The following is a 111,291-nucleotide window of genomic DNA, read 5'->3' as shown; positions in this document are numbered from 1 at the left end:
AGGAGATCCGCCATGACCCGCTCCCCGTCCTTGTCCCGCTTCGTGCGCTCGACGGCCTGCGCCGTGTCGCTGTCGCTGGCCTTCGGCGCGATGGCCCAGACCAGCCAGGCCACGCTGATCAGCACCGAGCAGGTGGCGCAGGAGGTGGCGGCCCAGGCCCGCAGCGCCGCCGGCGACACCCAGCGCGCCCGGCTGGCCACCGAGCTCGACCGCCCCGGCCTGGCGGAGCGTCTGCAGGCCTACGGCGTCAGCGCGGAGCAGGCGCGCGAGCGGGTGGCAGCCTTGAGCGACGAGGACGCGGCGGCCCTGGTGGCCCAGATCGACGAGGCGCCGGCTGGCGGTGACGTGCTGGGTGTGGTGGTCTTCGTCTTCGTGTTGCTGCTGGTGACCGACATCCTCGGCTTCACGAAGATCTTCCCCTTCACCCGCTCGGTCCGCTGAGTTTGCCGTGTTGAGCAGTACACGGGCCGGGCTGGAAGTTGCCGGCCCGGAAAGCCGGCGCCGGCTGCTTGCGGGTGCCGGGGCCTGGGCCGCACTGGGTCTGGCGGGCTGCGCTGCCACCCAGACCTCCCTGCTGCTCGGCCGCGACGGCGCGGCGGGCCTGCCACGCCGCGTCGAGCTGGAGAACACGCCGTTTTTCCCGCAGGACCAGCGCTATCTCTGCGGCCCCGAGTCGCTCGCAGCGGTGCTGGGAGCCGCCGGCATTCCTGCGACGCCGGCCGAGCTGCAGCCGCTGGTCTACCTGCCCGGTCGCGAGGGCTCGCTGCAGATCGAGATGCTGGCCGCCGCGCGCCGGCTGGGCGCACTGGCGGTGCAACTGCCGCCCCAGCTGGGCGCGCTGTGCCGCGAGCTGGCAGCCGGCTCGCCGGTGGTGATCCTGCAGAACCTGGGCCTGGCGGTGGCGCCGACCTGGCACTACGCGGTGGTCGTCGGGTACGACCTCGATGCGGGCAGCGTGCTGCTGCGTTCGGGCCACGAGCGGCGTCTGGCGATGCGCATGCACACCTTCGAGCACACCTGGGCGCGCTCGCAGCACTGGGCTTTTGTCGCGCTGCCGCCCGGCCGGCTGCCCGCCAGCGCCGGCGAGGCCGAGCTGACACGCGCCTTGCTGGCCTTCGAGCGTGTCGGGCAGCCCGCGGCGGCGGCGGTCGCCTACCAGACCGCGGTCGAGCGTTGGCCACACAACCTGACCTTGCAGATGGGCCGCGGCAACACCCTGTATGCTGCGGGCCGGAAGGTCGAGGCCAGCGCCGTTTTCGAAGCTGTCGGCCGGGCCCACCGCCATGCCGCTGCCTGGATCAACCACGGCAACGTCGAGCTCGAACTCGGCCGCCGTGACCGGGCCCGCGAAGCGGCGCGGCAGGCCCTGGCGCTGGGCGGCCCGTTCCTGCCGCAGGCCAAGGCGCTGCAGGAGAAGGTCGAGGCGGCGGGCGCAACGCGCTAGCGCCGAATGAAAAAAAGCAGGGGCCGGTCCCGGCGCCGGTTCGGAGAGTCGTGATGAAGAAGATCGTGTTGGCCGTGGCGGGCAGCGCCCTGATCGGGCTGGGCGGGTACATCCTGGTGCGCGGGCTGTCGCTCACCTCGAATGAGACCGTCTTCCAGCTGGGCGACTTCAAGGCCCAGGTGCAGACCGAAAAGCGGGTGCCGGCCTGGGCCGGCGCCGCGGCGCTGGCCAGCGGCGTGGCGCTGCTGGCGCTGGGCCTGCGCAAGTAGCGGCGCTCCCGCAGACCCGCTCAGAACCGCTCGTCGTCGCGCAGGTAGCGCCACTGGCCGGGCGGCAGCTCGCCGAGCACGACGCTGCCGATGCGAATGCGCTTGAGGCCGACGACCTTCAGGCCCACCGCTTCGCACATGCGCCGGATCTGGCGCTTGCGGCCCTCGCGCAGCACGAAACGCAGCTGGTCCTCGTTCTGCCACGACACCTTGGCCGGCAGCAGCTGCTTGCCGTCCAGGCTCAACCCGTGGCGCAGCCGCATCAGGTCTTCCTGCGGAAAGACGTCGGGCAAGCGGCCCGGGCGGTGGTACTGCACCCGCACCAGATATTCCTTCTCGACCGAGGAGTCCTGGCCGATCAGGTGGCGCGCGATGCGGCCGTCCTGGGTCAGCACCAGCAGGCCGGTCGAATCGATGTCGAGCCGGCCGGCCGGAGCCAGCCCGCGCAGGTGGGAGCCCTGGAAACGGTTGCCCGAGCGGTCGCCGGGCCAGTGGTTCTGCGCTGTCACCAGCACGGCGGCCGGCTCGTAGCCGTCCTCGGCCTGCCCGCTCACATAGCCGATGGGCTTGTTGAGCAGCACCGTGACGCGCTGCGCCTGCTGCCGGCGCGCCGCCGGGTCCACGCTGATGTGCTGTTCCGGCGAGACCCGGCTGCCCAGTTCGGTGATGGTCTTCCCGTCCACCTGGACCCAGCCGGCTTCGATCCACTCGTCGGCCTCTCGTCGTGAGGCCAGGCCCAGTTCGCTCATGCGCTTGGACAGGCGTGGACGCGGGTCGTCGGAGGGTGGCGCGACGGGGCGGGCGGCGGCCTCGGACACGGCGCGGGCCGCTGCCGGGGCGGTGGACCGGGGCGCTGGGGGCCGCCCCGTGGGTGCCGGGGCAGGGCGTTGTGGCGCCGGCGAACGCGCAGGCTTCACCGCTGCCGAGGTGGACGAGCCGGTCGCCGAGCCGGGTCGCTGACTGGCGCCGGCTTCCTCCCCGCGCGTCGGCGGCGTGCTGGCGACGGCACGCTTGCGCGGCGCAGAGCCGGCCCCACGCACTGGCGGCCGGTCACGGCGCTGGGGGGCTTTTTCTTTCGCGGCGGGCGACAGGGAAATCTTGGGGCGCTGGCTCATCGGGAACATCGGGCGGGAGGAAGTCCCGATTGGACCATGCGCTGGGCGGACGCCGCTGCCCGGCGCAACAATTCCGCGGCTGCCGTCCTGCTAAAACCCGGCGAGTGCTTGCGCCGGCGCGAGCCCGAAAAACTCCTGCAGCGCCGCGCGGTACTGCGCCTCGCCCAGCGCGTGGGTGCTGAAGTGCGAACCGCCTTCGACCAGCTCGAAGCGCTTGCGGCCCGGCACACGCTCGTACAGCGCGCGGCCCAGCTCGGGCCGGATCAGGCTGTCCGCGCTGCCGTGCACCACCAGCACCGGCGCCTTCACCCGCCCCATCCGCTCGGCCGAGTCGAAGCGCTGGGTGATGAGCCAGGAGATCGGCAGCCAGCCCCAGCGCATCGTGGCGAAGACGTCGGCCACCGAGGTGAAGGTGCCCTCGACCATCAAGCCCTGCAGGTCCTCCACCTCCGAGGCCAGATGCACCGCGATCGCGCCGCCCAGCGAATGGCCGAAGATGTAGCGCGGCGCCTGGGGCTGGTGCCGGGCCAGCCACTGCCAGGCGGCCAGCGCGTCTTCGTGGGCGCCTGCCTCGGACGGCAGGCTGGGCGTGCTGAGGCCGAAACCGCGGTAGTCCACCGCCAGCACGCTGAAGCCCATCTCGCGCATGCGCCGGATGCGGTCGCCGCTGGCGCGCCCGCTCACACCCCAGCGGGCGCCGTGCAGGTAGAGCAGGGCGGGCGCGTTCGCCTTGTCCGCCGGGAACCAAAGCGCGTGCAGCCGCACCGGCTCGCCACTCTCGCGCGAGGTGAAGTCGAGCCAGACGTCCTGCGTGCCGGCGGCCGGCGCGGTCCCGGCCCGGGCCGCTGCCGCTTGGGGTTGGAAGATCCAGCGGCGCTGCTGGCTGTCCAGCGCGCTGCAGCCCGCCGTCAGGACCAGCAAGCTCAGCAGGGCCGGCAGGAGGCGCCGGTGGAGGACGACAGCGAAGTTCATGCGCCACAGATCGGCTTCCCGGGCGGGAAGTTCAGGGGCGCCGTGCGCGTTTCCGGCGGCAGTGCGCAGCAAGTCACGGCCCGGGCGCAGGCCCCGGATCCGGGGCCGGCCGCGAAGCCGCCAGGAGAACGGCCGGCCTCAGCGGCCGCGCATGAAGAGGGCGTCGAGCTCGCGCAGCGAGAGCTGCCGCCAGGTCGGGCGGCCGTGGTTGCACTGGTCGGCGCGTTCTGTGCGCTCCATGTCGCGCAGCAGCGCGTTCATCTCGTCCAGCGTGAGGCGGCGGTTGGCGCGCACGGCGCCGTGGCAGGCCATGGTCGCGAGCAGCTCGTGCTGGGCCCGCTGGATCACGTTGCTGGCGTCGTACTGCGAGAGCTCGGCCAGCACGCTGCGGGCCAGCTCGACCACGTCGGCGCCCGGCAGCGCGGCCGGCCGCGAGCGGATCGCCAGGGTCGACGGGCCCAGCGGCGTGATCTCCAGGCCGAGGGTCAGCAAGGCATCGCGCTGTGCCTCGGCGGTCGCGACTTCCTGCGCCGTCGCGGCGAAGGTGGCCGGGATCAGCAGCGGCTGGGACTCGATGCGCTGCGCTTCGAGCCGGCTCTTGAGCTGCTCGTAGACGATCCGTTCGTGGGCCGCGTGCATGTCGACGATGACCAGCCCCTGGGCGTTTTCTGCCAGTACGTAGATGCCGCCGATCTGCGCCACCGCGCGGCCCAGCGGCCAGGCTTCGGGGGCCTCGGCCGGTGCACTGAAAGGCGCCGCACCGGGCTCCGCTGCGGGGGCGCGAGCGGAGCCGGGCTGGGGCGCTGGCCACGAGCGGGGCGCGCTTTCCTGAGCGTAGAGGATGGCCGCGTCGCGCAGCGCCAGGTGGCCTTGCACCTGTGGCTGGAGCGGCCAGGGGGGCGGCGTCGAGCCGTAGCCCCGGCCCTCCGTCGAGGCCGTGCCGCCCGGCCGCAGGCCGCTGTCCGTGGAGGGGGCGGTGGACGTGGCGCCGGGCCAGTGGAGTGCCGGCGCCTCGGCGCCCGGCTCGCCGGCACGCGGCAGCGCCAGCGCGCCGTCGACCGCGTGGCGCACTGCCTGGTGCACCTCGCGCGAATCGCGGAAGCGCACCTCGATCTTGGTCGGGTGCACGTTGACGTCGACCCGCTCGGGCGCGATCTCGACGAACAGCACATAGGTCGGCTGGCGCGAGCCGTGCAGCACGTCCTCGTAGGCCGAGCGGGCGCCGTGCGTCAGCAGTTTGTCGCGCACATAGCGGCCGTTCACATAGCAGTACTGCTGGTCGGCGCGCGAGCGGGCCGCGTCCGGCACGCCGGCGCGGCCGCGGATGTGCAGCGGGCCGATGCGGGCGTCGACCGGGCGGCTCTGCGCGATGAAGTCCTCGCCCAGCACGTCCTTCAGGCGCTGCTCCGCCGAGCCGCGGCGCCACTGCTCGACCAGGCGGCCCTCGTGCCAGACCGCGAAGCCGACCTCCGGACGCACCAGTGCATGGCGGCGCACCGCTTCGACGCAGTGGGCCAGCTCGGTGGCATCGGTCTTCAGGAACTTGCGGCGTGCGGGGGTGCTGAAAAACAGCTCGCGCACCTCCACGCTGGTGCCGACGGCGCGTGCCGCCGGGGCCAGCTCGCCCGAGCGGGCGTCGAGCCGGAAGGCGTGCGGCGCCTCGGCGGTGCGGCTGAGCAGGCTGACCTCGGCGACCGAGGCGATGGCGGCCAGCGCCTCGCCGCGGAAGCCCATCGTGGCGACCGATTCGAGCTCGCTCAGCGAGGCGATCTTGCTGGTGGCGTGGCGCCGCAGCGCCAGCGGCAGTTCGTCGGCCGGAATGCCGGCGCCGTTGTCCTCCACCACGATGGAGCGCACGCCGCCGGCCAGCAGCTTGAGGGTGATCTCGGTGGCGCCCGCGTCCAGCGCGTTGTCGACCAGTTCGCGCACCACCGAGGCGGGCCGCTCGACCACCTCGCCGGCGGCGATCTGGCTGATCAGCTCGTCCGGCAGTTCACGGATCGGGCGTCGCGGGACGGAGAAGGGGAGGGCGCTCATGGGCGGATTTTAGGGCGCCCCGGCACTGCTCCCCCGGCAAGCTCAGCGTGCGGAACTGCAGCCTTCGGGCAAGGCCTCTGCCGGGATGTTCTCGCCTTCGCAATCCCAGCTGACCTGGCGTTCACCATCGAGGCTGGGCACCAGCGTGAGGCTGCCGCCGTCGGGCAGGGAAACCCGGATCGAGCCGTTCTCGGCGCTGTACTCCAGCTCCTGCACGCCCTCGGGCAGTTCCTCGCTGCTGTGGCCCACCTGCTGCAGCGAGTCCGGTGCCGAGCCTTTGCGGCTGATGTATTCGCCGACCGCTTGCGCGACCTGGCTGGCATGCTCGTGCGCCCCGGCCACGGCCGGGTCGCCGCCCGCCTTGCCGCGCCGCGATTCCAGCTCCTTGAGCGCGTCGGCGAGCTCGGTGTCGGCCTCCGCCTCGGCCACGCCGGCGCGGTCCTTGTACCCCTTGTAGGCTGGCAGCGCGACCGCCGCCAGGATGCCGATGACCATCATCACGATGACCAGCCCGGCGGCGCCGCCGCTGCGTGGGCCGAGGCGGGGCGTGAAGGCGCCCAGCAGCCAGGCCAGCGCGTGGCGGCGCGGGAAGGCGACGCTGTCGCCGCCCATCACGCGCGCCAGTCGCTTGACCAGCCAGGGGTAGTCGGCGGTGATCTCGTGGAAGGACATCCAGAAGCCGCCGCTCTGCCCGGACTGGCGCGCCAGTTCGCTCAGGTTGACGTCGCTCCAGCGCTTGCCGCCGGCCGACAGGGCAGCCAGGGCCCGCCCGGCGATCTCCGGATTGGGGCAGCAGGCCAGGCCGTGCAGGTCGCAGGTGTACTCCTGCGCACGCCGGTAGGCCGGCCCGATCAGCGGCAGCATGCCGGCCGGCCAGCGCAGCACCGCGCCGGTCAGGTGCTTGCGGCGGATGTGCCCCAGCTCATGGCCGATGTAGAAGTTGATGGCCTCGGGCTGGTTCTCGAAGGCATCCACCATGTCCGCCAGCAGGATCACGAAGTCGCGGCCGAGGAAACGGGTCGCGAAGGCGTTGAACAGCCCGTCGCCGTGCAGCAGGTAGGCCTCGGGCCGCTCCTTCAGGCCCAGCTTGTCGCAGCACTCGACGAACTGGCGGTGCAGGTCCGGGAACTGGTCGGCGGTCAGCTTGGCCGCGGTGCCCTTGATGTAGGAGATGAAGGCCGACTGCACGAACAGGTAGCCGACGAAGGCGAACAGCAGGTAGACCAGGCCAATGCCCAGGGTGCCGAAGATCAGCGAGAACCAGATCATCAGCGAGAACACGAGCGTGATGGCCGCGAGCGAAGCCTCGTGCTTGTAAACGAGTGACGGGGTCAAGGTGACCTCTCCGATGTGAATTTATCGATGTATTTGTGTACGAGCTCGGCGGTCGCCTCGCTCCCCTCAGCCCGGTGGGCCGGAGGATTGTAAAAGTATGCATACCACGGCGGGCCCCCCGAGTTGGGCGGGCCCGCGGGGCCCCGATAATCGCGGCCATGGAACTCGTCAGCTTTCTCATCGACTTCATCCTGCACGTGGACCGTCACCTGGCGGACTTCGTGCAGAACTACGGCACCTGGGTTTATGCGCTGCTGTTCGCGGTCGTTTTCGTCGAGACCGGTCTGGTGGTGATGCCCTTCCTGCCCGGCGACTCGCTGCTGTTTGTCGTCGGCGCGCTGTGCGGCGCGGGGCTGATGAATCTGCCGCTGGCGATGGCGCTGCTGATGGTCGCCGCGGTGCTGGGCGACCAGCTCAACTACAGCATCGGCCGCTACTTCGGGCCGCGCGTGTTCCGCTGGGAGCAGTCGCGCTTCTTCAACCGTCAGGCCTTCAACGCGGCCCATGCCTTCTACGAGCGGCACGGCGGCGTCACGATCATCCTGGCGCGTTTCATGCCCTTCCTGCGCACCTTCGCGCCCTTCGTCGCGGGCGTGGCGGAGATGAACCGGGCCCGGTTCACCGCCTTCAATGTCGCGGGCGGGCTGCTGTGGGTCGGCGGGCTGACGCTGGCCGGCTATTTGTTCGGCAATATGCCCTGGGTGCAGGCCAACCTGAGCAAGATCATCTGGGCGTTGATCCTGATCCCGGGGTCGATCGCGATCTTCGGGGCGTGGAAGGCGCGGCGCGCGGCGCCGGCGGCTTGAGGGCCTGGCAGCGGTTCAGGGAAAGACGGGTGGCTTCAGGCGCCTGAAAAGTTGACGCAGCGGCAGCTCGAAATCTAGGCTTTGCAGGCTCAGGGAGGGGCCGCCGCTCTGATCGTGGAGAGCCCACAAGCCGTCGTTCCCAAGGCGGAAAACCTCAATGCGCAGGGTTTCGGGATCGATCAGCACGTACTCGCGCAGCGAGGCTATACGCCGGTACAGCTCGAACTTCCGGGTGCGATCGTAGGCTTCGGTCGAGGGCGACAGCACCTCGACAATCAGGAACGGCGATTCGCAATACTGCTGTCTCGCGAGATCCTTGGGATCACAGGTGACGAGTATGTCGGGGTAGAAGACAGCATCGCCGCCGATGCGCAGCTTCATGGTTTCGCTGGCGACCTCGCACGGGGTGTCTTCCAGGTGCTCGTCGAGATGCCGAACCGGCTTCACCACGATCTGGTGATGCCTTCGCCAGCCGCCGACCATGGCGAAAATTTCACCATCGACGTATTCGTAACGCTCAGGCTGCTCTTCCTCCCACGCGAGGTATTCAGCAGGCGACACCTTCTTCAACGGCAGTCCCATGGTGTGGACTCCTTGTTCCGGTGGCTGGCTCATACCGCTGTCCATGGCGTGATTGTCCTGCACTGCAGTTCGACCGTGATGTACGGGGAACCGGTTCCCCGCTCGGCGGACGGCCATGTTCAAACTGCCGACGGTGTCACGCCGTCGAAGAGCCGACCGAGCGGCAACTCGAAGTCGACACTGGCGAGCATCAGGCGGCCGCCATCGGTCTGGTCGTGCAAATCCCAAAGGCCGTCTGCCCCGAGTCGGAACACCTCGACACGCTGCGTATCAGGGTCGACCAAGGCATACTCTCGCAGCGTCGCGAGGCGCCGGTACAGGGCGAACTTGCCATTACGGTCGTGGTCTTGAGTGGAAGACGACAGCACCTCGACGATCAGGATGGGTGACCTGAAGAACCGCTCCGTCGCGAGATCGGCGGGGTCGCACGTCACGAAGATGTCGGGGTACACGTAGGTCGCCTTGCCGATGTGCAGCTTCATGCTTTCGCTGAACACTTGGCAGCGGCCTCCTTCAAGGTGGTTGCCGAGGTGGCGAGACAAGTTCATCACGACTCGACCGTGCGTGCGTCGGCTGCCGACCATGGCGAATATCTCGCCATCGACGTATTCGTAACGCTCGGGCTGCTCCTCCTCCCACGCGAGGTATTCAGCAGGTGACAGCTTCTTCAACGGCAGTCCCATGGTGTGGACTCCTTGTTCCGGTGGCTGGCTCGTACCGCTGCCCATGGGCGCATTGTGCAGCAAACCGGACCGGCGCCGTCTCGCTACAACTGCCGGTTCCTTGCCAGCGGCGGGTTCTTCGCGAAGTAGCGCTTGATGCCCTTCATCATCGCGTCCACCAGTTCCTCCTGGTAGTCCCCGCTCTTGAGCTTGGACTCTTCCTCGGGGTTGGAGATGAAGGCCGTCTCGACCAGGATGGAGGGGATGTCGGGTGCCTTCAGCACCGCAAAGCCGGCCTGCTCGACGCGCGGCTTGTGCAGCTTGCCGACCTTGCCGATCTGGCCCAGCACCTCGCCGCCGATGCGCAGGCTGTCGTTGATCTGCGCGGTGGTCGACATGTCGAGCAAGGCCCGCATCACATGCGCGTCGCTGTGCTTGACGTTGACGCCGCCCACCAGGTCGGCCGCGTTCTCCTTGTTGGCGATCCAGCGCGCCGCGGTGCTGGTGGCGCCGCGCTCGGACAGCGCAAACACCGAAGCGCCGCGCGCCTTGGGCGTGATGAAGGCGTCGGCATGCACCGAGATGAAGAGGTCGGCCTGGACCCGCCGGGCCTTCTCGACCCGCTGGTTCAGCGGCACGAAAAAGTCGCTGTCGCGTGTCATCAGCGCGCGCATGTTGGGCTCGGCGTTGATGCGGTCGCGCAGCTTGCGCGCGATCTGCAGCACCACGTCCTTCTCCTTCAGCCCGCTCGGCCCGATCGCCCCCGGATCCTCGCCGCCGTGGCCGGGATCGAGTGCGACGATGACCAGCCGGTCGATCTTCTTCTGCTCGCGGGCGTCGACCTCGGCCTTGCGCGTCGGCGGGCCCGGCTGCGGCGGGGGCGTGCCGGCGGCCAGCGGCGGCGCTGCAGGCGACGGGGCCGAGGCCATGGCCGGCGGAGCGGGCGCGGCGGGCGGCTTCTTGCCGGCGCGGCCGATGAACTCGCCCAGCGCATCGTCGATCGCGCTCTGGGCCTCCTGCTCGGCCTGCTCTCTCTCGCGGATCAGCGCCAGCAGCGGGTCGGGCGCGACGGTGGGGTGCAGGTCGAACACCAGCCGGTGCTGGTAGTGCGCGATGGGCGCGAGCGTGAACATCTGCGGCAAGGCCGCCTGCTTCAGGTCGATCACCAGGCGCACCACACGCGGCTGGTTCTGCCCGACCCGCACGCCCGAGATGTAGGGATCGTCGGCCTGCACCTTGCCGACGATCTCGCGCAGCGCCGGGCTCAGCTCCAGCCCCTCGATGTCGATCACCATGCGGTGCGGGTTGCCGACCACGAAGTGCTTGGCGCTCAGCGGCGTGTCGCTTTCCAGGGTCACGCGTGTGTAGTCCTCGGCCGGCCAGACCCGCACGGCGACGATGCTCGCGCCGAAGGCCAGGTGCGGCGCACCGAGCAGCAGCACCAGGGTGCCGGAATGTCGCAGGAGTTCTCGCCGCTTGATCATCGTGTTCAGGGGGCCAGCAGCGCCACGCCGGCGGCGGTGTTGGCCGAGAGCTTCACTTCGCGTTGGTTGTCGTCACGGATGGCAAGTTCCATGCGCAGGTCGGCAACCGGCAGCAGGCCGGCCGCGCGCTCGGCCCACTCGACGAGCTTGAGGCCCGGCGCGGCGAAGACATCGCGAAAGCCGGCGTCCTCCCACTCGCGCGGGTCGTCGAAGCGGTAGAAGTCGAAATGCCAGGCCGCCAGGCCGGGCAGTTCATAGGGCTCCATCACCGCATAGGTCGGGCTCTTGATGCGCCCGCTCGCTCCCAGCGCGCGCAGCAGGTGGCGCACGAAGGTGGTCTTGCCTGCGCCCAGCGGGCCCTGCAGTTCGATGAGGGCGTTGCGCAGCGCGGGCTTGGCCGCAAGGCCCTGCGCGAAGCCTGCACAGGCGGCTTCGTCGGGCCAGTGAAGACGGCGGGTTTCTAAAATCGGGGGATGCATCAATCCAAGGTCGTCGATCACGCCGCCCTGCTGGCCGAGATCGGACAGTGGGCACGCGAGCTCGGATTTTCACAGATCGGCGTTTCCGGCGTGGACCTCGCCAGCGCCGAGCCGGGGCTGGCGGCCTGGCTGGGCCAAGGATTTCACGGTTCGATGCACTACATGGCCGCCCACGGCCTCAAGCGCGCCCGGCCCGCGGAGCTGGTGCCCGGCACCGTGAGCGTGATCACGGCACGCATGGACTACCTGTCGCGCGGCACGCCGCCGGGCTGGCAGGCCATCGAGTTCGACCGGCTCGCCCGGCCGCAGGACGCCACCGTCTCGCTCTATGCGCGCGGCCGCGACTACCACAAGGTGATGCGCCAGCGCCTGCAGAAGCTGGCCGACCGCATGGCGGAACGGCTCGGGCCCTTCGGCCACCGCGTGTTCACCGACTCGGCACCGGTGCTGGAAGCCGAGCTGGCGAGCCGCAGCGGCCAGGGCTGGCGCGGCAAACACACGCTGGTGCTGAACCGCGAGGCGGGCTCGATGTTTTTCCTCGGCGAGATCTATGTCGACCTGACCTTGCCGGCCAGCGCGCCCGAGAGCGCCCACTGCGGCTCCTGCAGCGCCTGCCTGCAGGCCTGCCCGACGGGCGCCATCGTCGCGCCGCACCGGCTGGATGCGCGGCGCTGCATCTCTTATCTCACGATCGAGCACGACGGGCCCATTCCGGTGGAGCTGCGCGCAGCGATGGGCAACCGCATCTACGGCTGCGACGACTGCCAGCTGGCCTGCCCCTGGAACAAGTACGCCCAGCGCGCCACCTTGCCGGACTTCGACACCCGTGCGGCGCTGGCCGAGCCCAGCCTGCTGCAGCTGTGGGCCTGGAGCGAGGCCGACTTCCTGCGCCACACCGAGGGCAGTCCGATCCGCCGCATCGGCCACGAGCGCTGGCGGCGCAACCTGGCGGTGGCGATGGGCAATGCCTTGCGCGCGGGGCCGGCGCCGGCCATCGAGCAGGCCTTGCGCGAGGTGCTGCCAGAGGCCTCGCCGCTGCTGGCAGAGCACATCGAGTGGGCTTTGCAGCAGTCCGCCTGAACCTGCCTCAGAACAACCGCTGCACACTCAGCCAGAGCGGGATGGACGCCATGCCGAGCAGGGTGGACAAAGTCACCAGCCCCGCCACATAGCCGCCGTTGCCCCCCCATGCGCATGGCCAGCACATAGCAGCTGGAGGCGGTCGGCAGCGAGGCGAAGGCGACCACGATGGGCTGCTGGGCCGCCGGCACGCCGAGCAGGTGCACCGCCGCCAGCGCCGCCAGCGGCAACACCAGGTGGCGGATGCCCAGCAGCCCGGCAGCCAGGCCCGGCGCGGCCGACAGGCCGCCCAGCTTGAGCCCTGCGCCGACCGCCATCAGCCCCAGCGGCAGGGCGGCCTGGCCGATGCGGTCGAGCGCCGGCGTCACGGGATTGCCGAAACGCAGGCCGAGCAGGTTGGCGAGCAGCCCCGCCACCGTGCCGAGGATCAGCGGGTTGCGCCCGATCTCGCGCCAGAACTGCTGCCCGCCGTGGCGCGCCAGCGCAAACACCGCTCCGAAATTGCAGACCGGCACGCACACCGCCACCAGCATCGCGGTCCAGACCACACCGTTTGGGCCTGCCAGCTTGTCGGCCAGCGCCAGCGCCACATAGGAGTTGAAGCGAAACGCCACCTGGGCGCCCGAAGCGTGCAGCTTGCTGTCCACGCCCGGCAGCCGGCCCAGCGCATAGCTGCAGCCGACGCCGATCAGCACGACCCCCAGCCCCGAGGCGGCCAGCGGGGCGGCGGTGCCGAAGTCCAGCGGGCTCTTGACGATGGTGTTGAAGAGCAGCACCGGGAACAGCAGGAAGTAGACCAGCCGCTCGACCGAGTCCCAGACCGGGCGGTTGAGGGCCGAGTAGCGGCACAGCAGGAAGCCGCCCAGGATGAGCAGGCAGTCGGGCAGCAGGAGCAGGGCAGTGGACATGCGCGGGCGGAGGTCGGGAGGGTGCGAGGATGAACTCACTGGGACCAACCCGGGTTGGTAGTTCCCACAATCCCTGAAGGTGCATGCGTATTCCAGCATACGGCCAAGGCGCGTGAATGCCCGTCACGCCCTGGCCGCTCGAAGGCGGCTAGGATGCGGCGAAACCGTCGTGGTGCAGTCACGGGCCGAGCCGGCTCGCGGTGCCCCCCGGGTTCGTGAATCCTCACCTTGGAGATTTTGGTATGCAGCGTAGACACCTCTTGGCCGTTCTCTCGATGCCGCTCGCCTTGGCGGCCGGTGGCCAAGCCTGGGCCCAGGCTTACCCGGCCAAGCCGGTGCGCCTCGTGGTGCCCTTCGCCCCAGGCGGCACCACGGACATCATCGCCCGCGTGGTGGCCGACAAGATCCAGCCTGCGCTCGGCCAGACCATGGTGGTGGAGAACAAGGCGGGGGGCGGCGGCATCATCGGCGCCGGCGAGATTGCGCGGGCCCAGCCGGACGGCTACACACTGGGCGTGGCGACGGTCTCGACCACCGCGTCGAACCCCGCGATCAACCCCAAGACGCCCTACAACCCGCTGACGGACTTCACGTCCATCATCAATATCGCGGCCACGCCCAACGTGATCGCGGTGCACCCGTCCTTCCCGGCCAAGGACTACAAGAGTTTCGTCGCCGAGCTGAAGAAGAACCCCGGCAAGTACAGCTACTCCAGCTCGGGCACCGGCGGCATCGGCCACCTGCAGATGGAGCTGTACAAGCAGCTGTCGGGCACCTTCGTGACCCACATCCCCTACCGCGGCGCCGGCCCGGCGCTCAACGACACGGTGGCCGGCCAGGTGCCGATGATCTTCGACAACCTGCCCTCCGCGCTGCCTTTCATCAAGGACGGCCGCCTGATCCCCATCGTCGTCGCGGCGCCGCAGCGCCTGGCGGTGCTGCCGAATGTGCCGACCTTCAAGGAAGTCGGCCTGGAGCCGGTGAACCGCATGGCCTACTACGGGATCCATGCGCCCAAGAACCTGCCCAAGGAGGTGGTGGACAAGGTGTACGCTGCGGTCAAGAAGACGGTCGAGTTGCCGGAGGTCAAGAAGCGCATCGAGGACACCGGCTCGCTGATCGTCGCCAACACGCCCCAGGAGTTCACGGCCCAGACCAAGACCGAGTTCGAGGTCTACAAGAAGGTGGTCGAGCAGCAGAAGCTCAAGCTCGACTAAGCTTCGCGGGCCCCAGACCAGCCACCGCCCCGCCGGGCCGGTGGCTTTTTCCTTGTTGTTTGTTGCCGTCTCTCATGTCCGCACTGCAGCAGAGCCAGGCCTCCATCGACCGCTTCATCGACGCCGTGTGGATCGAGGAAGGCTTGTCGGCCAACACGCTGGCCGCCTATCGGCGCGACCTTTCGCTCTATGTGCAGTGGCTGGCGGGCGAGCAGGGCAAGGCGCTGGACGCCAGCACCGAGGTCGACCTGCTGGGCTATGCGGTGCACCGGGCCGGTACCAAGGCGACCTCGGCCAACCGGCGCCTCGCGGTGTTCCGGCGCTATTTCCGCTGGGCGCTGCGGGAGCATCTCGTCAGCGCCGACCCCACGCTCAGGCTCAGCACCGCGAAACAGCCGATGCGGGTGCCGAAAACCTTGAGCGAGCAGCAGGTCGAGGATCTGCTGGCCGCGCCGGACGTCGCGACCGAGCTGGGCCTGCGCGACCGCACCATGCTGGAGCTGATGTATGCGAGTGGCCTGCGGGTCAGTGAGCTGGTGACGCTCAAGACCGTGCACCTGGGGCTGGACGAGGGCGCGCTGCGCGTGATGGGCAAGGGCAGCAAGGAGCGCCTGGTGCCTTTCGGCGAGGAGGCGCATGCCTGGCTGCGCCGCTACCTCGCCGCCGGGCGCGGCGCCATCCTGGGCGCGCGCAGCAGCGAGGCGCTGTTCGTCACGGTGCGGGGCGACGCGATGACGCGCCAGATGTTCTGGAACCTGATCAAGAAATACGCGCTCCAGGCCGGCATCCGGGTGCCGATCTCGCCGCACACGCTGCGGCATGCCTTCGCGACCCACCTGCTCAACCATGGCGCCGACCTGCGCGCGGTGCAGATGCTGCTGGGCCATGCCGACATCTCCACCACCCAGATCTACACCCACGTGGCGCGCGAGCGCCTGAAGATCCTGCACGCCTTGCACCACCCGCGCGGCTGAGCCGCGGCCTGGGGCGGTGCCTCAGCCGGCCACGTGGAAACGGTCGCGGCCGGCCTTTTTCGCCACGTACAGCGCTTCGTCGGCGCGCGCCAGCAGCTCCTGTTCGGGCAGCGGGCCGCCCTCGTAGAGGGCGATGCCGATGCTGGTCGTGACCTCGAGCTCGCGTCCCTGGACGTCGAAGGGCTTGCGCACGGTGCCGACGATCTTGCGCGCGACGAACTGCGACTCGTCGCGTCCGCGCAGCCCTTCGAGGACGATGACGAACTCGTCGCCCGACAGGCGCGCGACGGTGTCGGTGCCGCGCAAGGCCGCTTTCAGGCGTTGCGCGAACTCCTTCAACACCTCGTCGCCGGCCGCGTGTCCGAGGCTGTCGTTGATGCTCTTGAACTTGTCGACGTCGAGATACAGCAGCGCCATGGGCTGCAGCGTGCGCCGGCAGCGCGCCATGGCCTCCTGGAGCCGGCGCTCGAACTCGTAGCGGTTGGGCAGCCCGGTGAGGGTGTCCGAGCGCGCCAGCTGGCTCAGGCGGGCCTCGACCTCCTTCTGGCCGGTGATGTCGGTGCTGAGGGTGTAGACGCCGGCCACCTGCCCGTCGGCGTCGACATCGGGCACATAGTCGATGCGCAGGTAGCGCGGGACGCCGCCCAGCACCGAGTGGGTCTCGAAGCTCGCCCGCTCGCCGGCGAGCGCACCCTCCAGGTGCTGGCGGCGTTCTTCGTACAGCTCGCAGCCGATTGCGTCCTCGACCTTGCGTCCCAGCATGCTCTCGGGCGGCACGCCCAGCCAGCGGCGGTAGGTTTCGTTGGTGAAGGCGTAGCGCCGGTCCCGGTCGATGTAGCCGATCAGCACCGGCAGGTTGTCGGTGATCGCGCGCAGCCGCCTCTCCTTGTCGGCCAGCAGCTGCTGCGCCTGCCGGCGCTCGCTGATGTCGTGCAGGAAGGCCAGGCTGACATGGCTGTCGCCCTGGGTCACCGAGGCCAGTGACAGCTCCACCGGGATCTCGTGGCCGTCGCGGTGCAACGTCGTGATTTCATAACGCTCGCACCTCGCCGGCCCTTCGCCGGCGCCTCGCAGCACCGCCAGGCAATCGGCCCGGGCCGGGCGCTGTGCCGGCGGGATCAGCAGTTCATCGAAGTCGCGCCCGATGGCCTCGGCGGCGGACCAGCCGAAGGTGGCTTCGGCGCGCTGGTTCCAGGCGTTGATCCGGCCCTCGACGGAGATGCCGACGAAGGCGTCGGGGGCGTGCGTCAGGATGCTGCGCACGCGCTCCTCGCTGTGCTGCAGCGCGCGGTTCGCCGCCTCCAGCTCGGCGGTGCCCGAGCGCAGCTGCTGCATCAGGCCGACGAACTCGCGCGTCACGTCGCCGATCTCGTCGTCGCGGCGCCGCAGCGTCCTGCCCGGCAGACGCGTGCTGCCCTCGCGCAGCGCGCGCATGGTGCGGCCGAGCGCACCCAGCGGGCGCAGCAGCCACCAGGTGCAGGCCCAGACCAGGGCGGCGAAACACAAGGCCAGCACCATGGTCTCGCGCAACTGCGCGGCGCGTGCCTGCTGCAGCGGTGCGAGCGCCTCGGCGGCCGGCAGCAGCGCCTGCACCTCCCAGTTGACGCTCTTGATGTAGTGGCGGGTCACGATGGCATCGCCGCCGCCACTTGTGGCGACGGCGCCGCGAGCGGCAGGGCTTGCGGCCAGGGGGGCTGTCGAGCGTGTGGTTTCGAGCGGCCTTGCCGGACTCAACACCCGGGCGGGTTCGGGGTGCATGACGTAGACCGGGTTGGCGCCCCGCGTGACAACCGCGAAGTACCCGGTCTTGCCGACCTTGGCGTGGCTCAGCGCGCCGAGGGCGTTGGGGTTCTGCAGGTCCAGCGACCCGACCAGCACGGCCCGCACGCTGCCCTCGGCGCCCATCACCGGGGCCGCCATCAGCACCGCGGGGCGACCGCTGACCCGGCTGATCAGCGGCGCGGAGATATTGGCTTCCCCGGCATCGAGGGCGATGCGGAAGTACTCGCGGTCGCTCAGGTCGACCCCGGCGGGAACCGTGCCGCCCACTTGTCCGCCGATCAGGTGGCCGTCCCGCCCGACCAGGTAGAGGCTGGAAAAGAGGGTCTGCGCCGGGGCCAGTGGCTGCAAGGCCGCCTGGGCGGCTGCCGCCGACCCGAGCGGCGCGGCGCGCAGCGTCTCGGCCGAGCGCTGCAGCAGGCGCAGCTGCATCTGCAGCTTCTCGGCCAGCGCATCGGCGGTCGCGATGGTGAGCGACTGCTGCTGGCCTTCGATCAGCTGCAGGTAGTCCTGGCTCATGTGCTCGCGCTGCAGCCAGCCCGCCAGGGCACCGAGCGTCACGGCCAGCGCGGCGACGGCAAACGAAAGCTTGAACTTGAGGCTGGCACGCACGGCGGGCAGGGCAAAGGGCGGAGACGGTGTCGGAAGCAGCCTAACAGCTCACGGCCCCGGCGGTCCCCCGAACAAGCCCGCCGCCGCGTGCCAGATTCACGGACCGGATGCCAGAATTCCGCGCATGGACCACACCTTCGTCTCCGCCTTCATCCTGCTGCTGCTGGTGCTCGACCCCTTCGGCAGCCTGCCGATCTTCATCGCGGTGATGCGCCGGGTGGCGCCGCAGCGGCGCCGCCGGGTCGCGCTGCGCGAGGTGCTGCTGGCTTTCGGCGTGCTGCTGGGTTTCATGTTCGCCGGCCAGGGCTTCCTCAGGCTGATGCACCTGTCGGAGCGCTCGCTGGAGGTCGCCGGCGGTGTGATCCTGCTGATGATCGCGATCCGCATGATCTTTGCGCACGGCGAATCCATCTACGCGTCCGAGGACGATCGCGAGCCCTTCATCTTCCCTCTCGCGGTGCCGCTGATGGCCGGGCCCTCGGCGATGGCCACGGTGCTGCTGCTGGCCTCGCGCCAGCCGGACCGCATGGTGGAATGGGTGGCCGCGCTGACCGTCGTGATGGTGGTCTCGGGCGCGGTGCTGCTGTCGGCGGACCGCATCCGCCACCTGCTCGGCGACTCGGTGGTGAGCGCGGTGGAGAAGCTGATGGGGCTGGTGCTGACGGCCATCTCGGTCGAGATGATCCTGGCGGGGCTCAAGCGCTACTTCTTCGACTGAGCCGCCGGCCTGCCTCAGCCCCGCGGCGGCGCTGCCGAGCGCTGCAGCTCATCCAGCTCCGCAGGGCTGAAGCCGGCCGCACGCCGCGCCTCCAGGTTGAAGGGCGGCCGCAGCCGCGGCGCCTCGTAGCGCGTCACCAGCTCGGGGTAGAGCGCGATCGGGTCCAGCCCCCGGCATTCGCACAGCCAGCGGTACCAGTGGTTGCCGACCGCGACGTGGCCGACTTCGTCGCGCAGGATGATGTCGAGGATCTCCACCGCGTGCAGGTCGCCCGCCTTGCGCAGCTTGGCCTGGATCTGCGGCGTCGCGTCCAGCCCGCGGGCTTCGAGCGTGCGCGGCACCAGCGCCATGCGTGCGACGACATCGTGGCGGGTGCGCTCGGTCATGGCCCACAGGCCGTTGTGGGCGTCGAAGTCGCCGTAGTCGTGGCCGAGCGTGCCCAGGTGCGCGCGCAGCAGCGAGAAATGCAGCGCCTCCTCGCTCGCCACCCGCAGCCAGTCGCGGTAGAAGGCGTCCGGCATGCCGGCGAAGCGCCAGACCGCGTCCAGCGCGAGGTTGATCGCGTTGAACTCGATGTGGGCGATGGCATGCAGCAGGGCCGCCCGGCCCTCGGTGGTGAAGGGCGAGCGGCGCGGCACCGCGTCGGCCGGCACGAGTGCGGGCCGCAGGGGGCGGCCGGGCAGGGCCGGCGGCTCGGTGATCTCGTCGTCTGGATCCGGGGCCAGGCCGGCGTTGCAGGCCTCCCACAGCGCGCGCGTGCCGGCCGCCTTGTCCGCGGGGTCGGCCAGGGTAAGGAGGTGCAGGGCGCGGGTGCGAAGCTTCATCTCTAAAATTATGGCTCCTCGGCGACCGGAGACATTTTCATCATGGCCCTCTACCAGTTGGGCGACGACGCCCCGCAACTGCATGACACGGCCTGGGTGGCCGACAGCGCCGACGTGATCGGCAAGGTCGAGCTGGCCGAAAACGCCAGCGTCTGGTTCGGCACCGTGGTGCGCGGCGATACCGAGACGATCCGCATCGGTCGCAACTCCAATGTGCAGGACAATTCGGTGCTGCACGCCGATTACGGCCAGCCGTTGAACATCGGCGAGAATGTCACGGTGGGCCACCAGGTGATGCTGCACGGATGCAGCATCGGCGACGGTTCGCTGATCGGCATCCAGGCGGTGGTGCTCAACGGTGCGAAGATCGGCCGCAACTGCCTGGTGGGCGCCGGCTCGCTGGTCACCGAGGGCAAGGAGTTCCCCGACGGCTCGATGATCCTCGGCGTTCCGGCCAAGGTGGTGAAGCAGCTTTCGCCCGAGCAGATCGCCGCCTTTCAGGCGGGCGCCGCCCACTATGTCCAGAATGCCCGGCGCTTCAAGGCCGGGCTGAAGAAGCTGGGTTGAGCCCGGCGCCACCGACCCCCACGACCCCACAGGACCCACGCGTTTTGAACACTTCCTCCATCCCCAGCGAGCTCCACAAGTTCCTGTTCGAGGGGCTGCCCGTGCGCGGCATGCTGGTGAGGCTGACCGATGCCTGGCAGGACATCCTGCGGCGGCGCGAGCAGAGCGGCCCCTTCCCGGCGCCGGTGCGCCAGCTGCTGGGCGAGATGGCCGCGGCCGGCGTGCTGATGCAGGCCAACATCAAGTTCAACGGCGCGCTGGTGCTGCAGATCTCCGGCGACGGACCGCTCAAGCTCGCGGTGGCCGAGGTGCAGCCGGACCTGACCTTGCGTGCCACCGCGAAGGTGGTGGGCGAGGTGCCGGCCGGGGCCGCGCTGGAGGCGATGGTCAATGTGCACGGCCAGGGCCGCTGTGCGATCACGCTGGACCCCAAGGACAAGTTCCCCGGCCAGCAGCCCTACCAGGGTGTGGTGCCGCTGCATGGCGACCGGCGCGAGCCGCTGCAGCGCATCAGCGAGGTGCTGGAGCACTACATGCTGCAGTCCGAGCAGCTGGACACGCGGCTCATCCTGGCCGCCAACGACGAGATTGCCGCCGGCCTGCTGATCCAGCGCCTGCCCATCGAGGGGGAGGGCAACCTGGCCGGCACGCGCCAGCGTGAGGACGACATCGGCCTCAGCGAAGGTTTCAACCGCATCGCCCACCTCGCCAGCACGCTGAGCCCCGAGGAACTGCTGACGCTGGACGCCCACACCATCCTGCACCGCCTGTTCTGGGAAGAGGACCTGCGCCGCTTCGAGCCGCAGCGCGGCGAGGACGGGCCCCGCTTTGCCTGTACCTGCTCTCGCGAGCGCGTCGGCAACATGCTGCTGAGCCTGGGCCGCGAGGAGATCGATGACATCCTCGGCGAGCAGGGCAGGGTGGAGATCGGCTGCGAGTTCTGCGGCGCGAACTACCACTTCGACCCGGTCGACGTCGGCGGGCTGTTCACGCCGGACCGCGATCATCCGCCGGCGTCGAGCAGCATGCAGTAGCGCCGCGGGCGGCCGCGGTTCAGGACGGCGGCTGCGAGCGCAGCAGGCCGGTGAACAGGCGCTCGTAGCGCGCGTCCAGGCATTCGGCGCAGTACACGTGGCCCGGGCCTGCCGACGCCCCGTCCGGGGCCGGCGCCGCCACGCCCTGCGGCAGCAGCGGGCAGACCACCCGCCAGGCCGCCTCCTCCCGCGCCGCCCCGACGCCGTAGACCACGCTGTGCGCCACGCCGGCGCGCTGCAGGGCCGCACGCACCTTCACGTCGACCGCTTCGCGCACATGCGGGCCGTCGCGCTGCAGCCCGTCCGCCACCCAGGGCAGGTCCAGCCCGGTCAGCAAGGTCAGCGAGACCTGGGCCTGCATCTCTTCGGCATAGGGATAGAGCGACAGGTCGCCGAACACGAAGTCGCTGTAGACCGCGATCATCAGCGCCGTCGTGTCGGCCACCACGATGTCGTGGCGGGCCGCCGCGGTGGCGATGGCCCGGGTCTGCTCCTCGGCGATATGGCGCTGTTCGTCCTCGCGCGGCGTACGGCCGTGGGCGTCGCAGAACACACGCAGGTATTCGGGCACCGCGACCGCGTCGGCTCCGTGGCGACGCAGGCGTGCCGCGAGGGCCTGGGCCAGCACCGTCTTGCCGGTGCTTTCGGCGCCCAGCACCGCGACGACCCGGCCCATCAGCTCGCCTCCGCGGCGAGCCGCCGCCAGGCTCTCCAGCCCACCGCCGCCATCGCGATGAACAGCAGGTAGAGCAGCACCGTCAGCCACAGCGCCTTGTAGGCGAACAGCGCGACGCAAACCGTGTTGACGATGATCCAGGTGGGCCAGTTCTCGACCAGCTTGCGCCCGAGCAGGAATTGCCCGGCGATGCTCGCCACCGTCGGAAAGGCGTCCCAGTAGGGCACGGTCGAGTCGGTGTAGCGGTCGAGGTAGAGGCCCAGCAGCGGCCAGCCGGCGGCGACACACAGGGCCACCCGGGCGCGGCCCGCCCAGGACATCGAGTGAACGCGCAAGGGGGAGCCGTCCCCCCTGCGGCCGCGCAGCCACTGCCACCAGCCCCAGAAGGCCACCACGACGAAAAACAGCTGCAGCACCGCGTCGCCGTAGAGGCCGTACTTCCAGAACAGCAGGTAGTACAGCAGCGAGCTGACGATCGCCAGCGGCCAGCCCCAGGGGATCACACGGATGTTGCAGGCCACCATCGCGACCGACAGCACGAAGGCAACGATCTCCAGGCGGGTGACCGGCGCCCCCCAGAGCGTGAAGGCGCTGACCATCAGCGGTGCGGCGGCGGCAAGCAGGCTGTCCATGATGTGTCCGGCACCCAAGGAAAAACGGAGCCCCGCAGGGCTCCGTCGTCAACAGCGGCAGCAGGTCAGGGGGCGGTGGAGACCTGCACGAAAACCTCGTTCGGCTTCACCATGCCCAGCTCGAAACGGGCCTTCTCCTCCACCATCTCCAGGCCTTCCTTCAGGTCGCGCACCTCGGCCTCGAGTTGCGCGTTGCGTTCGCGCGCCGCCTCGTTGCTGCCCTGGTGCTCGGCCAGCTTGCGCTGCAGCTCGACCACCCGGTGCACGCCGTTCTTGCCGAACCACAGCTCGGCATGCACCAGCAGCAGCAGCGCGGCGAGCGCCAGGGTGACGAGAGGCAGGCGCATGACAGGCTCAGCGCAGGTTGTAGAACGCGGCGCGGCCGGGGTAGCTGGCGATGTCGCCCAGGTCTTCCTCGATGCGCAGCAGCTGGTTGTACTTGGCGATGCGGTCCGAGCGGCTCATCGAGCCGGTCTTGATCTGGCCGGCGTTGGTGCCCACCGCGATGTCGGCGATGGTCGAGTCCTCGGTCTCGCCGGAGCGGTGCGAGATCACGGCGGTGTAGCCGGCACGCTTGGCCATCTCGATCGCGGCGAAGGTCTCGGTCAGGGTGCCGATCTGGTTGATCTTGATCAGGATGGAATTGCCGATGCGCTTCTCGATGCCTTCACGCAGGATCTTGGTGTTGGTGACGAACAGGTCGTCGCCCACCAGCTGCACCTTCTTGCCCAGCGTCTCGGTCAGGTGTTTCCAGCCGTCCCAGTCGCCTTCGTGCATGCCGTCTTCGATGCTGATGATCGGGTACTTGTCGACCCAGGTCGCCAGCACGTTGGTCCACTCCTGGGCGCTCAGGGTCAGGCCTTCGCCTTCGAGGTGGTACTTGCCGTCCTTGTAGAACTCGCTGGCCGCGCAGTCCAGGCCCAGCGCGATCTGCTCGCCAGGGGTGTAGCCGGCCTTCTCGATCGCCTCCAGGATCAGCTGGATCGCCGCTTCGTGGCTGGCGACGCTGGGCGCGAAGCCGCCTTCGTCGCCCACCGCGGTGCTCATGTTCTTGTCGTGGATGATCTTCTTCAGCGCGTGGAAGACCTCGGCGCCGTAGCGCACCGCTTCACGGAAGCTGGGCGCGCCGACCGGCAGGATCATGAACTCCTGCAGGTCGAGGTTGTTGTTGGCATGCGCGCCGCCGTTGATGACGTTCATCATCGGCACGGGCATCTGCATCGAACCGGAGCCGCCGAAGTAGCGGTACAGCGGCAGGCCGGACTCCTCGGCGGCGGCGCGGGCCACCGCCATCGAGACCGCCAGCGTCGCGTTGGCACCCAGGCGCGACTTGTTGTCGCTGCCGTCCAGGTCGATCAGGGTGCGGTCCAGGAAGGCCTGCTCCGAGGCGTCCAGGCCCAGCACGGCCTCGGAGATCTCGGTGTTGATGTGCTCGACCGCCTTCAGCACGCCCTTGCCCAGGTAGCGGCCCTTGTCGCCGTCGCGCAGCTCGATCGCCTCGCGCGAGCCGGTGGAGGCGCCCGACGGCACCGCGGCACGGCCCATCACGCCGGACTCCAGCAGCACATCGCACTCGACGGTCGGGTTGCCGCGGCTGTCCAGGATCTCGCGGCCGACGATGTCAACAATGGCACTCATGCAGGTTTCCTCTTCCTAATTCAGTGGTGAATCTTTGTGGTGGTGTGGCCGACGATTGGAACAGATTCCGGTTACACGCCCTCAACAAGCACCATGCGCATCACGGCGCTGTACTCGCGTGCATTGCGGGCACGGCGGTACTGGTGCGAGTCATAGAAGGCGCGCGCCTTGTCCATCGTCGGGAATTTGAGCACCACCACGCGGGTGGGGTGCCACGAGCCTTCAAGCACCTCGATCTTGCCGCCGCGCACCAGCACCTCCGCGCCGTGCGCGCGCATCGCCAGCGTCGACCACTTCCGGTAGTCGGCGTACTGCGCTTCGTTGGTGACCGTGACGTCGGCAATGATGTAGGCGCTCATCGGTTCTTGTGGATGAAGTCAGGAAAAATCGGTTTCCAGGAAACCGTTCCGCTTCGTGACGCGGTCCAACTCGACCAGGCTGGCCAGCAGCCCCTTCATGCGCTTGAGCGGCACCGCGTTGGGCCCGTCACTGAGCGCCTTGGCGGGGTCGGGGTGGGTCTCCATGAAAAGCCCCGCGACGCCGACCGCGACGGCCGCGCGCGACAGCACCGGCACGAACTCGCGCTGGCCGCCCGAGCTGGTGCCCTGGCCGCCCGGCAACTGCACCGAGTGGGTGGCGTCGAAGACCACCGGCGCGCCGGTCTCGCGCATGATGGCCAGCGAACGCATGTCGCTCACCAGGTTGTTGTAGCCGAAGCTCGCGCCGCGCTCGCAGGCCATGAAGTTGTCCTCGGGCAGGCCTTTCTCGCGCGCCGCGGCACGGGCCTTGTCGATGACGTTTTTCATGTCGCCGGGGGCCAGGAACTGGCCCTTCTTGATGTTCACCGGCTTGCCGCTCTGGGCCACCGCGCGGATGAAATCGGTCTGGCGGCACAGGAAGGCCGGCGTCTGCAGCACGTCCACCACGGCGGCCACTTCGGCCACCTCGGCTTCGCTGTGAATGTCGGTCAGCACCGGCACGCCCAGCTCGCGCTTGACCTTGGCCAGGATCTCTAGGCCCTTCTGCATGCCGGGGCCGCGGAAGGAGCTGCCCGAGGAGCGGTTGGCCTTGTCGTAGCTGGACTTGAAGATGAAGGGGATGCCCAGCTCGGCGGTCAGCTCCTTGAGCGCGCCGGCGGTGTCCATCTGGAGTTGCTCGGACTCGACCACGCAGGGGCCGGAGATCAGGAAAAAGGGCTGGTCGAGGCCGACCTTGAAGCCACAGAGTTGCATGGCTTGCTCCTCAGCGAAAGATGGACGACGGCAGGCAGGGGCAGGGCATCATGCGCCGGCCTTGCCGCTGCGCGACTGCTGGTGCTGCAGCGCCGCGCGGATGTAGGAGGTGAACAGCGGGTGGCCACCCCAGGGCGTGGACTTGAACTCCGGGTGGAACTGCACGCCCATGAACCACGGGTGCACCTCACGCGGCAGCTCGACGATCTCGGTGAGCTTTTCGCGCTGGGTGATGGCCGAGACCACCAGGCCGGCGTTCTCCAGCTGGGGCAGGTACTTCTCGTTGGCCTCGTAGCGGTGGCGGTGGCGCTCGTTGACCACCGGGCCGTAGATCTCGTAGGCGAGGGTGCCGGGCTTGACGTCGGAGCTCTGCGCGCCCAGGCGCATCGTGCCGCCCAGGTCGGAGCTGGCATCGCGGCGCTGGATCGAGCCGTCGGCTTCCTGCCACTCGTCGATCAGCGCGATCACCGGGTGCTGGGTCTGCGGGTCGAACTCGCTGCTGTTGGCCCCGGAGAGGCCGGCCATGTGGCGGGCGTACTCGATGGTCGCGACCTGCATGCCCAGGCAGATGCCGAGGTAGGGCAGCTTGTGCTCGCGGGCGTACTGCGCAGCGAGGATTTTGCCCTCGACACCGCGCTTGCCGAAACCGCCGGGCACCAGGATGGCGTCGAAGCGGGCCAGCTTGTCCACCGTCTGCGGCGTCAGCTCCTCGGAATCGACGTACTCGATCTTGACGCGTGCATGGTTGTGGATGCCGGCGTGGCGCAGCGCTTCGTTGAGCGACTTGTACGAGTCGCTCAGGTCGACGTACTTGCCGCACATCGCGATCGTGATGTCGTGCCTCGGGTGCTCGACCTCGTGCACCAGGCTGTCCCAGCGGCCCAGGTCGGCCGGCTTGGTCGAGAGGTGCAGCTTGGTGCAGATGAGCTGGTCCAGGCCCTGCTCATGCAGCATGCGCGGCACCTTGTAGATGGTGTCGGCGTCCCAGACCGAGATCACGCCGTACTCGGGCACGTTGGTGAACAGCGAGATCTTCTCGCGTTCGTCGTCCGGGATGCGGCGGTCCGCGCGGCACAGCAGCGCGTCGGGCTGGATGCCGATCTCGCGCAGCTTCTGCACCGTGTGCTGGGTCGGCTTGGTCTTCAGTTCACCGGCGGCGGCGATCCACGGCACGTAGGTGAGGTGCACGAAGGCGGTGTTGTTGGGCCCGAGCTTCAGGCTCATCTGCCGCACCGCTTCCAGGAAGGGCAGCGACTCGATGTCGCCCACGGTGCCGCCGATCTCGACGATCGCGACGTCGACCGCCTCGGACGTGCCGACGCCGGCGCCGCGGCGCACGTACTCCTGGATCTCGTTGGTGATGTGAGGAATCACCTGCACCGTCTTGCCGAGGTAGTCGCCGCGGCGTTCCTTCTCGAGCACCGACTTGTAGATCTGGCCGGTCGTGAAGTTGTTGGAGCGTTTCATCTTGGTGGTGATGAAACGCTCGTAGTGGCCCAGGTCGAGGTCGGTCTCGGCGCCGTCGTCGGTCACGAACACCTCGCCGTGCTGGAACGGCGACATGGTCCCGGGATCGACGTTGATGTACGGGTCGAGCTTGATGAGGGTGACTTTGAGGCCGCGCGATTCGAGGATCGCGGCCAGGGAGGCCGAAGCGATGCCCTTGCCAAGGGAGGACACCACACCGCCAGTGACAAAGACAAACTTGGTCATTGTTTGCAGCCGCCGCTTTCGCGACCGCTGTGGTGGTAAAGAGGCATTATATCGACGCCGGCCGATGCGGCGCCTCGCCCCTGCTGGCCTCGCGCGGCGGACGCCGGGCCGCCCTGCGCCGCGCCGGCACGGGCCTTGCCCCGCGGCGGGCGGCCGCGGCTCAGGCGCACTCGAAGGCCTTCAGCCAGGCGATCGTCGCCTCCACCGTCTCCAGGGGCTTTTCGAAGGGGTAGAGGTGGCTGCCTTCGATCCAGGTGATGCGGTCCTGCGTCACCTCGCGCGTCGCCCGCAGGCCCACCTGCTGCACCTCGCGGGAGCCGGTGCCGCCGATGAAGGCGACCGGGCACTTGAGCGGCTCGCGGTCCAGCAGCCGGTGGATGTGGTGGGGCAGGGTGTTGTAGATGTCGGTCTCGACCTCGCGCTGGAAGCTCAGGCGGTGCTCTTCGCCGCCGCCGTGCATGCCGCTGTGCACGTAGTCGCGCAGCACCTGGGGATGCCAGCGCGCGAAGTTGGGTTTGCTCTGGAAATGCGCCAGCGCTTCCGCGGCACTGCTCCAGGTGGTGCGGCGCTGGCGCGCGATCTTGCCGGGGCCGACCTTGCCGATCCAGCCAGTGGACTTGAAGAGCTGCACGCCGCGCGCCTTGACGCCGTAGATCACCGGCGAGTCCAGCAGCACCACGCCGCGCACCAGCTCCGGCCGGTGGATCGCCACCAGCATGCTGAGGAAACCGCCCAGCGAATGGCCCACCAGGAAGGCCGGGCCGTCGTTGACCTCGCGCTCGACGAAGTGGGCCAGCTGGTCGCGCAGGTGGGGCCAGTTGCTGGTGACCGGGTAGCGGGGATCGTGGCCGAACTTGTCGATCGCATGGACCTCGTAGCCGCCCTCGCGGAAGTGTTCGAACAAGAGCCGGTAGGTGGCTGCGGGAAATCCGTTGGCGTGCGAGAAGACAAGGGGAAGCTTGGTCGACATCAGCCTGGCGTCCTGTGCCGGAAGAGGTTGGAACTTAAAACAAAGCAAGCGGGGTGCCGCGCACCGGCCGGCCCGCGCAAGGCGCCGTCCTCACGAGACCTGGCGAGGGGCACTGACCTTGCGGATCGGGTTCAGGCTCTGCTCCTGCTGCGCGCCCTGCGGTCTGAGTCCGGATTGCGAACTCGGATCGTCCCAGGCCGGATTGGGGATGGACTGGAACACGTCGCGCAGGCGCTGGCCCCAGCTGCTGCGGATCATCCGGAAGTAGGGGTCGTGCTCGTCGATGTGCACGATGCGCTCGGCATGCAGCGAATCGGCGTGGTAGATCAGCAGGTCCAGCGGCAAGCCGACCGAGAGGTTGGACTTGAGCGTGGAGTCCATCGACACCAGCGCGCACTTGGCCGCCTCGTCCAGCGGGGTGTCGCGCTTGACCACCCGGTCGATGATGGGCTTGCCGTACTTGGACTCGCCGATCTGGAAGTAGCAGACGCCGTCGGGGCCGGCCTCGACGAAGTTGCCGGCGGCGTAGACATTGAACAGGCGCATCGGCTCGCCCTTGATCTGGCCGCCGAAGATCAGGTTGACATTGAAGTCGATGCTGAAGTTCTTCAGTGATTCCGCATCGCGTTCGTAGACTTTGCGGATCGCGCTGCCCAGCACCCGGGCGGCATCGAACATGCTGCTGCAGTCCCAGATCGAGAGCGGCTCGCCGTGCTCGCCCTCGATGGTGTGGCTGCCGAGCAGCTGGCGCACCGCCTGCGTGATGGCGAGGTTGCCGGCCGCGAGCAGGACCATCACGCGGTCGGCCTCGCGTTCGTAGACCGTCATCTTGCGGAAGGTGCTGATCTGGTCCAGGCCGGCGTTGGTGCGGGAATCGGACAGGAACACCAGGCCCTGGTCCAGGCACATGGCAACGCAGTACGTCATGCGGGTCTCCGTTGTAGGTCTTTGAGGCGGTACAGCGCGTCCAGCGCCTCGCGCGGGGACAGCGCGTCGGGCTGGATCTCGGCGAGGGCCTCCTCGACCGGCGAGGGTACGCGCTCTTCGGCCACTGGCGCGGCGGGCGCGGCAAACAGGTCGATCTGGGCGTTGCTGGCGCGCTGCTGGGCTTCGAGCGCTTCCAGCGCGGCGCGCGCCTGGCGCACCAGGGTGGCCGGCATGCCCGCCAGGCGGGCCACCTGCACGCCGTAGCTGCGGCTCGCCGGGCCCGGCTGGATCTCGTGCAGGAACACGATGTCCTCGCCCGACTCGGCCGCCGACACATGCACGTTGACGGCGCGCTCGTGCTTGGCCGGGAACTCGGTCAGCTCGAAATAGTGCGTGGCGAACAGCGTGAAGGAGCGGTTCCTGTCGTGCAGGTGGGTCGCGATGGCGCCGGCCAGCGCCAGGCCGTCGAAGGTCGAGGTGCCGCGGCCGATCTCGTCCATCAGCACCAGCGAGTGCTCGGTGGCGCCGTGGATGATGGCGGCCGCCTCGGTCATCTCCAGCATGAAGGTGGACTGGGCGTTGGCCAAGTCGTCGGCGGCGCCGATGCGGGTATGGATCGCGTCGATGGGCCCGAGCCGGCAGCTCTTGGCCGGCACCCAGGAGCCGATCGCCGCCAGCAGCGCGATCAGCGCCACCTGGCGCATGAAGGTCGACTTGCCACCCATGTTGGGGCCGGTGATGACCAGCATGCGGCGGTTGGCGTCGAGCCGGCAGTCGTTGGGCATGAAGGGGCCGGCGCTGGTTTCCTGCAGGCGCGCCTCGACCACCGGATGGCGGCCCTGCTCGATCTCCAGGCAGGGCTCCTTGACGAACTGCGGCTGCACCCAGTTGAGGGTCGCGGCGCGCTCGGCCAGTGCGGCGAGCGCATCGAGCGCGGCCAGGGCCCGCGCTAGCGCGCCCAGCGCGGGCAGGTGGGGCTGCAGCGCGTCGATGAGCTGCTCGTAGAGCATCTTCTCGCGCGCCAGCGCCCGCTCCTGCGCCGACAAGGCCTTGTCTTCGAAGGCCTTCAGCTCGGGCGTGATGAAACGCTCGGCGTTTTTCAGGGTCTGGCGGCGCTGGTAGTCCATCGGCACCTTGTCGAGCTGGCCCTGGGTCACCTCGATGTAGAAGCCGTGCACGCGATTGAACTGCACCCGCAGGTTGCCGATGCCGGTGCGGCTGCGTTCGCGGGTCTCCAGGTCGATCAGGAAGGCGTCGCAGTTCTGGCTGATCGCGCGCAGCTCGTCGAGCTCGGCGTCGAAGCCGGGGGCGATCACGCCGCCGTCGCGCACCAGCACGGCCGGGTCCTCGGCGATCGCAGCGGCCAGCATCCGGCCGATCTCGGCGGGCGGCGAAAGCGCCTCGTTCAGCTCGGCCAGCAGCGGCGTGGCGTCGGCCGGCAGGGTGGCACGCAGCTGCGGCAGCACCAGCAAGGTGGCCCTCAGGCCGGCCAGCTCGCGCGGGCGCACCTGGCGCAGCGCCACCCGGGCGGTGATGCGCTCGACGTCGCTGACCTGCTTGAAGGCCTCGCGCAGCGCGTCGTAGCCGTGCTCGATGAAGGCGCCCACCGCCTCCTGGCGGCGCAGTGCCACGCTGCGGTCGCGCTGCGGATAGGTGAGCCAGCGGCGCAGCGCCCGGCTGCCCATGCCGGTGCGGCAGGTGTCGAGCACCGACAGCAGGGTGGGGCTGTCCTCGCCGCGCAGGGTCTGGGTGAGTTCGAGGTTGCGCTGCGTGGCCGGCGGCAGTTCCAGCAGGTCGCTGGCGCGTTCGACGCTGAGCGTGGCGACGTGCGCGAGCGCGCGGCCCTGGGTGTGCTCGGCATAACAGAGCAGGGCGGCCGCGGCCGCATGGGCGACCGTCAGGTCCTGGGCGTTGAAGCCCGCCAGGCTGGCGACGCGCAGCTGATCGCAGAGCTTGCGCGCGCCCAGAGGGGCGTCGAATTGCCAGCTCGGCCGGCGGGTCAGCGGGACACGCGCCTGGCGCACCGCCTCGGGCCACTCGTCGCCGGCCACCAGCAGCTCGGCCGCGTTGAGGCGAGCCAGCCAGGTGCCGAGTTCGCGGCCCGAGCATTCGGTGACGCCGAGCTGGCCGTTGCTCAAGCCCAGCCACGCCAGGCCGAAGGTGGCGCCCTTGTGGTGCAAGGCCAGCAGCAGGGTGTCGCGCTTGTCGGCCAGCAGCTCGGTGTCGGTCACCGTGCCGGGCGTGACGACCCGCACCACCTTGCGTTCGACCGGCCCCTTGGCCGCACCGACGTCGCCGACCTGTTCGCAGATGGCCACCGCCTCGCCCAGCTTGATCAGCTTGGCGAGGTGGGCCTCGACCGAGTGCACCGGCACGCCGGCCATCACGACCGGCTGGCCGGCCGACTGGCCGCGCGTGGTGATGGTGATGTCCAGCAGCCGGTTGGCCTTGACCGCGTCGTCGAAAAACAGCTCGTAGAAGTCGCCCATCCGGTAGAAGACGAGCGTTTCCGGGAAGTCGGCCTTGATGCGAAGGTACTGCTGCATCATGGGGGTATGGGGCAGCTCGGCCCCGCTCACGACTGCCGGCTCTGAGGGCTCTTTCGCGCGCAAGTGGTGATCTTTCAACGCTATGCGCCGTGGTGGGGATCGAGGTGAACTCGGACCCGCCGCACGGCGCGTTGTGAACAAACAAAACCCCGCTATTTTGGCGTACCGGGGACCGGCCCGTTTCTCCCCCGGCAGAGGGAGGTGCCACGGCGGCAACAGGCGGCCGGTGGGCCGCTGCCCGCAGCGGCAGCATGGGCCGCCCGGACGGCCCCGGGCGCACCTTTCGCGGGGCCGCCACGTTAGCACTTGCGACGGACGACACGCGAGCCGCACAGTCCCCTGCCGCGACCGGTGGTCGCTGGCGCAACGGGGAGCAGCCGGTCCTCTTCAGGCCGCGGCGTGGTGGCGGTGGCGCTTGCGTCCGGACACCGTCGGGTCGTACATGCCAGGGTTGCGGGCCAGATGGCCGGCCAGCCAGGGGCTGTTGAAGCCGTGCTCGCGGGCCGACCGCAGGACGTCCGCCATGGTCGCGGCCTTCCCCAGGCAACGACCGGTTGCAACGGCGATGCTGCCGACGACGGCGCTGACGTAGAAGGACGCCAGCATGCCGCCGATGGCGCTCAGCTTGTCGCCTCGAAGGCCGGCGCCGATGAGCTCCTTGACCGTCACCTGCGCCCCGTGGCTCTCGATGAAAAGCTGCATCCCGGTGAGGTTGCTCAAGGCGAGCGGCAGGTTGCCGTACATCTCGTCCGGCGCGGGGAGCCCGAGGCCCTGCATGTTCTCGAGGAAGTAGTCGTAGAACTTGGAGAAGCCAGCCATCTCCCCTCCAGAAACGCTTGTGAGTGCCAACATAGTGGCACAGGCCAGGCGTGCTCCGACGCTACAAGGGATTGCAAAGACGCTCGAGGGGTTACGTGATCACCGCGGCTTGCCGTCAGCGGCCGGGACTTGCCAAGGCCAGGACTTTTCCAGACGTGAAAGGAGTGAGACGGTCACGCCAAGTGCTTCTCGAGGCGTCGGCCGGAGCCTTGTTCCGTGGCACGGGGAACGCTTTGATACCGGTGGCTGCCTGGCTGACTGACACTCCACGGGCAGTTGCACAAGAGCCGTTGGTCGGACGGCATCGACGCAGCACAGGGAGGACATGAACATGGGCGCCATGGCGTCGCGAGCACTGAAGATCGGCCTCGCCGCGGCTGTCGCGCTGGTGGCGGTCCCTCCCGGCTGGGCCATCCACTACCTGGCGTCCAGCGACTCGGTACGGCTTTTGTCCTGCATGAGCGACGAGACGCCGCCCCTCGCCTGGGCCTGTCGTCAGGTGCTGTATGCACTCCATCCGGCGCCCGAGGAAGTGAAGACGCCGACGACGCAGGCGGCCACCGTTCGGGCCGCCGCCCTGCAGGACACGCAGGAAGCCCGGCGGCTGCTGCGCCACTTCATGGACGCCGGCGTGGACCTCAATGCTGCGGATGAAAACAACCCGACGCGATGGACCGCGCTGCACTCCGCGGCGAAGGCGCCGAATCTCCGGGCGGTCCGCCTGCTCATCGAAGCCGGGGCGAATCCCGACGTGCGTGATGGGGCGGGCCGGACGCCGGCCGACCTCGCTCGTTTCATGAGCGAGAAGTACAAGGGCAACGAAGCCGAGTACGCGGAGGTGATCCGGTTGATCGAGGAGCAGCGGTTCGCGCGGGGAAAAGGACCCTCCTCCTGAGGGACCCCGCGCGGTTCGCGCTCGCGCTGCTTCACACCGCGGCGTCGTCGTCCTTCTTGCCTTCCGCCTCGGCCTTGCGGATGCGCACCGGCCCCTTTTTCCTGGCCGGCGCGGCGGCGGCGGCCGCTTCGCCGACGACGATGCTGGTTGCGTCGGGCTGCTGCGGCTTCTCGGCCTTGCCGTCGTCGTCTTCCTTGATCACGCGGCTGAAGGGCGCGAGCATCTGCACCAGCTGGCCGTAGATGCGCGGCGTGCCGGCCACCACCTCACGCTGGTAGAGGAAGTCGGCCTCGCCGGTGAAGTTGCCGATCAGGCCGCCGGCCTCGGTGATCATCAGCGAGCCGGCCGCGACGTCCCAGGGATTCAGGCCGGTCTCGAAAAAGCCGTCGTAGTAGCCGGCGGCCACATAGCAGAGGTCGAGTGCCGCGGCGCCTGGTCGGCGCAGGCCGGCGCAGGACTGCGAGATCAGCTCGAACATCTTCAGGTAGCGCTGGAAGTTGTCGCCCTTGCGGAAGGGAAAGCCGGTGCCGATCAGTGCATCGCCCATGCGGGTGCGCTTGGAGACGCGCAGGCGCTTGTCGTTCAGGTAGGCGCCGCGGCCCTTGGAGGCGTAGAACAGGTCGTTGCGGGCCGGGTCGTAGACCACCGCCTGCTGCACCTGGCCGCGCCAGGCCAGGCCGATGGAGACGGCATAGACCGGGAAGCCGTGGATGAAGTTGGTGGTGCCGTCCAGCGGATCGATGATCCAGATGAAGTCGCTGTCCTTGGCGCCGTGGGCGCGGCCCGATTCCTCGGCCAGGATGCCGTGGCCGGGGTAGGCCGTCAGCAGCGTCTCGATGATGGCCTGCTCGGCGGCCTGGTCGACCTCGGTGACGAAATCGTTGGGTGAATTTTTGGTGCTGATGCGCAGCAGGTCCAGGTCCATCGACGCCCGGTTGATGATGGCGCCGGCGGCGCGGGCGGCCTTGATGGCCGTGTTGAGCATCGGATGGAGGGCGGCTTGGGACATGGACAACACCTATTCAGGCAGGAAGCGGGCGGGACGGACTGGCGGGGAATAAGAGCGGGCAGGGCGGCCGGCTAGGGCTGCCCTGCAAAGATAATAGGGATTCTACCTGTGTGAGCCGGATCCCTGCCTTGTGATGAAACCCTTTGCCGTGATGTCTTGTGCGCCATGAACGCGACCCTGAGCGCCGACCCGACCCGTTTCGTGCTCATCAACACCAGCCACCCCGGCAATGTCGGCTCGGTGGCCCGGGCCATGAAGGTGATGGGTTTTTCCGACCTGGTGCTGGTAGCGCCGCGCTTCGCCGACGTGCTGGTGCAGGAGGACACGATCGCGATGGCGAGCGGGGCTGCCGACATCCTGGCGCGCGCCCGCATCGTCGCGACGCTGGAGGAAGCGCTCGAAGGTATCAGCTTCGCCTGCGCCACCGCGATGACGCCGCGCGACTTCGGCCCGCCCACCCACACGCCGCGGCAGCTCTTCGAGTCGCTGGCGCAGTCCGCCCACCGGGTCGGCCTGGTGTTCGGCTCCGAGCGCTACGGCATGAGCAACGAGGACGTCTACCGCTGCCATGCGGTCCTGAGCATCCCCACCCACCCCGACTACGGCTCGCTCAACCTGGCCCAGGCCGTGCAGCTGATCGCCTACGACTGGCGCCAGGCCCTGGGCGGCTTCGGCGTCGAGGCGCGGACCGCCGATGGACGGCTGGCGGGGATCGAGGCGGTACAGGGGGCGCTGCGCCACTGGGAGGAGACGCTGGTGCAGATCGGTTTCCTCGATCCCGCCGCGCCCAAAAAGCTGCTGCCGCGGCTCAACCAGCTGCTGAACCGGGCCCAGCTGACCGAGGAAGAGGTGCACATCCTGCGCGGCATCGCCAAGGCAGTACAGAAGCGCCGCGGCTGAAGCGTCGCCGGCGCCCGCCGGCCCGGGTCGCAGCCTGGCAAGGGCCATTCCTGGCGCCCTGCAGGCCCGCGGCCCGGCCGCTACACTGCGGAAATCCCGCCACTGCAAGCTGTCCTCCCCGACAAAGCTGCGTGGACGGCAAGACTTTCCTCCACCCACCACGGCTTCAGCCATGTTCCAGCACCTCAGAGAAGACATCGCCTGCATCCTCGAGCGCGACCCTGCCGCGCGCTCGTCGTGGGAGGTGCTGAGCTGTTACCCCGGCCTGCATGCCCTGGTGCTGCATCGCCGGGCGCACTGGTGCTGGAAACACAAGCTGTACTGGATGGCGAGGTTCATTTCGCATCTGAGCCGTTTCCTGACGGGCATAGAGATTCATCCGGGCGCCGTGATCGGCCGGCGCGTGTTCATCGACCACGGCATGGGAGTCGTGATCGGCGAGACCGCCGAGGTCGGTGACGGCTGCACGATCTACCAAGGCGTGACGCTGGGCGGCACATCGCTCTACAAGGGCGTCAAGCGCCATCCCACGCTTGGCAAGAACGTGATCGTCGGCGCCAATGCCCAGGTGCTGGGCGGCTTCACCGTGGGCGACGGCGCCCGGGTCGGCTCCAATGCGGTGGTCGTCAAGGAGGTGCCTCCCGGCGCCACCGCGGTCGGCAACCCGGCGCGCATCCTGAACAAGGAGGCTGACGCTGCACGCGAGCAGGCGGCGGCGCGCATGGGCTTCTCGGCCTATGGCGTCACGCAGAGCGACGACCCGGTGTCGCAGGCGATCAAGGGGCTGGTGGACAACGCCTCCAGCCAGGAGCACCAGATCGCCCTGCTGTGGCAGGCGATCGAGAAGCTCGCGCGCGGCGAGCGCGGCGGCAACGGCCGCGACTGCGTGCCGGGCGATGCCCACACCACCGAGCACTTCGACGCCGACCGGCTCAACCAGCTGGTGAAGTGAGTCGAAGCCGCCGGCGCGGGCCCGGCCGGCGGGCTCAGGCCTTGCCGGCCGGCCGCGGGGCCGACTTCGGCCGGAAGGCCTTGCAGACCGCTTCGTCCGTCTCGATCCAGGGCCCGCCGATCAGGTCGATGCAGTAGGGCACGGCGGCGAAGATGCCGTGCACCAGCGGCTTGCCCAGCGGGTCCTTGAGGCCTTCCAGCGTCTCGGCGATGGCCTTCGGCTGGCCAGGCAGGTTGATGATCAGGGCCTGGCCGCGGATCACCGCGACCTGGCGCGACAGGATCGCGGTCGGCACGAACTGCAGGCTGATCTGGCGCATCTGCTCGCCGAAGCCAGGCATCACCTTGTCGGCCACCGCCAGCGTCGCCTCCGGTGTCACGTCGCGCGGGGCCGGGCCGGTGCCGCCGGTGGTCAGCACCAGGTGGCAGCCGACCGCATCAACCAGCTCACGCAAGGTGGCGCTGATCTGGTCCTGCTCGTCGGGGATGAGGCGGGCCTCCCAGTGCACCGGATTGCGCAGCGCCCGGCCCATCCAGTCCTGCAGCGCAGGCACGCCCTGGTCGGCATAAACGCCGCTGGAGGCGCGGTCGCTGATCGAGACCACGCCGACGCGCACGGTGTCCAGGGCCTCACTCATCAGCGGTCTCCCCGCCGGCCAGGAAGGGTTTGATGAACTGGAACAGCTCGCGGTAGGCACGGCCGCTGCGCTGCTCGGGGGCGGCGGCCGCGTCCTTGCGGGCGGCGCGCACCAGGCTGCGCAGCTGCTGCACGTCGGTGCGCGGATGCTGGGCGGTCCAGCGCGTCACCGCATCGTCGTCGGCAATCAGCTCATTGCGCCATTGCTCGGCCTGGTGCAGCGCCAGGCTGTCGCGCGCGCGGCCCAGCTCCTGCTCGGCCACGGCCTCGCGGATGGGCTCGACCTCGGACTGGCGCATCAGCTTGCCGATGTACTGCATCTGCCGGCGCAGGCCTTCGTGCGAGCGGGTGCGCTTGTACTGCTGCACCGCGTCGCGCAGGCTGTCGGAGATCGCCAGCCGCTCCAGCCTGTCGTCGGTGAGCCGGCACAGGGCCTCGCCCAGCTCCTGCAGCTCGTGCGAGGCCTTCTTGCGCTGGGTCTTGCTGGGACGCTGGTCGCGGTCGTCCGCGGGGTCCAGGGGCTCGGAGTCGTGTGGCATGGGGAAGGCGGGGGCAGGGGGCGGCGCAGGGCTTCGCCCCAGGTGAACATCGGGTGGGTATGATAAAGCGGCCTTTCCATCCCAGGCCGCGAGGCCCGCTGCGTACCATGCCCAAGACCCCGACCACGCCCTCCGCTTTGTCCCCGGCTTCGTCCGCCTCCGGCGGCTTCGCCTATGCACAGGACCGGTTCCGCGAACTCGTCGAGGACGCGCTGGCCTACGCCCGGGAGCAAGGCGCGAGCGACGCCGCGGTCGAGGTGTCCGAAGGCGTGGGCCTGTCGGTCTCGGTGCGCAAGGGCGAGCTGGAGAACGTCGAGCGCAACCGCGACAAGTCGCTGGGCGTGACCGTCTACATCGGCCAGCGCCGCGGCAATGCCAGCACGTCCGACTTCTCGCGCGCGGCGCTGGAGCAGACGGTGCGCGCCGCCTATGACATCGCCCGCTTCACGGCCGAGGATCCGGCCGCCGGCCTGCCCGACGCAGCGGACCTTGCGCTCGGCGAGGCCGCCGAGCGCGACCTCGACTTGTTTTATCCCTGGGACATCGACGCCGAGCAGGCCGCAGCCCTGGCGATGCGCTGCGAGGCGGCGGCGCTGGAGACCGACCGCCGCATCACCAACTCGGAGGGGGCCGGCGTCTCGGCCCAGCAGTCGCACTTTTTCGCCGGCAACACCCGCGGTTTCCGCGGCGGTTATGCCAGCTCGCGCCACTCGCTGTCGGTGGCGCCGATTGCCGGCCGCGGCGAGCAGATGCAGCGGGACGCCTGGTACACCTCGATGCGCGATCCGGCCGAGCTGGCCCCGGCCGAGGCGGTCGGCCGTTATGCGGCCGAACGCGCGCTGTCGCGCCTGAAGTCACGCAAGATCGCCACCTGCGAATGCCCGGTGCTGTTCGAGTCCACCCTGGCGGTGGGCCTGCTGGGCGGTTTCGTGCAGGCCACCAGCGGGGGCGCCTTGTACCGCAAGGCCACCTTCCTGGGCGAGAGCCTGGGCACGCAGGTCTTCCCCGACCACATCGACATCGCCGAGGACCCCCACATCCCCAAGGGCAAGGGCAGCGCCCCGTTCGACGACGAGGGGGTGGTCACACGCGCCCGCCATGTGGTCAAGGGCGGCCAGGTGGAAGGCTATTTCCTGTCGAGCTACTCGGCCCGCAAGCTCGGCATGCGCACCACCGGCCATGCCGGCGGCTCGCAGAACCTGGAGATGAAGAGCCGCCTCACGGCGCCCGGCGACGACCTCGACGCGATGCTGCGCAAGCTGCATCGCGGCCTGTTTGTCATCGAGCTGATGGGGCAGGGCGTCAACTACGTGACCGGCGACTACTCGCGCGGCGCCGCCGGCTTCTGGGTCGAGAACGGCCGCATCGCCTACCCGGTGCATGAGATCACGATTGCCGGCAACCTGCGGGAGATGTGGCAGGGCATCGTCGCGGTCGGTGCCGACGCCTACACTATGGGTTCCAAGACGGTGGGTTCGGTGCTGATCGACCGCATGAAGGTCGCCGGCTCCTGAGCAGGCCGCCCCGTCCCGGCGTAGCACGGCGAGCCTGAACGACGCCTGAGAAAACGCTGGACCTACGTAGTATCGCGAACAGGAATGCTCCCGGTGTCCCCCGCAGGCCTCGCTTCCTAGAATCGTTTGGCCCAGGCCACCGCCTGGACTGACTGTTCATACATTAAGGATTCGAGACCATGGAGCGCCGTTCCTTCATTCGCAGCACCGGCATCGCCGGCGTGCTGGCCGCTGGTGCCGCACCCGCCATCGTGCAGGCGCAGGCCAACCTCCGCTGGCGCCTTGCCTCCAGCTTCCCCAAGGCGCTGGACACCATCTATGGCGGTGCCGAGGTGTTCGCGAAAAAAGTGTCCGAGCTGAGCGGTGGCAAGTTCACCATCTCGGTTCATGCCGGCGGCGAGCTGATGCCTCCCTTCGGCGTGGTGGACGGCGTGCAGAACGGCACGGTCGAACTGGCTCATACCGCGCCCTACTACTTCTTCGGCAAGGACGACACCTTCGCGATCGGCGGTGCGATTCCCTTCGGCCTGAACTCGCGCCAGATGACGGCGTGGATGCAGGAAGGCAACGGCATGTCGCTGATGCGCGAGTTCTACGCGCAGTTCAACATCATCAACTTCTCCTGCGGCAACACGGGCGCGCAGATGGGCGGCTGGTTCCGCAAGCCGCTCAAGAGCCTGGCCGACATGAAGGGTTTGAAGTTCCGCGTCGGCGGTTTCGCGGGCAAGGTCATCGAACGCCTGGGGGGTGTGCCGCAGAACATCCCCGGCGGCGAAATCTACCAGTCGCTGGAGAAGGGCACCATCGACGCTGCCGAATGGATCGGCCCTTACGACGACCAGAAGCTGGGCTTCGCCAAGGTCGCGCCGTACTACTACTATCCCGGCTGGTGGGAAGGCGGCCTGGAGCTGTCGCTGTACATCAACACGAAGGCCCACAGCGGACTGTCGGCCGAGTACAAGGCCATCATCGAAGCCGCCTCTGCCTATGCGCACGTTGACATGCAGGCCAAGTACGACGCCCGCAACCCGACCGCGTTGAAGCAGCTGGTGGCCCAGAAGGTGAAGCTCACCCCCTTCCCGAAGGACATCATGGACGCGGCCTTCAAGGAATCGATGGCGCTGTACTCGGAGCTGTCGGCCAAGAACCCGAACTGGAAGAAGGTCTATGCCGATTACGCCAACTTCCGGCGCGACCAGAACCTCTGGTTCCGCTTCACAGAGGCGCAGTTCGACCGCTACATGCAGTCGGTCAAGCTGTGATACCGGGCGCCTCGCCGCCCCGCCGAAGCGCGGGGTTTTTTACGCCAACCTTGCTTTCAAAAAGCTGAATTTGGCGCGCTTTTCGCCCAGAGAATGCCGAGGGGAAACCCCTTGGAAAACGGCCGCGGACCGGCTCCTAGAATCGCAGCTCGCTGGCGCGCGGTGCGCACCTCTCAACTCAAGGAGATCCATCTATGGAACGTCGTTCCTTCATTCGCACGACAGGGCTGGCCGGCGTGCTGGCGGCCGGCGCGGCGCCTGCCGTTGTCCAGGCCCAGGCCAATGTCCGCTGGCGCTGTGCCTCCAGCTTCCCGAAGTCGCTCGACACGATCTACGGTGGCGCGGAGGTGTTCGCGAAGAAGGTGTCCGAGCTCACCGGCGGCAAGTTCCAGATCACGGTGCATGCCGGTGGCGAGCTGATGCCCCCGTTCGGCATTGTTGACGGCGTGCAGAACGGCACCGTCGAGATGGGCCACACGGTGCCCTACTACTACTTCGGCAAGGACCCGACCTTCGCGATCGGCGCCGCGATTCCCTTCGGCCTCAACTCGCGCCAGATGACGGCCTGGACCTTCGAGGGCAACGGCCTGAAGCTGATGCGCGAGTTCTATGCGCAGTTCAACATCATCAACTTCGCCGGCGGCAACTCGGGAGCACAGATGGCCGGCTGGTTCCGCAAGCCGGTCAAGAGCCTGGCGGACATGAAGGGCCTGAAGTTCCGCATTGGCGGCTTCGCCGGCAAGATCATCGAGCGCCTGGGCGGCGTGCCGCAGAACATCCCCGGCGGCGAGCTCTACCAGGCGCTGGAGAAGGGCACCATCGACGCGGCAGAATGGGTCGGCCCCTATGACGACCAGAAGCTCGGCTTCCACCGCGTCGCGCCGTACTACTACTACCCCGGCTGGTGGGAGGGCGGTCCGCAGATCGACTTTTTCATCAACACCAAGGCCTATGAGTCGCTGTCGGCCGAGTACAAGGCGGTGGTCGAATGCGCGTCGGCCTATGTGCACGTGGACATGCAGGCCAAGTACGACGCCCGCAACCCGATCGCGCTGAAGCAGCTGGTGGCGCAGAAGGTCAAGCTCACGGCCTTCCCGAAGGCGGTGATGGACGCTGCCTTCAAGGAGTCGATGGCGGTCTACGCCGAGCTGTCGGCCAGCAACCCGAACTGGAAGAAGATCTACACCGACTACGCCAACTTCCGGCGCGACCAGAACCTCTGGTTCCGCTTCACCGAGGCGCAGTTCGATCGCTACATGCAGTCGGTCAAGCTCTGAGCGCCTCGTGAGCCGCCGTCCCGCGGCCGCGTGCAAGGGCCCCGCTGCAGCGGGGCTTTTTTTCGCCCTGCGCAGATCAGGGCTGGCACGGCCGCGCCGGATTGCCGTGCCAGCGAGAGCCGGCGCCCACGTGCTCTCCCTTCATCAGGAAGGCATCGGGCGCCAGGCTCACATCGTCGTCCAGCCGCACCCCGTAGTGCACGAAGGCCTTGCTGCCGATCGTGCAGCGGTCCCCGATGACGACGCGCTCGGACTTGAAGATGCCGTCCTCCAGCGAGTGACCCTGGATCACGCTGTCGGCCCCGAGGGTGCAATGGTCGCCGAGGCGCACGAGCGACTTCTCTGGGATGTAGCAGCCGTCGTCGAACAGGCGGCGGCCGACCTGCACACCGAGCAGCCGCCACAGCCAGCTTTTCATCGGTGTGCCGTCGAGCAGCCGCGTGGCCGGATCAGCGCTGCCCACGCCGAGCTTCCAGAAGCGCTCGTGGCGCCAGTAGCGGGCGTCGTAGATGGAGCAATAGAGCGGCTGCAGACGCCGGAAGCCGAGCGAGGCGCGGTCGACGAGCGCGAAATAGACCAGCCAGCCGGCCCAGTTGCACACCGCGAAGCCGGTGAGAAACAGCGGACCGTGGTGCTCGATGTGCCGCATCGCGAAGTACCACCCCAGCACCGACAGGTTCCACGCTGAGCAGCGCGAGAGCAGGAACAGCAGGATGGACAGCGCGTTGGCGAGGTTCTTCTTGAACAGGCGTCGCCGCAGCTCGGCCGGCTCCCGGTGGTGGTCGAACTGCCGGTCGCGGTTTACCGAGCGCGGAATTTCGAAACACGGCGAGCCGAGCAGGCCGGTGTTCTCATGCAGCGGGCCCTCGATGGGGACCATCGCCTTGGTCGCGATCAGGCAGTTGGCGCCGGCCCGCCCACCTGCCGGGTAGAGCGTGTCGTTGCCGATGAAGTTGTCCGGGCCTATCGTGACCCGGCCCAGCCTGAAGGCGGCACTGGAGAACTCCGCATTGAGCAAGGTCAAGCCGTCGGAAATCATGGTGCCCCGGCCGACCTCGCACAACAGCGGGTGGCCCTGCTTCTGCTTCAGTCCCCAGTTGGAGCCGGTCTGGAGGAGGTCCCTGAAGCGGTAACCCAGCGCACGCAGGTAGTACACGATGTAGGAGCTGTCGCCGAACAGGGTGTTGTAGAACCGCGAGTTGGTGCTGGCGTAAACCACCCGGTAGGCCAGGTAGTGCAGGCCGTACAAGGGGTAGGCCCGGCCGGGCTGCAGGCATCGGTTGAGCAGGCGCGGCAGTGCTGTCGCAAGCACCAGTCCGGCGAGCAGCGCGCCCAGGTAGACGGCGGAGGTGGTCGCCGCGATCTGCCAGACCGCCGGTCCGGGGCTGGCCGCCTCGCTGGAGGGCCGGTGCATCCACCCGTAGGCGGCCCACAGCGGCAGCGGCAGGGAGACGAGCCACAGGACGGCGAGCTCGAGCGTCGAGTAGGCGATGCGGCGCGCGACCCCGAGCGGTCGGTTCGGAAGCCGGCTGTAGCGGGTCGCGGTCGGCTCGGCCGGCGAGCCGTGGTAGCAACGGCCGGCCGCCAGCCGCTGGCCGGCCTGCAGCGAGGAGCTGTGGCCCAGCTGGCTGCCCGGCTCCAGCAGCGTGTCGACGTCGAGCACGGTGGCCTCGCCGACGTAAACCCCGGCACCGATGTGGATCGGTCCGGTGCGCACCCGGTGCGCCTCCACGCGGTAGCCGGACAGCAGCACGTCGCGCGAGACCACGGCATGGTCGCCGATCGAGACCAGATCGGTGCAGACGGGCAGCCTGGGCGAGAAAACCGCAGCACTCCAGCTCACACGGACCCCGAGCGCCTTCAGATAGGCGATGTACAGCGGCGAGCCGGCGAAAACCACCATCGGACTCAGCCGTGTCAGGTGCCGCATCGCCCACAGGCGCAGATACCTGGCGCTCCAGACCGGAAACTCCTCCGACCGCCAGCGGCCGACCCACAGCCATTTCACCGCGACGGGGAGGGCCGCCGCAAAGCCGAACCACAACACCGAGACCGCGACCGCACGCCTGTAGGCCGAGCCGCTGTCCTCCGCGGCCAGGGTCCAGGTCCACCCTTCATGCAGGACGAAGGCATGGCCGAAGACGAACAGCAGCGCCAGCCCGACCTGCGCGAACCCGCAGGCGTAGTAGGCAGGGTCGGTGGACTGGAAGTCAGCGGCACGCTGTGCCGCCGCGGCATCGCGGGCGGGCGGCTCGGGGGCAGCCGGCGTGTCAGCCGGCAGGTGTGCGGCCAGCCGCCTCACCGTGGGATGCTGGTAAAAGTCCTTCATCGACAGCGCAGGCTGCCGCAGCCGCTCGCGCAGGCGTGCCGCGGCCTGCGCCATCAGCAGCGAGTGGGCCCCCAGGTCCGCGAAGAAATCGTCCGCGGCCGACACCTTCTCCAGCCCGAGCAGCTCGCCCAGCACGGCGGCGATCTCACGCTCGGGCCCCGCCTGCGGCGCAACATAGGACCCACCTCCCACGTGCAGCCGGCCCCCGGTGGGCGGCGGCAGGGCCCGCCGGTCGGCCTTGTCGCTGGTCAGCAGCGGGATGTGCTGCAGCCGCTCGCAGTACGCTGGCACCATGTAGGGCGGCAGGCGCTGCTTCAGCTCGCGCGCCAGGGCTTCGGGGGGCAGCGTGCGTGCCTCGTCGCGCAGCGTGTAATAGGCCACCAGCTCGACCGCCCCGGGCCGCGGCTCCCAGGTGTTGACGACGGCCTGCGCGACCTGCGGGAGCTGCAGGATGACGGACTCGATCTCGGTCAACTCGATGCGGTAGCCGCGCACCTTGACCTGCGTGTCGATGCGGCCGCGGTACTCCAGCAGTCCCTGCGCATTGATGCGGCCCAGGTCACCGGTGCGGTAGATGCGGCCCGAGGTATTGTTCGGGATGCCGAGGAAGTCGGCGATGAAGGCGCGACGGGTCTGCTCCTCCCGGTTCAGGTAGCCACGTGCGACGCCGATGCCGGCGATGCCGATCTCGCCCACCTCGCCGGCCGGCAGCGCGCGGTCGGCCGCCTCGGAGAGGATCACGATCGCGTAGGTCGGCAAGGGGCGGCCGATGCTGACCGGCTCGCCGGGCTGCAGGCGGGCCAGCGTGGCGGTCACGGTGGTTTCGGTCGGGCCGTAGGCGTTGAGCAGGGTGCGGCCCGGGCGGTGCCAGCGCGCTGCAAGATCCTGCGGACAGGCCTCGCCGGAGACGATCAGCAGGCGCAGGTCGGGCAGCTCGCCCTCCAGTGTGGCCAGCAGCGTCGGCACGCAGCACAGGGCGGTGATGTGTTGCGCACCCAGGAAGTCGGACAGCTCGCGCCCGAGCAGACTGCCCCCGGTCTGGTTGGGGACCAGGGTGGCGCCGACGACCAGCGGCACCCAGATCTCCTCGACCGCGAAGTCGAAGGCCAGGCTGAGGCCCTGGTAGACGCGGTCCGTGCGGCGATAGCCGTACTCCTCGGCCGCGACCCGCACGAAGTTGCAGATGCTGGCGTGCTCGATCGGCACCCCCTTGGGGCGCCCGGTGGAACCGGAGGTGTAGATGACGTAGCAGAGCTCGCTGCGCGGCGCGCCGGTCTCTGCCTCGCCCAGCCGGCCATCCGGAGCGCGCGCGATGTCCGCGGCCGCGCTGTCGAGACAGATCACCGGCACGCCGGCCGCGCCGGCGAGGGCCTGGTACTTCGCCAGGCTGAGGATGGCCCGCAGGTCCGCGTCGCCCGCGATGTAGGCGATGCGGTCGGCCGGGAAGGTCGCGTCCAGCGGCACATAGGCCGCGTGGATCTTCAGCAGCGCGAGCATCGCGACATAGCCGGAGGCGCTCTTGTCGATCAGCAGCCCGACCCGGTCGCCCGCTTGCAGGCCCTGGCCGAGCAGGTGGCGGGCGAGCTGGTTGGCGCGCCGGTCGAGCGCCGGGTAGCTCAGCACCAGCTCCTCGCCGTCCACGGCCAGGTGGCCCGGATCGCCGCAGGCGATCCAGCGGTCGACGCACTGCTCGAAAAGCTGGTGCAGTCGCTCGCCCGGAGACCAGCGTACACGGTGGTCTCGCTGGCTGTCGACCAGCACCCGGGGGCCGGGCTCGGCGGGTCGTGATGGAAGGGCGGAGGCGCCGGCCGGGGGCTCGGGCTGCGGCGGCGCCGTGCAAGGGTCCGAGAGGGTGATGCGGATGCTCATGGCAGAAGGGCTGAAGACAGGCGCACGCGCGCCGGCGGCGGCATGCCGCCGGACGGCTGTGCTGTGGAAGGAGAAGCCCGTACCGCGAGGGTTCGGGCCGCGGCAAGGCGGCGGCGGGCCGCGGATCAGACGGCGATCACGGGGGCCTCGGCCAGATCGCGGACCGCGCCGTGCAGGATGGACAGGCCCTGCTCCAGCAGGTCCACCGGGGTGGTGAGGGGCGCGAGGATCTTGAGCACCTGGTCGTGGGTGCCGCAGGTTTCGATGATGAGCCCGCGTTCGAAACACAGGCGACAGATGCGGTCCGCCAGTTCGCCGCTCGCCACGTCCAGGCCCTGCATCATCCCGCGGCCCTTCAGGCGGGCCCCGGGCAGATGCTCCGCGGTCTGGCGCAGCCGCCGGGTGACCAGGGCGCTTTTGCAGGCGATCGTTTCGGTGAACGCCGCGTCGGACCAGAATTTCTCCAGCGCCACGCGTGCGGTCACGAAGGCGTGGGTGTTGCCGCGGAAGGTGCCGTTGTGCTCGGCCGGGCGCCAGACATCCCAGCGCGGCCGGACCAGGACGAGCGACATCGGCAGCCCATAGCCCGAGAGCGATTTGGACATCACCACCAGGTCCGGCATCACGCCCAGCTCCTCGAAACTGAAGTAGGTGCCGCAGCGTCCGCAGCCGGTCTGCACTTCGTCGATGATCAGCAAGGCACCGTGCCGTTCGGCGATCGCGGCGATGCGCTGCAGCCACTGGGGGGAGGCGACGTTGAGGCCTCCTTCGCCCTGCACGGTTTCCACGATGAGGGCGGCCGGCGGGTCCATGCCGCTGGAGGGATCGGACAGCAATTGCTCCAGCGCCTGGGCGGTATCGAAGTCCGGACCGAAATACCCGTCGAAAGCGGCCCGTGAGATGCCGGACAGCATCGCGCCCATCCGGTTGTACTGATTCCCGGTGGCGGCCAGCGCGCCCAGCGACACGCCGTGATAGGCGTTGGTGAACGCGATGATATTGCTACGCCCGGTCGCCTTGCGGGCGAGTTTCATCGCCGCCTCGACCGCGTTGGTGCCGGTCGGACCGGTGAACTGCACCCGGTGATCCATGCCGCATGGCTGCAGGATCAGGTTTTCAAAGCTCTCCAGGAAGGCTCGTTTGGCATCGGTGAACAAGTCCAGTCCCAGCGCGATTCCGTGTGCGGCAATATGCTCGATCAACGCGCCACTCATGTCCGGGTCGTTGTGGCCGTAGTTCAGCGACGAACAGCCGGCGAGAAAATCGATGTAGTCGCGGCCCTGGGCGTCGCGCAGGATGCTGCCGCGGGCTGAAACAAAAACCGACGGGAAACGGCGGCAGTATCCGCGGACCTCGGATTCACGCCGGTGGAATATCGACTGATCTTCGATTGTCTGCATATCGGCTCCTCTTGGAATTTCTCCGTGCATGTCTATCGCAGGGAGTGTTTTGCCGGCGGATTTCAGCGCCGGCTTGTTTTCCCAGCCTAGGGCGGGATATCTGTCCTTTCAAATGTGCCTGTCCGGTCGGGACCCGGATGGGAAGATTGAATCAAGTATTTTCAGAGGTGCTGTAAATAACCCGAGGGGGGATATACGCAGAATCTCACCGCTTTTTACCCGCGGCGACCCGCCCTTGCGGCAGGGCCTTCCGTGCAGTGCCTGCCGGGCCGGTCCGGCGTCGCTCCGGTCATCGGCAGACGCCTTCCTGAACCTCTGGTCCTGAAAGGGGAAAACCCTTTACAGAAGCTGAAAGAGCGACTTCTAGAATCGCCGCACCACGTCTTGCACATCTTCAACTTCGAGGGGGAGTCATCCATGCAGCGTCGTTCCTTCATTCGACACACCGGCCTGGCCGGCGTGGTGGCGGCCGCGGCCGCCCCGGCCGTCGCCCAGGCTCAGGCGGCGGTGCGCTGGCGCCTAGCTTCCAGCTTCCCCAAGGCGCTGGACACCATCTTCGGCGCCGCCGAGGTGTTCGCGAAGAAGGTCGGGGAGATGAGCGGCGGCAAGTTCCAGATCTCCGTGCATGCCGGGGGCGAGCTGATGCCGCCCTTCGGCGTGGTCGACGGCGTGCAGAACGGCACGGTCGAGATCGCGCACACGGCACCGTACTACTTCTTCGGCAAGGACGAGACCTTCGCGATCGGCTGTGCCATTCCCTTCGGCCTGAACTCGCGCCAGATGACCGCCTGGATGTACGAGGGCAACGGCCTGAAGCTGATGCGCGAGTTTTATGCCCAGTACAACATCGTCAACTTCCCCGGTGGCAACACCGGCGCCCAGATGGGCGGCTGGTACCGCAAGGAGCTGAAGGGCCTGGCGGATATCAAGGGCCTGAAGATGCGCATCGGCGGCTTTGCCGGTCGCGTGCTGGAACGGCTCGGGGCCGTGCCGCAGAACATTCCCGGCGGCGAGATCTACCAGGCGCTGGAGAAGGGCACGATCGATGCCGCCGAGTGGGTCGGACCCTATGACGACCAGAAGCTGGGCTTCAACAAGGTCGCGCCGTTCTACCACTACCCGGGCTGGTGGGAGGGCGGGCCGCAACTCGACTTTTTCATCAACAACAAGGCCTACGAGAGCCTGTCGAGCGAGTACAAGGCCATGGTGGAGTCGGCCGCGGCCTACGCCCACACCGACATGCAGGCCAAGTACGACGCGCGCAACCCGGCGGCGCTGAAACAACTGGTGGCAGCGAAGGCCAAGGTGCTCCCGGTGCCCAAGGTCGTGATGGACGCAGCCTTCAAGGAATCGATGGCGCTGTACTCCGAGATCAGCGCGCGCAACACCAACTGGAAGAAGGTGTACGCCGACTACGCCAACTTCCGCCGCGACCAGAACCTCTGGTTCCGCTTCACCGAGGCCCAGTTCGACCGCTACATGCAGGCGTCGAAGCTGTGAGCCTGGAGTGAGCTCGGCGCGTCCTGCCGAACCCAACGAAAAAGGCCCTTCGCGGGGCCTTTTTCCATAGGGCGACGAGCTCTATTGCGGCGGCTTCTGGTCCTCCTCGACCGCCTGTTCGAGCGCCTTCATCGGGTCTTCTTCGGCCGCCGGCGTTTCGGCCGACGGTTCGGAGGCCGCCTCCGGCGCGCCGGTGTCGAAGCCTTCCATGGAGGGGGTACCGTACTCGTCGCCGGCCCCCGTCGGCATCTCGATCTGCACCTTGTCGAGGTCGATCTTCTCGACCTTGTCCAGGCTGCCCGAGACGATACCCGGGAAGGCGATGATCAGGCCGACCATGACCAGCTGGATCAGCACGAAGGGCACCGAGCCCCAGTAGATCTGCTGGATCGTCACCTTGGCCACCGGCTTGCGGGTGACCTTGTCGGTGTAGTCCTCGGTCGGTGCCACGCTGCGCAGGTAGAACAAGGCGAAACCGAAGGGCGGGTGCATGAAGGAGGTCTGCATGTTGACCGCCAGCAGCACTCCGAACCACACCAGGTCGATGCCCAGCTTCTCGGCCACCGGGGCCAGCAGCGGCACCACGATGAAGGACAGCTCGAAGAAGTCCAGGAAGAAGGCGAGCAGGAAGATCATCACGTTGACCGCGATGAGGAAACCCAGCTGGCCGCCCGGCAGCTGCGTCAGTAGGTGCTCGACCCACTTCGGACCGTCCACGCCCTGGAAGGTGAGGCCGAAGATGGTGGCGCCGACCAGGATGAAGACCACGAAGGACGCGAGCTTGGTGGTGCTGGTCAGGGCCTGCACCAGCAGCTTCCAGCTCAGTCGGCCGCGCAGCACGGCCATGATCAGCGCACCCACGGCTCCCATCGCGCCGCCTTCGGTCGGCGTCGCGACGCCCAGGAAGATGGTGCCCAGTACCAGGAAGATCAGCAGCAGCGGCGGGATCAGCACGAAGGTCACGCGCTCGGCCATGCGGGAGAGCAGGCCCAGGCGGGTGACCTTGTTGATCATCGCGATCACGAACGCGAACAGCACGCCGGCCGACATCGACACGACGATGGTCTCGTCGGTCGCCACCGGCAGGACCTCGGCCTGGCCTTTGGCCCAGGCGAGGATCTCGGCGTAGTGGCGGCCGAAGGTCACCGCCAGGCTCACCGAGATGATGGTGAGGATCAGCAGCGACAGCAGGCCGTTCTTGTTGTTGTCCTCGCGGATGGTGCGGGCCTCGGCGGGCAGGGCCGGCACCCAGCGGGGGCGCACCAGCGCAACGGCGATGACGAAAAGGACATACATGCCGGTCAGCAGGAAGCCCGGCACGAAGGCACCCTTGTACATGTCGCCGACGCTGCGGCCCAGTTGGTCGGCCAGGATGATCAGCACCAGCGAGGGCGGGATGATCTGCGCCAGCGTGCCCGAGGCGGCAATGACGCCGGTCGCGATGCGGCGGTCGTAGCCGTAGCGCAGCATGATGGGCAGCGAGATCAGGCCCATCGAGATCACCGAGGCGGCGACCACGCCGGTGGTGGCCGCCAGCATCGCGCCCACCAGGATTACCGCGAAGGCCAGGCCGCCGCGGATCGGGCCGAACAACTGCCCGACGGTGTCGAGCAGGTCCTCCGCCATGCCCGATCTCTCGAGGATCAGGCCCATGAAGGTGAAGAAGGGTATGGCCAGCAGCGTGTCGTTCTGCATGATGCCGTAGATGCGCAGCGGCATGGCCTGCAGCAGCGAGGTCGGCAGCACACCCAGCTCGATGCCGACGAAGGCGAAGAACAGGCCGCAGGCGCCCAGGCTGAAGGCCACCGGGAAGCCGATCAGCAGGAACACGATCAGCCCCAGGAACATGATGGGGGCCATGTTGTCGATCAGGAATGCCATGGTGTCGTCCTCAGGCCTTCTGTTGTTCTGCCTGCGCGCGGATGGCTTCGGCCAGCTCTTCCTCGGCGGTCTTTTCATGCGCCTTGCGGGTCGGGTCGTCGATGCGTCCCTGCAGGAAGGCGATACGCTTGATCAGCTCCGAGATGCCCTGCAGCAGCAGCAAGGTGAAACCGGCCGGCATCATGGCGTAGACGGGCCAGCGGATCAGGCCGCCGGCGTTGGACGACACCTCGCCCGACACGTAGGCCTGCATCACGAAGGGCACCGACAGCCACAGCACCACCACACACATCGGGATCAGGAACAGCGTGAAGCCGAACACGTCGATCCAGATCTGGCCGCGTTTGGACAGCCGGCCGGACAGCACGTCGATGCGCACGTGCTCATGGTTGAGCAGGGTGTAGGCCGCCGCCAGCAGGAAGGACGCAGCGAACAGGTACCACTGCACCTCGAGATACGCGTTCGAGCTGATGTTGAAGGCCTTGCGCACCACCGCGTTGAGGGCGCTGATGAGCGTGGAGGCGAAGATCAGCCAGATCACGCACTTGCCGACGAATCGGTTGAGTGCGTCGATCAGGCCCGAGAGCTTCAGCAGGGCAGACATGGGTGTCTCCTAAGGTCGGGTTCGGACACGCGCGGGACACCGGGAGTGTGGTGTCCGAAGAGCGGGGTGACTGTAGGGGCTTGCCCCTGAACCCTGCCTGAAAATGTCCACAGGCGAGGGAAAGTCCCAGGGCCCGGTTGCCAAGGAGCGCACAGGCCGCGAGGAAGGCGGCCCGGCTGGACGGTCAGGCGCGTGTCGCGGCCTGGAAGAGACGGGTGCAGCGGCCGCCCGAGCGGCAGAAGGCCAGCACCGGCTTGGGCAGGGTTTGCAGCAATTCGGCGAAGCGGGCGATCTGCTCCGGCGTTTGCACCGAGGGGCTCACCGGCAGGTGCACATAGTCCAAACCGGCGGCGCGGGCCGCGGCTTCCATCTCGGCGCTGGTGGGCTGGTCGGGGCCGCCTTCGTGGTCCGGCCGGTTGTTGATGACACTCCTGAACCCGGCCTCGGCGGCCTGCTGCATCGCCGCCGGCGCGAGTTGCGGGGCGACGCACAGCTCGGGGGACAAGGGCTGGATCGGCAGACTCACGGTGTTCTCCTCGAAGTGCTATTGGTTGCTCAGGGCCTGCTTGATGGCGGCAGAGACCTGGCCCATCTCGGCCTTGCCGGCCAGGCGGGTTTTGGCCACAGCCATGACCTTGCCCATGTCGCCCGGCCCGGCGGCGCCGGTCTCGGCGACGATGGACGCGACCTCCGCGGCGATCTCCTGCGCGCTGAGGCGCTGCGGCAGGTAGGCCTCGAGCACGCGGATCTCGGCGGCTTCCTTGTCGGCCAGGTCGGTACGGCCGGCCTGGCTGAACTGCGAGAAGGAGTCCTTGCGCTGCTTGATGAGCTTGTCGACGATGCCCACCACGGCGACGTCGTCCAGTTCCACGCGCTCGTCGACTTCCTTCTGTTTCATCGCGGCCAGCAGCATGCGGATGGTGGACAGGCGATCGCTTTCCTTGGCGCGCATCGCCGCCTTCATGTCTTCGGTGATCTGGTGCTTCAGGCTCATGGCTGTTTCAGACAAATGGAAGAGGAGATGGTACTGCGTTGCAGCGCCACCCTGGCCGCGAGCAGGCCCCGGAAACAACAAAGCCCGCGTGGGCGTCCCCAGGCGGGCTTGGTTCGTGTGCCGAAGCGGATCAGTACAGCTTTTTCGGCAGCTGCATGCTGCGCACGCGCTTGTAGTGGCGCTTGACCGCGGCGGCCTTCTTGCGCTTGCGCTCGGCGGTCGGCTTTTCGTAGAACTCGCGGGCACGCAGCTCGGTCAGCAGGCCCAGCTTTTCGATGGTGCGCTTGAAGCGGCGCAGGGCCACGTCGAACGGCTCGTTTTCTTTGACGCGAATGGTAGTCATTGAGAGGTCGGATCCTTGGATACATGCGCCGCCGCGAAAAAGCGGTTCCGCTCACTGTGTGGTGCTCTGTAAGCACGCCCAGGTGTACGGGCTGGGCTCACGATGAAGAACCAGCAAAAGCAGCAGGCGCGGGTTTGCCAGCAAAGACGGCGATTATAGGCAGATTTCCGGCAAATGCAAAAGGGCGGGCGGATCCAGGGGAGCCGGCTCAGTGCGTGTCGCGCTGCAGCACCGCCTGGGCCGCTACCGGTCGCCCTGCCACGGCCGAGCCGGCGGCCGCCATGGCCCGGGCGCAGGCGGCCGCGCTGGCCCAGGCCCACTGGAAGTTGTAGCCGCCCAGCCAGCCGGTCACGTCCACCACCTCGCCGATGAAGTACAGGCCCGGCAGGCGCCGGCTTTCCATGTTCTGCGAGTTCAGTTCGCGGGTGTCGACGCCGCCGGCCGTCACCTCGGCCTTGCGATAGCCCTCAGTGCCGGCGGGCAGCAGCTCCCAGCGCTGCAGCCGCTGCGCGAGCGCGTCGAGGTCCTTGTCCTTGACCTCGGCGACCGGCCGGGCCGCCAGCTCCGGCGTGCCGGCCAGCCAGGCATCGGCGAGCCGGGCCGGCAGCAGGCCGTGCAGTTCATTGCCCAGGTGCTTGCGCGAGCCGGCCTTGGCGGCTCGCAGCCGCCCCGCCAGCTCCAGCTGTGGCGTCAGGTCGAGCTGCAGCGGCTGCCCCGGGCGCCAGAAGCTGGAGATCTGCAGCACCGCGGGGCCGCTCAGGCCACGGTGGGTGAACAGCAGGTCTTCGAGGAATTCGCTGCGGGCCTTGCCGGTGCCGGTGGCGATGCGCACCTCCAGCGACAGCCCGGACAGCGCCGCGTAAGGCGCCCAGGTTTCGGTGCTGAAGGTCAGCGGCACCAGCGCCGGGCGCGGCTCGACCAGGCGATGGCCGAATTGACGCGCCAGCCGGTGGCCGAAGTCGCTGGCGCCGATCTTGGGGATGGAGAGCCCGCCTGTCGCCACCACCACGCGTCGGGCCTGCACCACACCCCGCGAGCTGTCAAGCTCGAAGCCGGCTGCCGTGTGCCGCACCGCGTGCACCGTGCAGGGCTGCCAGCGTTGCACCTGGCCCTGCTCGCATTCGCGCAGCAGCATCGCGATCAGGTCCTCGCTGGACTCGTCGCAGAACAGCTGGCCCTTGTGTTTCTCGTGGAAGGGGATGCGATGGCGCTGCACCAGCGCGATGAAGTCCTGCGGCGTGTAGCGCGCCAGCGCCGAGCGGCAGAAGTGCGGGTTTTCCGACAGGAAGTTGGCCGGCCCGGCGTCGCGGTTGGTGAAGTTGCTGCGCCCGCCGCCCGAGATGCGGATCTTCTCGGCCACCTTCTCGGCGTGGTCGATCAGCAGCACGCGTTGCCCCAGCTGACCTGCGATGCCCGCGCAGAACAACCCGGCGGCGCCTGCTCCGATGATGACGACGTCGAACTTCTGCATGGGGCGGGATTATCCCGCGCGGCGCCGCCTCATCCCTTCCAGGTGAAGGGAAAGAGGAACTGCTTCCAGAACCCGTCGGGCACGTAGTCGCCCAGCACGCCGTAGTCGCGCGGCCACTTGCGGTCGGCCTTCACGGCGGTGCCGAAGAGGTGGTCCAGGAAGGCGAAGTGCGCGGCATAGTTGCGGTCCAGCGCCTCCTGGTCCTGCGAGTGGTGCCAGTGGTGGAAGTTGGGCGTGACCAGCAGGTAGCGCAGCGGCCCGAGCCGCACGTCGACGTTGGCGTGGTTGAACACCGCCTGGAAGCCGACGATCACGATGTAGGTGTCGATCACTTCCTTCGAGAAGCCGAGCACGAAGATCGGCGCCAGCACCAGCGTGCGGGTCAGTACCAGCTCCAGGATGTGCTGGCGCGAACCGGCCATCCAGTCCATGCTCTTGACGCTGTGGTGCACCGCATGCAGGCGCCAGAGCACCGGGACCTCGTGGTAGGCGCGGTGGGTCCAGTACTGCACCAGGTCGGCGACCAGTACGATGAGGAACAGCGCGACGGGGAAGGGCAGGTCACGGATCCAGGCCTGCACGCCGTCCTTCACGGCCCAGCCGAACAGCTTGTGCACCAGCAGGTTGGTCGCCAGCAGCACGAAGCCGACCACCATGTGGTTGACGATGAAGTGGTGCAGGTCGGTCTGCCACTCGGGCCGGAACACCGGCTGCTCGGGCCGCAGCGGGAACAGCTTCTCGATGAAAACGAAGATCAAGGTCGAGCCGAGCAGGTCGAGGATGAACCAGTCCAGGCCGATGTAGGGCGTGTGGTCGGGGAAGTCGTCGACCGGCACCTTGTGGCCGCCCAGCGCCAGGGTCAGCGCGACCAGGCCGAAGGCTGCGAAGGACAGCCAGCGCACCCGCCCGAACAGCACGTTGAACAGCGCCGTGGCACCGGCCACCACCATGGCCCAGTACATCACGGTGCGCAGGGTGTCGACGTCGTAGGACTTGCGCAGCTGGGGGGTCGTGAGGTATTCGGGAAAGTGGAAGGCCAGCACGCCGAGGAAACACAGGATGGACAAGGTCAGCGCGACGATGCCCGACACCATGCCGGTGCCGCGCCGCAGCGCTCCGTGCGACTCGGTGAGTTGATTCAGTTTTGCCAGCATGCCCGACCCCTCTTGTGTGGCGCCCGCCTGGCATGGCCTCCGAAACGGCGCAAGCCGGCGACGCTGTATCCCTCTTGTGTCCGGCGATTATCCAAGGTGTCGCGGCTCTGAAACCGCTTGCTCCCTAGAATCGGGGGGCTCGCTTTCGCGTGCCCCGGCCTGGCGGGCACGCCCAACCCGGTAGTCCCCCCCCATGACCGAATCCGCCAGCGGGTCCCTTGCCCGCTCGACGCCTTCCCTGCGCGCCGCCCGCTGGGCCACCCGGGCGCAGTTTTTCTGCGCTGGCTTTCTGTTCGCGACTTGGGGTGTGCACGTGCCGACGGTGCGTGCTCACTACGAGATCGGCGAGGGCGCGCTGGGCATCGCCATGCTGACCGCCGGCATCGGCGCGCTGCTGGGGCTGTCGCAGGCCGGCCGGCTGGTCGGCCGGTACGGCCCCAAGGCGCTGGCCGCGGTCTGCGGGCTCAGCTCCGCGCTGGCGATCGCCTTGCTGCTGAGCTTCCCGAGCTACCCGGCGCTGCTGGGGGTGATGGCGCTGTTCGGCGTGATGAGCAGCGTCTTCGACGTCGCGATCAATGCCGAGGCGTCCGAGCTGGAGCGGCGCGAGGGCCGCGCCCTGATGAGCGGCTTCCATGCCTTGTTCAGCCTCGGCGGCATGGCTGGCGCCGGGCTGGGCAGCCTGCTGATGGGCCAGCAGGTCGCCGCGCAGACGCACCTGGTGGGCGCCGCGCTGTTGAGCGCCGCCGCGATGGGCCTGGCCTGCCTGCAAATGCTCCCGCCCGAGGGCGGCCCGGCCAAAGCCAGCCGCTTCAGCCTGCCGCGCGGCAGCTTGCTGCTGCTCGGCGTGCTGGCCGCGCTCGGCCTGATCGCCGAAGGCGCGATGTATGACTGGAGCGTGCTTTACCTGCAGAAGGAGCTGGGCAGTCCGCAGGACATCTCGGCCTTGGCCTATGCCAGCTTCTCGGGCGCGATGGCGGCCGCGCGTTTCGCCGGCGACCGGGTGCGCGAGCGTTTCGCGGCGGCCCCGCTGATGTTCTGCAGCGCCGCGCTGGCGGCGCTGTCGATGGCGGTGGTGCTGGTGTCGGGCCACGAGATCGTCGCGCTGATCGGCTTTGCGCTGGTCGGCGTCGGGCTGGGCAACGTCGTGCCGGTGCTGTTCAGCGCGGCGGCCCGGGTGCCGGGCACGACGCCGGCGCACGGCATCGCCGCGGTGTCCTCGGTCGGCTACCTTGGTTTCATGGCCGGGCCGCCCCTCATCGGCATGCTGGCGCAGGGCACGTCCTTGACGGCGGCGCTGTTTGTCGTCGTGGTGTTCTCGGCAGTGTTGGCCGCGGGGTCGCGGCGCGCCCTCGCAGGCGGCGTGTGAATCGCTTGTTCGGAGAAAGTGCATGAGCCTGGAGACGTGGTGGACCTTCTTTTTCGCGGCCTGGGCCATCGCCCTGTCGCCCGGCTCGGGCGCCGTGCTGTCGATGAGCCATGGCCTGTCCTATGGCATGGCGCGCGCCAGCATCACCATCCTCGGGCTGCAGGCGGGGCTGATGGCGGTGCTGCTGGTGGCCGGGGCCGGGCTGGGCGCGCTGCTGATCGCCTCGGAAACCGCCTTCTCGGTGGTCAAGGTGGTCGGCGCGCTGTACCTGATCTGGATCGGCCTCCAGCAGTGGCGCTCGCCCGCCGCATCCCAGGGGGGCCAGGCGGTGGCGCCGATGCCGGCGCGGCGGCGTTTCCTGAGCGGGGTGCTGACCAATGCGACCAACCCCAAGGGCATCGTTTTCATGGTGGCGGTGCTGCCGCAGTTCATCGACCCGAGCCGACCGCTGGGTCTGCAGCTGCTGATCCTCGGCGCAACGATGTCGGCGGTCGACCTGACCGTGATGCACGGCTACGCGCTGCTGGCCGCGCGCATGCAGCGCTGGTTCCGCAGCGAGCGGGCCGGGCGCTGGCAGAACCGGTTTTTCGGCGGCGTCCTGATGGCCGTCGGCGCGGCGCTGTTTTTCGTGCGGCGCACGCCGCACTGAGCCGGGGCCGCACGAAGGGCTGCGGGAACGGTCCTTGCCGCTGTGGCGGGATGCTTCGTTGTCCTTCCGAGGTCCTGCCATGTCCTCCCCTCCGTTGACGGTCTGCGAGGCGATCACCGCCTGCGCCCGCTCCGTGTTGCCTATCGCGGCCGCGAAGGGCCTTGTCCTGCTGAACGACTTCGTGGGTCCACGCATCCGCTGCAATGCCGAGATCGAGCGCCTGAGCGAGCGCATCGACCACCTGCTGCACCTGGCGGCCGAGCTGACCCCGGCGGGGTGCCTGCTGTTCTCCACCGAGGTGCGTGAGCAGGAGGCGGGTGTCTGGGTCGCCGAGACCCAGATTGCCGCCACCGGCTTGCAGCTCGGCGCCGCGGCGCTGGCGGCGGTGTTGCCGCGCGGCGCGCCGATCGAGAGCGAGGGCCCGGCGCCCGACGATCCTGCGCAGATGCGCACCGTGCGCGCGCTGTGCCCGGACACCGGCGCGTTTTTCCTGGTGGCCAGCAAGCCGCACGAAGGCACCCTGGTCCTGATCGTCTACCCCGTCGATCTGGAGCCGGTCAGCGATCAGGACGTGCGCGACGCGCAGGGCGCCATGGCCTGGCTGGTGGCCGACCACCCGCTGGCGTTCGGGACCCTGCCGCTGCAACTGCAGCGGCTCGGCTGGCGGGTGCGGCGTTTCCCGTCCGCGGCGGCCGCCTCCGCGGCGCTGGACGAGACCGGCGTGCGTATGCCTGCGCTGGTGCTGGGCGTGCAGTCCGGCGGCATCGGCGTGTCGCAGCTGGAGCAGCTGGCCGCGCGCCTGCCCGAGGCCGACCTGGTGCTGGGCTACGAGCTGGGCGGCCCGCACCAGCCGCTGCAAGCCGAGGGTCGGGTGCGGGAGATGCTTCTGCCGCTCGGACCGAGCGAGCTGTTCGAGCTGACCGCCCGGGGAGCGCGGCTCGCGCTCGCCGCCCGCCCGGGCGCCGGCGAGCGCGAGCCGCCGGTCCAGGAGGGGCTGCGCGCGCTGGTGGTCGACGACAACCCGGTGAACCGGCTGCTGGCCTTCGAGATGCTGCGCATCCTCGGCTTCCAGCCGGAGTCCGCGATCAATGCGGACGAAGCCTTCCGCAGCTGCGAGACCAGCGCCCCGGACGTCGTCCTGATGGATCTGCAGCTGCCGGGCATGGACGGCCTGGACACCGCCCGCGAGCTGCGGGCGAGGCAGCAGGACGGCCGGCTGCCGGCTTTCCCCATCGTCGCCGCCACCGCCTATGTCAGCGACGACGACGAGCGTTTGTGCCGGGAGGCCGGCATGGACGCCTACCTGCCCAAGCCGCTCGACCTGCGCGCGCTCCAGGAGACCCTGCAGCGGGTCACGCAAGGGCAGGGCCGGGGGGCCGCCTGAGAGCACGCGGCCCGCAGCGGCAGGGGGCCGCGGGCATGTCGCTCAGGCCGCTGCAGCGCTCGGGCGCCGGCTGTCCGCCTGCGCCGCGGCGAGTCCGCGCAGCACCTCGCCCACGATGATGATCGCGGGGCTGCCCAGGCCCTCCTCCCGCAGCGTGGCCTGCAGCTCGCCGAGCCGGGTGAGGGCGTGGCGCTGCTGGGGCAGGCTGGCGTGCTGCACGATGGCCAGCGGCGTGTCGGCCGGCAGCGCCGTCAGCAGGCCGGCTTCCAGCCGGGCCGCCTGCGATACCCCCATGTAGATGACCAGCGTGAAGCCCTGGGCGGCGGTCGCCGCGAGCTGCGGCCAGTCGAGTTCGGCCGTTTCGCCCTTGGCGTGACCGGTGACGAAAATCACGCCGTGCGCGTGGTCGCGGTGGGTGAGTGGCGCACCCAGCCCGCTGGCGGCGGCCAGGCCCGAGGTGATGCCGTTGACCACCTCCACGTGGACGCCGGCGGCGCGCAGGTGCTCCTGCTCCTCGCCGCCGCGGCCGAAGACGAAGGGGTCGCCGCCCTTGAGCCGCACCACCCGTTCGCCCTTGAGGGCCTCGGTGATCATCAGGCGCTCGATGAAAGCCTGGGGCGTGCTGGCGCAACCGCCGCGCTTGCCGACCTGCACCATGCGCGTGCCGCGGCGGGCATAACGCAGCACGCCCTCGCCGACCAGGTCGTCGACCAGCAGCACGCTGGCCTGCCGGATCGCCTTGATGGCCTTGACGGTCAGCAGTTCGGGGTCGCCGGGGCCGGCGCCCACCAGGGTCACGGTGGGACGGGCGGCGGCGCGCGAGGACGGGGTGTCAGGCAGAACGTTCATCGAGATCGGGTGCGGCAATGGGCAGACGCGCGAGGGATTGCAAGATGCATTCCACCTGCTGCTGCAAGGCCGGCGGCGCGGGCTTCTCGCCGCTCACCACGCTCTGGATGTAGACCGCAGTCGTCGCCGCGTCGCACTGGCGCGGCAGGATGGGCATCTCGGTCAGCACGCCTTCGCGGGCCGCGACGCTCAGGGCCGGCTGCGGCACGCCGCGCAGGAACACCTCCATGCGGGGTGTGCGGCGCGGGTCGGCCACCGGCTCGCCCTCGGTGCCCCGCATCAGCAGGGCATCGGCTTCGGTGAGCTGCAGGAACTGGGTCAAGGCGGCGCCGTATTCGGGATGGGTGTAGTTGACCACCCGCAGCGCCGCGCCCGGGCTGCAGGGGTCGAGCAGCTTGGCGACCGTGTGGCCCGGGTTGCGCAGCCCGATGACCCGGCGCGCGTCGAGCAGCTTGGCCAGCGGCGGGCACAGCAGGTCGGTGCGGATGAACACCGGCTCGCGGCGCCGCCAGGCCTGCTGGATGCCGGCGGCGTCCTGCGCCAGCGGCAGCCCCAGGTCGTGGAAGATCTCCGCGGTGGTGACACGGCCCGGATCCTCCGGCATGCCGTGCACCAGAACGGGGACTCCTTCCTGGGCCAGCAGCAGGGCCAGCAGCGGCGTCAGATTGGGCAGGCGGCGCGCGCCGTTGTAGGACGGAAGCACCAGAGTGGGGCGCTTGCACTCGATCGGCAGGCAACGCTCGGTGACCGCGGCGAGGAAGCCCGCCAGTTCGTCGAGCGACTCGCCCTTGATGCGCATCGCGATCGCGAAGGCGCCGATCTCCAGGTCGGTCACCTGGCCGTCCAACACCTGGCACATCAGGTCGTGGGCCTGCTCGCGGTCGAGCGCGCGCGCCCCCTCCTTGCCGCGCCCGATCTCCTTGATGTACTTGGCAATGCTCATGGGTCTCCTCAGGGGTGGCGTGCACCGCCGCTGCGGCGGGCCCGGGTGTCGTTTCCGCAATTCTCGGGCCAGTGGGACGCCCGCACCCAGGGCAGGGCATCCTGCGCGGCACTCAGGCGGCGCTGAGCTGCATGCGCACCAGGCGTTTCAACTCGGGCACGCAGGAGCCGCAGTTGGTGCCGCACTTGAGCTGCTGCTGCAGCTGCGCCAGCCGGCCGTCGGCGTTGCCCTCGCAGCCCGCCAGCGTCGATTCGATCTGAGCCTCCGAGACGTTGAAGCAGGTGCACACCTGGCGCCCGCGCGCCTGCACCGCCACCGGCGCCTTGGCGCCCGGTACCAGCAGCAGCCGGCCATAGGCCTGCGCCGGCAGCTCGTCCTGCAGCAGGGTGCGGATCCAGGCCTCGGCGCTGATGTCGCCGGCCAGCACGAAGGCGTGCAAGCGGGACTCCTTGGCACCGTGGGGCAGCAGCCGCATTGCGCGCCGTTGACCGCGCCGCGCATCGTTGTAGCGCAGCACCTCGGCGCCGCTCAGGCCGAGCAGTCCCTCGATGCGGCTCAGCACCTCGCTCGGCGGTGCCTCGTGGCCGGCCGCGCGGAACAGCAGGCCGGTGCGGTCCTGCTCACCGTCCTCCCGGCCGAAGGGCACGCAGCTGGCGAAGGGGAACTGCCGCATCATCGCGCGCAGCTCCTCACGGGCACGCAGCGCCTGCTCCTGCGGCAGCCAGCCGGCCGCCAGCAGCGCCCAGGGCAGCTCGGCCTTCAGGACCTTGACCGCGGTGTGCTTGAGCTCGGGCTGCTTGGAGGTCGGGCAGAAGGCCGGCGTCGTCAGGGCATTGATGCCGCGGGCCCGTTCGCCGGTGCTGGTGCTGCCGGAGAGAAACTCCTCGCCCCAGTGCATCGCGATGAAGGCCTGGGCCGGCGCCACCTGCTCGCTGCCTTGAACCGGCAGCACGATGGAGCCGCGCCGTGAGGTGACGTAGACCAGGTCGCCGTCCTTCAGCCCGCGACGCAACAGGTCCTGCGGGTGCAGTTGCACCGCGGGCTCGGGCACGTGCCCGAACAAGCGGCCCAGGTTGCCGGTGCGGCTCATGCCGTGCCACTGGTCGCGCAGCCGCCCGGTGGTCAGGCTGAAGGGGTAGCGCGCGTCGCGCGGCTCGGCCGGTGGGGTGTAGCTCACGTTGACGAAGCGGGCGCGGCCGTCGGCGGTCGGGAAGCGGCCGTCGCTGTAGAGCCGCACAGCGCCGCGCGACTGGCCTTCCGGCAGCGGCCATTGCTGCGGCCCCTGCTGGTCCAGCAGGGTGTAGCTCAGGCCGGTGATGTCGAGGTCGCGGCCGCGGGTGCTCTCCCGGTGCTCGCGCCACACCTGCTCCGGGGTCTCGTAGGGGAACAGCGTGGCCCGGCCGTTCAGGCGCTGCGGCAGGCGGCGCTCCAGGCGGCGCGCGAAATCGACCACCGCCTGCCAGTCGTGGCGGGCCTCGCCGGGCGGGGGCACGGCAGGGCGGACGCGGCTGATGCGGCGTTCGCTGTTGGTGACGGTGCCGTCCTTCTCGCCCCAGCTGCTGGCGGGCAGCAGCAGGTCGGCATAAGCGCAGGTGGTGGTGGTGGCGAAGGCCTCCTGCACCACCACAAATTCACAACGCTCCAGCGCGCGGCGCACGGTGGCCTGGTCGGGCATCGACTGCGCCGGGTTGGTGCAGGAGATCCACAAGGCCTTGATCTCGCCCTCCGCGGCGGCCTCGAACATCTCGACCGCGGTCTTGCCGGGCGTTGCCGGCACGTCGGTCACGCCCCACAGGGCCGCGACCTCGGCGCGGTGCGCCGGGTTGGCGAGGTCGCGGTGCGCGCTCAGCAGGTTGGCCAGGCCGCCGACCTCGCGGCCGCCCATTGCGTTGGGCTGACCGGTCAGCGAAAAAGGCCCGGCGCCAGGGCGGCCGATCTGGCCGGTGGCGAGGTGCAGGTTGACCAGGGCGGCATTTTTCGCGGTGCCGCTGCTGCTCTGGTTCAGGCCCTGACAGTACAGCGAGAGCGTCGCGGCCGATTCGCCGAACCACTGCGCCGCCTGCAGCAGCGCCGACTCCTCGATGCCGCAGATGCGCGCCACTTCCTTCGGTGTGTAGTCGCGCACGGTGGCCTTGAGCGCCTCGAAGCCGCTCGTGTGGGCCTCGATGTAGCGCTGGTCGATCCTGCCGTCCCACAGCAGCAGGTGCAGCAGGCCGTTGAACAGCGCCACGTCGGTGCCCGGCAGCAGCGGCAGGTGCAGGTCGGCGACATCGGCGGTCTCGGTGCGGCGCGGGTCGGCGACGATGAGCCGCAGCTTGGGATGGGCGCGCCGCGCATCCTCGATGCGCCGGAACAGGATGGGGTGGGCCCAGGCGGTGTTGGCGCCGGTGATGAAGATCAACTCGGCATGGTCGACGTCTTCATAGCTGCAGGGCGGCGCGTCGGCGCCCAGGGTCTGCTTGTAGCCGGCCACCGCGCTGCTCATGCACAGGCGCGAGTTGGTGTCGACGTTGTTGGTGCCGATCAGGCCCTTGGCCAGCTTGTTGAAGACATAGTAGTCCTCGGTCAGCAGCTGGCCGGAGATGTAGAAGCCCACCGCATCGCGGCCGTGCCGCTCGATGATGCCGGCGAAACGGTCGGCCGCCTCATCGAGCGCGGCGTCCCAGGACAGCGGGCGCGGCGCCTGGCCGCGCTGCTCGCGCCGCAGGGGCTGCAGCAGCCGGGTTTGCAGGGCGACCGGCCTGGCGGCGCTGAGGTGCAGCGTGCTGCCCTTGGTGCAGAGCCGGCCGAAGTTGGCCGGGTGCGCGGGGTCGCCGCGCACCCCGGTGATCTGCGGGCCTTGCGACTCGATGATGACGCCGCAGCCCACGCCGCAATACGGGCAAGTGGAGCGCGTTTCCTTCATGGGGAACCTTCCGTTGGGGGACACCGCCTCAGGCGGCAACGCGGCGGATGAGGGCGGCCGCTTGCGCCTGGGCGTCGTCGAGCGCCAGCGTGTTCAGCTCGTCGAGGTCGAGAAAGACCTGGCCGCTCTCGACCCGCACGCTGAACTTCTGCGTGCAGCCTTCGTCCGGTGCCTGGGCGCAGCCGTCGTCGAGCTTGATGGTCCAGTTGTGCAGCGGGCAGGCGACGCTCTCGCCGAACACGATGCCCTGCGACAACGGGCCGCCCTTGTGGGGGCAGCGGTCGAGCAGCGCGAAGATCTTGTCGGACTGGCTGCGGAAGACGGCGACGTCGCACCCGCCGGGGCGGGCGACGCGGCGCGCGCCCAGCACGGGGATGTCTTCGACGCGGCAGATGGCTTTCCATTGGCTCATGGGGAACTCCGTGGGGGGCAGGCGTCCGCGGGGCGCCTGCCGTTGTGGTGATCGTCGACGGGCCGGGTGGAACGGCTTCAGACCGTCAGCGGCTCGAACTGGCGGGTGTCCACCCCGGCCTCGTCGAACTCGAACCAGGGATCGGGCTCACCGTCGAGGGCGAACTGCAGCCGCTCCCAGAGCGCCTTGCGGTTGGCGGCGTCTTCCAGCACCGCCTTCTTGATGTGCTCCATGCCGACGCGGTGCAGGTAGTGCACGGTGCGCTCCAGGTACCAGCCTTCCTCGCGGTAGAGCTGCAGGAAGGCGCCGCTGTACTCCAGCACCTCCTCGGCCGTCTTGACCTTGACGAAAAACTCGCCGGCCTCGGTCTTGATGCCGCCGTTGCCGCCGATGTAGAGCTCCCAGCCGGAGTCGACGCCGATCACCCCGACGTCCTTGATGCCCGACTCGGCGCAGTTGCGCGGGCAGCCGCTGACCGCCAGCTTGACCTTGTGCGGTGCATACATGCGCCACAGCGCGCGCTCCAGGTCCTTGCCCATCTGGGTGCTGTCCTGGGTGCCGAAGCGGCACCATTCGCTGCCGACGCAGGTCTTCACGGTGCGCAGCGCCTTGGCATAGGCATGGCCCGAGGGCATGCCGATGTCCTTCCACACGTTGACCAGGTCTTCCTTCTTCACGCCCAGCAGGTCGATGCGCTGGCCGCCGGTGACCTTGACGGTGGGGATCTTGTACTTGTCCACCACGTCGGCGATGCGGCGCAGCTCGGCCGCGGTGGTTTCGCCGCCCCACATGCGCGGGATCACCGAGTAGGTGCCGTCCTTCTGGATGTTGGCGTGCGAGCGTTCGTTGATGAAACGCGATTGCGGGTCGTCCTTGGCCTCCTTCGGCCAGGTCGAGATCAGGTAGTAGTTGACGGCCGGCCGGCAGGTCGAGCAGCCGTTGGGGGTGCGCCACTCGAGGAAGTTGAAGACGCTCGCGATGCTGACCAGCTTGTGCTCGCGGATCGCCTGGCGCACCTCGGCATGGCTGTGGTCGGTGCAGCCGCACACGGCCTTCTTTTTCGGCGTGGAGGAGTAGTCCCCGCCCGCGGTGAACATCAGGATCTGCTCGACCAGGCCGGTGCAGGAACCGCAGGAGGCGCTTGCCTTGGTGTGCTTGCGCACCTCGTCGAGCGTGAACAGGCCCTTCTCCTTGATGGCCTTGCAGATGGTGCCCTTGGTGATGCCGTTGCAGCCGCACACCTCGGCGTCGTCGGCCATGCTGGCGGCCTTGTTCTGGCCCTCGTGGCCGGCCACCCCCAGGTTGGATTCGCCGAACATCAGCTTGTCGCGGAGGTCGCCGATCTTGCGGCCTTCGCGCAGCAGCTGGAAGTACCAGCTGCCGTCCACGGTGTCGCCGTACAGGCAGGCGCCGATCAGCTGGTCGTCCTTGAGCACCAGCTTCTTGTAGACGCCGCCGTAGGGATCGCTCATCACGATCTCCTCGGTGCCTTCGCCACCCATGAAGTCGCCGGCCGAGAACAGATCGATGCCGGTGACCTTCAGCTTGGTCGAGACCTGCGAGCCGGTATAGCGGCCGATGCCGAACTCGGCCAGGTGGGTCGCGCAGACCCGGCCCTGCTCGAACAGCGGAGCCACCAGGCCATAGGCGATGCCGCGGTGCGCGGCGCACTCGCCGACCGCGTAGATACGGGCGTCGGTGATGGTCTGCAGGGTGTCGGTGACGACGATGCCGCGGTTGCAGTGCAGGCCGATCTTCTCCGCCAGCGTCGTGTTGGGCCGGATGCCGGCGGCCATGACCACCAGGTCGGCCGGCACTTCCTGGCCGTCCTTGAACTGCACCGCCATCACGCGGCCGGCCTTGCCGCCGTCCTGGTCGCCGATCAAGGCCGCCGTCTGGGCGCCGATCATGAACTTCAGGCCGCGCTCTTCGAGCGACTTCTGCAGCAGCTTGCCCGCGACGTCGTCGAGCTGGCGCTCCATCAGCCACGGCATGATGTGCACCACGCTGACCTGCATGCCGCGCAGCATCAGCCCGTTGGCCGCTTCCAGGCCCAGCAGGCCGCCGCCGATCACCACCGCGTGCTTGTAGCGCTGCGCGGCCTCGATCATCGTGTTGGTGTCCTGGATGTCGCGGTAGGCGATCACGCCGTCCAGGTCCTTGCCGGGCACCGGCAGGATGAAGGGGTTGGAGCCGGTGGCCAGCAGCAGGCGGTCGTATTCTGCGGTGGTGCCGTCCTCGGCGGTGACGATACGCCGGCGCCGGTCGATGTCGACCACCTTCTTGCCCAGATGCAGCTTGATGCCGTGCTCGGCATACCACGCCAGCGGGTTGAGCACGATCTCGTCCAGGGTCTGTTCGCCGGCCAGCACCGGTGACAGCAGGATGCGGTTGTAGTTGGGATGGGGCTCGGCGCCGAAGACGGTGATCTCGTAGAGGTCGGGAGCGATCTTCAGCAGTTCTTCGAGGGTGCGCACGCCGGCCATGCCGTTGCCTACCATCACCAGTTTCATCTTCCTCATGGTCTCACTCCAAGGCTTGCGTCGACGTTTCAAGCGAAAAGGGTGCCAAGGCCCGCGTCGGGGCGGGCCGGGGGGGCGTGCGGGGCGCTGAGGCGCCGGATGTTGGCGCGCCGCGGCCGAGGGCCGACAATGCCGGCCGGTGCCGAGGTGGCGCCATCGAAGTCAGGAACCACATGGGTCTCGAGGTCGAGGTCGGGCATTGCAGCGCGCGGGGTCCGCGGCCGCGCAACGAGGATTACGCCGCGGTGGTGCAGCCCGCGCGCCACGAGGAGGCGCACGGCTGGATCGCTGCCGTGGCCGACGGTGTCTCCGCCGGCGGGGAGGGCGCCGAAGCGGCCCAGACCGCGGTGCTGTGCGTGGTGCGCGACTACCACGCGACGCCCGACACCTGGGACACCAGCGTCGCGCTGGACCGCCTGATCGGCGCACACAACGCCTGGCTGGCCGACCACAACCGGCGTCGCGGCAGCGCCGTGGCGATGTGCACGCTGACCGCGCTGGTGCTGCGCGGCCACGGCTACACGGTGGCGCATGTGGGTGACACGCGCGCCTGGCTGCTGCGCGGCGGCGACTGCGTGCAGCTGACCCAGGACCACGGCTTCGACCATCCCGACCAGCGCCACCGTCTGACGCGGGCGCTGGGACTCGACGATGCGGTGCGGGTCGACTACCTGCAGGGCGAGTTGCAGCCCGGCGACGTTTTCGTGCTGAGCACCGACGGCGTGCACCGGACGCTGCCGCGCCGCCGGCTGCGTGAACTGGCACGCCAGGGCGACGCGCGCGAGGCCGCGCAGGCGCTGGTGCAGGCGGCGCTCGCCGCGGGTGCGGAGGACAACGCCACCGCGCTGGTGATGCGCGTGACCGGCCTGGGCGAGACCCGCCTGGAGGACCAGCTGCTCCGAGGACGCCAGCTGCGCGTGCCGCCCAGGCTGAAGGTGGGCGACCGGCTCGACGGTCACGTCATCACCGCGCTGGTCGGCGACGACGGCGTGCACCGGCTCTACCAGGCGCGCAACGCCGAGGGCGAGCTGGTCGCGCTCAAGACCCTGCACGAGTCGCGCGCCGGCGACGCCGAGGAGCGCGAGATGCTGGCGCACGAGGCCTGGCTGGGCAGCCGCGTCGCCGGCCGCGATGCGCGCGGCCTGGTGCGCGTGCGCGAGCAGCCCGAGCCGAGCGCCTTCTACATCCTGTTCGACTGGCATGCCGGCCAGACCCTGGAGCAACTGCTCGCGGCGGGTCGCCGCTTCGACGTGGGCGAGGTGCTGGCCGGCGCCTTGAGCATCGTACGGGCGCTCGGACGTCTGCACCGCCTGGGCGTGATCCACCGCGACATCAAGCCCTCCAACCTGCACCTCGGCGAGGACGGCGAGTGGCGTGTGCTGGACCTGGGTGTCGCGGTCTCGGGGCGCGAGCCGCGCGCGCAGCGCCTGCTGCACGCCGGCACGCCGAGCTACATGAACCCCGAGCAGTGGCCAGGCCATGGTACCGACGGCAGCGACGCCGAGCCGGCCGACGCGCAGAGCGACCTCTACGCGCTGGGGGCCACGCTCTACCGCTGGCTCACCGGCCGCCTGCCCTATGGCGAGATCGAGCCCTACCAGATCGGGCGTTTCCGCCAGGACCCGCGTGCCCCCTCGCGCATCCGCCCGGATGTGCCGATCTGGTTGGACCACATCGTGCTGAAAGCGGTGGCGCGCGACAAGTCGCAGCGTTTCGAGACCGCCGAGGAGTTCGCCCTCGCGCTGGAGCGTGGCGCCTCGCGCCCGCTGCCGGCGCCCGGGGCCACGCCGCTGATGGCACGCGACCCCGCTGCCTTGTGGAAGATCGCGCTGGGCCTGTCGCTGCTCTTCAACGTCCTGCTGGTCGTGTGGCTGCTGTTCCTGCCGCGTTGAGGCGCGGGGCAGGGGCAGCAGCAGGAGCGGGAAGTCCAGGCCGGCCACGGCGCTCTCACTCGGCGCTGGGGGTGAGTCGGGCGCGGCCGAAGTCCTCCGGCGTCCCGGCGCCAGCGTCCCCGGGATGCGCGGCCTGGACCGCCGGGCGGGCCCGGCCGCCTTTTTCGGCCCAGGTGCGGGTCCAGCGGATCTGCACCACACGCAGCATCAGCAGCATGCTCAGCGCCAGCACCGCGAAGCCGACGAAACCCCAGAGGTAGGTGCCGGCATGCTGGCGCGACAGTCCCATCGCATTGGGGATCAGGCCGCCGCCCAGCGCGCCGACCTCGCCGATCATCGAGCCGGCGACCGCGGTGGTCAGTGGCCAGCGCAGCGGCACCAGCTGGAACAGCGCGCCGTTGCCCGCGCCCAGGGCAGCGAAGCAGAGCATGAAAAGCAGCGTGGTGCCGGCCAGCGAGCTGCCGCTCAGGCCGCACAGCACCAGGCTCGCGGCCACCACCAGCAGCACCACCGTCAGCGTGTTGACGCCGCCGATGCGGTCGGAGAGGTAGCCGCCCACGACGCGCACGGCCGATCCCATCAAGGTCGCGAGCATGGTCAGCTGGCCGGCCTCGATCTTGGTGACCTTGAACTGGTCGTAGAAGTAGGTGGGCAGGAAGCTGGCCAGGCCGATGAAACCGCCGAAGGTCACGACATAGATCAGGCTGAAGGCCCAGCCGTCCTTCTCGAACAGGCAGGAGATGTGTTCGCGGAAGGTCTGGTGCTCGCGATCGGGCGGCTCCTTGGCGGCGAACCACATCACCGCCATCGGCAGCAGCATCGTGAAAGCCGCCATGCCGTAGACCGCCTGCCAGCCGAACTTGCTGGCCAGCGGCGGCGCGAACAGCACGGCCAGCACGGTGCCCGAGTTGCCGGCACCGGCCAGGCCCATCGCCAGGCCCTTGTAGCGCGGCGGGTACCAGCCCGAGCCCAGCGAGAGCGCGACGCCGAAGCTCGCGCCGGCGATGCCCAGCAACACGCCCATCGCGAGCACTTCGTCATAGCTGTCGACGAAGAGGTAGCCGAAGGACAGCGCGGCGACGATCAGTCCCATCTCGACCATCGCGGCGTTCTTGCGGCCGATGTACTGCGCCAGCACGCCCAGCGGAAAGCGCATCAGCGCACCGGCCAGGATGGGCACCGAGACCATGAAACCCTTCTGTGCCGCGGTGAGGTTGAAGCTTTCGCCGATGAAGGGGCCCATCGCACCGTTGAGTACCCAGATGGCGAAGCAGAAGTCGAAGTAAAGGAAGGAGGCGAACAGCGTCGGCCAGTGGCCAGCATTGAGGAAGCTTTTGTAGCCTGCCATGGGGCAACTCCGGACGGTGGGGGCTGGGGGGCGGGACGCTCAGCGACGCCCGAGGACGGGCGCGCCTTGGCGCGCACAGGGCTGCAGGCCGGTCGACGGATCGACGCAGCCAACGCAGGTGGGCAGGAAGCCCGGGGTGGGGGAACGGCGCATGATGCTCTCCAGGAAGCAGGTCCCGCCTGGGGCGGGGCGATGGAGGCACATGGCTGCGCACGGCGCTGTGCACATGACCGGCGGTGCTGAGTCCGGCCCGGGTGCGTCATCACACCCGGCGGAATCAAAAGCAAGGCCTGTGCCAAAACTTGGGCACCCGGCTGGTGCCCGGTGGCGTGCTCCTTGCATTGCCCTGCACATCTCAACAAAAAACGAGCTGGGTGATGACGTCGGTGCTGTTGGTGTGCGCGGAGGAGGCGGGGGTGGCCGCGTTGAGAGCCGACCTGGATGGGGCGGGCATTCACGTGCTTGGTGCAGTGGACCGCCGCAATGTGGTGCGGGAAGCGGTGCGTCATGCGCCGGACCTGCTGGTGTGGCTCGAGCCCGCGCCCGACGACATGATGCTGGAGACGCTCGCGCTGCTGGCCGCTACAGCGCCGCTGCCGGTGCTCGTCTTCACCAGCGACTGCGATGCCGAGCGCATGGAGCGTGCGCTCGAAGCCGGTGTGAGCGCCTGGGTGGTTGACGGCTATGCGGCCGCGCGGCTGCGGCCGCTGCTGCAACTGGCCCGGGCGCGCTTCCATCGCGAGCAGCAGCTCAAGGCCGCGCTCGAGGACGTCACGCACCGCTTCGAGGAGCGCAAGCTGGTGGACCGGGCCAAGGGCATCCTGATGCGTGCCACTCAGGTGTCCGAGGACGAGGCCTTCCGGGTCCTGCGCACCGTTTCGATGCGCGACAACCTGCGTGTGGGCCAGGTGTCGCGCCAGCTCATCGACGTCGCCCGTTATGCCGAGGGCGTCAACCGGGCCGGGCAGCTGCGCATGCTCTCGCAGCGGGCGGTGAAGCTGTACGCGCTGCAGGCCACCGGCACCGAGACGCAGGGCTCGAGGGCGCTGCTGGCCGAGTCCTGCACGCGTGTCGAGTCCAACCTGCAGGCTCTGGGCCGCGAGCTCTCGAAGGCCACCTTCGGCGACCTGCTGGAGGCCGTGCAGAGCGTCTGGCAGGAGCTCAAGCAGCGGCTCTCGGCACCGGCCGTCCCGGCGCAGCTTGGTGCGCTCGATGCGCTGGCCGAGCGCCTGCTGTCGGGGGCGGAGCGTCTGACCGGCGTGCTGGAGAACGCCGGACACCTGAACACCTTGCACATCATCAATGTCTGCGGACGCCAGCGCATGCTGTCGCAACGGCTGGCCAAGCAGGCGCTGCTGGGCCAGGCGCTCGACGGCGAGGCCGGCGAGGCGGCGCGCGCCCGGGCGCGCGAGACGGTGCAGCAGTTCGAGCAGTCGCTCGGCTGGCTCAATGCGGCGCCGCTGACGACCCCGGACATCCGGGCGCTGCTCGAGGCCGCCGGGCGCAACTGGCAGGACCTGCTGGGCGGCGTGCGGCAGGCCGGCCAGGCCGAGGGGCGGCTGGCGCTCGCCGCGGCGAGCGAAGCCCTGCTGGAGCTGTTCGACCGCCTCACCGAACGTTATGAACGCAGCATCCAGGCCCTGACGCGCTGAGGTGGCCGGTTTCCGGCAATATTTCTCGCTTCCGACGGGCCTCGAACGAGGGGGCTGGGGTGGCCCTGCCAGCGCAAGTTCAGGCGCTTGGGTGGACAATGGACAGCACAAGCCCATGGAACAGTCGCCTCACTCCGCCAGCGCGCCCGCCGCGCCTTTTCTGCCTCTGACTCAGGCCCCCGGTCTCCCCCCGCAGGCCTTGACGGCCGTGTTGCTGGCAGCCACCGAGCACAGCCAGTGCGGCGTCTGGGCCAAGGACGGCGAGGGCCGTTATGTCTGGGCCAATCCGGCCACCGCGCGCCTGCTGGGACGCGAGCCGGCCGAGCTGCTGGGGCGCAGCGATGACGAGTTGCTGCCGCCGGAGTGGGCGGCGCCGCTGAAGGCGGCCGACCAGACGGCGATGGGCCAGATCAACCCTTCGTACCGCGACGACAAGTTGCCCGGCCTGCCGGGCGGCGCGCCGTTGGAGCTGCTGGCGCTGCGGCTGCCGGTACAGCACGGACCTGATGCGTCGGACCGCTGCTTGTGCGGCGTCTGGACCGAGGTGAGCGAACAGCGCCGCGCCCAGGCGCAGCTGCGCCTGGCGCTCGACCAGCTGGAGGCGCAGCAGCGCCAGAACGAGGAGCTGCGCCAGGAGCTGCGCGACCAGTCGGTGCGCGACCCGGTCACCGGCGTCTACAACCGGCGCCACTTCGAGGAGCAACTGCACCGCGAGATCGACCTGTCGATGCGCGAGCACCGGGAGTTCGCGCTGGTCTCGGTGCAGGTGGACGCTTATGCGGCGCTGACGAGCCAGCACGGCCGCGAGGCCGCCGAGCGCACCCTGCAGGCCCTGGGCCGGCTGCTGCGCAGCAACACGCGGGTGATGGACGCGCCCTGCCGCCTCGGCGAGGACCGCTTTGCGGTGGTGCTCTCAGGCGTAGGGCTGGCGACCGCGCATTCCCGCATGGAAAGCGTGCGCCGCCAGTGCGAGGCGCAGCTCGTGATGCTCGAAGGCGCCGAACTGCATTTCACCGTGTCGATGGGCGTCGCCAGCTTCCCTCACACGGCCTACGATCGGGAGGGCCTGCTGCGCAGCGCCGATGCGGCCCTGGAAGAGGCGAAACGGCGCGGCAGCAACTGCGTGATGCTGGCGGCCATTCCCTTCGGGCCGGCCGCGCCTCCCGTCTGAGCCTCAGGCCAGGCCCTTGTAGAGCATGTAGCCGGCCAGCAGGTAGAGCATGCCGGCAAAGACGCGCTTGAGCTGGCGCACGTTCAGCGCATGGGCGGCGCGTGCGCCGAGCGGCGCGGACAGCACGCTCGCGGTGGCGATCACGGCGAGTGCCGGCAGGTAGAGATAACCGAGCGAGCCCGGCAGCGGCGCGTCCACGTTCCAGCCCCCGATCAGGTAGCCGGCCACGTTGGCCAGCGCGATCGGAAAGCCGAGCGCCGCGCTGGTCGCGACGGCGTTGTGGATGGGCACGTTGCACCAGGTCATGAAGGGCACGGAGATGAATCCGCCGCCCGCGCCCACCAGGCCCGAGACGAAGCCGATGCCGCTGCCCGCGACCAGCCGCCCTCCGGGTCCCGGCATCTGCCGGCTCGGCGCGGGCTTGCGGTCGAGCAGCATCTGGGTGGCCGAGAAGCCGACGAAGGCGGCGAAGATCAGCGCCAGCGACTGTCCCTTGAGCAGCGCGAACACGCCGGCCCCCGCGATCAGGCCGCCCACCACGATGCCGGGCGCCAGGCCGCCCACCAGGCCCCAGCGCACCGCGCCGCGTCGGTGATGCGCCCGCACGCTGGAAATGGAAGTGAACAGGATGGTCGCCATCGAGGTTGCGATGGCCATCTTGACCGACAGGTCCGCCGGCACGCCGCGTTGCGAGAGGATCAAGGTCAGGAAAGGCACCAGCAGCATGCCGCCGCCGATGCCGAGCAGTCCGGCCAGGAAGCCGGTGAACGTGCCGAGCACCAGCAGCTCGACCACGAACAACAACCATTCGATATTCAAGAAATCTCCAACAAGGACAGGATGTGCGTCCATTCCTCGGCGCTCACCGGCGTGATCGACAGCCGGTTGCCGGGTCTGAGCAGCTGCATGCCGGCGAGCGCGGGGTCGGCGCGCAGTTCCTTCAGGCTCAGCAGCCGGGTCTTGCGCTCGAAGCGCACGTCCACGTGCAGCCAGCGCGGCGCGTCGGGCTTCGAGGCCGGGTCGAAGTAGGCGCTCTGCGGGTCGAACTGGGTGGCGTCGGGATAGGCCGCCGAGGCCACGCGGGCCAGCCCGGCGACGCCGGGCTGCGGGCAGGAGGAGTGGTAGAAAAGCACGCCGTCACCGATGCGCATCGCGTCGCGCATGAAGTTGCGCGCCTGGTAGTTGCGCACGCCGGTCCAGGGCAGGCGTTGGCCGGGAGCCTCCGCGAGATCGTCGATCGAGCACTCGTCGGGCTCGCTTTTCATCAACCAGAACTGGGGAGGCATGGGGTAGAAGGTGTCCGCCACGAACCGAGAGCCGCATTCCTGAACCCAGGGGATTCAGGTGGGCGAGGTCAGTCAAGCTTCGGGTTCATCTGACGCGAGACGATCGCACCAGCAAGACGATGTTCCAAGCCCTTGCTCAAAGAGCATCGGTTCAAGGAAATATAAAACTCCCGCGAACGCGACGGACGAAATCATTCTAAGCCTGGCCCGCAGCCTCAGATCAGTTGCCCGTCTTGTCCTAGGGCTTCGTCGATGCGACGTACCAGCGCCTCGACATCTGTGCTTGCACCGGCGGGTGCGGCCGAGATGGGGGCGCTGCGCGGGGGCGCGGCCGAGGGTGGACGCTGGGCCAGTTCGAAGGCGAGGTTGAGCGCCGCCAGCACCGCAATGCGCTCGCGCGCCTTGACTTTGCCGGCGTCGCGGATCGAACACATCTCGCGGTCCACGTGGTTGACGGCTTCCAGCAGGGCGGACTCGCCGCCTTCGGCGCAGCCGAGGATATAGCTTTGACCCATGATGGTCACTTCGATCTGCTTCATCACCGGTCTTTCTCGCTCCCGGGTGCCGGGCCGACCGCGTCGGGCAGGCGTTCGAGCAGGGCGTCGATACGCTGACGGGCCGCGCTCAGGCGCGAGCGCAGGCTGTCCCGCTCGGCGGTCACGCTCTCGAGCTGCTGCTCGAGCAGGGCGTTGGTGCGCTTGAGTTCGTCGTAGCGCATCAGCAGGCGTTCGACGCGATCCGCGAGTTCTTCGGTCTGTGACATGGGGTCGGGACTTCCTCTGCGGCCATTGTAGAGCCGCCGCTTGCTCCGACGAAGGGGGCGCGAACGCCGCCCCGACTCCCCCTCACGGGGGAGGCCGGCGCTCGGCGGCCACGCGCGCCCTTCTACAATCCCGCGCTGGCCCCCGCGTCCGGGGGCACCGCGAGGGAGGGCGTTTGACGTCGTCAGTGCATCTGATCCTGGGGGGCGCGCGCTCCGGCAAGAGCCGCCATGCGGAGCAGCAGGCCGCGGCGCTGCAGGCGCAGGGCGCGGAGGTGGTCTACATCGCGACCGCCTGGCCCGGCGACGAGGAGATGCGCGAGCGCATCGCCCGGCATCGCGAGAGCCGTCCCGCCGACTGGCGCAGCATCGAGCTGCCGCCCCGGGCTGAGGCACTGGCCGAGGCCTTGCGTCAACACGCGCTGCCGGGGCGCTGCGTGCTGGTCGACTGCCTGACCCTGTGGCTGAGCCAGCTGCTGTGCCCGCCGCCCGGCGTGCCGGCCCAGGACCCGACCCCGGCGATCGAAGCGCTGCTCCAGGCCTTGGACGCGGCCCGGGGGCCGGTGCTGCTGGTCTCCAACGAGGTGGGCTGGGGCGTGATGCCGCTGGGGCGCGAAGCCCGCGCGGCGGTCGATGCCCTGGGCCGCCTGCACCAGCGCATTGCCGCGCTCGCCGGCCAGGTGACGCTGACCGTCGCCGGCATTCCCTTGCAGGTGAAGCCGGCACCAACCTACCAGGAGCGCCAGCGATGAATGCCAACCACGACTTCCTGCCGCACGTGGCGCCCACGGCCGACGCGGCGCTGGTGGCCCGCCTGCAGCACCGCCTCGACCGCAAGACCAAGCCGCTGGGGTCGCTGGGCCGCCTCGAGAGCTTGGCGCTGCAGGTCGGCCTGGTGCAGCGCTCGCAGTCGCCGCGCCTGAACGCGCCGCAACTGGTCGTCTATGCGGGCGACCACGGCCTCGCCGCGCAGGGCGTGTCGGCCTATCCGAGCGAGGTCACCTGGCAGATGGTCGAGAACTTCCTGGCGGGCGGGGCGGCCGTCAGCGTGCTGGCGCGCCAGCATGGCATCGCGGTGACGGTGGTGGACGCCGGCGTCGCGCACGACTTCGCGCCGCGTGCCGGGCTGCAGCTGCGCAAGGTCGCCCCCGGCACCCGCGACGCGAGCCGCGGACCGGCGATGAGCGCCGCGCAGTGCGAGGCCGCCTTGCGGGCCGGCATGGCGTCGGTGCGCGAGCTGCCGGGCGGGGTGCTGCTGCTCGGCGAAATGGGCATCGCCAATACCTCCAGCGCCTCGCTGCTGATGGCGCGGCTGTGCGGCCTGCCGGTCGCCGACTGCGTCGGCCGCGGCACCGGTCTGGACGATCAGGCGCTGGCCCGCAAGCGGGACGTGCTGGAGCGCACGCTGCAGGTCAACGAAGCGGCGCGCGAGCCGCTGGCGGCGCTGGCGGCGCTCGGCGGCTTCGAGATTGCGATGATGGTCGGTGCCACTTTGCAGGCCGCGCACGAGCGGCGCGTCGTGGTGGTGGATGGTTTCATCACCACGGCCGCCGTGCTGGTCGCCTGCGCGCTCGCGCCGGCCGTGCTCGACTACTGCGTGTTCGCGCATTGCTCCGGCGAGCGCGGCCACCGGGCCCTGCTGCAGCATCTCGGCGCCGCGCCACTGCTGGACCTGCAACTGCGTTTGGGTGAAGGCTCCGGCGCGGCGCTGGCTTGGCCGCTGCTGGTGTCGGCGGTGCGCCTGCTCGAGGAAATGGCCAGCTTCGAGTCGGCCGGTGTGGCCGACCGTGGGCCGCGATGAGCCTTCTGGTGCATGAGCTGCGCTTGCTGCTGGTGGGCTGGCAGTTCCTGACGCGCGTGCCCTTGCCGCCGCCGCTGTTGCGCTGGCTGGGCTACGAGGCGGACTGGCTGCACGCCAGCGCGCGACACTTTCCGCTCATCGGCGGGCTGGTCGGCATGGCGGGCGCGGCGGTCCTCGCGGCGACCGCGCCGCTGTTCGGCGCGCCGGTCGCCGCAGGACTGAGCATGGCGGCGACGCTGTGGCTGACCGGCGGCTTCCACGAGGACGGCTGGGCCGACACCTGCGATGGTTTGGGGGGCAGTGCTGTGCGGGAGCGGGCGCTGGAGATCATGAAGGACTCGCGCATCGGCGCCTACGGCGCGATGGGGCTGGTGCTGATGCTGGGCTTGAAGTGGGCCAGCCTGGCGGCACTGCCGGTCGGCCTGGCCGTCGTGGCCTTGCCACTCGCGCACGCGGCCTCCCGCACGGTGGCGGTGAGTCTGATCCGCTGGCTGCCCTATGCCGGCGACCTGGCCTCGGCCAAGGCCAAGCCCTTGTCGCGGCGTCTGTCGACCGCGGGCTGGCTGGTCACGCTGGCCTGGGCCGCCTGTTTTGGCGTGCTGGCCGTGCTCGCCGGCTTGCCGGCGCAGAGCAGTGGCGCGGCGCTGCTGGCCTGCGCGGGGGCGGGACTTGCGACACGGCGCTGGTTCGCGCGCCGGCTCGGTGGCTACACCGGCGACTGCCTGGGCGCCGCCCAGCAGCTCGCCGAGCTGGGCGTCTATCTGGTGATCCTCGCGGCCTGGCGATGGAGTGCGTGATCTGGCGCCATCCGGCGCCGCGCGGCGCCGCGGGTCGCTGCATCGGCGTGACCGACCTGCAGGTCGATGCCCGCAAGGCCAAACGGCTGGCGCACCGCGTGCGCGCCGAGGCGCGGCGACAGCGCTGGCCCCGGGAGGTGTGGACCTCGCCGCTGGAGCGCGGCGTGGCGGTCGGGCGCTGGCTGCGGCGCTGGGGCTGGCGGCATCGGCGCGACGCGCGCCTCGCGGAGCTGGACTTCGGTGCCTGGGAGGGGCGTGCCTGGGCCGATGTCGCTGCCGCGGAGGTACAGGCCTGGTGCGAGGACTTCGCGCGTTTTGCGCCCGGTGGCGGTGAGCCGCTGGAGGCCTTGTTCGAGCGCTGCCGGTGCTTCCTGGACGAGGTGTTGCGCGAGTGCGGCGACCAGGAGGTCGTGTTGATCGTCGGCCACGGCGGTTGGATCAACACCGTGGCCGGTGTGGCCGCGGGCAGCGGCGTGCCGCAGCGCGCTGCCGACTGGCCGCCGGCGCCGCGCTACGGCGCGCTGCGGCGCTTCACGCTGGCGGCGGCGTCTTCGGCTTGAAGTCGCAATAGGACGCGACGGCGCACTTGTAGCAGAGCGGCTTGCGGGCCACGCAGACATAACGCCCGTGCAGGATCAGCCAGTGGTGTGCGTCGACCAGGTAGGCCGGCGGCACGCGCCTGAGCAGCGCCAGCTCGACCTGCAGCGGGTTCTGGCCGGGGGCCAGGCCGGTGCGGTTGCTGACGCGGAAGATGTGGGTGTCCACCGCCATCGTCGGTTCGCCGAAGGCGACGTTGAGCACCACGTTGGCGGTCTTGCGGCCGACGCCGGGCAGGGCTTCGAGTTCCTCGCGCGTGCGCGGCACCTGGCCGCCATGCCGTTCGACCAGCAGGCGGCAGGTCTCCAGCAGGTGTTTGGCCTTGCTGCGGTAGAGCCCGATGGTCTTGATGTACTCGCACAGGCCGTCATTGCCCAGCGCCAGGATCTTCTGCGGCGTGTTGGCGACGGGGAAGAGCCGGCGCGTGGCCTTGTTGACGCCCACGTCGGTGGCCTGGGCCGACAGCAGCACGGCGGTCAGCAGCTCGAACACGCTGGTGTATTCGAGCTCGGTATTGGGCTGGGGATTGGCCGCCTTCAGCGTGGCGAAAAACGGCTCGATGTCGGAGACGCGCATGGCCGCGCAGTGTAGCGGCAGGCGGCGCCCGCCTCAGCTCCGGCGCGCGCGGGCCCGGGCCAGGGCCGCCTCGATGACCGCGCGCTTGCGGTCGATCTGCTGCGGGTCGGTCAGCTGGGTTTCCGCCTCGAGGTTGGCGAGCTTGTGCTGGGCCTTGGCGGCCAGGCGCGCGTCGTTCTCCTCCTTGTCGCGCGCCACACGCAGCTGATGCCAGCGGTAGCGCTCGCGCGCCTCCTGCGCCTGGGCCTCGCTCCAGGCCTGCCAGCCGCTGCGTCCCGGGGTGGCGCTGTGCAGCGAGATGCAGTCCACCGGGCAGACCGGCACGCACAGCTCGCAGCCCGTGCAGCCCGCGTCGATGACGGTGTGCATCTGCTTCGGTGCCCCGACGATCGCATCGACGGGGCAGGCCTTGATGCACAGGGTGCAGCCGATGCACCAGTCCTCATCGATCAGTGCGAGCAGGCGTTCGCCTTCAAGGCCGCGGCGCGTGTCCAGCGGGCGCACCGGGCGACCGGTGAGGGCGGCCAGTCGCACGATCCCCTCGGTCCCGCCCGGCGGGCACTGGTCGATGTCGGCCTCGCCCCGCGCGATCGCCTCGGCATAACGGCGGCAGTCGGGATAGCCGCACCGAGTGCATTGCGTCTGCGGCAGCAGGGCATCGATGGTGTCGGCGCTGACAGCGGTCGTGGGCATGGGGACAGTCGGGAAAACGCGGGTCTCAAGCCAGGCAGGCGCCACTTGGGCGCCGCGATGGAGTCAACAGGACGAGAGTGGGGGATCGTAGCGGATGCGAGGCGAGGCCCCGGGAGCCCGGCGCTGCCCTGGCTTCACTTGTCGTGTCGGGCAATGAAGTCGCGCACCTCGGGGTAGACCTTCTCGCGCCAGCGGCGGCCCGAGAAGATGCCGTAGTGGCCGGCGCCCTGGACGATGTAGTGCGGCTGCTCGTTTTTCGGGATGCCGGTGCACAGCTCGTGCGCGACCTGGGTCTGCCCGGCGCCGGAGATGTCGTCGAGCTCGCCTTCGACGGTCAGCAGCGCGGTGGTCTTGATGTCCTGCGGCCGCACGTACTCGCCGCGCACCTGCCAGGTGCCGTTGACCAGCGCGAAGTCCTGGAACACCGTCTTGATGGTGTCGAGGTAGTACTCGGCCGGCATGTCCAGCACCGCGTTGTATTCGTCATAGAAGCTGCGGTGCTGGTCCGCGCTTTCGTCGTCGCCGCGCACCAGGTCGAGGAAGTAGTCGTAGTGCGAGCTGAGGTGGCGGTCCGGGTTCATGGCGACGAAACCGGTGTGCTGCAGAAAACCGGGGTAGACCCGGCGGCCGGCGCCAGGGTAGTTGGACGGAACGCGGTAGATCACGTTGTTCTCGAACCACTCGTAGCTCTTGTTCATCGCCAGGTTGTTGACCGCGGTGGGGCTCTTGCGGGCGTCAATGGGGCCGCCCATCATCGTCATCGTGCGCGGCGTGGTCTCGCCGCGGCTGGCCATCAGCGCGATCGCCGCGAACACCGGCACGGTCGGCTGGCACACCGAGATCACGTGCACCTGCGGGCCGATGTGGCGAATGAATTCCTGCACGTATTCGACATAGTCGTCGAGGTGGAAGGGGCCGGCGTCCAGCGGCACCATGCGGGCGTCGACCCAGTCCGTGATGTAGACCTTGTGGTCGCGCAGCAGCATGCGCACGGTGTCGCGCAGCAAGGTGGCGTGATGGCCCGACAGGGGGGCGACCAGCAGCACCGAGGGCTGGGCCTTCATTTTCGTCAGCAGCTCGACCTCGTCGGTGAAGCGCTTGAAGCGGCGCAGCTGGCAGAAGGGCTTGCTGACCGCGATCTGCTCCTGCACTGCGACGTCGACGCCGTCCACCTGCACGGTGGTGATGCCGAACTCGGGCTTCTCGTATTCCTTCGAGAGGCGGTGCAGCAGGTCGAAGCCGGCTGCGACGCGGTCCGCGCCGGGGATGTGGGTGAGCAGCGACAGCGGATGGCGGTACAGCTTCGACGACGCGCTCGCGAATTCGGCAAACGGGCTCAACCAGGCGCGTTGGGTTTCGTAGATCTGATACAGCATGGTGTGGGCCTTTCTTCTCTTACGAATGGACGCCGTCAGGCGCTGTGGCGGAAGGGATAGTGCAAGTTGCGTGCGCACGCCGAGGAGCATGCTGCGACGCACCATTTTAGGTTCGGTAAATGAATGTTTGCAGGTCCCGAACTCCGGCAAAACCCGGAAAAAGCCCGCCTTTCTGGGCGGGCATTGACGTCCCGGCATGAAAAACGGGGGCCGCGGCCCCCGTTTTTTGTCACATACCTGACAACATCAAAGGACTTTGGCGATGCAGGCCACCACGTAGTCGATGTTCTTGCTGTTCAGGGCGGCGACGCAGATGCGGCCCGAATCGACGCCGTAGACGCCGAACTCGCTGCGCAAGCGTTGCATCTGCTCCTTGCTGAGACCGGAATAGCTGAACATACCCCTTTGCTGCGTCACGAAACTCATGTCCTGTGCAACTTTTGCTGCCTTGAGCTTTTCGACCAGCGCGCCGCGCATCTGCTTGATGCGCACCCGCATCTCGGCCAGCTCCTCCTCCCACAGCCGACGCAGCGCCGGCGTGGTCAGCACGGTCGCGACGACCTGGGCGCCGTGGGTGGGCGGGTTGGAGTAGTTGGTGCGGATGACACGCTTGAGCTGGCTCAGCACGCGGTCGGATTCCTCCTTGGTCTGCGCCACCACACTGAGCGCGCCGACACGTTCGCCGTAGAGCGAGAAGCTCTTGGAGAAGGAGGTCGAGACGAAAAAGTTCAGGCCGGCGTTCATGAACAGGTTCACCACCTCGCCGTCCTCGGCGATGCCATCGCCGAAGCCCTGGTAGGCCATGTCGAGGAAGGACACCAGCGAACGCGACTTCACGACCTCGATGACCTGCTGCCATTGCGCCAGCGTCAGGTCGTAGCCGGTCGGATTGTGGCAGCAGGCGTGCAGCACCACGACGGTGCCCGCCTCGGCGGCCTTCAGGTCGGCCAGCATGCCGTCGAAGTTGATGCCGCGGCGCTGTGCATCGTAGTAGGCGTAGGTGGCGACGGGAAAGCCGGCGCTCTCGAACAGCGCGCGGTGGTTCTCCCAGCTCGGGTCGCTGATCAACACCTTGGCCCCGGGATTGAGCTTCTTGAGGAAGTCGGCGCCCACCTTCAGGCCGCCGGTGCCGCCCAGGCCCTGGACGGTGGCAATGCGGCCTTCCTTCACGGCGGCGCTGTCGGCGCCGAACACCAGGCCCTGGACTGCCTTGTCGTAGGCGGCGATGCCGTCGATGGGCAGGTAGCCGCGCGCCTTGGGCGCTTCCAGCATTTGCTGTTCCGCGGCCGCCACGCACTTCAGCAGCGGGAGCTTGCCGTTGTCGTCGTAGTACACGCCGACGCCGAGGTTCACCTTGTTGGGGTTGGGATCAGCGTTGAACTGTTCGTTGAGACCCAGGATGGGGTCGCGCGGGGCCATGTCGACAGCGGCAAAAAGCGATGCCATGGAAACAATCCTTGTCAGTAGAGGGGGCGGGCAATTGGGCTAACCTTGGCGGCTTCACCGTCCCTGGCCGCCCGTGGCTCAGGGACAACCCGCATTTTAGGCTGGCGCCTCGTTTCCATGGCCGACACACCGACCGAAGTACCTCAGCTCGACGAGAACAAGTTCGTGCAGTTTCCGGGCTCGGCTTTCCAGCTCTACCTGCCGTATGCGCCCGCGGGCGACCAGCCGGCGGCCATCGAGCAACTCGTCGAAGGCATCAAGGACGGTCTGAGCTACCAGACCCTGCTGGGCGTCACCGGCTCGGGCAAGACCTTCACGATGGCCAATGTCATCGCCCGCCTGGGCCGCCCGGCGATCGTCTTCGCGCACAACAAGACGCTGGCGGCGCAGCTGTATGCCGAGTTCCGCGAGTTCTTTCCGCGCAACGCGGTGGAGTATTTCGTCAGCTACTACGACTACTACCAGCCCGAGGCCTACGTCCCGCAGCGCGACCTCTACATCGAGAAGGACAGCGCGATCAACGAGCACATCGAGCAGATGCGACTGTCGGCCACGAAGAGCCTGCTGGAACGGCGCGATGTCGTGATCGTTGCCTCGGTCTCGGCCATCTACGGCATCGGCAACCCGAGCGACTACCACCAGATGGTGATGACGATGCGGGTCGGCGACAAGGTGGGCCAGCGCGATGTCATCGCCCAGTTGATCCGCATGCAGTACAAGCGCAACGAGATCGACTTCGGACGCGGCACCTTCCGGGTGCGCGGCGATACCATCGACGTCTTCCCCGCGGAACATTCGGAGCTGGCGATCCGCATCGAGCTGTTCGACGACGAGATCGATTCGCTGCAGCTGTTCGATCCGCTGACCGGCCGCATCCGGCAAAAGATCCCCCGCTTCACGGTCTACCCCAGCAGCCACTACGTCACGCCGCGGGAGCGTGTGCTGTCGGCGATCGAGGGCATCAAGGAGGAACTGCGCACCCGGCTCGACGAGCTGGTCAAGGCTGGCAAGCTGGTCGAAGCCCAGCGGCTCGAGCAGCGCACCCGCTTCGACCTGGAGATGCTGCAGGAGATCGGCCACTGCAAGGGCATCGAGAACTACACCCGCCATGTCTCGGGCTCGCGGCCCGGCGACCCGCCTTCCACTCTGGTGGACTACCTGCCGCCCGACTCGCTGATGTTTCTCGATGAGAGCCACGTGATGATCGGCCAGCTCGGCGGCATGTACAACGGCGACCGGGCCCGCAAGACGACCCTGGTGGAGTACGGCTTCCGCCTGCCCAGCGCGTTGGACAACCGGCCGCTGAAGTTCGAGGAGTTCGAGCGCAAGATGCGCCAGGTGGTGTTCGTCTCGGCCACGCCGGCCGACTACGAGCAGCGCACCTCGGGCCAGGTGGTCGAGCAGCTGGTGCGGCCCACCGGCCTGGTCGACCCGGTGGTCGAGGTGCGCCCGGCCACCCACCAGGTGGACGACGTGCTGCAGGAGATCCGTGAGCGCGTCGAGATCAACGAGCGCGTGCTCATCACCACGCTGACCAAGCGCATGGCGGAGCAGCTCACCGACTACCTGTCGGACAACGGCGTCAAGGTGCGCTACCTGCACTCCGACGTCGACACCGTGGAGCGGGTCGAGATCCTGCGCGACCTGCGCCTCGGTACCTTCGACGTGCTGGTCGGCATCAACCTGCTGCGCGAGGGCCTTGACATCCCCGAGGTGTCGCTGGTGGCCATCCTCGACGCCGACAAGGAAGGCTTCCTGCGGGCCGAACGCTCGCTGATCCAGACCATCGGCCGGGCGGCGCGCAACGTCAACGGCAAGGCCATCCTCTACGCCGACAAGATGACCGACTCGATGCGGCGTGCCATCGGCGAGACCGAGCGCCGCCGCGAACGCCAGCTGGCCCACAACGCCGCACAGGGCATCACCCCGCGCAGCGTCAAGAAACAGATCAAGGAGCTGATCGACGGCGTTTTCTCCGGCCAGGAAACGCGCCAGGACCTGAAGGCCGCCGAGGAGGCAGCCAAGGTCGAGGCGATGTCGGAGAAGGACCTCGGCAAGCGCATCAAACAGCTGGAGAAGCAGATGCTGGAGCACGCCCGCAACCTGGAGTTCGAGAAGGCGGCGCGGGTGCGCGATCAGCTCTCGCTGCTGAAGGAGCAGGCCTTCGGCGCCGGCGGGGGCGAGAACGTCGCGCCCTTGCGCTGAGCCGCTCCGGCTCGCGGCCGCATTGCGGAGCGTGCTTGACCGGTTCTGCCTGAATCAGGCCGCGTCGGGCAGGACGCCGACGAGGGCCGGTGCACCTGAGAGCGGGCGCACTTGGTAATGGATCACCGCGGCCGCCGCACCCACTGCGTGTGCCAGCCGGCCGAAGCGGGCTTGCCGCACTGCCGGCGGCTGCAGGCCGGCGGCCTGCGCGTATTCGGCCAGCCGCTCGCGCGCCGGGCCCAGCAGCGCGTCGCCCAGTTCACAGGTCGGTCCGCCCAGCACGATCAGCGCCGGATCGAAGGCCGCCCACAGGTTCTGCATCAACAGGCCGATGTACTGGCCGGCGCGCTCCAGCGCTGCGCGGATCTGCGAGTCGCGCGCCGCCCGGCCGGCATCGAAGGCGGCGGCCGGCAGGCTCTGCAGCAGCGTCGCCGGGTCGCGCGAGGCCGGGGGCTCGGTACCGCCCAGCACGGCGTGCGTGACGGCCGCCAGCCCGACAAAGGCTTCCGCGCAGCCGAGGCGGCCGCAGCTGCAGCGTGGCCCGGCGACATCGAGCACCGTGTGGCCGACCTCGCCCGCGAAGCCGCCCGCGCCGGTCAGCAGCCGGTCGTTGACGACGATGCCCGCGCCCACCCCGGTGCCCAGGCCCAGGAAGACCAGCGGCTCCGAGACCGGCGGCTCGCCGAACTCGAATTCGCCCAGGGCGGCGACATCGGCGTCGTTCTGCAGGTAGAGCGGCAGACCGGCACCCAGGCCGCCAGCCAGCGCATCGCTGAGCAGGTCGCGCAAGGGCACGTCCTTCCAGCCCAGGTTGGGCGCGAAGCGCAGCACGCCGGTGCGGTCGTCCACAGCGCCCGGCACACCGATGCCGATGCCCACCGTGGTACGCCGGCGCAACTCCGCGCCCTGCAGAAGGGCCTCGATCATCCGGGCCACCTGGGCGCTCGCGCGAGCCGGCGATGTGGTGTCGATCGCCGCGCTGCTTTCGGTGAGGATCTTGCCCACCAGGTTGGTCGCCACGACGGTGGCGGAGGCCAGCCCGAGGTCGACCCCGACAAAGGCCAGGCGGTGCTCGTCGAGCACCAGCGGGGTGGGCGGTCGCCCGGTGCCGCGGGCCTGGCTGCCGCCGGCCTCGACCTCCAGCTCGACCAGCCAGCCTTCGTCGATCAGTTCTTGTGACAGCAAGCTGATGGTCGATTTCGTCAACCCGGTGGCGTTCGCGAGGTCGGCCCGCGAACTACCCGGCGCCTGGCGCACCTGACGCACCACCGCTGTGCGGTTGAGACGCTTCAAGAGACGGTGATCGCCGGTGATGGACATGGCATCGGGCCTGGGCTGGAAAGCGGGGAATTATGCCGTTGCTCAGCCCTGGCAGCCTGCACAGGGGGGTGGGAGCCCGAGCGGGCCCCGGGGGCCCTAGACTCCAGCCATGCCCGCCGCTGCTCCGACACAACACATCCTCTTCGTCTGTTTTGGCAACATCTGCCGTTCGCCGAGCGCCGAAGGCGTGTTCCGCCGCCTGGTGGAGCGGGCCGGGATGGCATCGCGCTTGCTGGTCGATTCCGCGGGAACGCACGACTATCGGGTCGGCGAGCCGCCGGATCCGAGGGCACAGGCCCATGCGAGCCGCCGGGGTTACGACCTCTGCGCCCTGCGCGCGCGCCAGGTGCTGCCGCTCGACTTCGAGCGCTTCGACCTGATCCTCGCGATGGACCGGGAGAACCTTGCGGCCCTGCAGGCCGCCTGCCCCCCGGAACACCGGCACAAGCTGCGCCGCCTGATGGAGTTCGCCCGTCGCCACCGCGAGGAGGAGGTGCCGGATCCGTACTACGGTTCCGCCGCCGGCTTCGAGGTGGTGCTGGACTATCTTGAGGACGCGTGCGCCGGCCTGCTTGAGCATCTGCAGCAGGTCGAGGCGGCGCGTTCTCAGAGTTTTCCCTGCCTAAAACTTGACTAAAAAAGTAGGCTTCACGTAAAATTCGAGTAAATCAGTCGGGAACCAAACGGGCGGGCAACCACCGAGCGGGAAACAACCGAAAGGCACCGAGGGTTTACCCGAACCACTTGTCGTTCTGGGTTCTACACACCTTCAGCAAGAGCTAGCTGAACGCTTAAGGAGCTTGCCATGCGTCTCACCACCAAAGGTCGTTTTGCCGTCACTGCCATGATCGATCTCGCGCTGCGCGAGCACCAGGGGCCGGTTGCACTGGCGGCGATCAGCCAGCGCCAGCAGATCTCGCTGTCCTACCTGGAGCAGCTGTTCGGCAAGCTGCGCCGCCACGAGCTGGTCGAGAGCACGCGCGGTCCGGGCGGCGGCTATTCGCTCGGACGCAAGGCCGAGGAGATCACGGTGGCCGACATCATCGTTGCGGTCGACGAGCCGATCGACGCGACCGGCTGCGGCGGCAAGGAAAACTGCATGAGCGACCAGGGCCGTTGCATGACGCACGACCTGTGGGCCAGCCTGAATGCCAAGATGATCGAATATCTCGACTCCATCACCTTGCGCAAGCTGGTGGAGGACCAGATCGCACGCGGCATCTCGATCGAGGAGCAGCCGGTCAAGCGCGCCATCTCGAGCCAGCCGGTGGTCAAGCCCATCAAGGTCAACGCGCCGAACTCGGTGTTCGCCTTGGGCAACGCCTTCTCGAAGTAAACGCGGTTTCTCCTGCGCGCTCCTTGTTGCAAGAACAACTGCCTTCACAACGACTTTTTTCACAGTTCCTTTTTATCGCTTCTCCAGCCAGCCGGAGCCCCGGGCTCCCGATGCAAGCACCATGGACATGACTCCCCACTTCCCCATCTACATGGATTACGGCGCGACCACGCCGGTGGATCCACGCGTGGTCGACGCGATGATTCCGTGGCTGCGCGAGCACTTCGGCAATCCTGCGTCGCGCAGTCATGCCTGGGGCTGGGAGGCGGAAGAGGCGGTCGAGAAGGCGAGGGCGCAGGTGGCGGAACTGATAGGCGCCGACCCGCGCGAGATTGTCTGGACCTCCGGCGCCACCGAGTCGAACAATCTAGCGATCAAGGGCGCGGCGCACTTCTACCAGTCCAAGGGCAAGCACCTCGTGACGGTCAAGACCGAGCACAAGGCTGTGCTCGACACGATGCGCGAACTGGAGCGCCAGGGCTTCGAGGTGACCTATCTGGAGGTGCAGGAAAACGGCCTCCTCGATCTGGAGAAATTCAAGGCGGCGCTGCGGCCCGACACGATCCTGGCCTCGGTGATGTTCGTCAACAACGAGATCGGCGTGATCCAGGACATCGAGACGCTGGGTGCGCTGTGCCGCGAGCGCGGCATCGTCTTCCACGTCGATGCCGCGCAGGCCACGGGCAAGGTCGAGATCGACCTGAAACGTCTGCCGGTGGACCTGATGAGCCTGGCCTCGCACAAGACCTACGGCCCCAAGGGCATCGGCGCGCTTTATGTACGCCGCAAGCCGCGTGTGCGCCTGGAGGCCCAGATGCATGGAGGCGGTCACGAGCGTGGCATGCGCTCCGGCACCTTGCCGACACATCAGATCGTCGGCATGGGGGAGGCCTTCCGCATCGCGCGCGAAGAGATGGTCACGGAACGCGAGCACATTCGCGCGCTGCAGCAGCGCCTGCTCAACGGGCTGAAGGACATCGAGCAGGTGTTCATCAACGGTGACCTGGAGCGGCGTGTTCCGCACAACCTCAACATCTCCTTCAACTTCGTCGAGGGCGAGTCGCTGATCATGGGCGTCAAGGGCATTGCCGTGTCGTCCGGCTCGGCCTGCACCTCGGCCAGCCTGGAGCCGAGCTATGTGCTGCGCGCTCTGGGTCGCAGCGATGAACTCGCGCATTCATCGCTGCGCATGACCATCGGCCGCTTCACCACCGAGGAGGAAATCGACTACGCGGTCACCATCCTCAAGGACCGGGTGGCCAAGCTGCGCGAGCTGTCTCCGCTCTGGGAGATGTACAAGGACGGCGTGGATCTCAGCACGATCCAGTGGACCGCTCACTGAAGACTAGTGCTAGCAGTAGGAGAGTGACATGGCTTACAGCGACAAGGTAATTGACCACTACGAAAATCCCCGCAACGTCGGATCCTTCGACAAGGGCGACGACACGGTGGGCACCGGCATGGTGGGCGCTCCGGCCTGCGGCGACGTGATGAAGCTGCAGATCAAGGTGAACCCGGAAACCGGCGTCATCGAGGACGCCCGCTTCAAGACCTACGGCTGCGGCTCGGCCATCGCATCCAGTTCGCTGGTGACCGAATGGGTCAAGGGCAAGACGCTGGACGAGGCAGTGACGATCAAGAACACGCAGATCGCGCAGGAGCTGGCGCTGCCGCCGGTGAAGATCCATTGCTCCATCCTCGCCGAGGACGCCATCAAGGCGGCCGTCGAGGACTACAAGGCCAAGGTGGCCACCCCTGCCTGATCAGGTTGCGACGATGGCTGTGACATTGACCGAAGCCGCAGCGCGCCATGTGACGCGCTACCTCTCCAAACGTGGACGAGGGGTCGGCGTGCGCCTGGGGGTCAAGACCACCGGCTGCTCCGGCATGGCATACAAACTCGAATATGCCGACGAGGTGGCGCCCGAGGACCATGTCTTCGAAGGTCACGGCGTGAAGGTGCTGGTCGATCCGAAAAGCCTGCCCTACCTGGAGGGCACGCAGTTGGACTTCGTCCGCGAGGGACTCAACGAGGGCTTCCGCTTCAACAACCCCAACGAGAAGGATCGCTGCGGCTGCGGCGAGTCGTTCAGGATCTGAATGGCCGTGCGCCGGAGCAAGGCGTGCGGGGCTGGGCCCCGCACTTGGCGTTGGAAGATGGCACAACGAATCAGCGACGCGCCGGCTGGCGGGCGCGGTGGGCGGACCCGATGAAGCTGGACGTCGACGATTTCGAGTTGTTTGCGTTGCCTAGGCAGTTCGGCCTGGAGCGTGAGGCGCTCGATGCCCGCTGGAAGACGCTGCAGGCCGAGGTGCATCCGGACCGTTTCGCCGTCCAGGGCGCCGGCGCCCAGCGTGCCGCGATGCAGTGGGCGGTGCGCGTCAACGAGGCCTACCAGCGTTTGAAGGATCCGCTCAAGCGCGCGGCTTATTTGTGCGAGCTGCACGGCGCGCCGATCCGCGCCGAAAGCAACACCGCGATGCCGCGCGCCTTCCTGGTGCAGCAGATGGAGTGGCGCGAAGCGCTCGACGAGGCCAGCGGGCTGGCCGAGCTGGAGCGGCTGGCCGAGGATGTCGCGGCGCGCCGGCGCGAGATGCTGGCCTCGCTGCAACAGCAGATCGACCAGCAGCAGGACCACGCCGCGGCCGCCGAGCAGGTGCGCGCGCTGATGTTCGTCGAGCGTTTCGCCGAAGAAGTCGATCGCAAGCTGGAAGTCCTGGCGCCCTGAGCCGTGAGGCCGCGCCCCGTTCCCCTCCCGTCCCGTCCCTACCATGGCATTGCTTCAGATTTCGGAACCCGGTCAGTCGCCTGACCCGCATCAGCGCCGCATCGCGGTCGGCATCGACCTGGGCACCACCCACTCGCTGGTCGCCGCGGTGCGCCATGGGGTGCCCGAGTGCCTGCCCGACGACCATGGCCGCGCCATCCTGCCCTCGGCAGTGCGTTACCTCGGCGAGGGGCGCCGCCAGATCGGCCACGATGCACTGGCCGAGCAGGCCAACGACCCCGAGAACACCATCGTCTCGGTGAAGCGTTTCATGGGCCGCTCGCTGTCCGACATCGAGGGCCGCGAGAAGCTGCCCTACCGCTTCATCGACACGCCGGGCATGCTGCAGATCGAGACCCGCGAAGGCGCCAAGTCGCCGGTGGAGGTCTCGGCCGAGATCCTCGCGACCCTGCGCTACCGCGCCGAGGACACCTTCAACGACGACCTGTTCGGCGCCGTGATCACGGTGCCGGCTTATTTCGACGACGCCCAGCGCCAGGCGACCAAGGACGCCGCCAAGCTCGCCGGCCTGCACGTGCTGCGCCTGATCAACGAGCCCACCGCGGCCGCCATCGCCTACGGACTGGAGAACGGCTCGGAAGGGCTCTATGCGGTCTACGACCTGGGCGGCGGCACCTTCGACATCTCGCTGCTGCGGCTTACCAAGGGGGTTTTCGAGGTGGTCGCGACCGGTGGCGACTCGGCCCTGGGCGGCGACGACTTCGACCGCGTGCTGGCCGACTGGGCTTTGGAGCAGGCCGGTCTGAGTGCCGACAGCGCGCACGACAAGCGCGCCGTGCTGGTGGCCGCGCGCGCTGCCAAGGAAGCCCTGACCGAAGCCGCCACCGCCCATCTGCGCTGCACGCTGCACGAGCGCGAGATCGATCTGGAGATCAGCCGGGAGCGCTTCGAGCAACTCAGCGCGGCGCTGGTCGAGCGCACCCTGCTGTCGGTGCGCAAGGTGCTGCGCGACGCCAAGGTCGACCGGCACGAGGTGAAGGGGGTCGTGATGGTGGGCGGCTCCACCCGCATGCCACGCATCCAGCAGGCGGTGGGCGACTACTTCGGGCAGCCGCCGCTGACCAACCTCAACCCCGACGAAGTGGTGGCCCTGGGCGCGGCCGTCCAGGCCAACGCGCTGGCCGGCAACCACGAGAACGGCGAACTGCTGCTGCTCGACGTGATCCCGCTGTCGCTGGGGCTGGAGACCATGGGCGGGCTGGTGGAGCGCATCATCCCTCGCAACAGCACCATCCCGACCGCGCGGGCGCAGGACTTCACGACCTTCAAGGACGGCCAGACCGCGATGGCGATCCACGTCGTGCAGGGCGAGCGTGAACTGGTCAGCGACTGCCGCTCGTTGGCGCGCTTCGAGCTGCGCGGCATCCCGCCGATGGCGGCCGGTGCGGCACGCATCCGGGTCAGCTTCCAGGTCGATGCCGACGGCCTGCTCAACGTGTCGGCGCGCGAGGAGAGCTCGGGCGTCGAGGCGGCAGTCACGGTGAAGCCCAGCTATGGCCTGAGCGACGACGAGATCGCCCGCATGCTGCACGACAGCTTCACCACCGCCGAGAGTGACATGCAGGCGCGGGCGCTGCGCGAGGCCCGCGTCGAGGCCGAGCGCCTGGTGCTCGCCACCCAGGTGGCGCTGGAGCGCGACGGGGACCTGCTGTCGGCCGCCGAGCGCGCGCAGATCGACGCCCTGGCCGAGGCGGTGCGCCGCGCTGCGCAGCAGGACGACCACCACGCCATCGAGGCGGCACTGGAAGACCTGGCCAAGGGCACCGAGGCCTTCGCCGCCGAACGCATGAACCGCAGCATCCGCCAGGCCCTGTCCGGCCGCAGCGTCGAGGAAGTCTGAGCCCCGTCAGAGGGCCGCATCACCATGCCCATCATCAAGATCCTGCCCCACGCCGAGTTTTGCCCGCAGGGTGCCCAGATCGAGGCGCCGGCCGGCACTTCGATCTGCGAGGCCCTGCTCGACCACGACATCGAGATCGAGCATGCCTGCGAGATGAGTTGCGCCTGCACCACCTGCCACGTCATCGTGCGCCAGGGCGGCGAGTCGCTCAACGAGCCCGAGGAGGGCGAGGAAGACATGCTGGACCGGGCCTGGGGCCTGGAGCCGCAGTCGCGCCTGTCCTGCCAGGCCATCCTGGCGCAGCAGGACGTGACGATCGAAATCCCGAAGTATTCGATCAACCACGCGCGGGAGAGTCATTAGGCCCCCAAGGCCACCGCTGCGCGGCGTCCGCCCCCCCGAGGGGGAGCGAGGCAACTTGGGGCGGCCCGGCGTTGCCTCTGGCACCAGGCCCCCAAGGCCACCGCTGCGCGGCGTCCGCCCCCCCGAGGGGAGCGAGGCAACTTGGGGCGGCCCGGCGTTGCCTCTGGCAGCAGGCCCGAGGCAGCCGCTTCGCGCGCTCCGCGATAATCGCCGCATGACGCGACAGATTTTTCTCGACACCGAAACCACCGGCCTGAGCCCCGAATCCGGCGACCGCATCATCGAGATCGGCTGCGTCGAGATGGTCAACCGGCGCCTGACCGGCAACAACATTCACTTCTACATCAATCCTGAGCGTCCCAACCACGAGGACGCCGTGAAGATCCACGGCCTGACCGACGAGTTCCTGGCCGACAAGCCGGTCTTCGCGGCGGTGGCCGACGAGTTGATCGAGTACCTGGCCGGGGCCGAGATCATCATCCACAACGCCAGCTTCGACGTCGGCTTTCTCGACGCCGAGCTCAAGCGCCTGGGCCGCCCCAAGTTCGCGACCCTGGTGGCCTCGGTGACCGACAGCCTGCTGATGGCGCGCGAGCTGTTCCCGGGCAAGTCCAACTCGCTGGACGCCCTGTGCAAGCGCCTGGAGGTCGACAACTCCAGCCGGACCCTGCACGGCGCCTTGCTTGACGCCGGGCTGCTGGCCGAGGTCTACATCCAGATGACCCGCGGCCAGGAGTCGCTGGTGATCGAGGCCGAGGACGGCGGGGCGCAAGAGTTCGAAGTCGAGCGCGTCGACCTCAGCCAGTTCCAGCTGCCGGTGCTGCTGGCGACCGAGGCGGAAGCGGCCGAACATGAGGCCGTTTTGGCCCAGCTCGATAAATCTTCCGGCGGCAAGACACTTTTCAGAAATCTTGTGCCATAATCGCGTTCTTCGGTTGCAGCGACAAGCGACTCAGCAATCGAACACAAAACCGGCGTTCCACCGAGGCGCCAAGCCCCTGCGGCCACAAGCCCGGCGGTCGAAGAATTCGGGTGGTTAGCTCAGCGGTAGAGCACTGCCTTCACACGGCAGGGGTCACAGGTTCAATCCCTGTACCACCCACCAAGTAATAACAAGAAGAAGACAAAGCCCTCCTCGTGAGGGCTTTGTCCTTTCCGGGTCCCCTCCAGCCCGCCGCGGCTGCTCCGCGCGTCACCCCTGTCTTGCCACGTCTGCCCGGCCGCTGGCCACCCTCCATCAAGGGGGGATCCGCCGGCGGGGGGAGCCGCTATGCTGCCCGGAAGTCGAACAAAGTGACGAACGGACGCCAGTCGAGCCGGACGCGCAGTGAGGGGTTGGCCGTGAATTACAAGCCGTGGGCGGCGCATGGGCCGGGGCGCAGCGATGCCTGAGTTGCGCGCCTGGCTGGTCTCGCTGGCCGAGATGCACGGTCTGCTGGTCTGGGGGCTGGCGCCGGTGCTGCTGTTTTTCGCCACCGCCGGCGCGGCCCGTTCCGAGCTGCCCCGGCTCTGGCGGCGCTGGTGCACGCTGGCTTTGCTGCTGGGCCTGGCGGCGCTGAGCCTGAGGGCCGCGCGTCATGGCTTGTCCCACTGGGGGCTGCCGTCCTGGCTCTGGTGGGCCTCGGTGTTGCTGACCCCTTTCGCGGTGGCGGGCGAGGGCGTCGGGGCGCTGCGCACCGTGCTGGCCATTCTGTGGTGGTGCGTGGCCTTGATGGGCTCGCTCGCGATGCTGCTGGAGCGCTGGCTGGATGTGGCCCTGCTCAACGGTGCCCTGTTTGCGCTCGCGGCGCCGCTGTTGATGATCGCGGCGGGCAAGGACCTGCTCACGCCCAGTGTGGCGACCGTGGCTGAACACAGCCGCGGCGCCTCCCCCGTCGAGGCCGAGCCCGACCGGCTGCCGCCCGAGCCGTCCCCGCTGGTCCGCCGCCTCGAAGAGGCCGAGGCCCAGGAGGCGGCCGACAAGTACACGCGCGAATGAAGCCGGCGGCTGCGTCCCTGTCCCCCGAGGTGCAGCGCGAGCTGTACGACCCGCGGCGCTTTCCGGTGCTGTCCGCCCATGGACGGCACATGCTGGCCTGGCTGCGCGGCCATCCGAACGCACCGCTCTATCGCAACTACAGCGGCCACCGGCTGGACCGGCGCGCACTCTGGCGGGCTCGCTGGCGCAGCTGGCAGGTGCGCCGTGGCAGCGTGCGTTTCGGTCCGCGCGGCGAGCCGGCGGAGTGGGTGCACGAGGCCGTGCGGCGCCACTGGCAGGCGCTGCCGCATTGGCGCCGCCGCGGGCCTTGTCCGGGTCGCCTGGAGGAGGTCGATCCGGTGTCGCGCGCCGACCTGAGCGCTCGGCTCGAGGACTTCGTGCCGACAGCGCTGCCGCTGCAGCAGCTGATCTGCTTCAGCACCAGCGGCACCACCGGACATCCGCTGCGCGTGCCGTCGCACCCGCTGGTGGCGGCGGAATACCTGGCCTACCACCGCCGCGCCCTGGCCCACGCCGGCCTGCGGCTGGAGGCCGGGCGGGGGCGCGTGGGTATCGTGCTGGCGGGCTACCAGCAGCGCTGCTTCACCTATGTCTCCGTCAACCCGCTGCAGGGCGAGTGCGGGCTGGCCAAGCTCAACCTGCATCCGGGCGAGTGGTGTCACGAGAACGACCGCGCTGCCTATCTCGATGCGCTGGCGCCGGAACTGATGTCGGGCGACCCGGTATCGCTGACGGAGCTGATGCGGCTGCCGCTCGGCCATCGGCCACGTGCGCTGCTGTCCACCTCCATGGCCCTCGCACGTCCGCTGCGCGAAGCGCTGGTCGCACGTTTCGGCTGCCCGGTGCTGGACCTTTACTCGATGAATGAAGTCGGGCCCATCGGCGTGTTCGATGCGGCGCTGGATGGTCATCTGCTGCTGCAGCCGGGCCTGCACGTCGAGATCCTCGACGCGGCCGGCCGGAACTTGCCGCCGGGCCAGCACGGCGAGATCGTTGTCACGGGCGGCTTCAATCCCTGGCTGCCGCTGCTGCGCTACCGCACCGGCGATCACGCCAGCCTGGAGCGCACGCCGCGCGGCTGGGTGCTGCGCGACCTGCAGGGGCGCGCGCCGGTGCGCTTCCGCGCTGCCGACGGGCGCTGGCTCAACAACATCGAGGTCACGCATGCGCTCAAGGACCTCGCGTTGACCCGCTACGCGCTGCACCAGCGCCGTGACGCGAGCCTTCGCCTGCGGGTCGACAGCCCCGCGCCGCGGGATCGGCTCGAAGCCTCGCTGAGGGCACGGCTGCAGGCCCTGTTCGGGCCGGAGCTCGCGCTCGACATCGAGGCGCTGAACGCGGACGACAAGGTGCGCCAGTACACCAGCGAGCTGTCATGACTGGACTCGAAGGGGCCGCCAACGCCGTCACGGCCGTCTCGATCGGACTGGCCGCGCGCAACAGCCTGCACACCTGGTGGACCGGCATGCTCGGCTGCACGCTGTTCGGCCTGGTGTTCCTCGACGCCAGGCTGTATGCCGACTTCACGCTGCAACTGTTTTTCATCGCGACCAGCGCGCTCGGCTGGTGGCAGTGGCGGCTGGGTGAACGGCGCGAGCAAGCGCCGGTGTCGCGGGCCCGGCGCGCGCAGCTGCTCTGGATGGCGGTGGCGGCCGCCCTCGTGACGGTCGGCTACGGCAGCCTGTTGCACCAGCTCACCGACGCCTGGGCGCCCTATGTCGACTCGGCGGTGCTGGCGCTGAGCGTCATGGCCCAGCTGCTGCTGATGCAGCGACGGCTGGAAACCTGGCCGGCCTGGCTGGCTGTCAATACCCTCGCGGTCCCCTTGTTCGCGATGCGAGGCCTTCAGTTGACAGCGCTGCTGTACGCGTGCTACTGGCTCAACGCCTGGTATGGATGGTGGCGCTGGCACACGCAGTGGCGCGGCGGGACGAGGGGGGCGGCATGACGACCTATCCGCTCGGTCTGGTGGTCGGCAAGTTCGCGCCGCTGCACGCGGGGCATGAGGCCCTGGTCGCCTTCGCTGCCGCGCGCTGCGAACGGCTGCTCGTGCTCAGCTACACCCGCCCCGGCTTTGCCGGCTGCGGCGCGGCCGCGCGACGCGCCTGGCTGGCCGAGCGTTTCCCCACCCATGACTGCGTCGTGATCGACGACGCCTGGCTCGCCGCCGCCTGTGCCGCGCGTGGCCTGCCACCGCAACGGCTGCCCCGCGACGACACGGACGATGCGACCCAGCAGCGTTTCCTGGCCTGGCTGCTGGACGAGGTGCTGCAGCGCCGCCCCGACGCCATGTTCGCCAGCGAGCCTTACCTGGAGCCCTGCGCGCAGGTCCTGTCGGAGCGTTTCGGCCAGCCGGTGGCCGCGGTTGGCTTCGATCGGCAGCGCCGGGCGGTGCCGGTGAGCGGTACGCGGCTGCGCGCCGATCCCGACGGCTGGCGGCAGTGGCTCGCGCCCAGCGTGCAGGCCAGCCTGGTGCAGCGCGTCTGCCTGCTGGGCGGCGAGTCGAGCGGCAAGACCAGCCTGGCCGCCGCGCTCGCGAAGGCATACGGCGACCCCTGGGTGCCGGAGTACGGGCGCGAGCTGTGGGCATTGCGGCAGGGGCGGCTCGACGAAGCCGACCTGCTGCTGATCGCCCGAGAGCAGCAGGCGCGCGAGGAGCGGGCCCTGAGCAGCGCGCGCCGCCGCCTGTTCTGCGACACCTCGGCGCTGACCACGCTCTGCTACAGCCTGGAAATGTTCGGCCGCACCGCGCCCGAGCTGCAGGCGCGGGCCGAGCGGCGCTACGACCTGGTCGTGCTGTGCGAACCCGACTTCGCCTTCGTGCAGGACGGCACCCGGCGCGACGCGGCCTTCCGCGCCCGTCAGCACGCCTGGACCCTGGAGGCCCTGCAGCAGCGGGGCTGGCCTTTCATCCGCGCCGCGGGCCCGCTCGAAGAGCGGCTCCGCAGCGTGGCTCCCCATCTGCCGGAGGGCTTGTCGAGTGAGCCAGACTGATTCCACCCCCGTCCCCAGCAAGGTGTCGTTCCGCGCGGCGGACGCCGCCGACATCGCGGCCGTCGTCGCGGTGTTGCGGGCCTCCCGCCTCGCCTTCCTGCCTTATGCGCCGCCACTTCGCACGCTCGAGGAGGACCTCGCCTGGGCCGGCTCCACCCTGATCCCCGCTGGCGGCACGACGGTCGCGCTGGCGGGCGATCGTGTGGTGGGCGTGCTCGCGATCTCGCGCGAGCACGACTGCGGCTGGATCGACCAGCTCTATGTCGATCCAGGCCGCGTGGGGCAGGGCATAGGCAGCCGGCTGCTCGCCCATGCCTTGCAGGCGCTCGAGCGGCCGGTGCGTCTCTATTGTTTCCAGCAGAACCTGCGCGCCCGCGCCTTCTTCGAACGCCACGGCTTCCAGGTGCTGGTCTACGGCGACGGCCGCGGCAACCAGGAACGCTGCCCCGACGTGCTCTACCAGCTCGGGCCCGCATGAGTCGCAGCAGCGCCGTGCTGGTGGGGGTGTGGCTGGCCGCGGTCGCGGCCTGGCCGGCCGCCGCGGTGCCACCCAGCGGGCCGGTGCGGGCGGCTCTCGATGCCGAACTGCAAGCCGCAGGCGCCGCTGCGCAGGCCGCGCAAACGACCGGGCCGGCCGACATTGCGATGGCGGACCAGGCCGTGCTGCACCTGCCCCGCGGCTACCTGTGGGTGCCGCAGCCTCAGGCGGGGCGACTGATGCGCGCGATGGGCCACGCGGCCGGTACACGCCTGCTCGGCCTGGTGTTTCCGCAGCACGAGGAGCACAACTGGCTGGTGGTGGCCGAGTTCGAGCCTTCCGGCCACGTGCAGGACGGCGACGCGCGCGATTGGAAGCCGGACCAGCTCCACCGCCGACTGCAGGAGCGCAGCGTGGCCGCCAACGCAGACCGCAAGGCGCGCGGTGTGCCCGAGCTGGAGCTCGGTCCCTGGGTCCAGCCGCCGGTCTACGCCCCCACCACTCACCGGCTGGTGTGGTCTCTGCAGACGCGCGAGAAGGGGGCTGCGGCCGATGCTGTGCAGAACATCCACTACCACGCCTACGCCTTCGGGCGCGAGGCTTATGTCTCGCTCAAGCTGCTGACCGGGCTGAAACACATCGAGCGGGACCGGCCGCATGTGGCGACGCTGCTGGCAGCACTCGAATTCCGCGAAGGCTCCCGGTACGGCGACTTCGACGCCGAGACCGACCGTGTCGCCGACCACGGACTGGCGGCCCTGGTGCTCGGCACGGCGGCTGAGCGACCGGGTCTGTTTGCGCTTGTCGCGGCGTTTGTCGCCCGGTTCGCCGAGGTCCTGCTGGTGGCCGCTGCAGCCGGGGCGGCGCTGATCGTGATGCGCTTGCGGCGCCGGTGAGGCCGCGCCGGGCGGCACGCGAGCGGTCGCTCATCACCTGTTCGGGTGGTCGCTCGCCGGAGGACGCTGGGCTATCCTCGGCGACCATGGGGGCAGGGGCTGTCGCGAGGGTCCGGCTGCCGCCGCAAGAGCCACCGAAAAGAAGAGCCCGTGTAGTCCCGGGCAGGGGTCGTTTCAGCGTGTCCATCTACCAACTGAAGCCGCGCTTCCAGGCGCTGCTGCGCCCGGCCGTGCGCCGGCTCGCGGAGCTCGGCGTGACGGCCAACCAGGTCACGCTGCTCGCCTGCGCCGTCTCGGTCGCGCTGGGCCTGTGGCTCTACCTCGAACGGCCGGATGCTGCATGGCTGGCGCTGCTGCCGCTGTGGCTCCTGCTGCGCATGGCGCTCAACGCGGTAGACGGCATGCTGGCGCGCGAACACGGCCAGCAGTCGCGCCTCGGCGCCTATCTCAACGAATTGACCGACGTCGTTTCCGATGCGGCCCTCTACCTGCCGCTGGCCGCCTATGCGCCCTTCGATGCCTTCTGGGTCGGCCTGCTCGTGCTGCTGGCGGCGCTGAGCGAGATGGCCGGCGTGCTGGCCCTGACCCAGGGCGCCTCGCGCCGTTACGACGGGCCGATGGGCAAGAGCGACCGTGCCTTCGTGGTGGGCGCGCTGGCCCTGGCGCTGGCGCTGGCCGCGCCACTGCCCGCCTGGGTGGGCTGGGCCGTGCCGGCGATGGCGGCGCTCACCGGTCTCACCGTGCTGCGGCGAGTGGCGGGGGGCCTGGAGCAGGCGGGTCGGCCGGCTGGCGGCGAGTGAGGCGATCACCCAAGACAGAACAAGACGTCAACGAGAGGGAAGCTGAGAGATGAAACGCGCCTGTACGGAGCACCACTTCGACACGCACGACGGGCAGTCGCTGTACTACCGGCGCTGGACGCACCAGGGGCCGGGTCCGCGGCAGGGTGTGGTCGTGCTGCTGCACCGCGGCCACGAACACTCGGGCCGCATGGCGCACCTGGTCGACGAGTTGCAGCTCCCGGGCCATGACTTTTACGCCTGGGACGCGCGCGGCCACGGGCGTTCGCCCGGCCGGCGCGGCCACAGCCCCAGCTTTGCCACCTCGGTGCGCGACCTGCAGACCTTCGTCGAGCACCTGGGCCAGGCGCATGGAGTGGCGCTGGAGGAGGTGCACGTCATTGCGCAGAGTGTCGGCGCGGTGCTGGCCGCCACCTGGGTGCACGACTACGCGCCGCGCATCCGCGGGCTCACGCTCGCTTCGCCGGCTTTCAAGGTGAAGCTCTACGTGCCCTTCGCGAGGAGCGGCCTCAAGCTGTTGAAGGCGCTGCGCGGCGACTTTTTCGTCAACAGCTACGTGAAGGCACGTTTCCTCACGCATGATGCCGAGCGCATTGCCAGCTACGACAGCGACCCGCTGATCACGCGGCCCATCTCGGCGAACGTGCTGCTCGGACTCTACGAGGCGGCCGAGCGTGTGGTGGGCGACGCGGCTGCCATCACGACGCCGGTGCAACTGCTGATCTCGGGAGCCGACTGGGTGGTGCACCAGAAGCCGCAGGAGCAGTTTTTCGAGCGCCTGTCCAGCCCGGTGAAGGAACGACATCTGCTGCCCGGTTTCTATCACGACACCTTGGGCGAGCGCGACCGCCAGGGCGCGGTGGCGCTGATCCGCAGCTTCGTCGAGCGCCTGCAGGCCGGGCCTGTTGCCGGCCCCGACCTGCGCGAGGCGCACCGCCGCGGTCCCACCCACGAGGAGGCGCAGGCGCTGGCGCGCCCGCTGCCGGCGTTTTCGCCGCGCGGCCTCTACTGGGGCATGACACGCGCCGGCCTGCGGCTGGGCGGCCTGCTCAGCGAAGGCGTGCGGCTGGGTCATGCCACCGGCTTCGACTCGGGCAGCACGCTGGACTATGTCTACCGCAACGAAACACGTGGCCGCGGGCCCCTGGGGCGGCTGATCGACCGCAACTACCTGGACGCTATCGGCTGGCGGGGTATCCGCCAGCGCAAGCTGCACGTCGAGGAATTGCTGGGCCTCGCGATGGCGGCCGTGCGCAGGCGCCACCTGCCGCTGCAGCTGCTCGACATCGCAGCGGGTCACGGGCGTTACGTGCTGGACGCGATCGCGCAGCACAACGAGCGTCCCGACGCCATCGTGCTGCGCGACTACAGCGATCTCAACGTGCGCGACGGCTCGGCCCTGATCCGCTCGCGCGGCCTGCAGGACATCGCCCGCTTCGTGAAGGCGGACGCCTTCGACCGCGACGGCCTGGCGACGCTGCGGCCGGTGCCGACCGTCGCGGTGGTCTCCGGGCTCTACGAGCTGTTCTCGGACAACGAGATGGTGGGGCGTTCGCTGGCGGGCCTGGCCGCGGCGATGCCGCCCGGTGCCTGTCTGGTCTACACCAACCAGCCCTGGCACCCGCAGCTGGAGCTGATCGCGCGTGCGCTGACCAGCCACCGCGAGGGCAGTGCCTGGGTGATGCGGCGACGCACCCAGCAGGAGATGGACCAGCTGGTCGCCGCCGCCGGCTTTCGCAAGCAGACGCAGCGTGTGGACGAGTGGGGCATCTTCACCGTCTCGCTGGCTGTGCGGACGGGCGGCTGAGCTCCGCATGGCTCGCCTACCTCCGCTGTGGCGGCCCGGCCTGGGCTGGCTGCTGGTGCTGGGCCCGCTGTTTTTCCTCAGCTACGGCGCGGCCAACCACTACGCCCATGGCCTGCCGGCCGTGCCCAGCATCGTGTTCGACTGGGAGCGCCACATTCCCCTGTGGCCCTGGACCATCCTGCCCTACTGGTCCATCGACCTGTTCTACGGCCTGTCGCTGCTGATCTGCCGGACCCGGCTGGAGTTGAAGCGCCATGCGCTGCGCCTGCTCACCGCGCAGCTCATCTCGGTGGCCTGTTTTGTGCTCTTCCCGCTGCGCTACTCGGTGCAAAGGCCGCCGCTGGACGGCTGGGCCGGCCGCTTGTTCGATGCGCTGGCCGGCTTCGACCTGCCCTACAACCAGGCGCCCTCGCTGCACATCGTGCTGCTGTTGATCCTCTGGGACTTCTACCGCCGTCGCACACGAGGTGCGGCGCGCGCCGCGGTACACGGCTGGAGCCTGCTGATCGGCGTGTCGGTGCTGACCACCTGGCAGCACCACTTTTTCGACGTCCCCACCGGCTTGCTGGTCGGGCTGCTGTGCCTGTGGCTCTGGCCGCTCGACGGCCCTCGCCCGGGCTGGGACTGGCGGGTGGACGCGAGCCGTCGTCGCCTGGCGCTGGCCTATGCGGCCGGGGCCGTGCTGCTGGCCTTGCTGGCCGGCGGCCTGGGGCGGCCGGGCTGGTGGCTTTACTGGCCGGCGGCATCGCTCACGCTGGTGGCCCTTTGTTATGCGGCGCTGGGGGCGGATGGCTTCCAGAAGCGCCCGGGGGGGCGCCACTCGCTGGCGGTTCGCTGGCTGCTGGCGCCGTACCGCCTTGGCGCTTGGATCAACTCGCGCGCCTGGACCCGCCGTGCCCCGCCCTGCGCTGCGGTGGTGGACGAGGTCTGGATCGGCCGGCTGCCGCGTCCCGGCGACCCCGAGCATGGCCGATTCCCGCGCATCGTCGATCTGAGCGCCGAGCTCTCGATTCGCCACCACGGTCTCCGCGCGCTGCCCCTGCTGGACCTCACGCCGCCTGCGCCGGCGCAACTGCTCGAAGGCGCAGCGCTGGTCGAACAGGCGGCGGGGCAGGGGCCGGTGCTGGTCTGCTGCGCGCTCGGCTATTCGCGCAGCGCCGCCGTGCTGGCCACCTGGCTGTGCAGCACCGGACGGAGCGCGACGCCGGCCGAGGCCGCGGCCCTGCTGCGGCGTGCGCGGCCCCAGGTGGTGCTGAAGCCGCCGCTGCTGGCCGCGGTCGAGGCCGCGGTGACGCTGGCGAGGCGGCGCGCATGAGCGAGACGCCGTCGAACCTGGCGGAGCTTGCCCCGCAACAGCGCCATGACTGCGCGGTGCTGGCCGACCTGCTCGCAAGCGCCGGCCGCTGGGACATCGTGGTCCTCGGCTCGGTCCTGCTCGGCGGCTGGGCCCTGGCGCAGGGGCCGATGCCAGGGGCGCTGTTCGCCGGCCTGGGGCTGCTGCTGGCCGAGCGTTACCTGGCGGTGCGGCTCTCGCTCGACCAGCGCCTGTTCGAACGGCTGGCGCTCGGCAGCCTGCCCGGGCTGGCGGCGCTGGACGGCAGCCTGACACGTTTGTTCGCGCTGCCCGAGGCCAAGGCCGGACGGTTGCTGGCCGCACGTTTCGCCGGCACACGGCGCCTGTGGCGCCTGCACCTGGCCTCGGTGCTTGCCCTGGCCGCGCTGGCCGCTGTGGCGCTGGCCCGGATGCCCTGACCCTTCCCGAGGAAACACTCGAATGTGGACCCGCTTGTCGCTGCTCGATCCCACGGTTCAGCTGTTCGCCGGCACGCTGGCCGTGCTGCTGACCGCCTCGCTGGTCGGGGCGCTGCTGAAATGGCGGGTGGCGGGGCGTCAGCCGCATCCGGTCATCGACAACCTCAACAGCCGCATCAAGGCCTGGTGGGTGATGGTCGCCGTGCTGGGGCTTGCCTTCGTGTTCGGCAAGCCGGGCGCACTGCTGCTGTTCGCCTTCATGTCCTGGATGGCGCTGCGCGAGTTCATCGCGTTGACGCCGACACGCAGCGCCGACCGCCTGGCGCTGGGCCTGATGTTCGGCCTGGTGCTGCCGCTTCAGTACTTCCTGATCGGCATCGAGTGGTACGGGCTCTATTCCATCCTCATCCCCGTCTACGCCTTCCTGGTGCTGCCCATCCTGGCCTGCCTGCGCGGCGACACCACCCGGTTCCTGGAGCGCGCAGCGCTGGTGCAGTGGGGGCTGATGGTGAGCGTCTACTGCGTTTCGCACGTGCCGGCGCTGCTGACCCTCGCCATTCCCGGCTACGAGGGCCGCCATCTGGCGCTGGTCGCCTACCTCATCGTGGTCGTGCAGGGCAGCGACGTGCTGCAGTATGTCTGGGGCAAGCTGGCCGGCCGCCGCAAGATCGCGCCCGAGCTCTCGCCGTCCAAGACGGTGGAGGGTTTCGTCGGTGGCGTCGCCTCGGCCACCCTGCTTGGTGCCGCGCTGTACCGGGTGACGCCCTTCACGCCCTGGCAATCCGCCGGCGTGGCGCTCACGCTGTGCCTGATGGGTTTCCTGGGCGGATTGGTGATGTCCGCGATCAAGCGCGACCGTGGCGTGAAGGACTGGGGCACGCTGATCGAGGGCCACGGCGGCATGCTGGACCGGCTCGATTCGGTGGTCTTTGCCGCCCCGGTTTTCTTCCATGTCGTGCGCTTCTGGTGGACACCCTGACACAGCTTCGTGCCACGGCGTGGATCACCATGAGCTGGAGCGGACACGGCGCGCCATGCGGCGTTCCGACCGGTTGTCGAGACGAGGAGACAAGGGCTGCGCAACAGCGGCCGAACGATCGAGGCGCGTGCGGAGCAACGGGCCACATCCCGCTACAGGGTTTACAAGGCTTGCAGAGCTGTCAGTTTTTCGGCAGGCCGGACCCCTTACCTGAGGGGTTCCAAGCCCCTGTTTAGAGGATTGTGCGAGGTCCCCGAATGGGGAGAATGCCCGTTGCAACAGTTTCACCGGCCTACCGCTAGCCTGACGTTTGGCCGAGGGGGAGCAACCAGGGAGGACAGAATGAGGGTGTTCCGGGTATTTCATCATCACGTCGCACTGTCGACGTTGCTGGAACTGGTCGCCGACAGCCTGCTCTGTTTCCTGGCGGCCTTGTTCATCGCATCGGCGATCCACATGGTGCCCGGTGAACCGGCACGGACGGTCGCGCAGGCCGACATGGTGTGGGTCGCCGCGGGCTTCGCACTTGCGATGCTGCTGCTCTATTCCTTCGTCGGCCTGTACCGGCAGGGCTCCGAGCCGATGGGCCCGGGCAGCATCGTGCGGCGTGTCGTGCTGGCCCTGTTCATTGGCGCCTGCCTGACCTACCTGCTCATCACCTCGGTCACCCGCGGTGCCTCCCCGGGTTATGTGGTGGCCCTCGTGATGGCCTACCTGCTGGTCGGCCTGATCGTGGTGCGCCTGGCGGTGTTCCTGATGCAGCGCCTGATCGGCGCGCCGCGGGTGCTGATCGTGGGCACCGGCGCCGAGGCGCAGAGCGTCGCTTCCGATCTCGCGGCGCTGCGCCGCATCGAGCGCAAGGTGGTCGGGTTCTATCCGACCTCGACCGAAGGCGCGGCCGAAGTGCCGGCCAACAAGGTCTTCGCACGCCACCTCTCGATCGAGGAGGTGGTGGAGCAGAACGACGTGGACGAGATCATCGTGGCCGTGCGCGAGCAGCGCGGCGGCGGCATCCCGGTGGACCAGCTGCTGGCCTGCCGCATCCGCGGCACCCCGGTGCTGGACCTGGCCGGCTTCTACGAGCGCGCCAAGGCCGAAGTGCCGATCGACAGCCTGAAGGCCAGCTGGCTGATCTACAGCCAGGGTTTCGTGCAGGGCCCGGCGCGCACGGTGGCCAAGCGTGTGTTCGACATCGTGACTTCGGCCCTGCTGCTGATCATCAGCGCGCCGGTGATGCTGCTGACCGCGCTGCTGATCCGCCTCGACAGTCCCGGCCCGGTCATCTACCGGCAGGAGCGCGTGGGGCTTGGCGGCCGCCCTTTCATGTGCCTGAAGTTCCGCAGCATGCGCAGCGATGCCGAGAAAGATGGCGTCGCCCGCTGGGCCACACAGAACGACTCGCGCATCACCCGGGTCGGCGCCTTCATCCGCAAGACCCGCATCGACGAACTGCCGCAACTGCTGAGTGTGCTGCGCGGCGAGATGAGCATGGTGGGCCCCCGGCCCGAGCGTCCCAGCTTCGTCAAGGAGCTCAAGGAACAGATCCCGTTCTACGACTTGCGCCACAGCGTCAAGCCGGGCGTGACCGGCTGGGCCCAGATCCGCTACCGCTACGGCGCTTCGGTGGATGACGCCCGCAAAAAACACCAGTACGACCTGTACTATGTGAAGAACAACTCCCTCTTCCTGGACCTGCTGGTGCTGATCGAGACGGTGAGTGTGGTGCTGTTCCACGAAGGCGCCCATTAAGCGCTGCGATTGAGACTGAGAGCTGCCGGGCATCGCCGGCAGTGTGCGTTGGTTGAGGAGGACAAGGATGTTGAGTTCGAAGCTGGGCGGCGTGGGCCGCTCCCTGTGCGTTTGGATCCTTGCCGCAGCGGCCGCCGTCCTGGCGGCCTGTGGCACGACCGGGCAGTACCCGCCGGCGCCGGTCTCGGCACAGACGCCCAACCACCGCTACCAGATCGGCGCGCTGGACACGCTCAACATCGTCGTGTGGCGCAATCCCGAGCTCTCCTCCACGGTGTCGGTGCGGCCCGACGGTCGCATTTCCACCCCCCTGGTCGAGGACGTGATGGCCGCCGGCCGCAGCCCCGCCGACCTGGCGCGCGACATCGAGAAGGTGCTGTCCAAGTACGTGCGCGACCCTGTGGTGACCGTCGTCGTCAGCAACTTCCAGGGCACCTTCTCGGAGCAGATCCGCATCGTCGGCGAGGCGGCCCGCCCGCAGGCCGTGCCCTTCCGCCAGAACATGACGCTGCTGGACGTGATGATCCAGGTCGGCGGCCTGACCGACTTCGCCAACGGCAACGGCGCCGTGCTGGTGCGGGGTTCCGAAGGCGGCAAGCAGTTCAGCGTGCGCCTGAAGGACCTGCTCAAGCGCGGCGACATCTCCGCGAACGTGGATGTGAAGCCGGGCGACATCATCATCGTCCCGCAGAGCTGGTTCTGAGGCCGAGCGCCCGCGTGATGCCTCCGGCCCGACCTGCGCCCGGCTTCCCGCGAGCCGGGTCTCGGGTTTTGGGGACCGGCCGGGAACCGCAACAGAAGTCGCCGGCCTTGCCCGCATGACGCGGCGCAGGGCCTCAACAGGGTCCGAGACTGTATGAACGAGTTTGTCCGCCAGGCCGCGGGTGTGCTGTACGAGGTGTGGCAGCGCCGCTGGATCGCGTTGTTGGTTGCCTGGACATCGGCGCTGCTCGGCGGTGCGCTGGTGTTCATGATCAAGGACCGCTACGAAGCCTCGGCGCAGGTGTACGTCGACACCCAGACCGTGCTCAAGCCGCTGATGGCGGGCCTGGCCTTCCAGCCCGACATCGACCAGCAGGTGCGCATGCTGGCGCGCACGCTGATCTCACGCCCCAACGTCGAGAAGCTGGTCGACCTGCCGGTGATGGATCTCAAGGGCTCGGATCCGCAGGTGCGCGAGCGCACCATCAACGCGCTGATGAAAAAGATCCGCGTGACGCCCAGCGGTGGCGGCAACCTCTACACCATCAGCTATCGGGACACAGACGCCCAGCGCGCGCACCAGCTGGTTGCCGAGCTGGTGAACCTTTTCATGGAAGCGAGCATCGGCGGCAAGCAGCGCGACTCGCAGGAAGCCAGCCGCTTCATCGACGCGCAGATCCAGGAATACGAGACCAAGCTGGTCGAAGCCGAGAACCGGCTGAAGGAATTCAAGGTGCGCAATTTCGGCGTGACGGGCATGTCCAACCAGGACTACTTCGCGCGCATGTCCAGCCTTTCCGACGAGGTCGGCAAGCTGCGCATCGACCTGGGCGCCGCCGAGCGCTCCCGCGACGCGCTGCGCAAGGAGCTGAACGCCGAGGAGCCCCAGCTGCCGCCTGAGGCCATGGTGCCCCCCGGGGGGCACGTGGTCAACGAACTCGACGCGCGCCTGGAGACGCAGCGGCGCCAGCTGGACGACCTGCTGCGCCGCTACACCGACAACCATCCCGACGTCATCGCTGCGCGCCGCACCATCGCCTCCATCGAGCAGCAGAAGAAGCAGGAAGCCGCCGCGCGCGCCGCCGCCGGCGGCGGGCGGCAGGCCGCGGCGACCAACCCGGTGTTCCAGCGCATCCGGGTGGCGCTGGCCGAGGCCGAGGCCAAGGTGGCGTCGCTGAGCGGGCAGCTGGCGGCCCAGGAGTCGCGCCTGGAGCAGATCCGCTCGCTGGCCGGACGGGTGCCGCAGGTCGAGGCGGAGTTGGCCCAGCTCAACCGCGACTACGAGGTCATCCGCAAGAACTACGAGCAACTGGTGGCGCGGCGCGAGGCGGCCTCCCTGGGCGTGAAGATCGACCAGTCCTCGCAGCTGGCCGACTTCTTCCGCATGGTCGAGCCCGCGCGCGTCTCGCCCGGCCCGGTATTCCCGAGCCGCAAGGTGCTGGCGCTGCTGGTCATGCTCGCGTCGGCGGCGGCCGGCCTGGTGGCGGCCTTTCTGATGACCCGCTTGTTCCCGTCCTTCAGCGACGAAAAGGCGCTGCGGGAGCTGAGCAAGCGGCCGGTGCTGGGCAGCATCGGGGTGGTGAAGACCGACGAGGGGCTGCGCCGCGAGCGCCGCGAGAAGCTGCAGTTCGCGGCGGCGACCGGCGTCTTTTTCGTCGTGAACATGGCGTGGGTCGGCTGGGTCACCCTCCAGGGCCGGGTCTGAGGACGGGTGAGGCAAGCATGAGCATCATTGAACAGGCAGCCAAGCGGCTGGAGGAACTGCGCCGGGCCGGTGTCGAGGTGCCCTGGGCGCCGTCAGAGCTCAGCATGGGAGCGCCGGGCCTGATGCCCGAGGCACCGGTCGCCGCGCCGGTCTACACGCCGATGCCGCCCGCAGCGGCAGCGCGCAGGACCGCCGCGCCGAGCGCGGCTGCTGCGGCGCCGACCATCCCGGTGGCCGGGCCGGCGGCGGCCCGCTCCGGCGAGGCCGATGCGGTCGAGCGGCATTCGCGCCTGGTGGAGCTGGACCTGGACCGCCTCGCGCGTGCCGGCTACCTGGTGCCGGGGCGACCCGAGGCCGAGCTGTCCGACGAGTTTCGCGTCATCAAGCGGCCCTTGATCAAAAACGCGCAGGGGCAGTCGGCCGCGCCCCTGCACCGGCCCAACCTGATCCTGGTCACGAGCGCGATGCCGGGCGAGGGCAAGAGCTTCTGCGCCATCAACCTCGCGCTCAGCATCGCGATGGAGGTCGACAAGACCGTGCTGCTGGTCGACGCGGACGTGGTGCGGCCCTCGGTGATGAGCCGCCTGGGCCTGGGTGTGGGCCGCGGCCTGCTGGACGTGCTCAAGCATCCCGAGATGGATTTGTCGGAGGTGCTGCTGCGCACCAACGTGCCCAAGCTCAGCGTGCTGCCGACCGGCGCCCCGGGCCTCAACTCCAACGAGCTGCTCGCCAGCACGGCGATGGAGCGGCTGCTCGATGAACTTGCCACCCGCTATGCCGACCGCATCGTGATCTTCGATGCGCCGCCGCTGCTGCCGACCACCGAGTCCCGTGTGCTGGCCAGCCGCGTCGGCCAGGTGGTGATGGTGGTGGAGGCCGGCCGCACCACCCGCGCCGCCGCCACCGAAGCCTTCGCGGCACTGGAGAGCTGCCCGGTGGTGATGTCGGTGCTGAACAAAACACGCGGCCCGGCGGCGGTCGCCCGCTATGGTTACTGAAAGGCGTCGGGCCATGCAGCGTGTCGCAGCCCTTGCTTCTCCGCGCCGGTCCCCGGCTCTCGCGCTGTGCCGGCCGCTGCCGCTGGTGCTGCTGTGCCTGGCGGCGCTCCCCGCGCTCGCGCAGTCGCTGCAACCCGAGGCCGAGGTCGAGATGCCCCCGCCGCCGCCGCCCCAGTCACTGCGTGCCGAGGCCGAGGTCCAGACCACGGTGACCGCGACCAACAACAGCCGCTACGGCCAGAGCAGCGAGACGAACAGCGACCTGGTGCTCGACGTTGCGCCACGGGTGCGGCTGCAGCGCCGCGGCGCCCGTCTCAGCCTGTCGGGCGAGGCCGGCCTGCATGCGGTGCACTACGCCCGCGGCACGCTGGGCAGCCGGCTGCTGCCCGAGGGCCGCTTCACGCTGGAGTCCGAGCCTGTCGAAGAGTGGGTGCGGCTGGACGCGAATGGCGCCGTGGAGCAGACCGCCTCCGATGCCTTCTCGGGCCGTCCCGACGCCGGCTCCTCGGTCAACCGCGCGACCTACAAGCGCTGGCGCATTGCGCCCGCGATCGATCGGCGCCTGTCGCCCTCCCTGTCTTTGCTGGCCCGCAGCGAGCACAGCTGGAGCCGCCGCAGCGGGGACGAGGCCGTCGTGACCGGATCGGGCCGGGTGTACGAGCAGCGGCAGCTGCTGCAACTGGAGCGCGATCCGCTGCCGCTGGGCGGCGCGGTCGAATACAGCCGCGAGGATTCCTCCTACGGCGACGACAAGCAGTCGGCCCTGGAGCTCGAAGCGCTGCGGCTGGTCGCGAGCTACGCCTTCGACACCGAGTTCGTGCTCGGCCTGGTCGCTGGCCACGAACGCAACGCCTTCGCGGGCAATACTGAGGAGCGCGACTCGATCCGCGGTGTGCGCCTGCAATGGCGGCCCAGCGAGCGCACCGAGCTGCGCGGCGCGGTCGAGCGCCGCTTCATGGGCACCGGCTGGAACCTGGATTGGCAGCACCGCTCGCCCTTCGTCGCGATCCACCTGCGCAGCAGCCGCCGGCCGGTGGCGCAAAGCAGCTGGCAGACGCTGGGCGGCGGGGCCGGTGGCGAGGTCGCGCCGCTGCTCGACGCCATCCTGACCACCCGCTACCCGGATCCCTTGCAGCGCCAGGCGCTGGTGCAGGACATCATTGCCGGGCTGGGCCTTCCGACCGAGCTGCTCAAACCCATCGACCTGGTCGCCAACTATGCACAGCTGGAGCAGGACAACTCGGTCAGCATCGCGCTGCTGAGCCGGCGCACGACCGTGACCGCCAGCGTGTTCGCGCGCAAGCTCGAGCGCCTGCGCCGCACCGACGACCCAGCGTTCGACTTCGTCGCCGGCGGTGCCGACAACGAGCAGCGCGGCGTCGGCCTCAACATCAACCGACGCCTGTCGCGCACCGTGCAGGCCGAGCTGGCGCTGTCCTGGAGCAAGGTGGTCGGGCTGGGGCTGCTGGAAGGCTCGACCAGCCGTGAGAAGACCCTGCGCGCCAGCATGCACCACAATCTCTCGCCGAAGACCGACGTCACGGTGGGTGTGCGTCGATACCTCCTGAACTCGAGCTTGACCGGTCCTTCGCAGGAAACCGCGGGTTTCCTCGGGCTCGGGCACCGCTTCTGAGAAGTTCCATGTACGAATCGCACTTTGGTTTCAGCGGCGCGCCTTTCCAGCTCAACCCGGACCCGTCGTTCTACTTCGACAGCCGGGGCCATGCCAGCGCGCTCGCCTACCTGAAGTTCGGCGTCTACCAGGGAGAAGGTTTCATCGTTGTCACCGGCGACATCGGCGCCGGCAAGACCACCCTCGTGCGCACCCTGCTGGGCGGCCTGGACCGCCAGCAGGTGGTCGCGGCCCAGGTGGTCAGCACCCAGCTCGAGTCGGGCGACCTGCTGCGTGCGATCTGCACCGCCTTCGGCATCGCGCCGGCCGGCAAGACCAAGGCCGAGCTGATTGCGGGGCTGGAGGCCTTCCTCACCGCGGTGGCGGCGAGCGGGCGGCGCGCCCTGCTGGTGGTCGACGAAGCCCAGAACCTGAGCCTGGAGGCGATCGAGGAGCTGCGCATGCTCTCGAACTTCCAGCTCGAGCAGCACGCGCTGCTGCAGAGCTTTCTGGTGGGCCAGCCGGAGTTGCGCAAGCTGCTCGAATCGCGCTCGATGGAGCAATTCCGCCAGCGTGTCATCGCGTCCTGCCACCTGGGACCGCTCGATCTCGCCGAGACCCGCGCCTACATCGAGCACCGACTGAAGCGGGTGGGCTGGCAGGACAAGCCGGTGTTCGATGACGCCGCCTTCGAAGAAATTCACCGCTGGACCGGCGGCATCCCGCGTCGCATCAACCTGCTGTGCAACCGCCTGCTGCTGGGCGCCTACCTGGACAACACCGACGAGGTCAGCGCGACCTTGGTGATGCAGACCGCCCGCGAGATGCGCGGCGAAGTCGGTGAGTCGGCCTTCGTCGCTGCCGTGTCCAACCCGGGCACGCTCGGCCAGGACCCGCCGGAAAGCGCCGCCGCTGCGGTCGCCGACCCGGTGGGCGAGTCCGGGGTGTTGGCGACACCGATGTCGACGGCAGTGCGTCGCGTGCATGTCGCCGGCATGCCGGTGTCACGTCCTCTGTTGTGCCTGGTCGACTCGCCGGCGAGCTACATGAAGGCCTGTGCCTTCGCCTCAGAAAGCGCACGCCAGCCCGGTCTGCCGCCGGTCGTGGCGCTCAACGCCGGCGGCGAGGACGAGCTGACCTTGCCGGGCGAACTCGGCTCGGTGCTGCCGCGCCCGGCGCTCGACATCCATCTCGACATCCGCCCCGGCCGTTACGCTGTGCGAGCGGCTGCCGTGCTCGAGGCCTTCGATGCGCTGCTGCAGGAGCTGCAGCCGTCCGCCGTCATCGCGATGGGCGGCGACGACGCGGTCCTGACCTGCGCGCTGGCGGCCCACAAGGCCGGCCTGCCGCTGGTGCGGGTGGACGCGGGCAAGCGCAGCGGTGACGGCAGCGCAGACAGCAACGCCATCCTGCTCGACCGCCTGGCCGGTGCCCTCTACACCAACGAGCTCACCACCCACTACACGCTCTACCGCGAAGGCATCCCGGCCGAGCGGGTGCACTGCTTCGGCAACCTGATGGTGAACACCCTGCACCTGACAGCGCCGATGGCGACGCAGCCGGAGGCCACGCTGAAGCGCGAGGGCTCGTCCACGCGCAGCTTGCGTGCCGAGGACGGCTATGTGCTCGTGACTCTGCAGTTCGACCCCGAGTCAACCCGGGTCGAAATCCTCAGCGACCTGGTGTCCGGCTTCGTCGCGATGCCGCCCGATCTGCGGGTGATCTGGCCGATGCAGGAAGAAACCCGCTTTGCGCTGGAACGTGTCGGGCTGGGCCGCTGGATCAAGAACAGCAAGATCGACGCGATCGCCGACGTCGGCTACCTGGAAGCACTGGGGCTGCTGCAGCGGGCCAGCTGCCTGCTCTGCGGCAGCGACGGCGCGCTGGCGGAGGAGGGCCTGGCTCTGACGATTCCGGTGGTGCGCCTGATCGCCGGTGCCACTGCGGCCGAGGCCGCGGTACCCGGTGTGGTGCGTGAGG

At 69.1% G+C, this 111,291-nt stretch carries 102 protein-coding genes, 1 tRNA gene and 1 pseudogene (1 of these 104 cut by a window edge); 55 read left to right on the top strand and 49 right to left on the bottom strand.

Going from position 1 to position 111,291, the window contains the following annotated elements; genetic code table 11:
• Positions 1–12 precede the first annotated feature (12 nt).
• From OOT46_RS07135 to OOT46_RS07125, 3 genes are read left to right on the top strand one after another with little or no spacing between them, the layout of a single operon-like run.
• Complete coding sequence (locus OOT46_RS07135; protein ID WP_265402902.1) at positions 13–441, top strand: PA2779 family protein; 429 nt, start codon at positions 13–15, stop codon at positions 439–441.
• A 7-nt stretch (positions 442–448) separates the two neighbouring features.
• Positions 449–1,444 (top strand): PA2778 family cysteine peptidase, encoded by a 996-nt coding sequence (locus OOT46_RS07130; protein WP_265402901.1) that lies wholly within the window; start codon positions 449–451, stop codon positions 1,442–1,444.
• 53 nt (positions 1,445–1,497) lie between these two features.
• Positions 1,498–1,713 (top strand): hypothetical protein, encoded by a 216-nt coding sequence (locus OOT46_RS07125; protein WP_265402900.1) that lies wholly within the window; start codon positions 1,498–1,500, stop codon positions 1,711–1,713.
• A 20-nt stretch (positions 1,714–1,733) separates the two neighbouring features.
• Here OOT46_RS07125 and OOT46_RS07120 read toward each other — a convergent pair whose 3' ends face one another.
• From OOT46_RS07120 to OOT46_RS07105, 4 genes are all read right to left on the bottom strand, one after another.
• On the bottom strand, positions 1,734–2,531 hold the full coding sequence (locus tag OOT46_RS07120) for a pseudouridine synthase (protein WP_322114239.1): 798 nt from the start codon (positions 2,529–2,531) through the stop codon (positions 1,734–1,736).
• 387 nt (positions 2,532–2,918) lie between these two features.
• On the bottom strand, positions 2,919–3,800 hold the full coding sequence (locus OOT46_RS07115) for an alpha/beta hydrolase (protein ID WP_265402899.1): 882 nt from the start codon (positions 3,798–3,800) through the stop codon (positions 2,919–2,921).
• 138 nt (positions 3,801–3,938) lie between these two features.
• Positions 3,939–5,837 carry a DNA mismatch repair endonuclease MutL gene (gene mutL, locus OOT46_RS07110; RefSeq protein WP_265402898.1) on the bottom strand — a complete coding sequence of 633 codons (1,899 nt, stop codon included), beginning with the start codon at positions 5,835–5,837 and terminating at the stop codon, positions 3,939–3,941.
• 42 nt (positions 5,838–5,879) lie between these two features.
• Entirely contained in the window at positions 5,880–7,172 is a 1,293-nt protein-coding gene (locus tag OOT46_RS07105; protein WP_265402897.1) for a M48 family metalloprotease, read from the bottom strand.
• Positions 7,173–7,330: 158 nt separating this feature from the next.
• On the opposite strand from OOT46_RS07105, the gene OOT46_RS07100 reads away from it, so the two are divergent.
• Positions 7,331–7,978 (top strand): DedA family protein, encoded by a 648-nt coding sequence (locus tag OOT46_RS07100; protein ID WP_265402896.1) that lies wholly within the window; start codon positions 7,331–7,333, stop codon positions 7,976–7,978.
• Positions 7,979–7,993: 15 nt separating this feature from the next.
• On the opposite strand, the gene OOT46_RS07095 is transcribed toward OOT46_RS07100, so the two are convergent.
• The 4 genes from OOT46_RS07095 to tsaE form a co-directional block, all read right to left on the bottom strand.
• The gene (locus tag OOT46_RS07095; protein ID WP_265402895.1) at positions 7,994–8,560 is read right to left on the bottom strand and encodes a Uma2 family endonuclease; all 567 of its coding nucleotides are present in this window, start codon (positions 8,558–8,560) and stop codon (positions 7,994–7,996) included.
• A gap of 119 nt (positions 8,561–8,679) precedes the next feature.
• Complete coding sequence (locus tag OOT46_RS07090; protein WP_265402894.1) at positions 8,680–9,243, bottom strand: Uma2 family endonuclease; 564 nt, start codon at positions 9,241–9,243, stop codon at positions 8,680–8,682.
• An 83-nt stretch (positions 9,244–9,326) separates the two neighbouring features.
• On the bottom strand, positions 9,327–10,706 hold the full coding sequence (locus tag OOT46_RS07085; RefSeq protein WP_265402893.1) for an N-acetylmuramoyl-L-alanine amidase: 1,380 nt from the start codon (positions 10,704–10,706) through the stop codon (positions 9,327–9,329).
• A 5-nt stretch (positions 10,707–10,711) separates the two neighbouring features.
• Positions 10,712–11,185, bottom strand: coding sequence for a tRNA (adenosine(37)-N6)-threonylcarbamoyltransferase complex ATPase subunit type 1 TsaE (gene tsaE, locus OOT46_RS07080; protein ID WP_265402892.1), 474 nt, complete (start codon positions 11,183–11,185; stop codon positions 10,712–10,714).
• On the opposite strand from tsaE, the gene queG reads away from it, so the two are divergent.
• Positions 11,180–12,265, top strand: coding sequence for a tRNA epoxyqueuosine(34) reductase QueG (gene queG, locus OOT46_RS07075; protein WP_265402891.1), 1,086 nt, complete (start codon positions 11,180–11,182; stop codon positions 12,263–12,265). The genes tsaE and queG overlap by 6 nt on opposite strands.
• A gap of 7 nt (positions 12,266–12,272) precedes the next feature.
• Here queG and OOT46_RS07070 read toward each other — a convergent pair.
• Positions 12,273–13,173, bottom strand: a pseudogene (locus OOT46_RS07070) (AEC family transporter).
• Positions 13,174–13,415: 242 nt separating this feature from the next.
• Between OOT46_RS07070 and OOT46_RS07065 the strand changes: the two are divergent.
• Both OOT46_RS07065 and xerD read left to right on the top strand, forming a co-directional pair.
• Positions 13,416–14,390 (top strand): tripartite tricarboxylate transporter substrate binding protein BugE, encoded by a 975-nt coding sequence (locus tag OOT46_RS07065; protein ID WP_265402890.1) that lies wholly within the window; start codon positions 13,416–13,418, stop codon positions 14,388–14,390.
• Between the two features lie 74 nt (positions 14,391–14,464).
• Positions 14,465–15,364 (top strand): site-specific tyrosine recombinase XerD, encoded by a 900-nt coding sequence (gene xerD / locus OOT46_RS07060; protein WP_265402889.1) that lies wholly within the window; start codon positions 14,465–14,467, stop codon positions 15,362–15,364.
• A gap of 21 nt (positions 15,365–15,385) precedes the next feature.
• On the opposite strand, the gene OOT46_RS07055 is transcribed toward xerD, so the two are convergent.
• Positions 15,386–17,755: a diguanylate cyclase domain-containing protein gene (locus OOT46_RS07055; protein WP_265402888.1), complete on the bottom strand. Its 2,370-nt coding sequence runs from the start codon at positions 17,753–17,755 to the stop codon at positions 15,386–15,388.
• 124 nt (positions 17,756–17,879) lie between these two features.
• Here OOT46_RS07055 and OOT46_RS07050 point away from each other — a divergent pair, with 124 nt between their 5' ends.
• Positions 17,880–18,473 (top strand): MarC family protein, encoded by a 594-nt coding sequence (locus OOT46_RS07050; protein ID WP_265402887.1) that lies wholly within the window; start codon positions 17,880–17,882, stop codon positions 18,471–18,473.
• Between the two features lie 14 nt (positions 18,474–18,487).
• On the opposite strand, the gene OOT46_RS07045 is transcribed toward OOT46_RS07050, so the two are convergent.
• On the bottom strand, positions 18,488–19,297 hold the full coding sequence (locus OOT46_RS07045) for a ferritin-like domain-containing protein (protein ID WP_265402886.1): 810 nt from the start codon (positions 19,295–19,297) through the stop codon (positions 18,488–18,490).
• Between the two features lie 42 nt (positions 19,298–19,339).
• Between OOT46_RS07045 and OOT46_RS07040 the strand changes: the two genes are divergently transcribed.
• Both OOT46_RS07040 and OOT46_RS07035 read left to right on the top strand, forming a co-directional pair.
• Positions 19,340–19,864: a gamma carbonic anhydrase family protein gene (locus OOT46_RS07040; RefSeq protein ID WP_265402885.1), complete on the top strand. Its 525-nt coding sequence runs from the start codon at positions 19,340–19,342 to the stop codon at positions 19,862–19,864.
• A 44-nt stretch (positions 19,865–19,908) separates the two neighbouring features.
• Complete coding sequence (locus OOT46_RS07035; protein ID WP_265402884.1) at positions 19,909–20,898, top strand: Hsp33 family molecular chaperone HslO; 990 nt, start codon at positions 19,909–19,911, stop codon at positions 20,896–20,898.
• Positions 20,899–20,917: 19 nt separating this feature from the next.
• Here the strand turns inward: OOT46_RS07035 and OOT46_RS07030 are convergent, their stop codons facing one another.
• From OOT46_RS07030 to OOT46_RS06980, 11 genes are all read right to left on the bottom strand, one after another.
• Entirely contained in the window at positions 20,918–21,574 is a 657-nt protein-coding gene (locus OOT46_RS07030; RefSeq protein WP_265402883.1) for an ATP-binding protein, read from the bottom strand.
• A complete protein-coding gene (gene pnuC, locus OOT46_RS07025) occupies positions 21,574–22,206 on the bottom strand; it encodes a nicotinamide riboside transporter PnuC (RefSeq protein ID WP_265402882.1) in 633 nt (210 codons plus the stop codon). The genes OOT46_RS07030 and pnuC (OOT46_RS07025) overlap by 1 nt, the downstream gene beginning before the upstream one ends.
• A 65-nt stretch (positions 22,207–22,271) precedes the next feature.
• The gene (gene ftsB, locus OOT46_RS07020; protein WP_265402881.1) at positions 22,272–22,553 is read right to left on the bottom strand and encodes a cell division protein FtsB; all 282 of its coding nucleotides are present in this window, start codon (positions 22,551–22,553) and stop codon (positions 22,272–22,274) included.
• Between the two features lie 7 nt (positions 22,554–22,560).
• Entirely contained in the window at positions 22,561–23,844 is a 1,284-nt protein-coding gene (eno, locus tag OOT46_RS07015) for a phosphopyruvate hydratase (protein ID WP_265402880.1), read from the bottom strand.
• Positions 23,845–23,915: 71 nt separating this feature from the next.
• Positions 23,916–24,203 carry a DUF1330 domain-containing protein gene (locus OOT46_RS07010; RefSeq protein ID WP_265402879.1) on the bottom strand — a complete coding sequence of 96 codons (288 nt, stop codon included), beginning with the start codon at positions 24,201–24,203 and terminating at the stop codon, positions 23,916–23,918.
• 18 nt (positions 24,204–24,221) lie between these two features.
• Positions 24,222–25,076: a 3-deoxy-8-phosphooctulonate synthase gene (gene kdsA, locus OOT46_RS07005; protein WP_265402878.1), complete on the bottom strand. Its 855-nt coding sequence runs from the start codon at positions 25,074–25,076 to the stop codon at positions 24,222–24,224.
• Between the two features lie 48 nt (positions 25,077–25,124).
• On the bottom strand, positions 25,125–26,789 hold the full coding sequence (locus tag OOT46_RS07000; RefSeq protein WP_265402877.1) for a CTP synthase: 1,665 nt from the start codon (positions 26,787–26,789) through the stop codon (positions 25,125–25,127).
• A gap of 160 nt (positions 26,790–26,949) precedes the next feature.
• A complete protein-coding gene (locus OOT46_RS06995; RefSeq protein WP_265402876.1) occupies positions 26,950–27,759 on the bottom strand; it encodes an alpha/beta fold hydrolase in 810 nt (269 codons plus the stop codon).
• Positions 27,760–27,849: 90 nt separating this feature from the next.
• Positions 27,850–28,686 (bottom strand): proteasome-type protease, encoded by an 837-nt coding sequence (locus OOT46_RS06990; RefSeq protein WP_265402875.1) that lies wholly within the window; start codon positions 28,684–28,686, stop codon positions 27,850–27,852.
• Positions 28,683–31,235, bottom strand: a complete 2,553-nt coding sequence (gene mutS / locus OOT46_RS06985) for a DNA mismatch repair protein MutS (protein ID WP_265402965.1) — start codon at positions 31,233–31,235, stop codon at positions 28,683–28,685. The genes OOT46_RS06990 and mutS overlap by 4 nt, the downstream gene beginning before the upstream one ends.
• 387 nt (positions 31,236–31,622) lie before the next feature.
• Positions 31,623–32,054 carry a hypothetical protein gene (locus tag OOT46_RS06980; RefSeq protein WP_265402874.1) on the bottom strand — a complete coding sequence of 144 codons (432 nt, stop codon included), beginning with the start codon at positions 32,052–32,054 and terminating at the stop codon, positions 31,623–31,625.
• 325 nt (positions 32,055–32,379) lie between these two features.
• Between OOT46_RS06980 and OOT46_RS06975 the strand changes: the two genes are divergently transcribed.
• Complete coding sequence (locus OOT46_RS06975) at positions 32,380–32,949, top strand: ankyrin repeat domain-containing protein (RefSeq protein ID WP_265402873.1); 570 nt, start codon at positions 32,380–32,382, stop codon at positions 32,947–32,949.
• A gap of 31 nt (positions 32,950–32,980) precedes the next feature.
• On the opposite strand, the gene OOT46_RS06970 is transcribed toward OOT46_RS06975, so the two are convergent.
• A complete protein-coding gene (locus OOT46_RS06970; RefSeq protein ID WP_265402872.1) occupies positions 32,981–33,958 on the bottom strand; it encodes an inositol monophosphatase family protein in 978 nt (325 codons plus the stop codon).
• Positions 33,959–34,123: 165 nt separating this feature from the next.
• Between OOT46_RS06970 and OOT46_RS06965 the strand changes: the two genes are divergently transcribed.
• Positions 34,124–34,858, top strand: coding sequence for an RNA methyltransferase (locus tag OOT46_RS06965; protein WP_265402871.1), 735 nt, complete (start codon positions 34,124–34,126; stop codon positions 34,856–34,858).
• A gap of 172 nt (positions 34,859–35,030) precedes the next feature.
• Positions 35,031–35,810 (top strand): serine O-acetyltransferase, encoded by a 780-nt coding sequence (gene cysE, locus OOT46_RS06960; RefSeq protein ID WP_265402870.1) that lies wholly within the window; start codon positions 35,031–35,033, stop codon positions 35,808–35,810.
• A 34-nt stretch (positions 35,811–35,844) separates the two neighbouring features.
• On the opposite strand, the gene mog is transcribed toward cysE, so the two are convergent.
• Together mog and yjgA are read right to left on the bottom strand one after the other, a co-directional pair.
• Entirely contained in the window at positions 35,845–36,447 is a 603-nt protein-coding gene (gene mog, locus OOT46_RS06955; protein WP_265402869.1) for a molybdopterin adenylyltransferase, read from the bottom strand.
• A complete protein-coding gene (yjgA, locus tag OOT46_RS06950; RefSeq protein WP_265402868.1) occupies positions 36,440–36,985 on the bottom strand; it encodes a ribosome biogenesis factor YjgA in 546 nt (181 codons plus the stop codon). Before yjgA ends, mog begins: the two co-directional genes overlap by 8 nt.
• 107 nt (positions 36,986–37,092) lie before the next feature.
• On the opposite strand from yjgA, the gene pmbA reads away from it, so the two are divergent.
• From pmbA to OOT46_RS06935, 3 genes are all read left to right on the top strand, one after another.
• Positions 37,093–38,499 (top strand): metalloprotease PmbA, encoded by a 1,407-nt coding sequence (gene pmbA, locus OOT46_RS06945; protein ID WP_265402867.1) that lies wholly within the window; start codon positions 37,093–37,095, stop codon positions 38,497–38,499.
• A gap of 179 nt (positions 38,500–38,678) precedes the next feature.
• A complete protein-coding gene (locus OOT46_RS06940) occupies positions 38,679–39,761 on the top strand; it encodes a TRAP transporter substrate-binding protein (RefSeq protein ID WP_265402866.1) in 1,083 nt (360 codons plus the stop codon).
• A 194-nt stretch (positions 39,762–39,955) separates the two neighbouring features.
• The gene (locus tag OOT46_RS06935; RefSeq protein ID WP_265402865.1) at positions 39,956–41,038 is read left to right on the top strand and encodes a TRAP transporter substrate-binding protein; all 1,083 of its coding nucleotides are present in this window, start codon (positions 39,956–39,958) and stop codon (positions 41,036–41,038) included.
• Between the two features lie 76 nt (positions 41,039–41,114).
• Here the strand turns inward: OOT46_RS06935 and OOT46_RS06930 are convergent, their stop codons facing one another.
• Both OOT46_RS06930 and ectB read right to left on the bottom strand, forming a co-directional pair.
• Positions 41,115–45,236 (bottom strand): Pls/PosA family non-ribosomal peptide synthetase, encoded by a 4,122-nt coding sequence (locus OOT46_RS06930; protein WP_265402864.1) that lies wholly within the window; start codon positions 45,234–45,236, stop codon positions 41,115–41,117.
• Between the two features lie 125 nt (positions 45,237–45,361).
• Positions 45,362–46,666 (bottom strand): diaminobutyrate--2-oxoglutarate transaminase, encoded by a 1,305-nt coding sequence (gene ectB / locus OOT46_RS06925; RefSeq protein ID WP_265402863.1) that lies wholly within the window; start codon positions 46,664–46,666, stop codon positions 45,362–45,364.
• Between the two features lie 387 nt (positions 46,667–47,053).
• Between ectB and OOT46_RS06920 the strand changes: the two genes are divergently transcribed.
• Positions 47,054–48,136: a TRAP transporter substrate-binding protein gene (locus tag OOT46_RS06920; RefSeq protein WP_265402862.1), complete on the top strand. Its 1,083-nt coding sequence runs from the start codon at positions 47,054–47,056 to the stop codon at positions 48,134–48,136.
• A gap of 81 nt (positions 48,137–48,217) precedes the next feature.
• On the opposite strand, the gene OOT46_RS06915 is transcribed toward OOT46_RS06920, so the two are convergent.
• The 7 genes from OOT46_RS06915 to OOT46_RS06885 form a co-directional block, all read right to left on the bottom strand.
• Complete coding sequence (locus OOT46_RS06915; protein WP_265402861.1) at positions 48,218–50,017, bottom strand: TRAP transporter large permease; 1,800 nt, start codon at positions 50,015–50,017, stop codon at positions 48,218–48,220.
• Positions 50,018–50,027: 10 nt separating this feature from the next.
• Positions 50,028–50,621, bottom strand: a complete 594-nt coding sequence (locus OOT46_RS06910) for a TRAP transporter small permease subunit (protein ID WP_265402860.1) — start codon at positions 50,619–50,621, stop codon at positions 50,028–50,030.
• 184 nt (positions 50,622–50,805) lie between these two features.
• Positions 50,806–51,147: a TIGR01244 family sulfur transferase gene (locus tag OOT46_RS06905; protein WP_265402859.1), complete on the bottom strand. Its 342-nt coding sequence runs from the start codon at positions 51,145–51,147 to the stop codon at positions 50,806–50,808.
• 18 nt (positions 51,148–51,165) lie between these two features.
• Positions 51,166–51,615 carry a GatB/YqeY domain-containing protein gene (locus OOT46_RS06900; RefSeq protein ID WP_265402858.1) on the bottom strand — a complete coding sequence of 150 codons (450 nt, stop codon included), beginning with the start codon at positions 51,613–51,615 and terminating at the stop codon, positions 51,166–51,168.
• A gap of 130 nt (positions 51,616–51,745) precedes the next feature.
• Complete coding sequence (rpsU, locus tag OOT46_RS06895; RefSeq protein WP_012346814.1) at positions 51,746–51,958, bottom strand: 30S ribosomal protein S21; 213 nt, start codon at positions 51,956–51,958, stop codon at positions 51,746–51,748.
• A gap of 208 nt (positions 51,959–52,166) precedes the next feature.
• A complete protein-coding gene (locus tag OOT46_RS06890) occupies positions 52,167–53,429 on the bottom strand; it encodes an NAD(P)/FAD-dependent oxidoreductase (protein WP_265402857.1) in 1,263 nt (420 codons plus the stop codon).
• Between the two features lie 29 nt (positions 53,430–53,458).
• Complete coding sequence (locus OOT46_RS06885; RefSeq protein WP_265402856.1) at positions 53,459–54,583, bottom strand: sterol desaturase family protein; 1,125 nt, start codon at positions 54,581–54,583, stop codon at positions 53,459–53,461.
• Between the two features lie 193 nt (positions 54,584–54,776).
• On the opposite strand from OOT46_RS06885, the gene OOT46_RS06880 reads away from it, so the two are divergent.
• The 3 genes from OOT46_RS06880 (at position 54,777) to OOT46_RS06870 (ending at position 57,982) form a co-directional block, all read left to right on the top strand.
• Positions 54,777–55,949 carry an MFS transporter gene (locus tag OOT46_RS06880; protein WP_265402855.1) on the top strand — a complete coding sequence of 391 codons (1,173 nt, stop codon included), beginning with the start codon at positions 54,777–54,779 and terminating at the stop codon, positions 55,947–55,949.
• A 22-nt stretch (positions 55,950–55,971) separates the two neighbouring features.
• Positions 55,972–56,598 (top strand): LysE family transporter, encoded by a 627-nt coding sequence (locus tag OOT46_RS06875; RefSeq protein ID WP_265402854.1) that lies wholly within the window; start codon positions 55,972–55,974, stop codon positions 56,596–56,598.
• 79 nt (positions 56,599–56,677) lie between these two features.
• Complete coding sequence (locus OOT46_RS06870; protein ID WP_265402853.1) at positions 56,678–57,982, top strand: response regulator; 1,305 nt, start codon at positions 56,678–56,680, stop codon at positions 57,980–57,982.
• A gap of 42 nt (positions 57,983–58,024) precedes the next feature.
• On the opposite strand, the gene cobA is transcribed toward OOT46_RS06870, so the two are convergent.
• From cobA to nirB, 5 genes are all read right to left on the bottom strand, one after another.
• Positions 58,025–58,831: a uroporphyrinogen-III C-methyltransferase gene (gene cobA / locus OOT46_RS06865; RefSeq protein ID WP_265402852.1), complete on the bottom strand. Its 807-nt coding sequence runs from the start codon at positions 58,829–58,831 to the stop codon at positions 58,025–58,027.
• A complete protein-coding gene (ybiB, locus tag OOT46_RS06860) occupies positions 58,815–59,774 on the bottom strand; it encodes a DNA-binding protein YbiB (protein ID WP_265402851.1) in 960 nt (319 codons plus the stop codon). The genes cobA and ybiB overlap by 17 nt, the downstream gene beginning before the upstream one ends.
• A gap of 112 nt (positions 59,775–59,886) precedes the next feature.
• Positions 59,887–62,679: a nitrate reductase gene (locus OOT46_RS06855; protein WP_265402850.1), complete on the bottom strand. Its 2,793-nt coding sequence runs from the start codon at positions 62,677–62,679 to the stop codon at positions 59,887–59,889.
• Between the two features lie 28 nt (positions 62,680–62,707).
• Entirely contained in the window at positions 62,708–63,091 is a 384-nt protein-coding gene (nirD, locus tag OOT46_RS06850) for a nitrite reductase small subunit NirD (RefSeq protein WP_265402849.1), read from the bottom strand.
• A 77-nt stretch (positions 63,092–63,168) separates the two neighbouring features.
• The gene (nirB, locus tag OOT46_RS06845; RefSeq protein WP_265402848.1) at positions 63,169–65,613 is read right to left on the bottom strand and encodes a nitrite reductase large subunit NirB; all 2,445 of its coding nucleotides are present in this window, start codon (positions 65,611–65,613) and stop codon (positions 63,169–63,171) included.
• 173 nt (positions 65,614–65,786) lie between these two features.
• On the opposite strand from nirB, the gene OOT46_RS06840 reads away from it, so the two are divergent.
• Complete coding sequence (locus OOT46_RS06840) at positions 65,787–67,505, top strand: bifunctional protein-serine/threonine kinase/phosphatase (RefSeq protein WP_265402847.1); 1,719 nt, start codon at positions 65,787–65,789, stop codon at positions 67,503–67,505.
• 55 nt (positions 67,506–67,560) lie between these two features.
• On the opposite strand, the gene OOT46_RS06835 is transcribed toward OOT46_RS06840, so the two are convergent.
• Positions 67,561–68,853 carry an MFS transporter gene (locus tag OOT46_RS06835; protein ID WP_265402846.1) on the bottom strand — a complete coding sequence of 431 codons (1,293 nt, stop codon included), beginning with the start codon at positions 68,851–68,853 and terminating at the stop codon, positions 67,561–67,563.
• 377 nt (positions 68,854–69,230) lie between these two features.
• Here OOT46_RS06835 and OOT46_RS06830 point away from each other — a divergent pair, with 377 nt between their 5' ends.
• The gene (locus OOT46_RS06830; RefSeq protein ID WP_265402845.1) at positions 69,231–70,505 is read left to right on the top strand and encodes a type IV pili methyl-accepting chemotaxis transducer N-terminal domain-containing protein; all 1,275 of its coding nucleotides are present in this window, start codon (positions 69,231–69,233) and stop codon (positions 70,503–70,505) included.
• A 208-nt stretch (positions 70,506–70,713) separates the two neighbouring features.
• Complete coding sequence (locus OOT46_RS06825; protein ID WP_265402964.1) at positions 70,714–71,676, top strand: sensor domain-containing diguanylate cyclase; 963 nt, start codon at positions 70,714–70,716, stop codon at positions 71,674–71,676.
• Between the two features lie 3 nt (positions 71,677–71,679).
• On the opposite strand, the gene OOT46_RS06820 is transcribed toward OOT46_RS06825, so the two are convergent.
• From OOT46_RS06820 to zapB, 4 genes are all read right to left on the bottom strand, one after another.
• The gene (locus OOT46_RS06820; RefSeq protein ID WP_416136160.1) at positions 71,680–72,489 is read right to left on the bottom strand and encodes a sulfite exporter TauE/SafE family protein; all 810 of its coding nucleotides are present in this window, start codon (positions 72,487–72,489) and stop codon (positions 71,680–71,682) included.
• A 2-nt stretch (positions 72,490–72,491) separates the two neighbouring features.
• Entirely contained in the window at positions 72,492–72,962 is a 471-nt protein-coding gene (locus tag OOT46_RS06815; RefSeq protein WP_265402843.1) for an EVE domain-containing protein, read from the bottom strand.
• Between the two features lie 215 nt (positions 72,963–73,177).
• Positions 73,178–73,501 (bottom strand): cell division protein ZapA, encoded by a 324-nt coding sequence (locus OOT46_RS06810; protein ID WP_265402842.1) that lies wholly within the window; start codon positions 73,499–73,501, stop codon positions 73,178–73,180.
• A complete protein-coding gene (gene zapB / locus OOT46_RS06805) occupies positions 73,501–73,725 on the bottom strand; it encodes a cell division protein ZapB (RefSeq protein WP_265402841.1) in 225 nt (74 codons plus the stop codon). The genes OOT46_RS06810 and zapB overlap by 1 nt, the downstream gene beginning before the upstream one ends.
• Positions 73,726–73,898: 173 nt before the next feature.
• On the opposite strand from zapB, the gene cobU reads away from it, so the two are divergent.
• Genes cobU through OOT46_RS06785 form a run of 4 tightly spaced genes read left to right on the top strand, consistent with a single transcriptional unit; the run spans position 73,899 to position 76,880 of the window.
• Positions 73,899–74,474, top strand: a complete 576-nt coding sequence (gene cobU, locus OOT46_RS06800; RefSeq protein WP_265402840.1) for a bifunctional adenosylcobinamide kinase/adenosylcobinamide-phosphate guanylyltransferase — start codon at positions 73,899–73,901, stop codon at positions 74,472–74,474.
• Positions 74,471–75,523 carry a nicotinate-nucleotide--dimethylbenzimidazole phosphoribosyltransferase gene (cobT, locus tag OOT46_RS06795; RefSeq protein WP_265402839.1) on the top strand — a complete coding sequence of 351 codons (1,053 nt, stop codon included), beginning with the start codon at positions 74,471–74,473 and terminating at the stop codon, positions 75,521–75,523. Before cobU ends, cobT begins: the two co-directional genes overlap by 4 nt.
• Positions 75,520–76,320 carry an adenosylcobinamide-GDP ribazoletransferase gene (gene cobS, locus OOT46_RS06790; protein ID WP_265402838.1) on the top strand — a complete coding sequence of 267 codons (801 nt, stop codon included), beginning with the start codon at positions 75,520–75,522 and terminating at the stop codon, positions 76,318–76,320. The genes cobT and cobS overlap by 4 nt, the downstream gene beginning before the upstream one ends.
• Positions 76,308–76,880 (top strand): histidine phosphatase family protein, encoded by a 573-nt coding sequence (locus OOT46_RS06785; RefSeq protein WP_265402837.1) that lies wholly within the window; start codon positions 76,308–76,310, stop codon positions 76,878–76,880. Before cobS ends, OOT46_RS06785 begins: the two co-directional genes overlap by 13 nt.
• Here the strand turns inward: OOT46_RS06785 and nth are convergent.
• From nth to OOT46_RS06765, 4 genes are all read right to left on the bottom strand, one after another.
• Entirely contained in the window at positions 76,852–77,493 is a 642-nt protein-coding gene (gene nth, locus OOT46_RS06780) for an endonuclease III (RefSeq protein ID WP_265402836.1), read from the bottom strand. The two genes, OOT46_RS06785 and nth, sit on opposite strands and share 29 nt — an antisense overlap.
• Positions 77,494–77,526: 33 nt before the next feature.
• Complete coding sequence (gene rsxB / locus OOT46_RS06775) at positions 77,527–78,186, bottom strand: electron transport complex subunit RsxB (protein WP_265402835.1); 660 nt, start codon at positions 78,184–78,186, stop codon at positions 77,527–77,529.
• Positions 78,187–78,320: 134 nt separating this feature from the next.
• On the bottom strand, positions 78,321–79,562 hold the full coding sequence (locus OOT46_RS06770; protein WP_265402834.1) for a polyhydroxyalkanoate depolymerase: 1,242 nt from the start codon (positions 79,560–79,562) through the stop codon (positions 78,321–78,323).
• Positions 79,563–79,808: 246 nt separating this feature from the next.
• Entirely contained in the window at positions 79,809–81,008 is a 1,200-nt protein-coding gene (locus tag OOT46_RS06765) for an aromatic amino acid transaminase (protein ID WP_265402833.1), read from the bottom strand.
• Between the two features lie 117 nt (positions 81,009–81,125).
• Here OOT46_RS06765 and uvrB point away from each other — a divergent pair, with 117 nt between their 5' ends.
• Entirely contained in the window at positions 81,126–83,213 is a 2,088-nt protein-coding gene (gene uvrB, locus OOT46_RS06760) for an excinuclease ABC subunit UvrB (protein ID WP_265402832.1), read from the top strand.
• Positions 83,214–83,267: 54 nt separating this feature from the next.
• Here uvrB and OOT46_RS06755 read toward each other — a convergent pair whose 3' ends face one another.
• Positions 83,268–84,533 (bottom strand): ROK family protein, encoded by a 1,266-nt coding sequence (locus OOT46_RS06755; RefSeq protein ID WP_265402831.1) that lies wholly within the window; start codon positions 84,531–84,533, stop codon positions 83,268–83,270.
• A 109-nt stretch (positions 84,534–84,642) separates the two neighbouring features.
• On the opposite strand from OOT46_RS06755, the gene OOT46_RS06750 reads away from it, so the two are divergent.
• The 27 genes from OOT46_RS06750 to OOT46_RS06620 all read left to right on the top strand — a co-directional run.
• Positions 84,643–85,170: a low molecular weight protein-tyrosine-phosphatase gene (locus OOT46_RS06750; protein ID WP_265402830.1), complete on the top strand. Its 528-nt coding sequence runs from the start codon at positions 84,643–84,645 to the stop codon at positions 85,168–85,170.
• Positions 85,171–85,338: 168 nt separating this feature from the next.
• A complete protein-coding gene (gene iscR / locus OOT46_RS06745; protein WP_047195414.1) occupies positions 85,339–85,869 on the top strand; it encodes a Fe-S cluster assembly transcriptional regulator IscR in 531 nt (176 codons plus the stop codon).
• Positions 85,870–85,990: 121 nt separating this feature from the next.
• Positions 85,991–87,211, top strand: a complete 1,221-nt coding sequence (locus tag OOT46_RS06740) for an IscS subfamily cysteine desulfurase (protein WP_265402829.1) — start codon at positions 85,991–85,993, stop codon at positions 87,209–87,211.
• Between the two features lie 28 nt (positions 87,212–87,239).
• A complete protein-coding gene (iscU, locus tag OOT46_RS06735) occupies positions 87,240–87,632 on the top strand; it encodes a Fe-S cluster assembly scaffold IscU (RefSeq protein WP_265402828.1) in 393 nt (130 codons plus the stop codon).
• A gap of 13 nt (positions 87,633–87,645) precedes the next feature.
• A complete protein-coding gene (gene iscA, locus OOT46_RS06730; RefSeq protein ID WP_265402827.1) occupies positions 87,646–87,969 on the top strand; it encodes an iron-sulfur cluster assembly protein IscA in 324 nt (107 codons plus the stop codon).
• 110 nt (positions 87,970–88,079) lie between these two features.
• Positions 88,080–88,598, top strand: coding sequence for a Fe-S protein assembly co-chaperone HscB (gene hscB, locus OOT46_RS06725; protein WP_265402826.1), 519 nt, complete (start codon positions 88,080–88,082; stop codon positions 88,596–88,598).
• Between the two features lie 43 nt (positions 88,599–88,641).
• Entirely contained in the window at positions 88,642–90,498 is a 1,857-nt protein-coding gene (gene hscA / locus OOT46_RS06720) for a Fe-S protein assembly chaperone HscA (RefSeq protein WP_265402825.1), read from the top strand.
• Between the two features lie 24 nt (positions 90,499–90,522).
• Positions 90,523–90,861 carry an ISC system 2Fe-2S type ferredoxin gene (gene fdx / locus OOT46_RS06715; protein WP_265402824.1) on the top strand — a complete coding sequence of 113 codons (339 nt, stop codon included), beginning with the start codon at positions 90,523–90,525 and terminating at the stop codon, positions 90,859–90,861.
• A 214-nt stretch (positions 90,862–91,075) separates the two neighbouring features.
• Positions 91,076–91,783 (top strand): DNA polymerase III subunit epsilon, encoded by a 708-nt coding sequence (gene dnaQ / locus OOT46_RS06710; RefSeq protein ID WP_265402823.1) that lies wholly within the window; start codon positions 91,076–91,078, stop codon positions 91,781–91,783.
• Positions 91,784–91,891: 108 nt separating this feature from the next.
• Positions 91,892–91,966 (top strand) — tRNA-Val (locus OOT46_RS06705).
• A gap of 279 nt (positions 91,967–92,245) precedes the next feature.
• Entirely contained in the window at positions 92,246–92,839 is a 594-nt protein-coding gene (locus tag OOT46_RS06700; protein WP_265402822.1) for a hypothetical protein, read from the top strand.
• Positions 92,836–94,218, top strand: coding sequence for an AMP-binding protein (locus OOT46_RS06695; RefSeq protein ID WP_265402821.1), 1,383 nt, complete (start codon positions 92,836–92,838; stop codon positions 94,216–94,218). Before OOT46_RS06700 ends, OOT46_RS06695 begins: the two co-directional genes overlap by 4 nt.
• Entirely contained in the window at positions 94,215–94,787 is a 573-nt protein-coding gene (pnuC, locus tag OOT46_RS06690; protein WP_265402820.1) for a nicotinamide riboside transporter PnuC, read from the top strand. The genes OOT46_RS06695 and pnuC (OOT46_RS06690) overlap by 4 nt, the downstream gene beginning before the upstream one ends.
• Positions 94,784–95,833, top strand: a complete 1,050-nt coding sequence (locus OOT46_RS06685) for an AAA family ATPase (RefSeq protein ID WP_265402819.1) — start codon at positions 94,784–94,786, stop codon at positions 95,831–95,833. Before pnuC (OOT46_RS06690) ends, OOT46_RS06685 begins: the two co-directional genes overlap by 4 nt.
• On the top strand, positions 95,820–96,311 hold the full coding sequence (locus OOT46_RS06680) for a GNAT family N-acetyltransferase (protein WP_265402818.1): 492 nt from the start codon (positions 95,820–95,822) through the stop codon (positions 96,309–96,311). Before OOT46_RS06685 ends, OOT46_RS06680 begins: the two co-directional genes overlap by 14 nt.
• Positions 96,308–97,207: a DUF2167 domain-containing protein gene (locus OOT46_RS06675; protein ID WP_265402817.1), complete on the top strand. Its 900-nt coding sequence runs from the start codon at positions 96,308–96,310 to the stop codon at positions 97,205–97,207. The genes OOT46_RS06680 and OOT46_RS06675 overlap by 4 nt, the downstream gene beginning before the upstream one ends.
• 179 nt (positions 97,208–97,386) lie before the next feature.
• Positions 97,387–98,007, top strand: a complete 621-nt coding sequence (locus OOT46_RS06670; RefSeq protein WP_265402816.1) for a CDP-alcohol phosphatidyltransferase family protein — start codon at positions 97,387–97,389, stop codon at positions 98,005–98,007.
• 49 nt (positions 98,008–98,056) lie between these two features.
• Positions 98,057–99,814, top strand: coding sequence for a bifunctional alpha/beta hydrolase/class I SAM-dependent methyltransferase (locus OOT46_RS06665; protein WP_265402815.1), 1,758 nt, complete (start codon positions 98,057–98,059; stop codon positions 99,812–99,814).
• Between the two features lie 7 nt (positions 99,815–99,821).
• On the top strand, positions 99,822–101,129 hold the full coding sequence (locus OOT46_RS06660) for a phosphatase PAP2/dual specificity phosphatase family protein (RefSeq protein ID WP_265402814.1): 1,308 nt from the start codon (positions 99,822–99,824) through the stop codon (positions 101,127–101,129).
• Positions 101,126–101,566 carry a hypothetical protein gene (locus OOT46_RS06655; protein ID WP_265402813.1) on the top strand — a complete coding sequence of 147 codons (441 nt, stop codon included), beginning with the start codon at positions 101,126–101,128 and terminating at the stop codon, positions 101,564–101,566. The genes OOT46_RS06660 and OOT46_RS06655 overlap by 4 nt, the downstream gene beginning before the upstream one ends.
• A 22-nt stretch (positions 101,567–101,588) precedes the next feature.
• Positions 101,589–102,545: a phosphatidate cytidylyltransferase gene (locus OOT46_RS06650; RefSeq protein ID WP_265402812.1), complete on the top strand. Its 957-nt coding sequence runs from the start codon at positions 101,589–101,591 to the stop codon at positions 102,543–102,545.
• A 342-nt stretch (positions 102,546–102,887) separates the two neighbouring features.
• Complete coding sequence (locus OOT46_RS06645) at positions 102,888–104,294, top strand: TIGR03013 family XrtA/PEP-CTERM system glycosyltransferase (protein ID WP_265402811.1); 1,407 nt, start codon at positions 102,888–102,890, stop codon at positions 104,292–104,294.
• A gap of 67 nt (positions 104,295–104,361) precedes the next feature.
• Positions 104,362–104,997: an XrtA/PEP-CTERM system exopolysaccharide export protein gene (locus OOT46_RS06640; protein WP_265402810.1), complete on the top strand. Its 636-nt coding sequence runs from the start codon at positions 104,362–104,364 to the stop codon at positions 104,995–104,997.
• Positions 104,998–105,150: 153 nt separating this feature from the next.
• Positions 105,151–106,701, top strand: coding sequence for an XrtA system polysaccharide chain length determinant (locus OOT46_RS06635; RefSeq protein ID WP_265402809.1), 1,551 nt, complete (start codon positions 105,151–105,153; stop codon positions 106,699–106,701).
• Positions 106,702–106,718: 17 nt separating this feature from the next.
• Positions 106,719–107,699, top strand: coding sequence for an XrtA-associated tyrosine autokinase (locus tag OOT46_RS06630; RefSeq protein WP_265402808.1), 981 nt, complete (start codon positions 106,719–106,721; stop codon positions 107,697–107,699).
• A gap of 13 nt (positions 107,700–107,712) precedes the next feature.
• Positions 107,713–109,332, top strand: a complete 1,620-nt coding sequence (locus OOT46_RS06625) for a TIGR03016 family PEP-CTERM system-associated outer membrane protein (RefSeq protein ID WP_265402807.1) — start codon at positions 107,713–107,715, stop codon at positions 109,330–109,332.
• An 8-nt stretch (positions 109,333–109,340) separates the two neighbouring features.
• Positions 109,341–111,291, top strand: partial view of an XrtA/PEP-CTERM system-associated ATPase gene (locus OOT46_RS06620; protein ID WP_265402806.1) — the 5' portion only. 182 nt of this gene lie beyond the right edge of the window; only the first 1,951 of its 2,133 coding nucleotides appear in the window; the start codon lies at positions 109,341–109,343; its stop codon lies off the right edge, out of view.

The organism is Aquabacterium sp. A7-Y, from assembly GCF_026153205.1.
In the GTDB taxonomy this organism is placed as follows: domain Bacteria; phylum Pseudomonadota; class Gammaproteobacteria; order Burkholderiales; family Burkholderiaceae_C; genus Caldimonas.
This window is presented reverse-complemented; position numbering and strand designations above follow the sequence as displayed.

Coding starts and splice junctions, on each gene's coding strand:
- mog (WP_265402869.1), bottom strand. CDS start 36,447: ATGAGTGAGGCCCTGGACACCGTGCGCGTCGGCGTGGTCTCGATCAGC.
- OOT46_RS07100 (WP_265402896.1), top strand. CDS start 7,331: ATGGAACTCGTCAGCTTTCTCATCGACTTCATCCTGCACGTGGACCGT.
- mutS (WP_265402965.1), bottom strand. CDS start 31,235: ATGATGCAGCAGTACCTTCGCATCAAGGCCGACTTCCCGGAAACGCTC.
- OOT46_RS06815 (WP_265402843.1), bottom strand. CDS start 72,962: ATGCCTCCCCAGTTCTGGTTGATGAAAAGCGAGCCCGACGAGTGCTCG.
- dnaQ (WP_265402823.1), top strand. CDS start 91,076: ATGACGCGACAGATTTTTCTCGACACCGAAACCACCGGCCTGAGCCCC.
- iscU (WP_265402828.1), top strand. CDS start 87,240: ATGGCTTACAGCGACAAGGTAATTGACCACTACGAAAATCCCCGCAAC.
- OOT46_RS06915 (WP_265402861.1), bottom strand. CDS start 50,017: ATGGCATTCCTGATCGACAACATGGCCCCCATCATGTTCCTGGGGCTG.
- OOT46_RS06675 (WP_265402817.1), top strand. CDS start 96,308: ATGAGTCGCAGCAGCGCCGTGCTGGTGGGGGTGTGGCTGGCCGCGGTC.
- fdx (WP_265402824.1), top strand. CDS start 90,523: ATGCCCATCATCAAGATCCTGCCCCACGCCGAGTTTTGCCCGCAGGGT.
- mutL (WP_265402898.1), bottom strand. CDS start 5,837: ATGAGCGCCCTCCCCTTCTCCGTCCCGCGACGCCCGATCCGTGAACTG.
- iscA (WP_265402827.1), top strand. CDS start 87,646: ATGGCTGTGACATTGACCGAAGCCGCAGCGCGCCATGTGACGCGCTAC.
- OOT46_RS06765 (WP_265402833.1), bottom strand. CDS start 81,008: ATGGCATCGCTTTTTGCCGCTGTCGACATGGCCCCGCGCGACCCCATC.
- rsxB (WP_265402835.1), bottom strand. CDS start 78,186: ATGCCCACGACCGCTGTCAGCGCCGACACCATCGATGCCCTGCTGCCG.
- OOT46_RS06625 (WP_265402807.1), top strand. CDS start 107,713: ATGCAGCGTGTCGCAGCCCTTGCTTCTCCGCGCCGGTCCCCGGCTCTC.
- OOT46_RS06920 (WP_265402862.1), top strand. CDS start 47,054: ATGCAGCGTCGTTCCTTCATTCGACACACCGGCCTGGCCGGCGTGGTG.
- OOT46_RS06630 (WP_265402808.1), top strand. CDS start 106,719: ATGAGCATCATTGAACAGGCAGCCAAGCGGCTGGAGGAACTGCGCCGG.
- OOT46_RS06855 (WP_265402850.1), bottom strand. CDS start 62,679: ATGAAGGAAACGCGCTCCACTTGCCCGTATTGCGGCGTGGGCTGCGGC.
- OOT46_RS06980 (WP_265402874.1), bottom strand. CDS start 32,054: ATGGCTGGCTTCTCCAAGTTCTACGACTACTTCCTCGAGAACATGCAG.
- OOT46_RS07095 (WP_265402895.1), bottom strand. CDS start 8,560: ATGGGACTGCCGTTGAAGAAGGTGTCGCCTGCTGAATACCTCGCGTGG.
- queG (WP_265402891.1), top strand. CDS start 11,180: ATGCATCAATCCAAGGTCGTCGATCACGCCGCCCTGCTGGCCGAGATC.
- OOT46_RS06650 (WP_265402812.1), top strand. CDS start 101,589: ATGTGGACCCGCTTGTCGCTGCTCGATCCCACGGTTCAGCTGTTCGCC.
- OOT46_RS06890 (WP_265402857.1), bottom strand. CDS start 53,429: ATGCAGAAGTTCGACGTCGTCATCATCGGAGCAGGCGCCGCCGGGTTG.
- OOT46_RS06835 (WP_265402846.1), bottom strand. CDS start 68,853: ATGGCAGGCTACAAAAGCTTCCTCAATGCTGGCCACTGGCCGACGCTG.
- OOT46_RS06750 (WP_265402830.1), top strand. CDS start 84,643: ATGCCCGCCGCTGCTCCGACACAACACATCCTCTTCGTCTGTTTTGGC.
- ftsB (WP_265402881.1), bottom strand. CDS start 22,553: ATGCGCCTGCCTCTCGTCACCCTGGCGCTCGCCGCGCTGCTGCTGCTG.
- pnuC (WP_265402882.1), bottom strand. CDS start 22,206: ATGGACAGCCTGCTTGCCGCCGCCGCACCGCTGATGGTCAGCGCCTTC.
- cysE (WP_265402870.1), top strand. CDS start 35,031: ATGTTCCAGCACCTCAGAGAAGACATCGCCTGCATCCTCGAGCGCGAC.
- OOT46_RS06930 (WP_265402864.1), bottom strand. CDS start 45,236: ATGAGCATCCGCATCACCCTCTCGGACCCTTGCACGGCGCCGCCGCAG.
- OOT46_RS06990 (WP_265402875.1), bottom strand. CDS start 28,686: ATGACGTACTGCGTTGCCATGTGCCTGGACCAGGGCCTGGTGTTCCTG.
- OOT46_RS06910 (WP_265402860.1), bottom strand. CDS start 50,621: ATGTCTGCCCTGCTGAAGCTCTCGGGCCTGATCGACGCACTCAACCGA.
- uvrB (WP_265402832.1), top strand. CDS start 81,126: ATGGCCGACACACCGACCGAAGTACCTCAGCTCGACGAGAACAAGTTC.
- OOT46_RS06995 (WP_265402876.1), bottom strand. CDS start 27,759: ATGTCGACCAAGCTTCCCCTTGTCTTCTCGCACGCCAACGGATTTCCC.
- OOT46_RS06655 (WP_265402813.1), top strand. CDS start 101,126: ATGAGCGAGACGCCGTCGAACCTGGCGGAGCTTGCCCCGCAACAGCGC.
- OOT46_RS06935 (WP_265402865.1), top strand. CDS start 39,956: ATGGAACGTCGTTCCTTCATTCGCACGACAGGGCTGGCCGGCGTGCTG.
- OOT46_RS06640 (WP_265402810.1), top strand. CDS start 104,362: ATGTTGAGTTCGAAGCTGGGCGGCGTGGGCCGCTCCCTGTGCGTTTGG.
- OOT46_RS06695 (WP_265402821.1), top strand. CDS start 92,836: ATGAAGCCGGCGGCTGCGTCCCTGTCCCCCGAGGTGCAGCGCGAGCTG.
- nth (WP_265402836.1), bottom strand. CDS start 77,493: ATGCGCGTCTCCGACATCGAGCCGTTTTTCGCCACGCTGAAGGCGGCC.
- OOT46_RS06880 (WP_265402855.1), top strand. CDS start 54,777: ATGACCGAATCCGCCAGCGGGTCCCTTGCCCGCTCGACGCCTTCCCTG.
- xerD (WP_265402889.1), top strand. CDS start 14,465: ATGTCCGCACTGCAGCAGAGCCAGGCCTCCATCGACCGCTTCATCGAC.
- hscB (WP_265402826.1), top strand. CDS start 88,080: ATGAAGCTGGACGTCGACGATTTCGAGTTGTTTGCGTTGCCTAGGCAG.
- OOT46_RS07010 (WP_265402879.1), bottom strand. CDS start 24,203: ATGAGCGCCTACATCATTGCCGACGTCACGGTCACCAACGAAGCGCAG.
- OOT46_RS06685 (WP_265402819.1), top strand. CDS start 94,784: ATGACGACCTATCCGCTCGGTCTGGTGGTCGGCAAGTTCGCGCCGCTG.
- OOT46_RS06875 (WP_265402854.1), top strand. CDS start 55,972: ATGAGCCTGGAGACGTGGTGGACCTTCTTTTTCGCGGCCTGGGCCATC.
- pnuC (WP_265402820.1), top strand. CDS start 94,215: ATGACTGGACTCGAAGGGGCCGCCAACGCCGTCACGGCCGTCTCGATC.
- OOT46_RS07040 (WP_265402885.1), top strand. CDS start 19,340: ATGGCCCTCTACCAGTTGGGCGACGACGCCCCGCAACTGCATGACACG.
- OOT46_RS07135 (WP_265402902.1), top strand. CDS start 13: ATGACCCGCTCCCCGTCCTTGTCCCGCTTCGTGCGCTCGACGGCCTGC.
- iscR (WP_047195414.1), top strand. CDS start 85,339: ATGCGTCTCACCACCAAAGGTCGTTTTGCCGTCACTGCCATGATCGAT.
- OOT46_RS06635 (WP_265402809.1), top strand. CDS start 105,151: ATGAACGAGTTTGTCCGCCAGGCCGCGGGTGTGCTGTACGAGGTGTGG.
- OOT46_RS06770 (WP_265402834.1), bottom strand. CDS start 79,562: ATGCTGTATCAGATCTACGAAACCCAACGCGCCTGGTTGAGCCCGTTT.
- pmbA (WP_265402867.1), top strand. CDS start 37,093: ATGCCCAAGACCCCGACCACGCCCTCCGCTTTGTCCCCGGCTTCGTCC.
- OOT46_RS07030 (WP_265402883.1), bottom strand. CDS start 21,574: ATGGGCCGGGTCGTCGCGGTGCTGGGCGCCGAAAGCACCGGCAAGACG.
- OOT46_RS06665 (WP_265402815.1), top strand. CDS start 98,057: ATGAAACGCGCCTGTACGGAGCACCACTTCGACACGCACGACGGGCAG.
- OOT46_RS06700 (WP_265402822.1), top strand. CDS start 92,246: ATGCCTGAGTTGCGCGCCTGGCTGGTCTCGCTGGCCGAGATGCACGGT.
- OOT46_RS07050 (WP_265402887.1), top strand. CDS start 17,880: ATGGACCACACCTTCGTCTCCGCCTTCATCCTGCTGCTGCTGGTGCTC.
- OOT46_RS06870 (WP_265402853.1), top strand. CDS start 56,678: ATGTCCTCCCCTCCGTTGACGGTCTGCGAGGCGATCACCGCCTGCGCC.
- yjgA (WP_265402868.1), bottom strand. CDS start 36,985: ATGCCACACGACTCCGAGCCCCTGGACCCCGCGGACGACCGCGACCAG.
- OOT46_RS07090 (WP_265402894.1), bottom strand. CDS start 9,243: ATGGGACTGCCGTTGAAGAAGCTGTCACCTGCTGAATACCTCGCGTGG.
- kdsA (WP_265402878.1), bottom strand. CDS start 25,076: ATGCAACTCTGTGGCTTCAAGGTCGGCCTCGACCAGCCCTTTTTCCTG.
- OOT46_RS07125 (WP_265402900.1), top strand. CDS start 1,498: ATGAAGAAGATCGTGTTGGCCGTGGCGGGCAGCGCCCTGATCGGGCTG.
- OOT46_RS07065 (WP_265402890.1), top strand. CDS start 13,416: ATGCAGCGTAGACACCTCTTGGCCGTTCTCTCGATGCCGCTCGCCTTG.
- cobA (WP_265402852.1), bottom strand. CDS start 58,831: ATGAACGTTCTGCCTGACACCCCGTCCTCGCGCGCCGCCGCCCGTCCC.
- OOT46_RS06975 (WP_265402873.1), top strand. CDS start 32,380: ATGAACATGGGCGCCATGGCGTCGCGAGCACTGAAGATCGGCCTCGCC.
- ybiB (WP_265402851.1), bottom strand. CDS start 59,774: ATGAGCATTGCCAAGTACATCAAGGAGATCGGGCGCGGCAAGGAGGGG.
- OOT46_RS07000 (WP_265402877.1), bottom strand. CDS start 26,789: ATGACCAAGTTTGTCTTTGTCACTGGCGGTGTGGTGTCCTCCCTTGGC.
- OOT46_RS06645 (WP_265402811.1), top strand. CDS start 102,888: ATGAGGGTGTTCCGGGTATTTCATCATCACGTCGCACTGTCGACGTTG.
- ectB (WP_265402863.1), bottom strand. CDS start 46,666: ATGCACGGAGAAATTCCAAGAGGAGCCGATATGCAGACAATCGAAGAT.
- nirB (WP_265402848.1), bottom strand. CDS start 65,613: ATGAGGAAGATGAAACTGGTGATGGTAGGCAACGGCATGGCCGGCGTG.
- OOT46_RS07045 (WP_265402886.1), bottom strand. CDS start 19,297: ATGAAGCTTCGCACCCGCGCCCTGCACCTCCTTACCCTGGCCGACCCC.
- OOT46_RS06885 (WP_265402856.1), bottom strand. CDS start 54,583: ATGCTGGCAAAACTGAATCAACTCACCGAGTCGCACGGAGCGCTGCGG.
- cobT (WP_265402839.1), top strand. CDS start 74,471: ATGAATGCCAACCACGACTTCCTGCCGCACGTGGCGCCCACGGCCGAC.
- OOT46_RS07085 (WP_265402893.1), bottom strand. CDS start 10,706: ATGATCAAGCGGCGAGAACTCCTGCGACATTCCGGCACCCTGGTGCTG.
- tsaE (WP_265402892.1), bottom strand. CDS start 11,185: ATGCATCCCCCGATTTTAGAAACCCGCCGTCTTCACTGGCCCGACGAA.
- OOT46_RS06785 (WP_265402837.1), top strand. CDS start 76,308: ATGGAGTGCGTGATCTGGCGCCATCCGGCGCCGCGCGGCGCCGCGGGT.
- OOT46_RS06840 (WP_265402847.1), top strand. CDS start 65,787: ATGGGTCTCGAGGTCGAGGTCGGGCATTGCAGCGCGCGGGGTCCGCGG.
- OOT46_RS06740 (WP_265402829.1), top strand. CDS start 85,991: ATGGACATGACTCCCCACTTCCCCATCTACATGGATTACGGCGCGACC.
- cobS (WP_265402838.1), top strand. CDS start 75,520: ATGAGCCTTCTGGTGCATGAGCTGCGCTTGCTGCTGGTGGGCTGGCAG.
- OOT46_RS06810 (WP_265402842.1), bottom strand. CDS start 73,501: ATGAAGCAGATCGAAGTGACCATCATGGGTCAAAGCTATATCCTCGGC.
- zapB (WP_265402841.1), bottom strand. CDS start 73,725: ATGTCACAGACCGAAGAACTCGCGGATCGCGTCGAACGCCTGCTGATG.
- OOT46_RS06660 (WP_265402814.1), top strand. CDS start 99,822: ATGGCTCGCCTACCTCCGCTGTGGCGGCCCGGCCTGGGCTGGCTGCTG.
- OOT46_RS06965 (WP_265402871.1), top strand. CDS start 34,124: ATGAACGCGACCCTGAGCGCCGACCCGACCCGTTTCGTGCTCATCAAC.
- eno (WP_265402880.1), bottom strand. CDS start 23,844: ATGAGTGCCATTGTTGACATCGTCGGCCGCGAGATCCTGGACAGCCGC.
- OOT46_RS06755 (WP_265402831.1), bottom strand. CDS start 84,533: ATGTCCATCACCGGCGATCACCGTCTCTTGAAGCGTCTCAACCGCACA.
- OOT46_RS07115 (WP_265402899.1), bottom strand. CDS start 3,800: ATGAACTTCGCTGTCGTCCTCCACCGGCGCCTCCTGCCGGCCCTGCTG.
- OOT46_RS06830 (WP_265402845.1), top strand. CDS start 69,231: ATGACGTCGGTGCTGTTGGTGTGCGCGGAGGAGGCGGGGGTGGCCGCG.
- hscA (WP_265402825.1), top strand. CDS start 88,642: ATGGCATTGCTTCAGATTTCGGAACCCGGTCAGTCGCCTGACCCGCAT.
- nirD (WP_265402849.1), bottom strand. CDS start 63,091: ATGAGCCAATGGAAAGCCATCTGCCGCGTCGAAGACATCCCCGTGCTG.
- OOT46_RS06970 (WP_265402872.1), bottom strand. CDS start 33,958: ATGTCCCAAGCCGCCCTCCATCCGATGCTCAACACGGCCATCAAGGCC.
- OOT46_RS06900 (WP_265402858.1), bottom strand. CDS start 51,615: ATGAGCCTGAAGCACCAGATCACCGAAGACATGAAGGCGGCGATGCGC.
- rpsU (WP_012346814.1), bottom strand. CDS start 51,958: ATGACTACCATTCGCGTCAAAGAAAACGAGCCGTTCGACGTGGCCCTG.
- OOT46_RS06940 (WP_265402866.1), top strand. CDS start 38,679: ATGGAGCGCCGTTCCTTCATTCGCAGCACCGGCATCGCCGGCGTGCTG.